The organism is Cellulosimicrobium arenosum, assembly GCF_014837295.1.
Classification (GTDB): domain Bacteria; phylum Actinomycetota; class Actinomycetes; order Actinomycetales; family Cellulomonadaceae; genus Cellulosimicrobium; species Cellulosimicrobium arenosum.
In genome coordinates this window covers 171,121-285,285 of sequence record NZ_JACYHB010000003.1, presented here as the reverse complement: position 1 = coordinate 285,285, position 114,165 = coordinate 171,121, and the positions used below count along the sequence as shown (strand labels likewise).

The following is a 114,165-nucleotide window of genomic DNA, read 5'->3' as shown; positions in this document are numbered from 1 at the left end:
GGCGTCCTCGTACGCGACCTCCTTCCACGCCTCGTAGCGGCCGGAGACCCCGCCGTGCCCCGCGTTCATCTCGATCTTCAGCAGCGCCGGGGCACCGGCCGCACGCAGGCGCGCGACCCATTTCGCCGGTTCCACGTACAGCACCCGCGTGTCGTTGAACGACGTCACGGCGAGGATGCGCGGGTAGTGCGACGCGTCGTCGGGCACGTTCTCGTACGGCGTGTACGAGGCCATGTACCGGTAGACGTCCGCGTCGTGCAGCGGGTCGCCCCACTCGTCCCACTCGACGACGGTCAGCGGGAGCGACGGGTCGAGGATCGACGTGAGCGCGTCGACGAACGGGACCTCGGCCAGCACGCCCGCGAACAGCTCCGGCGCGAGGTTGGCGACGGCACCCATGAGCAGACCGCCCGCGGAGCCACCCTGGGCGACCATGCGCCGCGGGCTCGTCCAGCCGGTCTCGACGAGGTGGTGGGCGACCGCGACGAAGTCGGTGAACGAGTTGCGCTTGGTGAGGGTCTTGCCGTCGTCGTACCAGCCGCGACCGAGCTCGCCGCCGCCGCGGACGTGCGCGACCGCGTACACGACCCCCCGGTCCAGCAGCGACAGACGGGAGACCGAGAACGCCGGGTCGATGCTGATCTCGTACGACCCGTACCCGTACAGCACGAGCGGCGCCGGGTCCGCGCCGGTCCCGGTCGCGTCGAGCCCGAGCGCGTCTCGCCGCCACACGAGCGAGATCGGGACCCGCGTCCCGTCCTCGGCGGTCGCCCACTCGCGGCGCTGCACGTAGTGCGCCGGGTCGTAGTCGCCGAGGACCGGCTGGCGCTTGAGGAGGGTCAGCTCGTCGGCGGCGACGCGGTAGTCGTAGACGGTCGCGGGCGTGACGAAGCTCGTGCAGCCCAACCGGACCGTCGGCTGGTCCCACTCCGGGTTCGCGCCGAGGCCCGCGGTGAACAGCGGCTCGTCGAACTCGATCTCGTGCACGTGCCACGGCTCGCCCGGCGCGACCGTGTCGCCGGTGCGGATCGGGGTCGGCAGCCCCGCGGGACGCGCCGCGGCGGCCTGCGCCGTCGTCGCGAGGTCGATCACCGCGACGCGCGCGAGCGCGTCCCGCCGGTAGGACAGCACGAGATGGTCGGCGAACGCGTCGACCCCCTCGAGCCGCACCGCCGGGTCGTGCGGCACGACGACGAGGGCCCCCTCCGCCCCGACTGCGGAGTCGCCCACGTCGACCACGACGAGCTCGAAGTTCTCCGCGCCCTCGTTGTGCAGCACGAGCAGCACATCTCGACCATGCGCCTGCTCCCCCTCGACCATGCTCTCGTCGCCCGTCAGGCCGTGCTGACGGGACGCAGCCGCATGCTCGCCGGGGAGCCAGGTATCGGGGACCACCGCGTGCTCGGTCGTGTACTCCACTCCCTCGCGGCGGGGCCAGACGACGCGGGGGGAGGCCGTCGGGTCGGACGCGTCGATCAGCCAGGTCTCGGACGTGATCTTCGAGCCGAGCTCGATCTGCACGTAGCGCTGCGACCGGCTCACCCCGACACCGACCCAGTAGCGCTCGTCCGGCTCCTCGAAGACCACGACGTCCTGCTCCGCGGGCGTGCCGACCTCGTGGCGCCACACGCGCCAAGGGCGCCACGCGTCGTCGACCGTCGGGTAGAACACGTACCGGCCGTCCGGGGAGAAGACCGCTCCCGGGAACGTCCCCGGCACGACGTCCGCCAGGTCCGACCCGGTCGTCAGGTCACGGACCCGCAGCGTGTACCGCTCGTCGCCCACGGTGTCGGCCGCCCACGCGAGGTACCGGCCGTCCGCGGACACGTCGAACGACCCGAGCGAGAAGAAGTCGTGGCCCGCGGCCTCGACCTCGCCGTCCAGCAGGACCTGCTCGCGGTCGACGGGCACGCCGGGCTCCAGCACGGGCGGGATCCAGGCAGAGCGCGCGTCGCTCCCCAGGGACGTGTCGACCGGGGCGCGTGCGTGCAACGAGTACTGCCGGCCCTCGACCGTGCGCGAGTAGTACCAGAAGCCGCCCATCCGGGCGGGGACCGACAGGTCGGTCTCCTGCGTGCGGCCCTTGATCTCGGCGAAGATGCGCTCGCGCAGGGGCGCGAGGTGCGCGAGCCGGTCCTCGGTGTGCGCGTTCTCCGCCTCGAGGTGCGCGACCACCTCGGGCGACTCCTTGTCGCGCAGCCACTCGTAGTCGTCCGTGACGGTCTCGCCGTGGTGCGTGCGCGACGTCGGTCGGCGGGGTGCGACGGGACCGTGCTGCAGGGAGGCGGGCGGGGAGGATGCGGTGACGTCGTCGAGCATCTGGTCAGCGTAGTCGCGCACGCCCGCACCGGGTTGTTCCTCGGCAGAGCCTCGACCGCCCCTGGCCACAGGGCTCGTGCTCAGCCGAGCCTGTCGATCGAGTGCTCGGTGAGCTGGAGGAGCCGCCCCTCGGCCGCGACGAGACTCGAGTAGCCGTCCGCCCCGTCCGACTCCCACGCGACCCGGCCGCCCGCCAGGTCGATCCCGACGAGCCGGTCCCCCGTCCCGTCGTTCGTCCGCAGGACGGCGGTGCGCCCGTCGGTGAACGCCTGCTGCACATCGTGGAGCGCGATCTCCAGGGTCCAGCGCTCCGTCCCGGTCACCGCGTCGAGACCCGCGAGACCGCTGCTCGTCGGGACGACGACGACCTCTCGTGTCGCGACCAGCACCCTGCCGGACCGTCCGGCCGTCTCACCGACCCACCGTCGCTCGCCGGCGTGGTCGAACGCGACGAGCTCGCCCTCGTCGCTCGCGAACCACGACGTGGAGGTGCCGTCCGTCGCCGACGGGGGGAACACGAATCCGGGTGCCTCCCAGACCTCCGACCCGTCGTCGGCGAGGACCACGGACCGCATCGGCTCGCCCGACTCGTCGTAGAGCTGACCTGCGGCGCCGTCCATGACCACCCCACCGGTCGGATCACGGAGCAACCGGTCACCGAAGGGCACGACCTCGTCGTCGGCGCGGGCGGGGTCGTCCAGCCTCGCACCGGTGCTCGCGCTCAGCGAGGCGTTGACGGCGCACCCCTGGAGGACGACGACCCCGCCGTTCGTGAAGGCCCAGAGCGGGTCGAGGTCGGCCGTGCCCTCCTGCCGCTCCCCGTCCTGCGTGCTGTCCCACCGCACGCACGAGAACGCGGTGTCCGAGGAGCTCTCCGCCGAGACGGTGGCGATCCATCGCACCGCACCCGTGGCGGCGTCCTGCATCACCGCGACGGCGTCGCGTGCGTTCCCCAGAACGTCCGGGCTCCCGGTCTCCGGGTCGATCTCCACCACCTCGCCCTGGCCCTCCGGCACCGGACCGGCGCGGCCCACCCACAGCAGCCCGCCGTCCGGGCCGGGGGCCACGACCTTCCACCGCACGTCGCCGAGCTCCGTGGACGACGGGTCGGGACCCTCGTCCACGTCGACCTCGTGCGACGCCAGGACCTGCCCGTCAGCGCCCAGGTGGGTCACCGTCGCCGGCTCGTGCTCGCCGCCGTCGCCACCCGGCCTGACGATGCCGCCCGGCACGCAGACGAGCGACTCCTGCACCCGCACCCGGGACGCGGGCCAACGGGCCGACGGGCCGCACAGGGTCGGGTCGTCGAACGACGCGCGCCACGCTTCTTCCCCCGAGTCCAGGCCGTACCCGACGACGTCGGAACCGTCCGAGACGACCACCGCCCCCGACACGAACGAGACGGGATCCGAGGGAAACGACGCCTCCAGCGACCAGGTCACGTGCGGCGCGGCGTCGGCCTGGAGGAGCGCGCCCTCTGCCGCCACGAGCCGCGCGCGGTCGTTGCGCGACGTGACCGCGTCGACCGCCGCCATCCCTGCCAGGACCACGGCGAGCGCACCTGCCGCCGCGAGAGCGGCGCGCATCCGGTGTCGGCGCGAGGCGGCCCGCGCCGCAGGGTCGGGCTCGTCCGTCCCGGCCCGACCGTCGACGGGGGCAGCGCGGTCACCGTGCGGCGTCCGGTGCGCCCGCGCGCCCGCCGGAGGAGCGTCGAGCGGCTCGTCGTCGAACGCGTCCGACGTGTGGTCGGTCGCGTCCACGAACTCGAACGTCCGGCGGTCAGCCGACGCCGCGCGTCGTCGCAGGGGCACGGGACGACCCTATGGCCCTCCCCCACCGCACGGTCAACCCGATCAGCGCACGAGCGCGATCGACTGCTCCCCGTACCGCACCAGCCGTCCCTGCACCGCGAGCAGCCCCCAGTAGCCGTCCCCGACGTCGTCGGCCGCCCAGACGACCCGTCCGTCCGCGAGGTCGACCGCGACGAGCCTGCTGTCTGTGCCGCCGTTCGTCTGGAGCACCGCGAGCCGACCGTCGGTGAACGCCTGCCACACCGTGCCCGGCGCCGGCGCGTCCTCGTCGTCGGCAGGCTCGAGCGTCCAGCGCGCGCGGCCCGTCCCCGCGTCCAGCCCCGCGAACCCCTTCGGAGTCGGCACCAGCACCGTGTCGCGCGTCGCGACGAGCACCTGGTCCGACAGGCCAGCCGTCGTCGAGGTGTGCCACTGCTGCGCACCCGAGCCGTCGAGCGCGACGAGCGCGCCGTCGTCGGTCCGCGTGCTGAACCACTGGGACGACCGCCCGTCGGTCGCCACGGGCAGGACCAGCAGGCCGGGGGCCACCCAGTCGACGGACCCGTCCGCGGCGAGCACGGACGAGTGCACCGGCTCGCCCGACGCGTCGACGAGGCCTGTCTGGCCGGAGCCGTACGCGCCTCCGGTCGGATCACGCACGTAGCGGTCCCCGACGCGGACGCCCACGTCGTCCGGCTCGTCCGGGTCGTCCAGCCGCACCCCGTCGGCGCCGAACGACGCCAGCACGCCGCAACCCTGCACCGTGACGAGACCCGCACCGGTGGAGGACCACACCTGGTCCAGGTCGAGCACGCCCGTCTCGGGCGTCGTGCCCTCCCACGACGCGTCGCCGAGCTGGACGCACGCGTACGGGTCGTCGCCCGGGCGCCGTGCCGGCACCGTCGCGTGCCAGCGGACCTCGCCCGACGCGACGTCCTGCACCGCGACCACGACGTCGCCCGGCTCGCCCCGGACCTGCACCCCCGCCGCGTCCGCGTCGAGCGTGACCTCGCTGCCCTGCAGCGCCGGCTCCGGGCCCGCTCGCCCGGTCCAGAGCAGGACACCACCCGGGCCGGGAACCGCCTGCAGCCAGCGGACGTCGTCCAGCGCTGCCGCCTCCCGGCCCGTCGGGTCCGGGCCCTCGACCCGGTCGACCTCGTGCTCCGCGACGACGGACCCGTCGGCGGCGAGGACCGTGACGGCCATCGGCCGGTGCTCGCCGTCGTCGTCGTAGACCACCTGGGCCGTGCCCGGGACGCACACGAGCTCGTCCTCCGGCACACCGGGTGTCGCCGCGTACCAGAGCGAGGGCGTGCCGCACGTCGTCGGGCCGTCGAACGTGCGGCGCCACGTCTCGGCCCCGGTGTCGAGGTCGTACCCGACGACGTCGTCCCCCTCGCTCACGACGAAGGTGCCGGGCCCGAACGTCAGGCTCTCCGTGCTGAGGTCGATCGCGTGCTCCCACGCGACCTGCGGTTCCTGTGCGGCCGAGGCGATCCCACCCGTCGCCTCGACCAGGCGTTCCTCGTCCTGGCGCGTCGTCACGGCGTCCACCGCCACCATGCCGCCCAGGACCACCGCGACGGCCGCGACGCTCGCGAGCAGCACGCGCCGCCGACGACGGAGCGTCGCGGCCGTCGGTCCGTCGACCGGGAAGTCGGAACCGTCCTGGCCGCGCTCGGCAGCGACGCGCGCATCGCCCTCGGGAGCGCTCCCGACCACGCCGGCCACGTCCGGGTCGAGAGCGTCGTCGAGGCCCTCGACGAGCTCGAACGTGTGGCGGTCGGAGTCTGCCGCGCGGCGTCGCAGGGGCACCCGACGATCCTACGGCTCGTGCGGAGGCAGCCTGCGTCTCAGCCCATGACCGCGAGGGAGTGCTCCCCGAGTCGCACGAGATGCCCCTGCACCGCGAGCAGCTGGTGCTCCGAGGCGTCGGAGGTCCACACCACGCGACCGTCGGCCAGCCCGACCCCGACCTGGCGACCCCCCGTGCCGGTGTCCACCTGCAGCAGCGCGACTCGACCGTCGGTGAACGCCTGTGTCACGGTGTGCGGTGCCGGCGCGTCCTCGTCGTCTGCGCGCTCGAGGGTCCAGCGCTCCGTCCCGGAACGCGCGTCCAGTCCCGCGAGCCCCGCCATCGTGGCGACCACCACCGTGTCCTTCGTCGCGACGAGGACCTCGTCCGGCATTCCGACGACGTCCGCCACCCACTCCTGTCGCCCGGACTCGTCGAGAGCCACGAGGCCGTCGTCGGTGGTGCTGAACCAGAGCCGGGAGCGCCCGTCGGTCGCAGCGGGCGGGAGCAGGATGCCGGGCGCCTCCCAGTCGACCGACCCGTCCGCGGCGAGCACTGCCGATCGCAGCGGACCGCCGGACATGCCGTGCAGTCCGGTCCACCCACCGAGGGCCGGCCCACCGGACGGGTCGCGTACGAGGCGACCACCGACGAGCGCGGCCCCGTCGATCGGGTCGTCAGGTGCGTCCAGCCGCACCCCGTCCTCGCTGAAGGTCGCCGTCACGCCGCATCCCTGGACGACGACGACGCCGACGCCGCCGTAGGCCGTCACCTGGTCCAGGTCGAGACTGCCGGTCTCGGGCGCACCGCCCTCCCAGGACTCGGTATCGAAGGAGACGCACGAGTACGGGTCCTCCGGGTCGCGGTCGGCCGCGACCGTCTCGTGCCACCGGAGATCTCCCGACGCGACGTCCTGGACCGCGACCACTGCGTCGCCCGGCTCGCCCTGCGCCCCCACGCCGGAGGCCTCGGCCTCCAACAGCACCTCGGTGCCCTGCAGCTCCGGCTCGGGCCCGACACGGCCGGTCCACAGCAGGCTGCCACGAGGCCCGGGGACGGCGCGCAGCCATCGCACGTCGGCAAGACCGCCGACGTCGCCGCCGGTCGCCCCGGGGCCCGCTGCCTCGTCGAACGCGCGCTCGTGGATCGGGGACCCGTCGGCCGCGAGGATCGTGACGGCACCCGCGGAGGACCCCTCCGTGCCCCCGTCGCCGGACGCACCGACCACGGGAGCACCGGGCAGGCACACGAGCCGACCCTCCGGGTCGGCGGGGGCCGAGGAGTACCGGAGCACCCCGGACCCGCACGTCGTCGGGCCGCCGAACGTGCGGCGCCACGACTCGGTGCCCGACTCCAGGTCGTACCCGACGACGACGTCCCCCTCGCTCAGGACGAGCGCGCCCGTGCCGAACGAGAACGAGTCCGTGCTGAGGTCGATGTCGCGCTCCCACGCGACCCGCGGCTCGTGCGCCGTGGAGAAGACCCCGCCCGCCGCGTCGGCGAGCCGGGCACGGTCCGCGCGCGAGGACACGACGTCGACCGCCACCATGCCGGCCAGGACCAGCGCCGCGGCCGCTGCGCCCGCGACCACCACGCGACGACGACGTCGTCGGGTGGCGGGGTCGAGCCGGCCCGCGGGTGGATCCGTGGTGCCCGGTGTCGCACCGACGGAACCCTCGCCGGCCGGAGCGGTCCCCACGTCGAGGTCCTCGACGAGCTCGAACGTGTGGCGGTCGGGATCGGCCGCGCGGCGTCGCAGTGGCACCCGGCGATCCTACGGGTCCGGTCAGGCGACCCCGAGGTAGGCCTCCTTGATGCTCGCGTCGGCGAGCAGCTCACGACCGCCGCCCGTGCGCACGATCTCGCCGGTCTCCAGGACGTACGCGCGGTCGGACCGCGACAGCGCCTGCTGCGCGTTCTGCTCGACGAGCAGCACCGTGGTCCCCTGGGCGTTGATCTCCGCGATGATCCGGAAGATCTGCTGGATCACCATGGGCGCAAGCCCCATCGACGGCTCGTCGAGCAGGAGCAGCCGCGGGCGAGCCATGAGTGCGCGACCGATCGCGAGCATCTGCTGCTCGCCGCCGGACATGGTCCCGCCCGTCTGCGTGCGCCGCTCCGCGAGCCGGGGGAACAGGTCGAAGACCCGGTCCACGGTCTCCCGGTGCTCCGCCTTGGAGGCGAACTTGCGCGCGTACGCCCCCATCTCGAGGTTCTCCATGACGGTCATGCCCGGGAAGATCCCGCGTCCCTCCGGAGCCTGCACGATGCCCTCGAGCACGCGCAGGTGCGCCTTCATCCGGGTGATGTCGACCCCGTCGAACAGGATCGCGCCCTTGCTGACCGGCCGGATGCCGGAGATCGCGCGCATCGTGGTCGTCTTCCCGGCACCGTTCGCGCCGATGAGGGTGACGAGCTCGCCCTCGTCGACCGTGATCGAGATGCCGTGCACGGCCTCGATGCGCCCGTAGGCGATGGTGGTGTCGACCAGCTCAAGCAGGGGCATCGGTGGTCTCCTCGGACTCGGGCGCGTCGGGGACGCCGAGGTACGCCGCGATCACCTTCGGGTCGTTCGTGACCTCGTCCGGCGTGCCCTCGGCGATCACGCGGCCGAACTCCAGCACGACGATACGGTCGGTCACGCCCCGCACGAGGCGCATGTCGTGCTCGATGAGCAGGACGGTGTACCCGTCGTCGCGGATGTGGCGGATGAGTCCCATGAGGGACTCCTTCTCCGCCGGGTTGAACCCCGCTGCCGGCTCGTCCAGGCACAGCAGCTTGGGCTCGGTCGCGAGCGCCCGCGCGATCTCCAGGCGCCGCTGGTCGCCGTAGGACAGGTTCCGCGCCTTCTCCGTGGCTCGTCCCCCCACGCCGACGAACTCGAGCAGCGCCATCGCGCGGTCGATCGCGTCCCGTTCCTCGCGCCGGTGCCGCGAGGTGCGGAACAGCGCCCCCGGGACCGAGGTCCGGTGGCGGGCGTCCGTGCCGACGACGACGTTCTCGAGCGCGGTCATCTCGTTGAAGAGCCGGATGTTCTGGAAGGTCCGCGCGATCCCGCGCTGCGTGATGCTGAACCTCTTGGCCTTGCCGAGCGACGCGCCGTCGAACATCACCGTGCCCGAGGTGGGCCGGTAGACGCCGGTCATGGCGTTGAACGCCGTCGTCTTGCCGGCGCCGTTCGGGCCGATCAGCCCGAGGATCTCGCCGCGCCGGATGTCGAACGTGACGTCGTCGAGCGCCACGAGCCCACCGAACCGCACCGTGACGCCCTGCATCTGCAGGAGCGGCTCGCCCATCCGGGCGTGCACCGCCCGGTCGGGTGCGACCAACGCGTCGACGAGCTGGGGGTCCGCGAGCTCGGGCCGGACCTCCTCGACGTCGATCAGCGCCGGTTCGTCGACGTCCGCACCCGGGAGATAGTGGTCGGCCGCTTCCGAGTCCGCGCGACCGGACGCCGCGAGGTGCTCGTCGCCGTGCTCGGAGCCCGCGCCGATGCCGCCCGGGTCGTGGGTGCTCATGAGGACTCCTTGCCGCTCGTGGTGGCCGCCGCCTCGGTGCGCCCCGGAGCCCGGCCCGCCGCGCGCGCGGCCGACCTGCGGGCCGCGACGTAGAGCTCGCGACCGTAGGTCAGGAGCTTCTGACGGGCCGGGATGATCCCCTGCGGCCGGAAGATCATGAGCACGACGAGCGCGATGCCGAAGAACAGGTACTTGTAGCTCGCGATCTCGTCACCGTCGATCGGGATGCCGAACAGCGTCTGGCGTCCCAGGAAGAAGTTCGGCACGTAGACGACGATGAACGCGCCCAGGATGACGCCGAGCTTGTTGCCCTGCCCGCCGAGGACCACGGCGCACAGGAACAGCACCGAGTTGATGATGTTGAAGTTCGTCGGGATGACGAACTGGACCTGCCCGGCATAGAGCGCGCCCGCCGCACCGCCGATCGACGCGCCGATGATGAACGCCCACAGCTTGAAGCGGAACGTGGGGACGCCCATGATCTCGGCGGCGTCCTCGTCCTCGCGGATCGCGACCCACGCGCGCCCGACACGGGACCGCTCGAGGTTCCCGACGAACAGCAGCGTGACGACGATGAACACGAGACTGACCCAGTACCACCAGACGCCCGAGTTGACCGCGCCGCTCGCGTTGCCGGCCGAGAAGACGCCGCTCGGCAGGTCCTCCGTGACGCCCGCACGCGGGTACGCCACGCCGCGCAGGCCCTGGCCGCCGCCCGTGAGCTCGTCGAGGTTGTCCGCGAGCAGGCGCACGATCTCGCCGAACCCGAGCGTGACGATCGCGAGGTAGTCCCCGCGCAGGCGCAGGGTGGGCGAGCCGAGGATCAGGCCGGAGATCGCGGTGATCGCGACCGCCACCGGCAGGGCGGCGAGCCACGCCCACTCGCGCGACAGCCACATGCCGTCGCCGGTCTGGTTCCACGGGCTGTCCGGGCTCGTGAGGATCGCGACCGTGTAGGCGCCGATCGCGTAGAAGCCGACGTAGCCCAGGTCGAGCAGCCCCGCCTGGCCGACGACGACGTTGAGACCGATCGCGATGAGCGCGATCATGCCGAACTGCGCCATCACGCCGCCGAAGTCCGTGCCCTGCGTGGTGAGCACGGGGATGTTCAGCAGCGGCACGGCCGCCATGAAGAGCAGGAAGGGGACGCCGACCAGCCACTGGGTGGGGCGTGCGAGAGCGTCCCACCACAGGCGGAACCGGTCCCCGACGCCGCCGTGCGGGCGGTCCTTGGTCGCGGTACGCCCGGCGGGCGGCAGGGACGGGGGCGTCGCGGGTGTCGTGGTGCTCATGCGCGTGCCCTCCCGAGAGACTCGCCGAGGATGCCCGTGGGGCGGAACATCAGGACGACGATCAGCAGGACGAACGCGACGACGTCGCGCCACTCCGTGCCGAACACGACCTGCCCGTAGTTCTCCATGACGCCGAGCAGCAGACCACCGAGCAGCGCGCCGCGCAGGTTGCCGATCCCGCCGAGGACGGCGGCGGAGAACGCCTTGATCCCGAGCACGAACCCGCCGGAGTAGATGATCCCGTTCGGCACGCGGAGCGTGTAGAGCAGCGCCGCCGCGCCGGCGAGGATCCCGCCGATGAGGAACGTGAGCATGATGACCCGCTCGCGCGAGACGCCCATGAGCGTCGCGGTCACCGGGTCCTGCGCGACGGCGCGGATCCCGCGCCCGAACGGGGACCGGTTGACGAACAGGTCGACGGCGACGGCGAGCACGAGCGCAGACCCGATGATCACCAGGGTCACGTTCGTGACCGGCGCGCCGAAGATGCTGAACTGCACCTCGGGCTGCACGAGCCGGATCGGCTGCTGCGCGTTGACGCCACCCAGGGTGCCGCCGGTGAGCCGCGGCAGGACGAAGTGCACGAACTCCTGCAGCACGAACGACATGCCGATCGCGGTGATGAGGAACACGAGCGACGGTGCGTTGCGCCGTCGCAGCGGGCGGTACGCCACGCGTTCGAGCCCGACGGCGGCGCCGCCCGCGACGGCCATGCCGCCGAGCATCGCGATGCCGAGGTAGAGCACGGTGAGGAGGATCCCCTTGTCGTACGCGTTCCCGCTCGGGGAGAAGCCGAGGAGCATGAGGGTCGCGTACTGCCCGAACATCCCGAGCATGAAGACCTCGGAGTGGGCGAAGTTGATGAGCCGCAGCACGCCGTAGACGAGCGTGTAGCCGACGGCGACGAGCGCGTAGATCGCGCCGTACGTGAGGCCCTCGACGGTCAGGCCCCAGAAGTTGCGGCCGAGGCCGGCGATGTTGAAGTCGATGAGCGACTGGTGGACGAGAGGTCCGGCGGTCGCGCTGGTCAGCAGCGCGTCGGCAAGAGCGGGCATGACGCTCCTCGCGGTGGGTACAGGATCGTGTCGGGTCGTGGCCACGACGAGCGCCCCGCCGCAGGTGGTGCTCCGGGTCTGCCGGAGCGGCGCGGCGGGGCGCTCGTCGTCAGGGTGCTACTCGACCTCGTAGATCCAGATGAGCGCCGACGTGAGCTCGCCGGTGTCGTCCCACTCGTACTGCCGGGCCAGGCCCTCGCCCGAGTAGTCCTTCACGTAGTCGATCAGACCGGCGCGGTCGCTCACGCCGGAGGCGATCCCGGTGAGCATGATCGTCGCCAGGTCGTAGCCCTCGGTCGAGTACACGCCCGGGGCCTGCCCGTTCGCGTCCTCGTACGTGGCGGCGAAGTCCTCGGGCGCCGGACCGCACGGGCAGGAGAGGATCGCGCCCTGCGACGACGAGCCCGCCTGGGACACGAACTGCGGGTCGTTGACGCCGTCCGCAGAGACGAACGGCAGGTCGACACCGCCGTCGCGCAGACCCTGGACGAACGGCGCGGCCTCCGCGTAGTAGCCGGAGTAGAACACCGCGTCGGCCTCGGAGCCGCTGATGATCTGGACGGCCGCGGAGAAGTCCTTGTCGCCCGTCTTGACCTCGGGGGCGCAGTCGGCGTTCGCGGCGTCGCCCAGCCCGGACGTGATCTGCTCGGCGAGGCCGATGCCGTAGTCCGAGTTGTCGGCGACGACGCACACGCTCGTGTAGCCCAGCGTCTCGGTCATGTACTTGGCGACGGACGGACCCTGCACGGCGTCGTTCGCGAGACCGCGGAAGAAGTTCGTCCAGCCGTTGCCGGTGAGGTCGGGGTTGGTCGCCGAGGCGGTGAGCGAGAGGAGACCGGCCTGGTTGAACACGTCGCCCGTGGCGGCGGTCTCACCCGAGAACGCCGGGCCGAGGAGGCCGATGACGGCGTCGTCGCTGACGATCTGCGGTGCGACCTGGGTCGCCTTCTGCGGGTCGCCCTCGGTGTCGAACGGCTTGAGCTCGACCTGGCAGCCCGCGTTGGCCTCGTTGAAGGCGTCGACGGCGAGCTGGGCGCCGTACTGGATGTTGAGGCCGAGCGCGGCGTTCGGTCCGGTGAACGCACCGGCCACCGCGATCGCGGTGCCCTCTGCGCACTCCGCGCTGCCGTCGCCCGCCGGGTCGACGGGCTCCCCCGCCTCGGCCGCCGGGACCTCGGCCCCGTCGATGTCGATCTGGACCGAGGGGACGATCATGAGGTCGCCCGACTCGGACTCTCCCTCCGAGGTCGATTCCTCCGTGCTGTCGTCTCCACCCTGGGACTGAGGTCCGCAGGCGGCGAGGACCAGGGTCGCCGCGAGGAGCAGCGCCGCACCCCCGCTCGCCCGACGTGCTGTGCGATACATGCCTACCTCCGTGGTCCGGACCGCCGTGGGAGGAGTCGCGCTCCTGCGGACGATCGCCGATCTCAACACTGAATGGCGTGCTGAATAGTGACACAGGTCACGGATGGTGGAAACCCGGTCAAGGTGTCGGCCGCGCCGGGATCCGCACGTGCGACGCGGCCCCCGGGGCGCCGAGACCCCAGCAGGTGGGCGCCTTCCGCGATCCTCGTTGCGCCGAAGGTAGGGCTGCGACGTTTCTCAGGACCGCACGAGTTGTTACCGACCCGTAACGCCACCGGCTCGTGGGCGCCGGGCTACCGTGTGGCGATGAGCGTCGCGTCGAGAGTCCTGCACACCCGCTGGCTCGTCCGTGCCCCTATCGGCCTGTACCGCGCGGGCCTCGGCTTCCTCCTCGGGAGCAGGCTCCTGCTGCTCGAGCACCGCGGTCGCGTCAGCGGGCGGCTGCGCTCGGTGGTGCTCGAGGTCGTCCACCGGCCGGCACCGGACCGGTTCGTGGTCATGGCGGGCCTCGGCCCGCGGTCGCAGTGGTACCGCAACGTGCTCGCCGACCCGCGCACGGTCGTCTCGGCGGGCACCCGGCGCCGGGTGCAGGCCCTCGCCCACCCCCTGCCGCCCGACGACGTCGTCCGCCTCCTCACCGACTACGCCGCGGGCAACCGGCGCGCCTGGGAGGCCCTGGCGCCCGTGCTGCGCGAGTGGGCCGAACCGCTCGCGGCGCAGACCGGGGAGAGCGACTGGCGCCGCGTGGTCCCGGGCGTCGAGCTCACCCTGCTCGACGCCCTCAGCTCGACACGTCGGCCGTCGTGAAGCGAGCCCAGGCGAGCGAGCCGAACACCAGCAGCCACGCGGCCTGGACGGCGAGTCCCTGCACGAGCACACCCGGATCCGGCTCCAGCCGCAGGAACTCGGCGAAGTCCAGCCAGTGGTGGGTGAGCAGCCCGCCGTGGATCGCGGAGAGCTGCGGGAGCTGGTCGAGCACGCCGGACACGATCGCGACGACGACGGTCGCGGCCATCGCACCGACCGGCACCTCGGTGAGGGTGGAGAAGAAGAGCCCGACGGCTACCAGGCCGGTCATCGACAGTCCGACGTAGACGACGACGGCAGCGACGCGCAGCAGCCCGTCACCGACGGAGACCGTGGTGCCGGACAGCAGCGTGACGTCTCCGACGCCGAAGAGCGCTGCCCCGGCGACGAGCCCGGTGAGAGCGACCGCCAGCACCGCGCACGCGGCGAACACCAGCGCCCCGATCGCCTTCGAGACCAGCAGTCGCCCACGCCCGACGGGCACGACCAGCAGGTAGCGCAGCGTCCCGGCGGACGCCTCACCGGCGATCGCGTCGCCGGACGCGATCCCGATGCACAGCGGCAGCAGGAACGGCAGGCACAGGAACAACGACGCGATCACGAGGAAGAGACCGTTCCCGGTCACCCGGCCGATGAATCCGGGCCCCTGGCCCGCGAACGCGCCGCTCTGCGTCACGTACAGCACGACGCCGAGCAGCAGCGGCACGAGCGCGAGCCCGATCAGCAGCACGACGTTCCGTCGTCTCCCCAGGACGAGACGGAGCTCGGCGCGCACGGTGCGGGCGAAGGCGCCGCGGCGGCGCGCGGGCTCCGCGGGCGCGGGCAGCGGCGCGTGGGAGTCAGCGGGCGACATCGAATCCCTCCCCGGTGAGCTGCACGAAGACCTGCTCGAGCGTCGGGCGGCGGACCTCGAACCCGAGCAGGTCGAGGCCCGCGTGGACGAGGGCGGCGGACACCCGCCCGGGTGGCACCTCGAGGGCTGCGTCGCCGCTCGACGGGCCCACGGTGTCGGACCGGGCGCGCACGCGCCCGTCCACGACCTGCACGTCACCCAGCCCCGACCGGGCGACGACGCCCGCGGCTGCCGCGAGCTGGTCGGCGGGCACGGTCACGACGATCTCGACTCCGTCGGCCGCCGCGAGCTCGTCGCGCGGACCTTGCACGAGCAGTCGTCCGCGGCTCATGATCCCGACGTGCGTGCACACCTGCTCGATCTCGGCGAGCAGATGGGACGAGAGGAGCACGGTCGCGCCCGTGTCGGCCAGCTCGCGGACGAGGTGGCGGACCTCGCGCGTGCCCTGCGGGTCGAGACCGTTGGTCGGCTCGTCCAGCACGAGCAGGTCCCGCGGGCGCAGCAGCGCCGCGGCGAGGCCGAGGCGCTGCTTCATGCCGAGCGAGTACTGCCGGTAGGGCTTGGCGGCGGCGGCCGCGAGCCCGACCCGCTCGAGCGCGTCGTCCGCCCGACGGCGCAGGGTGCGCGGGTCGGAGGTGACGTCGTGGGCGTCGAGCCGGACGAGGTTGGCGCGTCCGGAGAGGTAGGGCTGGAACGCCGGGCCCTCGACCAGCGCGCCGACACGCGGCAGGACCTGCGGTGCGGCGTCGGGCATCGGTTCCCCGAGCAGCCACGCCGCTCCCGCCGTGGGCCGGACGAGGCCGAGCAGCATGCGGATCGTCGTGGTCTTGCCGGAGCCGTTGGGACCCAGGAACCCGTACACGGCACCCTGCGGGACCTCCAGCCCGATCCCGTCCACGGCGACCTGCCCGCTGCGGAACCGCTTGGTCAGACCGTCGTGCGCACCGCGAGCGGGACGCTCACCCGGCCCGGTCGATCAGGACGTCGGCCGGCACGGCGCCGGCGAGGACTCGTCCGTCGTCCGTCACCAGCACGGAGAGCAGCGCCGAGCTGAGCAGCCGGCCCTGCGGGACCTCGGTGGTGAGCTGCTCGTAGAGCGTCGACGCGTCGAGCTCCGGCACCGGACCGCTGCCGTCCTGCGGGACGAACTCCTCGTACAGGTCCTGCGCGCCCTGCGACTCGAGACGCTCCTGGACGCCGGGCGGCAGGTCGGCGACCGACGACGGGTCGGCGGCCAGCAGATCGACGACGTCGACGCCCGCCGTCTCCACGACGGTGTCCCACCCGGTCCCGGTGACGGTCGTCCCCGGGGGCAGCGCGCCGTCCCCGGCGCCGGCCGCCTCCGCGTCGGCGAGCTCCTCGGGTGTCGGCTCGGGGGGCAGGGGGACGACGACGTCGCGCTCGCTCGCTCCGGGGGGCGCGGAGAACTCGAGCGCCGTGTCCGACGGCGGGGCGAAGGTCACGTCGGTGAAGCCCAGTTCGAGCGCGGGCACGTCGGCGTCGTCGCGGGACCACACCTGCACGCGCAGCGGGGTCGACGTCTCGGAGTCCACGGAGACGACCACCCGGGCGACCAGGGTGGTCTCGCTCGTCGGTGTCACGACGACCGGGTAGGCGTCACGACCGGCGACCGTGGTGGGCGCCCCGACCGCGACGGTCGCGTCCTGCCGGGCGAGGTCGAGCACCTGCTGCGCGGCCTCCTGCGGCGTGGGCAGATCGCCCGCCACGTCGGGCGCGCGGCCCGCGCTCGCGTCCTGCGCGAGCTCGTCGTAGCGTGCCCGGTCGGCGGGGTCGAGCGTGTAGTGCACGACCGCGTCGTCCTCGCTCGAGTACGTCCAGGCCTCGGGCCCGTCCGCGACGACGGAGTACTCCGACGTCGCGCCGAGCAGCGCGACGCGCGAGCGGTCCTGTCCGTCGGTCCAGACCCGCATCGTGGACGACCCGCCGAGCAGGTTGATCGGGTCGGCGCCGCTGACGTCGGACAGCGGGATCTCCGGGAGCCCGAGGCGTGCGGTGTAGACGGCGGTGCCGGAGAGCGCCTGCGGCTCCGCGTCGGCGACGCGTGCGACGAGCTCCGCGGCCGTGACGTCGGGGGCGTCGGACGAGCTGGCCGTCGCGATCAGCGCTGGTGTGCCGAACGCGGCCGCGACCGCCACCGCGGCGATGCCGGGGACCGCCCACCGGGCACGGGACGAGTGGACGCGGCGGGCGGGAGCGCCGGTCGCCGCGGGTGCGTTGTCATCGCTCATGCCCCCACCGTCGCACGCGGGCGCTGAGGGGATCCTGAGAGCGCCCGAGGCACGCGGACGTCGTCAGGTGCCATGCTCACGGGGTGCGCGTACTCGTGGTGGACGACGAACGAGGCCTCGTGGCCGCGCTCCGCCGCGGCCTGACCGCCGAGGGCTTCACGGTGGACGTCGCCCTCGACGGCGAGGAGGGCCTCGCCCGCGCGCTCGACGTGGACTACGACGTGGTCGTGCTGGACGTCATGCTGCCGCGGCGCAACGGCTACGACGTGGTGACCGCGATGCGGGAGCAGGACGTGTGGACGCCGGTCCTGATGCTCAGCGCCAAGGACGGCGCGCACGACGTCGCGGACGGTCTCGACGTCGGGGCGGACGACTACCTGACCAAGCCGTTCGCGTTCGTCGTGCTCGTGGCCCGGCTGCGCGCGCTGGTCCGTCGCCCCGCCTCGACCCGGCCGGCCGTCGCGGAGGTGGGGAACGTGCGGCTCGACCCCGCGTCCCGGCGCGTCGCGCGGGCAGGTGAGGAGGTCGCGCTCACCACCCGCGAGGTGGCGCTGCTGGAGTACCTGATGCGGAACGCGGATCGCGTCGTCGGCAAGATCGAGCTGCTCGACCACGTGTGGGGCGGGGAGCGGGAGGACCTCAACGTCGTCGAGGTCTACGTCGGGTACCTGCGCCGCAAGCTCGGTCGCGACGTGGTGGAGACCGTGCGTGGCGCCGGGTACCGGATGAACGGATGACGAGCCGGTCGCCGCGGCGCCCGGCCCGCCGGACCACGTCCGTGCGGTGGCGGTTGACCGCGCTGGCGTCGGCGGTCGTCGCCGTGGCCCTCGTGCTCGGGGCCGTCGCGCTGACGTGGGTGCTGCAGGCGAGCCGCGTCGCGGCGCTCGACGCCGTGGTGCGCGAGCGTGCGACGACGGTCGCGACGCTCGCGGAGGCAGATCGGCTCCCGAGCACGCTGCCCGTCGTCGAGCCCGGTGAGATCGTCCAGCTCCTGGATGCCGACGGCGGCGTCGTCGCGTCGTCCTCGAACGCCAGCCGCACCCTGCCGCTCCTCGGCGGCGACGAGCTCACGGCGTCCTCCCCGGACACCGGGGGCGCGACCCGGATCATGACCACGACCACCAGCGGGTACGACGACGCGGCGCGCGTCGCCGTGCACCCGACCACCCTGCGGGGTGCTCCCGCCACCGTCGTCGCGAGCGTCCCGCTGACCGAGCTCGAGGGCGTGGTGCGCGCGCTGCGGGTGGGTCTGCTCGCCGTCGTCCCGCTGCTCACCCTCGCCGTGGGCGCGGTGGTCTGGTTCATCCTGGGTCGCGCGCTACGGCCCGTCGAGGCCCTGCGCCGCGGCGCCGCACAGGTGGCGCGCGCGGGCGGCCCCGGGTCGCTGCCGGTCCCCGCCGCGGACGACGAGATCGGTGCGCTGGCCCGCACGCTCAACGACATGCTCGACCGCCTCGAGACGGGCGCCGCCCGTCAGCGGTCGTTCGTCGCGGACGCGGCGCACGAGCTGCGTTCACCCGTCGCGGCGCTGCGTGCGACGGTCGAGGTGGCCCAGGCGCACCCCGGCAGCACCACGCCGGACGAGCTCGCCGGGGAGCTGCTGTCCGAGGTGCTGCGGCTGCAGGCGCTGGTCGACGACCTGCTGGTGCTCGCGCGCGTGGGGGCGGGCCCGGCCGCGAGCGACCGGGTAGAGCTGGGCCCCGTGGCAGCCGCGGTGCTGGCCGGGGTCCGGCCGGTCGCCGACCGGCGCGACGTGGCGGTGGAGCTCGGGGGTGCGGGAGCGGCGACAGGGGACCCGGCGGCGCTGGGACGCGTGCTGCGCAACCTGCTCGACAACGCCGTCCGGCACGCGTCGCGCCGGGCGGTCGTGACGGTGGGCGAGGGCCGGGTCACGGTCGACGACGACGGCGCAGGCCTCGACCCCGAGATGCGCGAGGCCGTGTTCGAGCGCTTCGTACGACTCGACGAGGCCCGCGAACGGGACGTCGGTGGCAGCGGCCTGGGCCTCGCCATCGCCCGGGAGCTGACCCGCGAGATGGGCGGGGACGTGCACCTCGGGGCGTCGCCGCTCGGCGGGGTGCGGGCGGTCGTCGAGCTGCCGCTGCTGGATGCGGGTGACCCCGCCGCCGGCACAGCTCACTCTGCCGGTCCCGCTCCTCCTGTCACCGGCTGACTGCGCGACGCTCCCGGACGGCCCGCTCGGCGTCCTCGATCGCGAGGTCCGCGTTGACCTGCGCGCCCACCCCGACGCCCTCGCCGCTCGAGACCGACACCATCGCCATGAGGTTCGACGCGTTGCCGGCCGCCCACACGCCGTCGACGGCGGTCCGGCCGCCCGGTTCGGTGGGGATCAGCGCCCCGAAGGGCTGCTCCGACATCGTGCCCCCGAGCGCGGTGTAGAGCTCGGGCCGCGAGCGGAAGCGCGGTGCGACGACGAGCGCGTCGACAGACCTGCGGGTGCCGTCGAGAACGACCGTCAGACCGTCGTCGGACCCCACGACCTCCCGCACCTCGCCCTCGACGACCTGCACGTCGAGCGCGGCGAGCTGCTCCCACGCCGCGTCGTCGAGGTCGTCCGCGGTGTGCCGGAACAGCGTCACGTCCTGCGAGAGCTGGCGAAAGAGCAGCACCTGGTGGAGCGCGGCCGGCGACGTGGCGAGGACGCCGACCCGCAGCCCCCGCACCTCGTAGCCGTGGCAGTACGGGCAGTGCAGGACCCGGTGGCCCCAGTGCTCGCGCAGGCCGGGGACGTCCGGGAGCTCGTCGACGAGGCCGGTCGCGAGCACCAGCCGACGCGACCGGAGGGTGGTCCCGTCGGCCAGGTCGACCTCGAACCGTCCGTCCGCGCGGCGCGCGTCCACCGCGGTGCCGTCGACGAGCACGACGCCGTAGCCCTCCGCCTCGCGGCGACCCGCGGCGACGATCTCGCGCGGCGGCCTGCCCTCCTGGCCCAGCACGTTGTGCGCACCGGCGGCCGGAGCGTTGCGGGGCTCTCCGGCGTCGACCACCACGACGGACCGCAGCGAGCGGGCGAGCGCGGTGGCGGCGCCGAGACCGGCGGGACCGCCCCCGACGACGACGACGTCGACGTCACGGGGCACGGGGTGCGAGGTGGACGATGGGGTCACGATGTTCCTCTCGATGTCGGGTCGGGGTCTCGGGGTGTCGAGGGTGTCGTCAGGCACGGCGAGCCGCCCACACGGTGCGGCTCGCGCGGAGCTCGAGGTCGCGGCGGTGCAGCACGGAGTCCGGCCCGTCGCCGAGCAGGAGGTCGAGCGTCGCGCGGTCGTCGGCGGCCAGGTCGTCCGCGGTCCGCGACCTGACGTGCGTCAGGAACAGGTGGGCGAGCCTGGCGAGCGTCGAGGGGTCCGCGGTCGTGACGGCGAAGCTCTCGCACCCGACGACGTCGTACCCGTGGGCCTCGAGCGTGTCCGTCCAGTCGGGGTGCGGGTCCATGCCACCGGTGTCGACCGCGTCGTGCAGCCGGTCCTCGAGGCCCGGACGACCGTGCCCGACGTCGTGCGGCAGGTACGTCGGGGGCGCGTCCATCTCGACGAGGACGAGGAGCCCGTCGGGCGCCAGCCGGTCGCGGATCTCGTCCAGCAGCCGGACCGGGTCGGCGACGTGGTGCAGCGCGAGCGCGGACCAGACGAGGTCGGGTGCCGCGAGGTCCACCGGCCAGCCCTGGTCGAGGTCGGCCTCGAGCGGGACCACCCTGTCCCCCAGCGCGACGGTCGCGGAGCGGAGCCGGTCGAGCATCGCGGGCGCGGCGTCCACGGACGTGATCCGCGCCGCGGGAAAGCGGCGCGCGAGGGCGAGGGTGCCCGTCCCGGTCCCGGCACCGAGGTCGACCACGTCGCGGACCGTAGCGGGCGCGTGCTCGGCCGCCCAGCCGGTGAGCTCGTCGAGGAGCGGTCCGGCGACGAGCGCGTCGAGGTCGAGCATGTCGGCCATGTGCTGGTCGTCGGGTTGGCCCTGCCCGTGACCGTGCTCGTGGGCGTGCTGGTGGGCGTGCTGGTGGGTGTGCTGGTGGGCGGGGTGCTGTGCCATGTCTCCACGATAGGCGAACCTTGCGCCGTGGACATACACTCTTGCGCATGACGCAAGAAGAAGATCTGGACGCGTTGGTCCGGCAACGCATCCGAGCGCTGCGCCGGTCCCACGGCTGGTCGCTCGATGCGCTCGCCGCGCGCTGCTTCCTCAGCCCGTCGAGCCTCAGCAGGATCGAGACGGGCGGACGCCGCATCGCCCTCGACCAGCTGGTGCCCATCGCGCGCGCGCTCGGCACGACCCTCGACCAGCTCGTCGAGCCGGTCGAGGACGGGGACGTCGTCATCCGGCCCGAGCCCGAGCACTCCCCCGGCGTCACGACGTGGCTGCTCTCGCGGGAACGAGCGCTCCAGGGCGTCACCGTCGCGAAGATGCGGATCACGCCCGAGCGACCGGAGCCCGACGCGCCTCAGGTGCACCCGGGCCACGAGTGGTTCTGGGTGCTCTCGGGCACCGTCCGGCTCCGGCTGGGCGAGCGCGAGGTGCTGGTCCACGAGGGCCAGGCGGCAGAGTTCTCGACGATGGTCCCCCACGTCGTCGCGGCACACGGTGGTCCCGTCGAGGTCCTGACGATCTTCGACCAGGAAGGCGAGCGCGCGCACCTTCGCGGACCGACCGACTGAACTTCTCCTGGTCTGCGGACGAGCTGTCAATTCACCGTGGTCAAGTCGGCGCCGACCCTGTACCGTTGTGCGCGAGATTGCAGTGCCTCGCTTGTCCTCGCGCTGAGGTGACACCCTCGGGTGAAGCCCCGGCGGACCTTGTTACCCAAGAGTTGACGACGAACACCGTGATGTACGCTCCCGCGACCGTGGGGGGTGAAGGTTGACACTCAAGGAGTAACAATGGCTCTCGGAACCGTGAAGTGGTTCAACAGCGAGAAGGGCTACGGCTTCATCGCCCCCGAGGACGGCTCGGCCGACGTGTTCGCGCACTACAGCGCGATCCAGTCGCAGGGCTTCCGCACCCTCGAGGAGAACCAGCGCGTCGAGTTCGACGTCACGCAGGGCCCCAAGGGCCCGCAGGCGGAGAACATCCGCGCGGTCTGATCTCGTCGCGGCCCACGGGCTGCGTCACCTGATCTGACGAGTGCCCCCCGACCTCCGGGTCGGGGGGCACTCGTGCGTCCGGAACCGGTCCGTCCCCCGACCACCGACGGAACACCCCGTGCGGCACGCTCGTTGACGGGTCGGAGGGCTTGCACGCCCCCCGTCGACGTCGAACCGGAAGGTGCACCATGGGATTCCTCGACAGGCTGCTCGGGCGCGAACCGCAGGACCGGTCCCCGGTGTACGGCACCCCACCGCCGGTGGGCGGTCCCGGACCGGGCTCGGCCGACGACGCCGCGATCGAGCGCTACCGCTACCTGCTGCGGACCGCTCCACCGGAAGCCGTCGAGCGGGCGCACGCCGAGGCGTTCGCACGGCTGACGCCCGAGCAGCGCCGGAGCGTGCTCTCGGAGCTCGCGCACGCCGTCCCCCCGGAGGAGCGAGCCCCGACCGACGGGCCGCAGGACCTCGCCCGCATGGCGACGCGCGCCGAGGTGCGCAGGCCCGGGACGCTCGAGCGGACGTTCGCGGACGCGCCCACCGGCGCCGGTCCCGCCGGCCCGGGCACGGCGCCCGGTCTCGGCGCCATGTTCGGCACGAGCATGCTCGGGACGGTCGCCGGCGTCGTGGTCGGCAGCACCGTGGCCTCGATGCTGTTCGGTCCGACGTTCGGCGACATGTCGCAGCCGCTCGCCGAGGGCGGCCCGGACGACGGGGGCGCCGCCGCGGGCGGTGCTGACGGCGGCAGCGCCCCGGACGGCGGGTTCGGCGGGTTCGACGACGGCGGTCTCGGCGGGTTCGACGGCTTCTGAATCCCGGCCTGCGGCGGCGGTCGAGGCTACGTGGAGCCGACCTGCGCGGCACCCGCGAGCCGGGACCGGTCGCGCTGCGGTCCGCCGAGGGCGAGGAAGGCCCCGAGGTCCTCGAGCGCCTGGGGCGAGCCCGGCAGGTGATCGGTCAGGTGCGCCGACCGCACGACGACGGCGGACCACTGCGCGCGCGAGATCGCCACGTTGATGCGCCGGCGCGACAGGAGGAACCCCAGCCCGCGTGACGCCTCGCGGGCCGAGGACGCGGCGAGCGTGACGATGACAACGACCGCCTCGCGGCCCTGGAACCGGTCGACCGTCCCGACCTCGACGTCCGGGTAGCCGGCGGCGGCGAGCGCGCTGCGGACCGCCCAGACCTGGGCGTTGTAGGCCGCGACGACGAGCAGGTCGCCCTGGTCGAGCGGTCGCGTGGCGGGCGCGCCGTCGGGCACCGTCCACGGGCGCCCGAGGAAGCGGGACACCTGGCGCACCACCTCGTCGGCCTCCTCGGTCGAGCGGACCGCGTTCCCGGTGTGCTCGACGAGCACCTGCTCGACGCCCGCACGCACCCCGCCGAGCTCGCGGGCTCCCGCGACCGGGTGCGCGTCGAGCCGGTCCTCGTAGGACAGCCCGGAGATGGCGGCGGCGAGACGCGGGTGCAGCCGGCGTGTCTGCGGCAGGAAGTAGCCGAGCCTGCCGGGCAGGACGCCGTGCTCGTCGGCGAGCCACGCGAGCGCGGAGCGGTCGACGGGCTCGGGGTGGATGCCGCGGCTCACCTGCGGAAGCTGCTGCGGGTCACCGAGCAGCAGCAGCCGCCGCGCGGACCGCGCGACGGCGACGGTGCTCGCGAGGGAGAACTGCCCGGCCTCGTCGACCACGAGGAGGTCGAGCGCGGCGTCGGGCATCCGCTCGGACGCGAAGTCCCACGCGGTCCCCCCGACGACGCGCGCGCCCGGTCCGGCGGCGAACGCCGCGAGCCGGACACCGTCGAGCTCCTCGCACACCGACGTGCGCGACGGCCCGTCGGCGGCGCGCTTCTTCGCGACGAGGTGGGCCGGTACGCCGGCCTTCTCCACCACGGCGCGCAGCATGTTCTCCACGACCGCGTGCGACTGCGCGACGACACCGACGCGCCAGCCCTGGTCCACGAGCCGTGCGACGACGTGCGACCCGACGTACGTCTTGCCCGTCCCGGGCGGTCCCTGCACGGCGAGGTACGAGTCGTCCAGCCGTTCGACCGCCCGGGTGATCGTGCCGACGAGGTCGTCGACGTCGACGGGCGGCAGCGCGTCCCCGTCGAGGAGTCGCGGCGGCGTACGACGCAGGAGGTCGGTGGACGCGTCGCGGGGCAGCCTCCCCGTGCCGCACCACGACTCGAGCGCGCCTCGCGCGACCGCCTCGGCGGCGGCCCCGAGGGTCGCGGTGCTCGGCCCGGGAGACGGGGTGAGCGCCATCGGCAGCATCGGGTACGGGTCCGCGCCGGTCGGCAGCTGCTCGCGCACGAGCAGGACGTCGCGATCGCCGCCGGGGGTGCTCCGGCGGCCTGCCTCGAGGATCAGCGCCCCCGTGCACCACCCCCGCACCCCGTCCTCGGACGTCCGTGCGCACGCCGGCAGCGGCCGGTCGTACAGCAGGAACGGCGCGACCCCGGCGCGCAGGTCCGTCCCCTCGGGCAGCCGCCCGACGAGCTCGACGCGCCGCGACCATGTCCGCCGCCCGTCCTCGACCTCCCACTCCCGCACGACCGCGGCCTCCTCGACGCGGAACGCGTTGCGCCGCCCCGTCCACTCCTCGACGGGCAGCGAGAGCCGCGCGAAGTGCTCGTGCCAGAACGGCTTCGCCTCGCGCCCGAAGTACCCGGCAGCCGCCCCGTACAGAGCGAGCGCCTGCGCCCGGTCGTCCCGCGCCCCCCGCTCTTCCCCCACGACGTCCCGGATCTCGGCCTCCAGCACCGCAGCGCCCGAGGGCACCCGCTCAGCCGCACTTCCGTCCCGAGCGGGAGCGGCACGCTCGGACGGAGCGGGGTCTAAGGAGGATGCGACCGCACGGAGATCCGACCCACCAGACACCGCCCACCGCAACCACTCGAGCAACCGCCACGTCGACACGCAGTCGTACCGGTTGTAGTCCCCGATCCCGCGCAGCAGCTCGTCCGCCTCGTCGTCGCGCCCGGCGTCACGCAGCGCGGTGTACTGCGCGTACGCGACGATCGAGGCCGCCCCGTCCTTGACGTCCCCGGTGCGCAGCTCGTCGCCCATGTAGAGCGGCTCGAGCTTCTTGATGGACCGCGACCTGTCGGAGATCCGCAGCGCCCGCCGCACGACGGCGTACAGGTCGACGAGGACGCCGTCGCGCAGCAGGTCGTCGACCTCGTCCTCGTAGACCCCGTGCCGGGCCGCGATGGACAGCAGGTGCGTCTTCTCGTAGGGCGCGTAGTGGTAGACGTGCAGGTCGGGGTGCTCCCGGCGCCGCGCGTTCACGTGGTCGACGAATGCGACGAGCGCGTCCCGCTCGGCGGCGAGGTCGTGCGCCCAGAGCGCGTGGAACGGCGGCTCGCCGTCGGACGCGTCCTGCTCCGGCGGTCGTTCGACCCACCCGAACAGGTAGTCGATGCCCCACGCGGTCCCGTCGGCGTCTGCCCACAACGGGTCGCCCTCGAAGTCGAAGAACAGGTCACCGGGACTCGGAGCGGGCAGCGCGTGGACGGGCGTCGCGTCGTCGATGCGCCACGAGAGCCGGTGCGTCCCGCTGGGGCCGGACCACGTGACGGTCCCGTCGACGGGACCGGTGCCGAGCTGGAGCGCGGCCTGGTCGCGCACGCGGCGGAACGCCGATCCGGACATGCCGCGAGGGGGGTCGGTCGCGGTGGCGAGCTCGTCGATCGTCGTGATCCCACCGGCGCGCAGCGCGGTGCGCTGGTTCTCGTAGACGCCGCCGACGAGCAGCACGTCGCGGCGCGCCTCGATCTGCTCGACGCACGCCTCGCACCGCCCGCACGAGCGGATGCCGGGGTGGTCCCACGGTGCGGGCGCGTCCCGCGCGACGTGCTGGTCGACGAGCGTGCGCAGGCGATCGCGCCGGTCCCGGTAGACGGGCAGGAGGTCGGCGAGGCGGTGCGTGGTGCGGGCACCGGTCCCGAGGACGAGGCTCACCTCGTCGGCCACCGGCACGCCCGCGCCGACGAGCTGGTCCGCGTACGCGGCGGCCTGCAGCAGCGCCGGGACCTTGGCGCGGCGCGCGAGCCTGGCCTCCACGACCGCATAGGCCGCCATCCCGTCGCCGCCCGCCGCAGCGTCCGCGTCGTCGGAGCGGACGAGGAAGTCGGCCCGCCCGTAGAAGGTGCCGTCGAACAGCACGCCCTGGTGCACGACGTCGGCCCCGCCCTCGAGCGCCGCGAGGGTCTGCGCGTGCGCGGTGACCAGCTCCTCCCGGCCGAGGTGGCGCGGCGCCTCGATCCGGGCCACGCCCTGGCCCGTCGTCCGGTCGTGGTGCCCGTACCGGCGCACGTACTGCGCGAGCACGACCTGCTCGTGCCGCTCCCCGAGCGACCCTGCCCGCTCGAGCATCGGGTCGGCGACGGGCTCGCGCGACGGTGCACGACCCAGCCTCGCGTCGAGGCCGGCCAGGAGGCGGTACTCGCACCCCGCGGCGACGACGAGGTCGGTCGCGGAGTGCACGACGACGCGGGCCCGGGCACCGGGCGCTCGGCCGGGCTCCCGTCCGGGCCCACGGCCGGTCTGGTCGTCCAGGAGGAACATGCTGCCGTTCTACCAGCGGCCACCCACGTCGAGCCCGTTCGCGTCCTCCGCGAGGGCGTCGTCCGCCTCGTCGCCGCCGACGTCCGCCGCGGACCTCGCACCGTAGACGACGACCGCGACGTCGTCCGACGCGGTGCGCCCCACCAGCTGGGTGACGAGCGCGTCGGCCACGTCCGGGACGGCGCGCGCGGCGACCACCTCGCGTGCGGTCGCGGCGAGGCGCCGCAGCCCGATCTGCAGCGACTCGCCGCGCCGTTCGACGAGCCCGTCCGTGTACAGCACGACGACGTCGGTCCCGGACAGCGCGGCCGTCGCCTCCGTGCGTCCTGCGGCCGTGCGCAGCGTCAACGGCGCGCCGCGACCCCCGTCGAGCCAGTACGGCTCGCCGTCGCGCACCACCAGCCCGGGCGGGTGCCCGGCCGAGGAGTAGGTCAGGGTGCCCGCGGCCTCGTCGACGACGGCGCAGAACACGGTCGCGTACTCGGCCCCGGGCAGCTCTGCCGCGAACCGGTCGAGCCCGGTCAGGACCGCCGCCGGCCCGTTGTGGTCGAGGAGCAGGACGCGCCCGGCGCTGCTCAGCTGGCCCATGAGGGACGCCGAGTGCAGGCCGTGGCCGACGCAGTCGCCCACGAGCAGGCCCCAGCGCGCGTCGCCCAGCGGCACGACGTCGTACCAGTCGCCGCCGACCGTGAAGCGGTCGTCCGCGGGGCGGTAGCGCGTGGTCCACCGGTGCGACGTCATCTCGGGCGGCAGCATCGCACGCTGCAGGGCGTCGCTCGCCGCCCGCATGTCGCGGGTCTCCCGTTCGCGGGAGACGGCGTCCGACACGGACGTCCCGATCGTGCCGGCGACGAGGCGCAGGAAGGCGAACAGGCCGGCGTCGACCGGGCGGTACGGGCCGCCCGCGAGGACGACCGCCCCGACAGGGCGCGACGCCCCCGGCCCCGGGAGCGCGGCGACGAGCGTCGAGCCGACCGTGCGCACCCCGCCACCCGCCAGGACGAGCCCGATGGCGGCGCGCACCTCGGAGTCCGCCTCGCGCTGCGGTACGGGGACCGTGCCGCGTGGCGAGTCGGTCGACGCGGCCAGGAACCCCGCGTCGTCGTGCACGAGCCACACCTGCGCCTGGACCACGTCGACGCTGCCGCGCAACGCGTCGACCGCCGTGGACGCGATCTCGCCGGGGGCCTCGGCGTGCTCCTGCAGCGCGCGGGAGAGCGCGCTGAGCAGCACGAGCCGACGACGGTCGACGACCTGGTCGGTCGTCTCGGTCGCGATGTCGAGCACTCCCCGCACCACGCCGTCCTCGTCGTGCAGCGGGCTGTAGGAGAACGTGAAGTAGGTCTCCTCGCGGAAGCCGGAGCGCTCCATGTAGAGGGGCTGGTCGACCGTCCAGGTCGGCGTGCCGGTCTCCTCGACCGCGGCGAAGAGCGGTCCGACGTCGTCCCAGATCTCCTGCCAGAGCTCGCGCGCGGGGCTGCCCATCGCGGCCGGGTGCTTCTCGGTCCCGAGCATCGTGCGGTAGCCGTCGTTGTAGATCATGACGAGCTCCGGTCCCCAGGCGATCATGACGGGGAACCGGGTGCTGAAGCAGAGCTCGACCGCCGTCCGCAGCGCCTGCGGCCATGCCTCGGGCGGGCCGAGCGGTGTCGCGGCCCAGTCGACCTGTGCGGCGACGGCACCGGTGCTCGTCGTCGCCGTCACGCGGGCGAACCAGTCGGAACTCACGGGGAAAGCGTAGGGCTCGCGCGGCCGTACCCGCACACGGGCTGTTGTTCCGGGCGGCGGGTCTGCACCATAGTGTTCCCGTCGACGCGCCCGCGGGCGCCCCGGAGGAGGTCTCATGACGTTGCGGTTCGTCCCCCCGCCGGGGTGGCGCACACCCGCAGGGTTCACCCCGACGGACGACTGGCACCCCGACCCCTCGTGGCCGGCCGCGCCGGCCGGCTGGGTCTTCTGGGTGGACGACGCCGTGCCACCCGCACCGATGCCGACACGCAGGTCGCTGCGGCAGGAGCACCCCGTCACCGCGACCACCGTGCCCGACGCCGCGGGCCGGGACCCGCACCCCGTCGTCGGCTCGACGATGGTGCTGCCCGCCCTCGTGGGTGCGCAGCGCACGTCCGGGACGGTCGCGGCGACCGCCCCCGCGCAGCAGGTCGGTCCGTTGTCCCTGCCGGGCGCGGACGACGACGCGCACGAGCCGGGACGGGCACGCCGCTGGATCGTCCCGGCGGCGTCCGGCCTCGCGGGCGTCGCGACCGGGCTCCTCGTCGGTATCGGGCTCACCCTGACCGCTCAGGGCGACGCCCAGGAGGCGACGGCCGACGCCGAACGTGTCCAGGAGGAGGTCGCCGCGGAGCGGGAGCAGCTCGAGTCGGAACGCGCCGACCTCGAGGCGCAGCAGGACGACCTGGACGCGGCGAACGGCGAGCTCGAGGCCCGCGAGCAGTCGGTGGAGCAGGCCGAGAACGAGGCGCAGACCCGGTCCGACGACCTCGACGAGCGCGCGGCGCAGCAGCAGCGGGACCAGGACCTCTGGAACCAGCAGCGGGACGAGCGGGAGAGGAACGCCGAGGACGGCGGGCAGGACGGCCAGGGCGGCGGGCAGGAGGGCCAGGGCGGCGGGCAGGACGACGGCGCGTGGTGGGACTGGAACGGCTGAGCGTGGCCGGGCCCGGTGCCCGCTCGGCTACTTCTCCGGCCCGGGGTGCTCGGCGAGCAGCGCGAACCCGCTGAGGAACTGCGGCCAGGCTGCGAAGCGTGCGCGCACCCGCTCGGAGCCGGGTGCCCAGCCGCCGTGCTCGAGCCGCAGCGCGCTCCCGCCGCCGTGCTCCCACAGCTCCAGTCGTACCAACGACGCACGGCCGAGCGGCTGCCCGAGCGTGAACGTGTGCGCGAGCCGCACCGCGGGCTCCCACACCGTGACCCGGCCCCACTCGTGCTCGACCGCGCCGTGCGACGCGACGATCCGACCGCCCGGGCCGGGCTCGACGGTGAGCCCGCCGAACGACTCCGGGTCGATCGTGACCTGCCGCGGCCACCATTCCCCGATGCGCTGCGCGTAGGTCTGGAAGGCGACCGAGATCGGGCACGCGAGGCGCAGCTCGTGGACGATCGGGGCGAGGGACATCGGTCCTCCCGAGCAGGTCCCGGACGCACGGTGACGCTCCATTGAACGCCGCGGCACGGCGTCGTGCCACCGCTGGGAACGTTCGCCGCGCGGACACGTCCGGGCCATCCGCGCGACACCACCGGCTGGTCGACTGCCGGTGCGGCACGTGCCGCACCGACACGACTCGAGGAGAACACCGCGATGCGACGACCTGCACGGCGTCTCATGACCTCCACCGCCCTCGTCGGGACGCTCGTCCTGGGCGCCGGGATGAGCTACGCCGCGACGACGGCCGACCTGACCGAGCACGGCGCCGCCCAGCGCGAGCCCGGCGGCGACCGGACCAAGGAGCTCAGGGCCGAGCTGACGCGCGGCACGGCGAAGAACGTCATCCTGCTGATCGGCGACGGCATGGGCGACTCCGAGATCACCGTCGCGCGCAACTACGCGTACGGCGCCGCGGGCGAGCTGCCGGGCATCGACGCCCTGCCCGTCACCGGGCAGTACACCACCTACGCGCTCGACCCGAGCAACGGCGAGCCCGACTACGTGACGGACTCCGCGGCGTCGGGCACGGGCTGGGCCACCGGCACCAAGACCTACAACGGGGCGATCTCCGTGGACCTCGACGGCGGGACCGAGCGCTCGCTGCTCGAGATCGCCAAGGCGAACGGCCTGCGCACCGGCAACGTCTCGACGTCGGAGCTCCAGGACGCGACCCCGGCGGTGCAGGTCGCGCACGTGACCGGCCGCAAGTGCTACGGGCCGGCCGCCACCCTGACGTCGTGCCCGACCGACGCGCTCGAGAACGGCGGGCTGGGCTCCATCACCGAGCAGCTGCTCGACGCGCGCCCCGACGTGACGCTCGGTGGCGGCGCGACGACCTTCGCCGAGACCCCGGCGGTCGGCCCGTGGGCCGGCAAGACGCTGCTCGAGCAGGCGGAGCAGCGCGGCTACCAGGTCGTGCGCACCGCCGACGAGCTCGCCGCCGCGACGGACGCGAACCAGGAGCAGCCGCTCCTCGGCCTCTTCGCCGACGGCAACATGCCGGTGCGCTGGGTCGGCCCGCTCGCGACGCAGGACGGCGGCGCCGAGCCTGCCGTGGAGTGCACCGAGAACCCGGACCGTCCCACCTCGCAGCCGTCGCTGCGCGACATGACGAGCACGGCAATCGACCTGCTCGACGACCCGCGCTCGAAGGAGGGCTTCTTCCTCCAGGTCGAGGGTGCCAGCATCGACAAGCAGGACCACGCCGCCAACCCCTGCGGCCAGATCGGCGAGACCGTCGACCTGGACGAGGCCACGCAGGTCGCCCTCGACTACGCGAAGGAGCACGGCGACACGCTCGTCATCGTGACGGCGGACCACGCGCACTCGAGCCAGATCGTCTCGGCGGGCTCGACCACGCCGGGCCTCACGCGCACGCTCCTGACGGCCGACGACCAGCCGATGACCGTCGCGTACGGCACGGCCGAGGAGGGCGCGTCGCAGCAGCACACCGGATCGCAGCTGCGCATCGCGGCCTACGGCCCGGGTGCGGCGAACGTCGCCGGCCTCACCGACCAGACGGACACGTTCTTCACGATCCGCGACACGCTGCGCCTCGACCCCGACGCGCCGTCGCCCGCGGCCCCGCAGATCCGCAACGTCAACGTCATGGACGGCGCCGAGCTGCGCCGGAACGTGACCGTCAAGGTCACGACCGACGTCACGCCGAAGTACACGTACATCGAGCTGAACCAGGACGGTCGCTGGATCACCGACAACACCAAGGCCCCCGGCAGCACCCAGGCCGGCAAGAAGCCGACGCTGAAGCTCGACACGCGGGACTACCCGGACGGCAGGTACCAGCTCAAGATCGACACGGTCGCGATCGACGGCCAGACGACCGAGAAGCTGATCGACATCACGATCAAGAACACCCGCTGACCACCACCCACAGAACCCCACCACGCGCCGTCGAACATGATCTGAGGGTCGTTATCCGCCGGATAACGACCCTCGGGTCGTTCTCGGCCCGGATTCTTCACCAACGTCTCACCTGTTCCGGTCGCGGGGGGCGCGTGAGGGGCTCACCGTGGAGGGGTGACTTCCACGACCATCGACGGCGCCACCGAGACGCCGATCTTCGACGCCCTCCTGATCGAGCACGAGCAGTCGCTCCCGCTGATCCACCTCAGCCACGCGCTGCGCGGACCGACCCGACCCGGTGGTCGCGGCGCGAACGACCGGGCGCTGGGGCTCGAGCCGAGGATCGTGCCGTCGACCGAGGTCCCCGTCCTGCCGAGGCGCCGCGCGCACTGATCCTGCGGCTCACAGGACGTGCGCGAGGAAGCCCTTCGTGCGCTCGTGCTGCGGGTTCCCGAGCACCTGCTCGGGGGTCCCCCGCTCGACGATGACGCCCTCGTCCATGAACACGACCGTGTCGGCGACCTCGCGCGCGAACCCGATCTCGTGGGTCACGACCATCATGGTCATGCCGGACCGTGCCAGGTCGCGCATGACCGCCAGGACCTCGCCCACGAGCTCCGGGTCGAGCGCCGACGTCGGCTCGTCGAACAGCATGAGCTCCGGATCCATGGCCAGCGCCCGCGCGATCGCCACGCGCTGCTGCTGACCGCCCGAGAGCTGGGCCGGGTAGTGGCCGGCGCGGTCCGAGAGGCCGACGCGCTCGAGCAGCTCCGTCGCCCGGGCGCGCGCCGCGGACCTGCGCAGGCCGCGCACCTGGACCGGCGCCTCCATGACGTTCTCGAGCGCCGTCATGTGCGGGAACAGGTTGAACCGCTGGAACACCATGCCGATGCGGGCCCGCTGACGCGCGACCACCTTGGGGTGCAGCCGGTTCAGCCGCGTCCGCCCGTTCCTGGTGACCTCGCGGTAGCCCATGAGCTCGCCGTCGACGTGGACGCGCCCGCCGGTGATCTCCTCGAGCTCGTTCACGCAGCGCAGCAGGGTCGACTTGCCCGAGCCCGACGGGCCGAGCACCACGCACACCGAGCCGCGCGGCACCTCGAGGTCGACACCCCGCAGGACGTGCAGGTCGCCGAACATCTTGTGCAGGCCGTCGACCTGCACCATGGGGGTCGCGTCGGTCGTCGGGCCCGACGGCGCGTCGGTCGTCGCGCTCACGGGGTCACCTCCAGGAAGGGGTCGTCCTTGGTGGTCCGGGACGCGGCGATGAGGGCCTGCTTGCTCGGCTTACCCCGTCCCCCGCGCCGACCGCCGGGACCTCCGCCGCGGCGTCGGGCCGGTGTGCTGTCACCGAACCCGCGGCCGTAGTAGCGCTCGATGTAGTACTGGCCGACCATGAGGACGCTCGTGATGAGCAGGTACCAGATGGCCGCCACCATGAGCAGCGGGATCGGCAGGAACGTGCGGTTGCCGATCGCGTTCGTCGCGAACGTGAGGTCGAGGGTGAACGGCACCGCGAGCACGAGCGACGTCGTCTTGAGCATGGAGATCGTCTCGTTCCCCGTGGGCGGGACGATGACGCGCATCGCCTGCGGCAGGACGACCCGGGTGAGGATCTTGCCGTCCTTCATGCCGAGCGCGCGCGCCGCCTCGGCCTGCCCCCGGTCGACCGAGCCGAGCCCGGCACGCACGATCTCCGCGAGGTAGGCGGCCTCGTTGAGAGCCAGCCCCAGCATGGCGGCCCAGAACGCCGTGATGACGTCCTGGGTGCGGAACGTGAAGAACTCCGGGCCGAACGGGACGCCGAGGCTGAGCCGGGGGTAGAGCACGCCGAGCAGACCCCAGAACACGAGCTGCGTGTAGATGGGCGTCCCGCGGAAGAACCAGATGTAGAACCAGCTCACGGCCGTCATCACCGGGTTGTCCGAGCGGCGCATGACCGCGAGCAGCACGGCGAGGACGATCGCGATCACCATCGAGCCGAACGTCAGGACGAGCGTCCACCCGACGCCCCGGACGACGTTGACGTCACGCAGGTACAGCCAGACGACGTCCCAGCGGAACTTCTCGTTCGTCACGAGCCCGTTGACGGCCATCGCCGCGAGGACGAGCAGCACCGCCGCGGAGATCCAGCGGCCGGGGCGCGGGACGGGCCGGGCGTGGATGCGGTCGGGGACGGGGTCGCCCGACGCGTCGTCGGGCGAGCGGTCGACGGCGGTCGGTCCGGGCTGAGCCATGGGTCCACCTCGGTTCTGGGCTCGGGTCGCCGAGCGGCAGGTGCGGACGCTCCGGCGCGCCCGCTGACGACAAGTGTGCAGCCGCGGGCGCGGTCGCGCCCGCGGCTGTACGGGTCAGGAGACCGACGGGTTGACCTCGGCGGTGTCCAGCGCGGCGTCGGCGCTGCCCCAGCCCCCGAGGACCTCGGCGAGCGTGCCGTCGTCCATCATCGACTGCAGCGCGGCCTGGATGGCGTCCGCGAGCTCGGTGTCCTCCTTCGCGACGACGATCCCCTGCGGTGCGCTGTCGAACACGTCGCCGAGCTGCTCGATCTGCCCGCCGGTCTGCTCGATCGCGTAGCCCGCGACCGGCGAGTCGGCGTACATGACCTGGGCCTTGCCGCCGACGAGGTTCGTCGTGGCGTCGGCCTGCGAGTCGTACTGCAGGATGTCGACCGGGTCCTCGCCCGCCGCCTCGCACTCGTCGCTCTGCACGGCGATGTCCTCGTCCTGGATCGTCCCCGTCTGGACGGCCACGGTGACGCCGCACATGCTCTCGGGGTCGATGTCGTCCGGGTTGCCGGACGCGACCGCGTACGCCGAGCCGGCGTTGAGGAACGAGATCATGTTCGACTGCTCCATGCGCTCCTCCGTGATGGTGAAGGAGGAGATCCCGGCGTCGAACTTGGTGCCGAGCGCCGGGATGATCGCCGGGAAGTCGGCGGACTGGATCTCGACCTCGAGCCCGAGGGTCGCGCCCACGGCCTTGATGGTGTCGATGTCGAAGCCGACCGGGGTCTGGCCGTCGTCGCCGATGAACTCCGCGGGCGCGTACTCGGTGTTGGAGCCGACCGTGAGCACACCGGCGGACGCCACGTCCTCGGGCAGCAGGGCCGCCGCTGCGTCGTCGACCTCGATCGACGACGGGTCGAAGTTCGGCGCGGCCGACTCGGTGTCGGAGCCGCCGTCGCTGCTGCCGTCGGTCCCGGTCTGGGACGCGTCGGTGCAGGCCGTGAGGAGGAGGGCGCTCGCGGCGGTCAGCACGACGAGGCCGGACAGGGGGGTGTTGCGCAGGGTGGTACGCACGGGGTTCTCCGATCGGGAAGTGGGCCAGGCAGGGGCAGCGTATGCACCGATCGTCACCGTCGTGTTACGTCGCCCCCTGGACGGGAATTACGGGGGACGTACGGGGAACGGAGGACCCGGCGGTGCGCGGCACCGCCATGAGTGTGCGGGAGCGTCGCCCCGCACACCAAACCGGAGGCCGTACCGGGGTCAGGTGTCGTGCTCGAGCGGCGCGTCGTCCTCGCGGAGGTCGTCCTCGCCGCCCGGCGGGAAGTCGGTCCGCTCGGGGTGCGCGCGCACCGCGAGGACGCTGAGGATCAGCCCGCCCCACACGACGACCATCGCGAGGAGCATCAGGAAGACCGCGGACGCGCTCATCGGGCCACCTCCGGCGACTCGGTGCGGGCGGTCGTCGCGCCCGGCGGGTAGGGGGGCCACGGCGTGAAGGTGTCCGGGCTGCGGCGCCAACGCAGCACGGTCAGGACGATCGCACCGACGACCAGCACGACCACCGTGCCCCAACCGACCAGGTCGGTGTACCCGCTCGGGTACTCCCCGTAGCCGTCCGTGATCAGCGTGACGATCCGCGAGATCAGCATGTAGCCCAGGACGATCGGCGCGAGGACGGCGAGGAACACCTGCCACCACGCGCCGACGCGGAACGTCGAGACCGCGTTCAGGTGGTACTGGAGCTCACGCCCGCGGCGCAGCACCCACAGCACGAGCACGCACGTGAGGACGGCGGACGCGACGACCCCGATGTTGTTGACCCACTGGTCGGCGGTGTCGAGCGCGTTGAGCCCGTCCGCCGTGGAGAACAGCAGCACGGAGACGATCGCGGTCACGAGGCCGACGCGCAGCGCGGCCTGCCGTGGCGACCAGCCGAACTTCTCCTGGAAGCCGGCAGAGATCACCTGCGTGATCGACAGCAGCGACGTGAAGCCGGCCATCGCGAGGGACCCGAAGAACAGGGCGCCGAAGAACACGCCGCCCGGCATCTCCGAGATGATCGCCGGGAACGTGATGAACGTCAGCGTGGGCCCGGAGATGTTCTCGAGCTCGCCGATCTGCACCCCCTCCTGGTGGGCGAGGAACCCGAGGGTCGAGAACACCCCGATGCCCGCGAGGATCTCGAACGACGAGTTCGCGAACGCGACGACGAGGCCCGGGCTGGTGAGGTTCGCGCGACGCTTGCGGTACGACGCGTACGTGATCATGATCCCGAACGCGATCGACAGGGAGAAGAAGATCTGGCTGTACGCCGCGATCCAGACGTTCGCGTCGCCGAGCGCCTCCCAGTTCGGGGTGAACAGCGCGTTCAGCCCGTCCGTCGCGCCCTGCAGGAACAGCGAGCGGACCACGAGCACGAGGAACGCGATGACGAGCAGCGGCAGGAACACCATGTTCGCGCGCTGCACGCCCTTGGCGACGCCGCCCGCGAGCACGACGATCGTCAGGACCCAGACGATCGCGAGCGGGATCAGCACGCCGGGGACGAAGTCGAGCGAGATGCCGGGCTCGGAGACCTGGAGGTAGTCGCCGGTGAAGAACGCGGCCGGGTCGTCGCCCCAGCCCAGGTCGAACGAGAACACGAAGAAGCTCAGCGACCACGCGATCACCGCGGCGTAGTACACCGCGATGACGAAGCAGATCATCACCTGGAACCAGCCGAGCGTCTCCAGCCACGTGCGCAGGCGGCGGAACGCCGTCGGAGCCGACCCGCGGAAACGGTGCCCGATCGCGTAGTCGAGGAACAGGATCGGGATGCCCGCGGTCAGCAGCGCCACGAGGTACGGGATGAGGAACGCTCCCCCGCCGTTCTCGTACGCCACGCCGGGGAACCGCCAGATGTTGCCCAGGCCGACGGCCGAGCCGATGGCCGCGATGATGAACCCGACCTGACCGGTCCACTCCTCGCGGGGCTTCTCCGGGGCGGCAGCACCGCCCGTCGTGCCTGTCGTCTCTGCCACGCGTGCCTCCGGATCCAGCGGGGACCCCACCGCACGCCTGTCGGGGCGCCACGGCACCGGGGCCTTCGTCCGGATCAGACGCTACTGACGAGCGGGGCCGTGCGCGAGCCGGGGCCTCAGAGCGACAGCAGCCGCTCGACGAACCCGCCCCGGAACCGGCCCGCCGGGTCGTACCTCTCCGCGAGCGCCCGGAAGTCGTCGAACCGCGGGTAGCGCGCGGCGACCGCACGCAGCGCGGCACGGTCGGTGACCGCGTGGGACAGCTTGCCCCAGTGCGGGCGCGCGCCCAGCGGGGCGAGAGCGGACTCGAGGTGGGGCAGGAGCTGCCCGACGTCGTCGGGCAGGGGGCTCCACGTGAAGTGCAGGGCGACCGTGGGGCCGTCGAACGGGCTCAGCCACAGGGGTTCGCGGTCGGTCGCGACCGTGCGGATCTCGCTGACCTGCAGCAACGGGCCGATGCGCGGCCCGAGCGGGCGCAGCGCCTCGATCGCGTCGAGCACGTTCGCACGCGGGACGAGGTACTCGGTCTGCAGCTCCGCACCGTTGCTCGGCGTGAACTCGAGCCGGAAGTGCGCGAGACGCTCGTTCCACGGTCCCGCCTCGCCGAGCTGGGGCGTGCAGTGGGCGGGGTCGACACCGTCGAGCATGTGCAGCGGCGTGCTGGCGAGCCGCGCGCCGAAGAAGTCCGCGGGCGGTGCCTCGCCGGCCGCGCCCGGGGCGAGCCGCGACTTGCGCCAGACCTGCTGCGCGCCGTCGGGCCCCCAGTCCGTGAAAAGGCTGACCGAGTACGCGGAGCCGGTGATCTCGTCGAGGTGTGCCGTGATCGCGTCCCACGAGAGGCCGACGTGCAGGTCCTGGCGGACGTCGAACGTCGGGACGGTCTCGAGCTCGAGGCGCGTCACGACCCCGAGCGCGCCGAGCGCGACGACCGCGCCGGGGAAGTCGGGGTCGCCCCGCCGCAGCGCGCGGACCTCGCCGTCGCCGGTCACGAGCTCGAGCCCGACGACGGCGCTCGCGAGCGACCCGACGTCGTCCCCCGAGCCGTGCGTGGCGGTCGCGACGGAACCGGCGACGGAGATGTGCGGGAGCGACGCGAGGTTCGCGAGCGCCCGGCCGGCGGCCTGCACGGAGCGGGTGACGTCGCCGTACCGCCGCCCCGCGGCGATGGACACGACGCCGGTCGCGGCGTCGACCTCGACGGGCGGACGGCCGTCGTCGAAGGCGTCGAGCGACACGTGCGTGCCGGTGGTGTCCGCGACGTCGCCGAAGGAGTGCCGAGAGCCGAGCCCCTTGACCCGTCCGCCCCGGGCGGCGAGCGCCTGCAGCTCGCCGGGCGTCCGCGGGTGCACGACGTCGGACGACGAGTACGTCAGGTTGCGCGCCCAGTTCACGGTCGCAGCATCAGGTCGCATGGTCACGCCACCACCCTGCCACCACCCCACCGAGCCGGCGACGTGTCGCTCCCGGTCAGCGACCCAGCGGGGTCATGTCCTCGTAGCGGTCCCCGGTCACGGCGCTCGTGGGGATCGCGGCCGCGAGCGCCGCGAGATCCTCGGCGTCCAGCCCGACGCCGGCCGCGGCCGTGTTCTCCTCGACGCGGGCCACGCGCTTCGTCCCGGGGATCGGGACGACGTCGTCGCCCTGCGCCAGGATCCAGGCGAGCGCGAGCTGGCCCGCGGTCACGCCCTTGGACGCCGCGAGCGCGCGCACCTGGTCGACGAGCGCCAGGTTCGCCTCGAGGGCTGCCCCGACGAACCGAGGGTTGCTGCGCCGGAAGTCGTCGGGCGCGAGACCCTCCGCGGAGCGGATGGTCCCCGTGAGGAACCCGCGCCCGAGGGGCGAGTACGGGACCAGGCCGATACCCAGCTCGCGCAGGGCCGGCAGGATGTCGGCCTCGACGTCACGCGTCCACAGCGAGTACTCGGTCTGCAGCGCGGTGATCGGGTGCACGGCGTGCGCGCGCCGGACCGTGTCCGCGCTCGCCTCCGAGAGCCCGAGGTGGCGGACCTTGCCCGCCTGGACGAGCTCGGCCATCGCGCCGACGGTCTCCTCGATCGGCACGGCCGGGTCGACCCGGTGCTGGTAGAGGAGGTCGACGTGGTCGAGGCCCAGGCGCCGCAGGCTCCCGTCGAGCGCGCGTCGCACGTTCGCGGGGCTCGAGTCGAGGCCTCGTGAACCGTCGGGGGCGAACCGGAAGCCGAACTTGGTCGCGACGACCACCCGGTCGCGGTCGACCCCGGACGTGCGCAGCGCCCGGCCCACGAGCTCCTCGTTGGTGTGCGGGCCGTAGACCTCGGCGGTGTCGAGCAGGGTGACGCCGAGGTCGAGCGCGCGGTGGATCGTCGCGACGGACTCGTCGTCCGTGGGAGCGCCGTCGCCGCTCGACGTGCCGTAGTACGCGGACATGCCCATGCAGCCGAGCCCGACCGCACCGACGTCCAGCGCGGTGCCGTTCGCGGAGCTGCCGAGCGTGCGGGTGGGGAGCGTGGTGTCTGTCGCCATGGGTCCTACTCTCCGACCTCGAGCGCACTCGAGGTCAAGCGGGGATCACGGCTCGACGCAGCTCGCGGCCCGGCCCTCGTAGACGTCGATCTTGCGCTCGATCGCGACGAGGTGCGCGCGCACCGACTCCATCTCGACGAGCACGCGCTCGTGGTGCGCCCGCAGCAGCTCGAGGCGCTGCGCCTCGTTCCCGTCGCCCGCGCGCACGAGGTCCGCGTACGCGCGCACCTCGCGGACCGGCATCCCGGTCGCGCGCAGCCGGTTCACGAGCGCGATCCACCCGAGGTCACCCTCGGTGTAGCGGCGGTGGCCCGACGGCGCGCGGTCCACCGGGTCCAGCATCAGCCCGTCGCGCTCGTAGTAGCGCAGCGTGTGGACGCTCAGGCCCGACGCCGCGGCAGCCTCCGCGATGGTCAGGCCCGGGTGGGTGGCGACGGTGGTCATGGGACCCAGTGTGCGCCGTCGGGCACGCGGAGGGCGAGACCCCAGTGGGCCGCGACCTCCGCGGCCTGCGCGGCGAGCGCCCGCAGCTCGGGTGCGGACGGGTCCCGGCGCCACTGGGTCTCGACCGCCACGTCGCGGGGACCTGTGACCCAGCGCCACCGCGCGGCGGCCCGGCCGTCGACCGCGATCGCGTGGATGAACGAGCCGAGGCGATCGCTCAGGTCGACCCCGGGCTCCACCGCCACACCGCGGCTCTCGCCGTAGGACATCAGCAGCTCGTCGTAGCACTGCAGAAGATCGACGGCGGGGCGGTCGGGGTCCGCCGTGCCGGGCGTGCCGGGCGTGAGGTGGGGCTCGAGCACCCGCTCCCCCGCGTCCGCGAGCCGCCACAGCACGAGCCCGTCGAGCGCACCCGTGCCGGGGACGGCGACGACCTGCTCGCCCAGCAGGTCGAGCGCGTGCCGCACGTCCGTGAGGGTGAACCCGGACCACTGCGCCACGTCCTTCACCGTCGCGTACGCGCGGCCCGCGAGGTAGCGGCGCACGAGCTCGACGAGCGCCGCGTCCCGGTCGAACGACCCGCCGAGCGGCCCGTAGCCGGCGGGCACGCGGTCGTCGAACGCGGCGTACGTCTGCTGCTTGCCCCTGGCCGGGCCGCTGACGAGGAGGCGGTCGAGCTCCGCGCGCATGAGCAGGTACCCGAGGGCGAGCCCGGTGAGCGGCCGCCCGTGCGCGGCCAGGACGTCTGCGAGCTCGCGCCGGGCCCGCGGCCCGCCCCGGACGGCGTCGAGCACGATCTCGGTCTCGCGCACGTGCCCCTCGGTGCCCTGCTGCCGGTACATCGTGCCGTTGGTCCGGTGCACGCGGGGCGCGCTGAGCTCGAGGAGCCAGCGCGCGTCGTCCGGCCGGACGAGGTGCCACGTGGGTCGCAGGACGTGCGTGCGCAGCACGGCACCGTCGTCGCACGCGGCGCGCGCGCCCGCTGCCCCCGGGCGCGCGCCCGGGTCGAGCCGGCGGGTCAGGCCCCAGAGCGCCGGCTGGAGCTCCTGGCCCTGCACCGCGACCAGGTGCCCGACGGCGCCCGGCACGTCCCCGAGCGCCGGTGCCCGCAGGTGGTGGGCGGCCAGCCGGGCCGCGAGCACGTGGGATCCGTCGACGGCGGGGGTGCCCGGCTCAGGTCGGCGCTGCGGCGGTCTCACCACCGGCTCACGACCGGCTCACGACGCGACGAGATCGTCGACGACGAAGTCGCTGCCCGTCACACCGACCCGCACCCCGCCCTCGGCCACTGCCACGGAGTCGAGCGCGACGCCGTCGGGCAGGTCGAGCGTGACCTGCAGGTCGGTCAGAGCGTCCGCGATGCCGGCCGGGAGGTCCTCCACGGAGACGACGCCCAGGCCGGTCCGGACGGCCTCGACGTCGACCGCGAGAGCGTCTGGCCCGGCCACGCGCGGGGTGACGTCGATGGTGACCTCGGCACCGAGGATCTCGGTGCCGAGCGCGAGCACGTCACCGTCCGCCGTGACCGTCAGGTCCATGCCGGACTGCTCGCGGACCGCCTCCTGGAGCGACGACTCCGCGATGACGCCGGACGCCGTGCCCGACGCGACGGTGTGCGGCTCGGACGTGCTGACGCCGCGGGCGTCGACCTGCAGGTCGGACACGGTGTACCCGGCGAACGACGCGGTGTCGGCGGAGCCCGTCACGTGGTCGAGGTCCCCCCGGACGACCTGCGTGAGGAACGGGAAGCCGGTGATGTCGACCTGTGCGCCGGAGACGTCGTCGGCCTCCTGCTCGAACGTCGACACCGCGTTCCGCTCGACGACGCCCACCACGACACGGTCCGCGACCACGGCACCGCCCACGATCACGACGACGACCACGAGCCAACCCACCAGGCGCTTCATGCGCCCACCCTAGGGCCGCCCGCGATCGTCCGCGGCGTAGATTGCGCCGCATGACCTCTCCGCAGCGACCGTTCCGCATCGGCGTCCAGATCCAGCCGCAGCACGCCGACTACGCCCAGATCCGCGACGCCGTGCTGCGCGCGGAGGACCTCGGCGTCGACGTGATCTTCAACTGGGACCACTTCTTCCCGTTGACCGGCGATCCGGCCGGCAAGCACTTCGAGTGCTGGACCATGCTCGCGGCGTGGGCGGAGCAGACGAGCCGCGTCGAGATCGGCGCCCTCGTCACCTGCAACGGCTACCGCAACCCCGACCTGCTCGCCGACATGGCGCACACGGTCGACCACATCTCCGGCGGACGCCTGATCCTCGGGATCGGTGCGGGCTGGTTCGAGCGCGACTACACCGAGTACGGCTACGAGTTCGGCACCGCCGGCTCGCGCATCGCCGACCTGGCGGACGCCATGCCCCGCATCCGGGCCCGCTGGGCCTCGAAGAGCCCGGCTCCGTCGCGGGAGATCCCCGTCATGATCGGCGGGGGCGGCGAGAAGAAGACCCTGCGGATCGTCGCCGAGCACGCGGACGTGTGGCACTCGTTCGGCGGCGCGGAGACCCTGGCCCGCAAGAGCGCGATCCTCGACGAGCACGGTACGGCCGTCGGGCGGGACACCGGCCGGCTGGTCGAGCGGTCCGTCGCCGTGTCCCGCCCGCCGCACGAGGTCGCCGAGCAGCTCGTCGCGGCCGGGGCCACGCTGTTCACGACCGACACCGACGGACCGGACTACGACCTGAGCCTGACGGCGGAGTGGGTGGCCTGGCGCGACGCACAGGTCTGAGTCCCCTCGGGAACACACGGACCCGGTGCACGGTTGCCGCACACATGCCCTCCACGCCACCCGCGTCGGCGACGTCTGACGCACCCGCCGCGCCCCGCGCGGCGACCGCACGCGCGCTCGGGCGCGAAGGCCGCATCCCGGCCGGTCTCGTGCTCCTGCTGTCCGCGCTCACCGCCGTCGGGCCGCTGACGATCGACCTGTACCTGTCGGCCTTCCCCCAGATCGTCGACGAGCTCGGCACCACCGAGTCGCGCGTGCAGCTCACCCTCACCGCGACGCTCGCGGGCCTCGCGCTGGGCCAGCTCCTCGTCGGGTCCGTCTCGGACGCGATCGGCCGCCGCGCGCCGCTGCTGGTCTCGCTCGCGGTGTATGTCGCGGCGTCCGTCGGGATCGTCCTCGCCGGCTCCGTCGGCGTGCTCGCGACGCTGCGGTTCGTCCAGGGGCTGTCCGCCGCCGCCGGCATGGTGCTCTCGATGGCGATCGTGCGCGACCTGTTCGACGGGTTCCGCGTCGGCAAGGTCATCGCGCGGCTCATGCTCGTCGTCGGGGTGGCGCCCATCCTCGCGCCCACCATCGGCGCACAGTTCCTGCACCTGTGGACGTGGCGGTCGATGTTCGTCGCGCTCGCGGTCGTCGGGGCGGTGCTGTTCGTCGTCGTGCTGCTGCGGCTGCGCGAGTCCCTCCCGAGCGACCGCCGGCGGACCGGCGGCACGTCCGCGGCGCTGCGCTCGTACGGCTCCCTGCTCACCGATCGCTCCTTCGTCGGGCTCGCGCTCATCGCCGGGTTCTACATGGCCGCGATGTTCACCTACATCTCCGCGTCGACCTTCGTGTTCCAGGAGACGTTCGGCATGTCCGCCCAGCAGTACGCGATCGTGTTCGGCGCGGGAGCGGTGTCCGTGACGGCAGGTTCGCAGATCAACGGCGCGCTCGTCGGGCGCGTCGCGCCCGAGCGGATCCTGCAGGGAGCCGTCGCCGCGGGATTCGTCCTGTCCGGCGCGCTGCTCGTCGCGGCGGCCGCCGGTGGCGGGCTCGTCGTCCTGATCCCGCTGATCGTGCTCACGCTCGGCACCGCAGGGTTCGTCATGCCCGCGGTCCCCGCGATCGCGCTCGACCGCAACGCGCACCGCGCGGGCAGCGCCGCCGCTCTCATCGGGGCCGCGCAGTTCGGCGTCGGCGCGGTCATCGCCCCGGTCACGGGTCTGCTCGGCGGGTCCCCTGCGGTCACGATGGCGGCCGTGATGTTCGGCGTGATCACCGTCGCCGGGGTGGTCCTGCTCGGCGTGCGACGTTCGCTGGCCGACCCCTCGCCGGCGGTGGCCTCGTCCGTCCCGCCCTCGTCGGTCACCGCACCCGAGCCCGACGCCGCACGGCGCCGCGGTCCGTCGAGCGCCCCGCCGCCCGCCGCCGTCGTGGCGGAGTGCGACGCCTGACGACGACGCGCCCCGGCGTCAGGAGTCGATCTCGCCACGCGCGACCGGGTCCGCCTGCCACTGGGCCGCGAGGAACGTGACGAACGCCGTCCCGAGCACGAGCCCCCACGTGAGCGCCAGCGGGAGCCACGGGTGGAACGTCGCGGCCCAGACGCCGACCCAGATCGCCAGCAGCCAGTTCGCAGCGCCCCACAGGACGTTGACCGGGGCGGACGCCACGGGGGCCCACGGGACCGTGTGCCGTCGCCCGGTGCCGCCCTTGACGACGTGCAGCAGGCCGTTCATCGCGAGCGCGCCCGCGAGCGCGCAGAGCAGGTAGCCGACGAGTGTCATCCCTCCATCGTGGCACCGGGGCGCCGGCGTCGGGCGTGACATCTCTCATCCGGGTCGCGAAGGGCTCGAGAACGACACCTGAGCCGTGGTCGGCGAGGATGAGGAGGTGGGAAGCGACACCGAGAGCTCGGGGTATCCGGGGGCGGTGCACGACGCCGCGACGCTCGCCGCGCTCGACGCGCACCTGGTCGGGTGCCGGGCCTGTCCTCGGCTCGTCGCGTGGCGTGAGCATGTCGGGGACGTCAAGCGTGCGTCGTTCGCGGACGACGAGTACTGGGCGCGGCCCGTGCCGGGGTTCGGGGACGAGCGGGCGGGGATCGTCGTCGTCGGGCTCGCGCCTGCCGCGCACGGGGCGAACCGGACCGGCCGGATGTTCACCGGCGACCGCTCCGGCGACTTCCTGTTCGCGGCGATGCACCGCACCGGTCTGGCGAACCAGGCCGCGTCCGTGCGGGCCGACGACGGCCTGGAGCTGACCGGGATCCGCGTCACCGCACCCGTGCGCTGCGCCCCGCCGGACAACAAGCCGCTGCCGGAGGAACGGCGCCGCTGCGGACCGTACCTCGCGCGCGAGCTCGAGCTGCTGGACGAGACGGTGCGTGTCGCCGTCGTGCTCGGCGGGTTCGGGTGGCAGGCGCTGCTGACCACGCTCGGCGAGCAGGGGTGGGACGTGCCCCGCCCCCGCCCGAGGTTCGCCCACGGCGCAGAGGTCACCCTGCGGCGTCGGGCAGCCGCCACGGGCGCCGCCACGCAGGCGCTGACCGTCCTGGGCTGCTTCCACGTCAGCCAGCAGAACACGTTCACGGGTCGCCTCACGCCGGACATGCTCGACGCCGTCCTCTTCCGCGCCCGCACCCTGCAGGAACGAGCCGAGCACCCGGACTAGCGAGCCCGTTCGGTCGAGCGCTCCTCGTTCCGCGGCCGCGCCACGACCCACTCGATGACGCCTCGGCGCGAACGCTCGTGCTGCTCCACCAGCAGGTCGTTCTCCTCGACCCACACCATGGGACGTCGCCGGAAGTGCTCTCCCTGGAGCGGGACGCTCACGATCTCCGCAGCGGCCTGGGCGACCCGGATCGGCCAGGCCGTCGACTCGACGTGGTCGGCGAGCAGGAGCAGCCCGCCCGGACGCAGGACGCGGACCATCTCCGCGAGCGCCGCCTCGTGGTCCGTGATCGCACACAGCGAGAACGTGCACACGACGGTGTCGTACGACGCGTCCGGGAGGTCGAGCGCCTGGGCGTCGCCCGCGCGCAGGTCCGCGTCCACACCGAGGTCGAGGGCTCGGCGGCGCGCGACGTCGAGCATCCCCGGGCTCCACTCGATGCCCGTGAGCCGACCCGCGCGGACGCCTGCCGGGTAGTGCGGCAGGTTGAGCCCGGTACCGACGGCGACCTCGAGCGTGTCCCCGTACGCGAGCGCGCACAGCCGGGGCCGCACGTCGGGGAACATCCGCCGCTCCGCGGCAGCCATCGTGCGGTCGTAGGACCGTGCCTCGCGGTCCCAGCGCCGGCGCAGCCGCTCGACCCGCACGGGAGCGTCGGTCAGCCGGCGACGATCGAGGGCACCTGGCCCGTGGGCGTCGTGCGCACCACCGGGATCCGCCCGGCCATGCCGATTACCTCGAGCAGCTCGAGCATGTTCGCCGAGGGGTCGCGCAGGACGACATGACGCGCCTCCTCCTCGCCGAGCATGTAGAGCTGGATGATGAAGGCGATCCCCGACGAGTCGATGAAGGTCACGTCCGCGACGTCGACCACGACGCCGCCCGCGGTGTCGAGGACGTACCCCATCGCCTCGCTCGCGCGGTCGCGCAGCGAGGCGTCGATCTCGCCCCACATCGTGACGACCGGCCCGTCCGCGCTCGGCGCGTACGCGATCCCGCTCGCATCGTCGGTCTGGCTGACTGTGTCCATGCCGTCCCGCTCCACCGTCTCTCGACTCGTTGCCCCCACTGCCGACGCACCAGTTTGCCGCGCACCGCCCACGGACACCACCCCTGCGGGGCCCACGCGGGGACGTCCACACAACCTGCACGACCGGCCCGCCGGTCCGTCTCCCGCCGACCGCCGACAGGCTCAGCCGGTGCGGGGCTCGAGCGGTTCCGTGACGTCCGCGACCAGCGCTTCCAGGGTCGCGACGAGCGCGGCTGCGCCGACCGTCGCGGCGACCCCGTGCGCACCTGCGCCGATCGAGACCGATCGCTCGGGGTCGGCCGCGATGCGGGAGTCGGCGACCACGGGCCACGAGGTGGTCGCGCCGAACGGCGTGATGGTGCCCCGCTCGTACCCGGTGACGTCGCGCGCGACGTCCTTGTCCGGCATCGACAACCGGGACACCCCGAGCAGCGCGCGGAGCTTGGGCCACGAGATCTGCCGGTCGCCGGGGACGAGGACGAACAGGTAGTCGTCGTCGCCGCGCCGCACCACGAGCGTCTTGAGGACGCGCGACGGGTCGACGCCGCGTGCCGCCGCGGCCTCCTCGAGCGAGGCCACTTGCCCGTGCCGCGTGACCGTGAAGTCGATGCCTGCCGCCTCCAGCGCCGCCTCGGCGCGTTCGCTGCCCATGGCACCGACCCTAGCCGCACGGCGGTGCCCCGGTCCCCGCGGACGGGACCAGGGCACCGCCGACGGGTCAGAGGGCGTCGAGGAAGCGCACGACGTCGGCCGCGGTCTGCGCCGGCTCGAGGTGGGCGGCGTAGTGGCCGCCGCGCTCGTAGGTCGTCCACTGCCGGATGTCGGCGTGGTCGCGCTCGGCGAACCGACGGATCGACGCGAAGTCGCCCTTCGCCTGGGCGAGCGCGGTCGGCGCGGTCGTCGGACGCGCCGCCGCGGCGTCGGCGCCCCCGGCGGACCGTGACCGCTGCTGCGCGAGCGCGTTCTCCCGGTACATGCGCAGCGCGGAGCCCTGGGTGCGCGTGAACCAGTACACGGCGGCGTTCGCGACCACGAACTCCACGTCGACGTCGCCCATGAGCTGCGAGTTCCAGCCCAGCAGCCCCGCGGGCGAGTCGGCGAGCGCGTGCGCGAGCGTCTGCGGCTGCTGGGACTGCAGCACGTTGAACCCGCCCAGGGTGTCCCAGAACCACCCGAGGTGGGCCAGCGCGGCCTGCTCGTCGTCGTCGAGGTCGACCAGCTCGGCCGGGTCGCCGGACGGGAACGAGTAGAGCTGGGCGACGTGCACGCCGACGACGTGCTCCGGGTCGAGCCGCCCGACCTCGGGCGAGATCATCGATCCCGCGTCGTTCCCGACCGCGCCGTACCGGCCGTACCCGAGACGTCCCATCAGCTCGACCCACGCGCGAGCGACGCGCTGGACGTCCCACCCGGCCGCCGTCGTCGGGCCGGAGAAGCCGAACCCCGGGATCGACGGGACGACGACGTCGTAGCCCGCCGCGGTCAGCGGCTCGACCAGGTCGAGGTACTCGAGGACCGACCCCGGCCAGCCGTGCGTGAGGACCAGCCCGACCGCGTCGGGCCGGCCCGAGCGCACGTGGAACGCGTGCACGCGCTGGCCGTCGATCGTCGTCTCGACCTGCGGGTAGGTGTTGAGCCGGGCCTCCAGCGCGCGCCAGTCGAAGTCCTCGAGCCAGTACCGCACGAGCTCGCGCACGGACGCGACGGACGTGCCGTACCCGTCGTCGGGGTCGAGCGCGTCGGTGAAGCGCGTGCGCGCGAGACGCTCGCGCGCGTCGTCCAGGTCGGCCTGCGGGATCTCGATCCGGGTGGGGGTCAGGGTGTCGTTCACGGTTCGCTCCTCGATCGGTAGGACGGTGGGTCGGTGGGACGGTGGGACGGTGGGACGGTGCAAGGGACGCGCGGCTCAGCCCGCGGGCGCCCAGCGCGGGTCGCGGCCGAGGAAGCGCAGCAGCTCGTCGGCAGGGCTCGGGACCGTGTCGACGGCATCCTCGGGAGCGTCGAGCGCTGCGGCGTACACGCCGTAGGGCCGCACGGGCTCGACGAACGTCGGCGCGACCCCGAGCAGGAACGCCGCGAGGTCGTCGTCGAGCGGCGAGTCCTGCCCGGTCGCGACGGCGACGTCCCACGCGTGGACGGCGGCGTCGAGCCCGGCTGCGGCCGCCGCGGTGAGCGCGGGCGACGGGCCGATCGGGAGCGGTGTGCTCGCCTCACCGGCGGGGTCGACGAGCGCGAATGCCGCGGCGGACGCCACGAGCGCCGGCTCGACGAGCGCGACCGGGGTGGTGTCCAGCGCCCCCGTCGGAGCGAACGGGTCGTCGGTGGGACCGCCCTCGCCCGTGATCGCCGCGGCGTAGGCGAGCTGGTCGCCCGCGGCGTGCTGCAGGACGTGCGCGACGCTCCAGCCGTCGCACGGCGTGGGGAGGTGCAGGTCGCGGGCGGAGAGGGTGGCGACGACGCCCCGGAGCGCGGCGTGGGCACGGTCGATCACGGCGGTGGGCTCGGTGCAGGTGGTCATGGTTCCTCCGAGGTGGGGACGCGGCGCGGGAAGAGTTCAGTTGGAACGGAATCTATCGTTCCGTTCTGACCCCACTCTAACGGAACGAACCGTTCCGTTCAAGAGGTATGCTGAGGACGGACCTACCGCTGCTGCGGACCGCTGGACGACCGGGGAGGACGCATGCCGCACGAGAGCGCCGGACCGCCCCTCAGCGGGCGCCGTGCCCAGGCCGCGCGCAACGACACGGCCATCCTGACGGCGGCGCGCGAGGTGTTCGTCGCCGACCCCGACGCGCCCGTCGCCGCCGTCGCGCAGGCCGCCGGCGTCGGCATCAGCGCGCTGTACCGGCGGTACCCGAGCAAGGAGGAGCTGCTCGCCACCCTGTGCCTGGAGGGTCTGCGCGGGTTCGTCGAGGTCGCGCGGTCCGCGCTCGAGGTCGACGACCCCTGGACGTCCTTCGAGACGTTCCTGCGCGGCGTCGTCGCCGCCGACGTGCACTCCCTCAGCGTGCACCTGGCGGGGCGCTTCACGCCGACCCCCGAGCACGCCGCGCTCGCGGACGAGGCGGGGGTGCACGCGGAACGCATCCTGCGGCGCGCGCAGGACGCGGGGGTGGTCCGCGCCGACGTCGTCGACACGGACCTGCCGATGGTCTACGAGCAGCTCGCCGCCATCCGGCTCGGCGACCCCGAGCGCGTCGCCGCGCTCCGACGGCGCTACGTCGAGCTGCACCTCGCCGGGCTGCGTGCCGCGAGCGAGCCCCCCGGCCCGCTCCCCGAGCGGGCACCGACGCACGCCGAGCTCGGCGCCCGCTGGGTACCGCGCACGTGAGACGCGCCGGCCCGCGCGGTGGGCCGGTCGCCGTGGCCGCTACACGTCGTCGAACTCCGTGACGACGGTGCGCCAGTACTCCGCCCCGTCGCGCGTGCGGTGCACGAGGCCCCCGTCGACCATCGCCCGCCGCAGCGCCACCGGGTCCGCCGACCGTCGCGCGAGCCGCTTCGTCAGCGTGAGCTCGGTGACCGGCTCCTCGAGCGGCAGCACCTGCGCCGCGAGGTAGCGCACGACGAGCTGCCGGTCGCTCAGCCGCCGCGGGCTGCGCAGCAGCCGCCCGCCCACCAGGAACCGCTCCGGTCCCGTCTCGGGCGGCGCGGCGTCGGCGGCCAGGAGCGCGGCGAACCGCTCGGGAGCGGCGCGGAGGGAGCCTGCGGCGTCGGGCACCACGATCCCGGCCGCGAGCAGCGGCGCGAGCCGACGACGGTCGTCCGCCGAGAGGTCCGCCTCCACGACCCCGTCGAGGACGACGCGCGCGAACACCCGCTGCCGACCGGCATCGGCGAGCGCGGCCACGACCTGCTTCCACGAGTTGTCCACACCCCCACGCTACCCACCTGTCAGCACTCGCCGAGCCCTGGACCCACTCGGCGCTGACAGCTCTCAGGGCAGTCGCGTCGGTCAGGCGAGGTGGGTAGTGGCGCCCTTCCAGCGGCGGCGGAGCCAGCGGTCGTGCGACGCGACGACGACCGCACCGGGCCAGTCCGCGACCGCGTCCATGAGCTCGTCCGCGAGCGTGAGGGACACGTGGTTCGTCGGCTCGTCGAGCAGCAGCACGTCCGGTGCCTGGACGACCAGCATGGCGACCACGACGCGCCGGCGCTGCCCCACCGACAGGTCTCCCAGCGGCCGGCCGAGGTCCCGCGGCGCGACCAGGCCGTGGGCGTCCACCTGCGCGTCGCGCGCGTCCTGCGGGTCCACCCCCTGCGCGAGGGCCAGGAGCTCGCGGGGCGTGCGGGCGTCGTCGGACAGGTGCACGTCCTGCTCGAGCAGCCCGACGCGCACGCCCCGCGCACGCCCCGCCACCCCCGCGTCCGGTGCCAGATCGCCCGCGAGGACGTGCAGGAGGGTCGACTTGCCGGCGCCGTTGGCGCCCGTGACGAGCAGCCTGGTGCCGCGCGCGATCTCGATCGACGCCGCGCCCGAGGCCGCCAGGTCGAGCCGCTCCGGTCGCTCCCCCGCCTGCGCGGGCGCGCCCCGGTGCACGACGACGTCACTGGCCCACGCGACCAGCTCTCCCTCCCCGTGCGTCGAGCGTCCCGGCGGCGGCGCGAACCGCAGCGGCGCGGGCGGTCTGCCGACCTGGTCGCGCTCGAGGTCGTCGAGCCGCTGCTGGGCGTTGCGCACGCGCCGCGCCACCTGCGACTGCACGCGCTCGCCCGACATGTCGTACAGGATCTTCGCCTGGTTGCCGCGCTCGCGGTCCTTCGCCACGTCGCGCGCGGTCACCGCGACGGACCGTCGCAGCCTGGTCAGCTCGTCCTGCTCGGTCGCGAACCGCTGCTCCCAGCGCGCGCGCTCGACGCGCTTGGCCTCGAGATAGTCGCCGTAGGTCCCTCCGTACGTCGTGTACGGGGTCGCTGCCCAGCCCGCCGACGTCCCTGCGCGCGCCGGTTCGGCCGTGGGATCGAGGTCGAGGATCTCGGTGCAGACCTCGTCGAGGAACACGCGGTCGTGGCTCGCGAGGACGACGGCGCCCGGCAGCGCCCGCAGCGCGGCCGCGAGGTACTCCGCGGCGTCGTCGTCGAGATGGTTCGTGGGCTCGTCGAGCAGCAGCGCACCCGGCCGGCGGATGAGGAGCGCCGCGAGGCCCAGGCGCGTGCGCTGCCCCCCGGACAGCGTCCCGACCGTCCGCCCCGCGAGGGCCTGGGGGTCGAGCCCGAGACCGGCGAGGGTCCGCGCGGCCCGTGCGTCCGCGTCCCACACGTCGGCCGCCTCGGCGCGGGCGAGCGCGGCGCCGTACCGGTCCGCCCGAGCCTCCTCGGCGGGCTGCGGTCCCGGCCCCTCGTGCTGGGGTGCGGACCCGTCGGCGAGGGCGGCAGCGGCGGTCTCGAGCTCGCGCTCGAGAGCGCGCACGTCGGCCAGCGCGTCGGCGACCACGCGCTCGACGGTCGCCGACGTCGGATGATCGAGCTCCTGGTGGAGGAACCCGAGGCCTGGGGGCCGCGAGACCGTTCCCTCGTCGGGCCGGTGCGCGCCCGCGAGGACGCGCAGGAGCGTGGACTTGCCGACCCCGTTCTCGCCGACGAGGCCGGTGCGGTGCCCCGGATCGACGGAGAGGTCGACGCCACGGAGCACGGGTCGGCCGCCGTAGGAGACGGCGATGCCGGAGGCACGGAGTACGGGGGTCATGCGATCACCTGCCAGGTGCCCGGGCGTGGCAGGACGCGTGTCCGGGCACACGAGCACCGGGAGCAAGGTCGCCGCGACCACGGGCTCGAAGGGACGAACCGGTCGGGGCAGGTGAGGTTCACATCGCGACGAACTGTACGCGCCGGCTCACGACGGCGTCACGCGGTTTTCAGGACTCGCCGTCCTCGGCATCCGCGGTGGGTGACGGCGTGGGCTTCGTGGTGGGCGCCGCCGTCGGCTGCTCCGTCGGCTCCTCGGTCGGCTCCTCCGTCGGCTCCTCCGTCGGCGGGTCCGTCGGTTCCTCCGTCGGCGGGTCCGTGGGGTCGGTCGGCGGGTCCGTCGGATCGGTCGGCGGGTCCGTGGGGTCCGTGGGCGGGTCCGTCGGATCGGTCGGCGGGTTCGTCGGGTCGGTCGGCGGGTCCGTCGGCTTGGTACCCGGTCCGGACGAGACGACGAGCGTGACCGTGCTGCCGACCTTGACCTTGCCGGACGCGCTCACGCTCAGGACGGTGCCTGCCTTCGCGTCCGACTTCTTCTTCGAGGTCTCCACCGTGAGACCGAGCTTCGTGAGCTTCGCCTTCGCTGCCGCGACGTCGGTGCCCTTGAGCCCGCCGGGGACGCTCACCATCTCCGGCTTCGGCGTCGACGGGTCCGTCGGGGTGGGCTTCGGGTCCGTCGGGGTGGGCTTCGGGCTCGGCGTGGGAGCCGGCTTCGGCGTGACCGGGGTGCCCGGCACTCCGGGCCTCGGGTCCGGCGCCGGCGTGCCGCCCTGCACGGGCGTGTAGCGGTCGGGCATGGGCCCACCGCCGAAGAACTCGAAGTGCCACGGCTCGGGCTTCATGCCGCCCGGCCGCGCCCACGTCGGGTTGTCCCACCCGTAGTCGGGGGCGTGCTGACGCATCCACACGTACTCGCCGGACGTCCCGGACGGCACGGTCCCGCCGACGTCGATCGCCAGGCCCCACCCGTGCTGCGACGTGCCCGGGACAGCGGCGAGGTACGGCTTGATGACCTTGAGGCTCACCTGGTCCTCGAGGCTGCGGTAGGAGTCGGTGATCCGCAGCGGATAACCGAACTCCTTCTCGAACTCGGCGGCGAGCGCCTCGAGCTGCTCGGCGGCGTCGCACCGCAGCGACTGGCCGGCGGCGAACGAGAGGTCGCACAGCGCCTCGGGCGGGATCAGGCCGTTGTCGTAGTCGGCGGTCGAGTCGGCATACTTCGCGACGACCTCCGCCAGCTGGTCCGCGAGGTCCGGGTCACGGGGACCGGAGTACTCGTCGCCGGCGCCGGGCGCGGGGACGACGCCCACGGGCACCGAGACCGATGCCGGGTCGATGAGGTTCGCGAGGCGGGTCGCGGAGAGCAGGACCTCCCCGAGCGTGACACCGTCCTCGGCGTCCTCGGCGTCCGCACCTCCGGGCTCGCCCGCCGGCGCGTGCGGGTCGAGGGCGTCGTCGAGCTCGTCGGGCGCGACGCCGTCCGGCGCCGGGACGCCGTCCTCCGGCAGCGTGCGGTCCTGCGCGCCGTCTCCCGTCCCGTCCGGGCCGTCCGCGCCGGACCGCGGGCCGGTGCTGCCCGACGTCGCGGGGCCGGGCCCCGCGCCGGGCGTCGGTGCCGTGCTGGGCGGCGCCGTGGGCGCCACGGTCTCCGGAGCCGTCGGGTCGGCGGTGGGCGGGGCCGAGGGGGTCGCGGTGGGCGGGGCCGAGGGGGTCGCGGTCGGCGAGGCCGTCGGCGCGGTGCGCGCGCCCGGGTCTGCGACGAGCTCGTGCGAGGTCTGTGTGACCTTCTCGTCCGACGCGACGTCCTGCGGGTCCGCGTCGTCCTGGCCGGCGTCGTCGTCGAGGGCGGTGAAGGGGGAGCCGTCGAGAGGCGCGAACGGGGTGCCGCCGAGCGGGTCGAGAGGCGTGAGCGGCTCGGGAGCGAGCGGCAGCTGTGGGTCGGTCAGACCGTCGTCGATCGCCACCTCGGGAGCCGGGACGACCTGGACGGGGACGCGCTGCGCGGCGTCCTGCTGCGCGAGGTACGTCGCGAGGAGCGTGCCGAGCTCTGCACGAGCCTCCTCGACCGCCGCGGTGCGCAGGGCGGTGTCGAGCGAGTCGGCGGCGGCGAGGACCTGGATCGCGCCGTCGATCTGCTGGTCCTCGTCGAGGCCCGGGCCGAGGCTGCTCAGGAGCGACGCGGGCTGGGCCGTGGCGGAGACGGGCGCGGCAGTGAAGAACGAGGCTCCGCGCGGGTGGGCGCTGCCGCCCATCGCTGCCCCGACGGACAGCGTGAGCGTGGAGGCCACCGCGATGTTGAGGAGCGTCCGCCGGCGACTGCGACGCGCCGCCCGGTCGGCAGGGGCGACGACCTCGTCGAACGCGGGATCGTGAGCAGGCGTGGCCGCGTCGGCAGGCGCCTGGACACGATGTCCGGCGCTGTCGCTGCCCGTCGACGTGCTCAACTGATCGCTCCCGTACTCCGTCGGACCCTTCGCGAGACATGACTCGTCGACCGGTTCGATCGCCTGCCGGGCGCACCGTGCCACCCGGCGCCGCGCCTTCACGGTCCTGCGGTGCCTCGTCGACTACCGTACACCGCGTCCGCGAGGCCCTCACCTCGTCCTCACGAGGGGACGGCAGAATGGCGTCATGAGTTCATCTCGACGTCACCGCAGGTCAATGGCACGCGCGGGTCTGACGGGCATCGCCGTCGCCGCCGCACTGACGCTCTCGGGATGCGCGGAGGACGGCACCGTGGACGTGCCAGAGTTCACCCTCACCGGCGACGACGTCACCCGGTTCCTCGACGACGCACGCTCCCAGGTCGAGGAGATCGGCCAGGACGTGGGAGAGCTCGGAGACGAGATCTCCACGCTGTCCGGTGACGCCCGGACCCGCACGCAGGAGGCCGTCGACGGCGCGCAGGAGGCCGCGGACGAGGCGCAGGCCGCGACCGACGACGTCGCGACGGCGACCGACGACACCCGCGCCGAGGCCGAGCAGCGGCTCGCCGACGCGCAGGACCGGCTCGACGAGGCGTCCGCCGCCCTGGACGCCGCCCGGTCGTCGCTGTCCGACGCGGACGACGCCGTCCGGGACGGTCTGGACGACCTGCAGGCCCAGGTCGACGACCTGCGCTCCGACCTGGACGACTCGGTCGGCTGAGCCACACCCGGGATCGGGACCTAGGTCCCGACGACCGGCGACGTTCGCCCGGATCGCACACCTTCTCCACAGGTGTTTCCTGAAGTCAGCAGCCCGGGCACAAGGGTCCGGGTCGACGAGAGGGGACCACCATGGCACACACGACCGAGCGGCAGGCACCGACCCCGCTCCCGGACGCGGGCGACACGCGGCCGGAGACCGCAGGCCTCACGGAGCGCGCGAACCGGCCCACGCAGGTCGTGCTCGGCGTGCTGCGCATGATGCTCGGGTTCACGTTCCTGTGGGCCTTCCTCGACAAGACGTTCGGCCTCGGGTTCGCCACCCCGAGCGAGGGCGCCTGGATCCACGGTGGCAGCCCCACGACGGGCTTCCTCAGCCACGTCGACGGCCCCTTCGCCGGTCTGTTCACCGGCATCGCCGGCGCCGCCTGGGCGGACTGGCTGTTCATGGCGGGCCTGCTCGGCATCGGCCTCGCCCTGATGCTCGGGATCGCCATGCGGATCGCCGCGGTCGCCGGGCCGGCGCTGCTCGTGCTCATGTACCTCGCGGAGCTGCCGCTGGAGAACAACCCCGTCGTCGACGACCACCTCACGTCGGCGCTGACGATCATCGCCCTCACGCTCCTCGGTGCGGGCAGCGCGATCGGCCTCGGCAAGACCTGGCGGAGGCTTCCGGTCGTCCGGCGCAACACCTGGCTGGTCTGACGACCTCCGGAGAGGCGGGTGGACGGCAGGGAGACCGTCCACCCGCCCGTGCTCGTACGCGGTCAGCCGAACCGCTCGAGCAGCTCCACGGCCTGCGGGTCGCCGCCCTGCGCGGCGACCCGCCACAGCTCCATCGCCTCGGGCACCCGCCCGGCACGCAGGCGCAGGATCCCGAGGCTCGTGCCCGACGCCGCGTCGCCGGCCAGCGCCGCCTGCTCGAGCAGGTCCTCGGCGTCGAGCGTCCGACCGCTCACCACGTACAGGTCGGCGAGCGCGGGAGCGACCCGCGCCTCTCCTCCGCTCGCCCAGCTCTCGAGCAGGTCGACGGCGGCGTCGTGCCCGAGAGCGCCCGAGCGCGCGTGCACGACGGCGTCCTCCCAGCTCTCGGGCTCCGACCAGGGTTCCGCGCCGGGATCGGCCGCGGGTTCGGGTTCGGGTTCGGGTTCGGGTTCGGGTTCGGGTTCGGGTTCGGGTTCGGGCGAGTGGTGCGTCTCGAGGTCGTCCAGGACCCGCGCGAGCCGGTCGGGCGCGCCGTCGACGCCCTGAGCGTGCTCGTACCAGCGCCGTGCCGCGTGCAGGTCACCCCGCTCGTGCGCGACCTGCGCCGCCATGAACGCGCCGTACTCGTCCCCGGCGAGCCCCGCGAGCTCGAAGCAGCGGAACGCGGACTCGTGGTCCTCCAGGTCGTAGTGCGCGACCCCCAGCCGGTAGACGGCACCGGGCACGCCCGCCTCGACCGCGGCCTCGTAGAACGGCACCGCAGCCGCAGCGCTGCCGAGCGCGCACAGGTCGTCGGCCACGGCGACGAGCTCCGCCGGGTCCTCGGGGTGCAGGCGCGTGACCGCGGCCCGCAGGTCGGCGAGCGCACTGCCGGTGTCCGTCGTCGTCATGGACTGCGCGTCCTTCCGTCCCCTGCGTCGAAGGTTCGGTGTCCCCACCGGTGGCGGGATCCGAGGAGTGCGGGAACAATAGCGCACCGCCATGTCGCGCAGGTCGACCGTGCGGTGCCGCCCAGTGGCGTCCGCGGTCTGCGAGACTGCCTGAGGTGAGCGCACCGAGCGACCTCCCACCCGCCGTCGGGCAGCGCGTGCTCGACGCCGTGGTGGCCGTGACCGGCGACCTGGACCTGGACGCCGTGCTGGCACGCATCGTGCGCGGCGCGATGGACCTGACGGGCGCACGCTACGGCGCGCTCGGCGTGCTGGACCCGTCCGGGAGCGAGCGGCTCGCCCGGTTCGTGCCCGTCGGGATGGACGACGACGCGGTCGCCGCGGTCAGCCACTGGCCGCGCGGCGAAGGGCTCCTCGGTGAGCTGATCGACCACCCTGCACCCGTGCGCGTGCCGGAGATCGAGGACGACGTCCGCTCCGCGGGCTTCCCCGAGGGCCACCCCCCGATGCGTACGTTCCTCGGGGTCCCGGTGCGCGCGCGGGACGCCGTGTTCGGCAACCTCTACCTCACTGACAAGGACGACGGGTCGCCGTTCACGGCCCAGGACGAGGGTGCCGTCGTGGCGCTCGCCGCGGCCGCAGGCGTCGCGATCGAGAACGCTCGGCTGTACGGGCGCGCGAAGCAGGTGGGGGTGCTCGAGGACCGGGACCGGATAGCGCGCGACCTGCACGACGTCGTCATCCAGCGGCTCTTCGCGTCCGCGATGTCGCTCATGAGCGTGCAGCCGCTCGTCACCGACCCGACGGCGCGCACGCGCATCGAGGAGACCGTGACGGACCTCGACGAGACGATCCGCCAGATCCGCTCGACGATCTTCGCGCTGCACACCGCCGCTGACCCGCTCGCGCCGTCGATCGAGGACCGCCTCGGTGCACGGGCAGCGGCGGCCGCGAGCGTCCTGGGCTTCGAGCCGGCGGTCACGGTCGAGGTCCTGGGTGAGCGCTCGGGCGCCGGTGTGGCCGACGGCGGCCCGAGCCTCCCGGCCGAGGTCGCCGACCAGCTCGTGGTCGTGCTCGGCGAGGCCCTGACCAACGTCGCGCGCCACGCGAGGGCGGGGGCCGTCGTCGTGCACCTGGCGGTGACCGCGCGCGAGGCGCGCCTGACCGTCACCGACGACGGCGTGGGCATCCGGGCGGGCGGGCGCCGCTCGGGGCTGCGGAACCTCGCCTCGCGGGCGGCGGCGCTCGGCGGCGCGTCGCAGGTCGAGGCGCTGCCCGACGGCGGTACCCGGCTCGAGTGGTGGGCGCGGCTCGCGTAGCGGACGGGTCGCAGGCCCGACGAGCGCGGCGGGTCGCCCCTGTTCTCAGGGCGCGACGCGGCGCCCGGTGACGATGCGCGGCACGACCTTGATCACGCGGTCCCGCTCACCGGGGACGAACGTGACGAGCGGGAGCGCGAGCAGCCGCGCACGCTCGTCGGGGTCGCTCACCTCGTACGTGCGGCCCACCAGCACGACGGACCAGCCGGTCCGCGCCTCGGCGTCGAAGCTGTCCGCCTCGAACGCGACGACGGCGCGGCGGGCCGCGACCGCGAGCTTGGACCCCTCCCCCGTGCGGAAGACGACGTCCGGACCGTCGAGCACGAAGCTGACAGGCTGGATCGCGGGCAGCGCGCGGTCGGTGAAGACGATCCGGCCCACGGGGACCGTCGCGAGCAGCGCGTAGCTCTCCTCGGGCGCGAGCTCTGCCGGCCCCGCCGTCATCCGGCGTGGCCGGGGCGCGGGGGCCGCCCGTGCGCCGACTCCTCCTGGCGGATCTCGGTGGCCAGCACGGCGACCTGGGTGCGGCGCTGGAGACCGAGCGTCGCGAGGACGTGGGACACGTAGTTCTTCACCGTCTTCTCGGCGAGGAACAGCCGCCGGCCGATCTCGCGGTTCGTCAGGCCCTCGCCGATGAGCGCGACGATCTGGCGCTCCTGCGGGGAGAGCCCTTCGAGGCGGTCGGGCTCCTCGTCGGCGGCGTGGCGCAGGCGCTCGAGCACGCGCGCGGTGCTCGACGGGTCGAGCAGCGACCCGCCCGCCGCGACCGTGCGGACCGCGCCCACGAGGTCGGAGCCGTGGATCTGCTTGAGCACGTACCCCGCGGCCCCGGCGAGCACCGCCTGGAACAGCGCCTCGTCGTCGGCGTACGACGTGAGCATGAGGCACCCGACCTCGGGCAGCTCCGAACGCACCTCGCGGCACACCTCGACGCCCGAGCCGTCGGGCAGTCGCACGTCGAGGATCGCGACGTCGGGCCGCGTCGCGCGGATGCGGACGAGCGCGGACGCCGCCGTCCCGGCCTCGCCGACGACGGTCACGTCACCGGACGCCTCGAGCAGAGCCGTGACGCCGCGACGCACCACCTCGTGGTCGTCGAGCAGGAACACACGGATCGGGTGATCGGTACCCATGGCACCCAACGTAGCCGCTGCGCGGCGCACCGGAGGGTCCCGCGGGGCCGGTTCGCCGGGAACGGGACCTCGGTCCTGCGCCGTGGTGACGTCCGGCCCGCGTGGGCAGGCCGACCCACCGTGACGCCCGCCCCGGCTCCGGGCGTATCCAGGAGGAGACCGCGAACGACGACGGAGGGGCGAGGACGATGACCACCACGACCAGCACGACCAGCACGACCAGCACGACCAGCACGACCAGCACGCACGGCAAGCACGTACCGGCCCGGCCGATGGGCGACGACGGGCGACCCGTGGTGCTGGTCGGCGTCGACGGCAGCACGACGAGCGGACGGGCCCTGGACTGGTCCGTGCACGAGGCCGCACGGCGCGGCGCGATCCTGCGGATCGTCCACGTCGTCTACGTCCCGGTCGTCTCCTCGCCGTTCCTCGGCAGCGCGTACTACCCGAACGACGACGAGGTCACGCAGCACGGCGGTCCGATTCTCGACGCCGCGGCCGACCGCGCCGCACGCCTGGACCCGACCGTCACGGTCCGCACGTCGCTGCGGTCGGGTCCCCCGGCCGAGATCCTCCTCGACGCCGCGAAGTCCGCCGACCTCGTCGTCGTCGGCACGCGCGGGCTGGGGTCCGTCGGCGCGACGTTCTTCGGCTCCGTCTCGTCCCGCCTCGCGGCCTGCTCGCCCGCGCCCGTCGTCGTCGTGCCGCCCGACTTGCGGTCGTCGGCCCGCGGGGGTGCGGGCGGTGCGGGCCGCCGCGACGTCGTCGTCGGCGTCGACGGCTCGGTCCACGCCGACGTCGCGCTGCGCCTCGCGCTCGACGAGGCGGCCAGCACGGGCGAGAAGGTCGTCGCGGTGTGCGCGTGGCGGCTCGGCGCCGGCTCGATGTGGGGCGAGGACACCCCGTACTTCCTCCAGGCGGAGCGCGAGGGCCGTGCCGCCGCGGCACGCACCGTGGAGACCGCGCTCGCGCGCGTGCGCACCGGGGCCGACGACGGCGTCCCGGTCGAGACGCTCGTCCTCGATCGCGAGCCGTCCCTCGCGCTGCGCGAGGCGGGACGCGACGCGGCGCTGGTCGTCGTCGGGTCGCGCGGGCGCGGCGACGTGCGGTCGTTGCTGCTCGGTTCGGTCAGCCGGTCGGTCCTGCACCACGCGACCGGGCCGGTCGCCGTCGTGCACGCGCCCGAAGGGTGACCACCGACGCACCCGCGACACCGGCTGTTGAACTGAGCCGTCGTCCGGACTAAATTGTTCGGTGTGCCGAACTCTCGCCGGTCCCCCCGCGCGCGACGCGTCGTCGCTGCCCTTGCGGGACTGGCGGCGGTCACGCTGGCCGCCTGCTCCGCACCCACGGACACCGGTACGGGCTCGGCGACCAGTCCCGGCGACGACCGCCCCGTCGTCCTCACCACGTTCACCGTCCTCGCGGACATCGCCCGCAACGTCGGCGGCGACCACGTGCGCGTCGAGTCGATCACCAAGGTCGGCGCGGAGATCCACGGGTACGAGCCCACCCCCGGCGACCTGCGCCGTGCGGCCGAGGCCGACCTCGTGCTGGACAACGGGCTCGGTCTGGAGGCCTGGTTCGGTCGGTTCGTCGACGGGCTGGACGTCCCGCACGTCGTCGCGAGCGACGGCGTCGAGACGATCGCGCTCGGCGACGACACCTCCCCCGAGCACCAGGGCGAGGCGAACCCGCACGCGTGGATGTCCCCCGTGAACGGCCAGCTCTACGCCCACAACGTCGCCGACGCGCTCGCCGACCTCGACCCGGAGCACGCCGACGACTACCAGGCAGCGGCCCAGGACTACGCGGCCGACCTGCGCGACGTCCAGGACGAGCTCACCGCGGCCCTCGACACCCTCCCCCCGCAGCACCGCGTGCTCGTCACCTGCGAGGGCGCGTTCTCCTACCTCGCCCGCGACGCCGGGCTGACCGAGCAGTACCTGTGGGCGGTCAACGCCGAGCAGCAGGCCACGCCGCGCCAGGTCGGCGAGACCGTCGACCTCGTGCGCGACGACGACGTGCCGGCGGTGTTCTGCGAGTCCACCGTCTCGGACAAGGCCATGCGCCAGGTCGTCGCGGAGACCGGCACAACGTTCGGCGGCACGCTCTACGTCGACTCGCTGTCCGCACCGGACGGGCCCGTCCCCACCTACCTCGAGCTCCTGCGTCACGACACCGACCTGATCGTGGCCGGGTTGACCGGGCAGACCGGGACCGGTGAGGGGACGACGTGAGCCCCCGCCGCGCCCCGGCGATCGACGTGCGCGACCTCACCGTCCGCTACGGCGACGTCCTCGCGCTCGACGCCGCGACCCTCGTCCTCGGCCACGGGCGCGTGTGCGGGCTCGTCGGGATGAACGGCTCCGGCAAGTCCACCCTCTTCAAGGCGGTCATGGGCATGGTCCGCCCCGACCGCGGGACCGTCCTGCTCGACGGCGCACCCCCCGCCCGCGCCCGACGCGCCCAGGCCGTCGGGTACGTCCCGCAGAGCGAGGACGTCGACTGGGCGTTCCCGCTCAGCGTGCGCGACGTCGTCATGACGGGCCGCTACGGCTACCAGGGACCGACGCGGCGTGCACGGCCCGCCGACCGGGCCGCCGTCGACCACGCGCTCGACCGGGTCGAGCTCACCGACCTCGCCGACCGCCAGATCGGCGCGCTGTCCGGCGGGCAGCGCAAGCGCGCGTTCGTCGCGCGAGGACTCGCGCAGGGCGCGACGATCCTGCTGCTCGACGAGCCGTTCGCGGGCGTCGACAAGCGCTCCGAGGCGACCATCAGCACGCTGCTGCGCGAGCTCGCGGCCGACGGCGCCGCGATCCTCGTCTCGACCCACGACCTGCACGCCCTGCCCGCGCTCGCCGACGAGGCCGTCCTGCTCCAGCAGCGCGTCCTGCTGCACTCGACGCCCGACGAGGTGCTCCGCCCCGAGAACCTCGCGCTCGCGTTCGGGCTGGAGATCACGCCGTGAGCCCGCTCGACGTGATCGCCGAGCCGCTGTCGTTCGAGTTCATGCGCGCCGCTCTCGCCGTGACCCTCACCGCCGGGATCGTGTGCGGGGTGCTGTCGTGCTGGCTCGTGCTCGTGGGCTGGTCGCTCATGGGCGACGCCGTGTCCCACGCCGTGCTGCCAGGCGTCGTGCTCGCGTACGTCGTCGGAGCACCTTTCGCGCTCGGGGCGCTGCTGTTCGGGCTGCTCGCGGTCACGCTGATCGGCGCCGTCCGGGACACCAGCCGGGTCAAGGAGGACGCCGCGATCGGGGTCGTGTTCACCACCTTGTTCGCCCTCGGGCTCGTGCTCATCTCCGTGACCCCGAGCCAGACGGACCTCAACCACATCCTGTTCGGCAACCTGCTCGGCGTCTCGCGCACCGATCTCGTCCAGGTGCTCGCGCTCGGCGCGGTGGCACTCGGCGTCGTCCTGCTCAAGCGGCGCGACCTGACGCTGTTCGCGTTCGACCCCGTGCACGCGCACGCGATCGGCCTGTCCCCGCGCCGGCTCGGTGCCCTCCTGCTGGGCCTGCTCGCCCTGACCGTGGTGGTCGCGCTGCAGGCCGTGGGGGTCGTCCTCGTCGTCGCGCTGCTCATCACCCCCGGCGCGACGGCGTACCTGCTCACGGACCGGTTCGCGCGGATGCTGTGGATCTCGCCGCTCGTCGCCGCGGCGTGCGGCACGGTCGGGGTCTTCGCGAGCTACTGGCTCGACACGTCCACGGGGGGCACGGTCGTCCTCGCGCTGGGCGCCGCGTTCGCCCTCGCGTACCTGTTCAGCCCCCGGCACGGGCTCGTCGCCACCCGCATCGCCGGCGCCCGCCGGCGCCGTCCGGCCCGGTCACCGGCTTCCGCGCCGAGCACGACCTGAGGCTCGGCACGCCCCAGGACTGCATCCCGGCCGTCCTCGGCGGGAGGACGTTGACGATATTCACCCCGGGTTCCCTGGCTCTTCCCAGGAACGACCAGCAGACTGTGGGGCATGTCGACGAGGACGAGCAGCAGGGCGACCCTGCAGGCGGCGACGCCGCGGGCCAGGACCACACGGTTCGCCGCCGCGAGCCTCCTCGCGCTCGCCATGATGCTTCCCCTCGGCACCACCGCCGACGCCGCCCAGGTCCAGCAGCTCATCGCCGACGCCCAGGTCCGCACCGAGACGATCGGTGACGACGTCGACCGGGTCGGTACCCACCTCCGTGCGCTCGACGTCGTGCTGCGCAGCGAGGTCGAGGACGCCGTCGAGTCCGTGGAGGCCGCGACCGGCGAGGCGCGTTCCGCCCTCGACCGTGCCGCCGACCCGGACGCCGCGGCCGACGGGACCGCCGCCGAGGCGCTCGCCGACGCGCAGGTCGCGCTCGACGCCGCGTCGGCGCAGCTGCGGTACGTCACCGACCGCGCGCGCGAGGCGGGCGAGGAGGTCGCGGGGTCGCTGATGCGCCTCCAGGGCCACATCGACACGCTGCGCGGCGAGACGAGCCGCGCGGGCTCCTGACACGCCGCCCCCGACGTCAGTCGGCGGTCGCGGCGAGGTCCAGCGCCTCCTGCTCCAGCTCCTCCGGGAGGCCGACGCCCGGCCGGTCCGCGCGCTGCGGCGTCGACTCCCCTGCCGCGTCCAGCTCCTGCAGCCACACCCACGTGTCGTGGACGGTCTCGCGCACGTCGCGCGTGCGCAGCCCGAGGTCGAACGCGCGCGAGGGGTCCGAGCCGTGCAGCGCGTCGTACAGCTCGCCCGGCGGGAGCCACACCGGGAGCTGCGTCCACGGCTCGATCCCGACCCGCTCGACCACCGTCGGCTCGGCCCAGACGAGCTCGGCGGGCGGGTTGCCCGCCGCCGCCGCGGCGTCGGCGGTCACGGCGACGCACGTGCCGAGCACGTCGCGCATCGTCGCGTGGCCGGGTGCGCTCACGACGTCGACCGCGCCGGACGCGCCCGCGAGCGCGGCGTCGAGGGCGAACGCGGCGAGGTCGCGCGCGTCGACGTACTGGAGCGGGAGCTCGGCCGGACCCGGCGCGAGGACGCGGCCACCGCGGGCGGTGCGCCGCAGCCACCAGGGCAGCCGACCCACGTTCTCGTGCGGGCCGAGGATCAGGCCGGGCCGCAGGACCAGCGCACGGTCGCCGAGGGCGTCGACGACGGCGATCTCCGCCCCGCGCTTGGCGCGCGCGTAGTCCTCCGCGTCCTCCTCGTCCGGGTCCGCGTCGACCAGCGGGGCCGACTCGTCCGCGCCCCGGGGAGGCCACGGCGCGTACACCGAGCGCGACGACACGTACACGTACCGGCTGTCGCCGGGGACGCGTCCGGCCAGGAGCCGAGCGGCGTCGCGCACCGCTGCGGGCGCCCACGACCACGTGTCGACGACGACGTCCCACTGCTGCGCGACGTCGTCGGAGCGCAGCGCGTCCAGGCCGGACGCGCCGGTGCGGTCGCCGACGAGCGCGGTGACGGCGCCGGGGACCTCGCGCGTACCGCGGTTGAGGACGGTGACGTCGAAGCCGCGCCCGAGCGCGTCGTCGACGACCGCGCGCCCGACGAAGTCGGAACCGCCGAGGACCAGGAGTCTCGTCATGGCCCCACCCTCGTACGCCGCCCGGTGGAGCGCAGCCCGGTTCGCCACGGGCGGACGCCTCGTGGGGACCCGCGCGCCGGGCTCCTCGGGACGAGCCGGTCGGCTCAGTCCGGGTCGGTCGGGTCCACGGGCGCGTCGGGGTCGAGGTTCACGACGCCCCGCCGCCAGTACCCGGAGATCGCGAGCTGGTCGGGCCGGGCGCCGACGACGTGGCGCAGGCGGCGGCGGACCGCAGCCAGGTCGGTCGCCTCGCCCACTGCGACCACGTACTCGTCGGGTGCGGGCGCGCCGAGCGCGCGGACGGCCTCCACGAGCTGGCCCGGGCCGTCGGTGCGGTAGAGGATCTCGACGTCGGCGTCCTCGAGCTCGTCCTCGACGAACGCCTCGTCCACGTCGTCGCCGATCTCGACGATCGCGGTCACCGGGACGCGGCTGCCTGCCGGTCCGCCCCGCACGGCCGCGACCCAGCGCGCCGCAGCGGGCAGCCCGGTCTCGTCGACGACGAGGGTGAGACGTCCGATGCCGTCCGGCACCCCCGTGCTGCCCCGCGGGCCGGCGAGCACGAGCTCGTCGCCGACCTGCGCGCGGGCCGCCCACGCCGACGCCGGGCCCTCGTCGCCGTGCAGCACCCAGTCCACGTCGACCTCCGGGACGGCGTCGTCACCGCCGGCCGCACGCACGGCACGGACGGTGAAGTCCCGCGAGATGGACACGACGCCCGTGGGTCGCTGCAGCCCGCCGTCGGGCGAGAGCGTCGGAGCGTGCAGGACGCCGGTCGCCGGGTCGGGGAAGAAGATCGTGACGTGGTCCTCCGGGCCCGGAGCCCGCAACCCCGCGAGCCCGGCCGGTGCGCCGGGACCCGGCCCGGCGGCGTCGGGCACCACGGGCTCCGCGTCGCGGAACGTGATGCGCCGCAGCGCGACGGACGTCTCGCGGACGGCGTGGACGCGCACGCGGCGCGGGACGAGGTCGAGCGGGGTCCGAGGTCGCGTGAACACCCCTCGATCCCATCACACGAGCCGGGGCCCGGCATCGCTCGCACGTCCGGCGGGACGTGCACGCGCCGAACCCCGGGCTACCGCTTCCGGCGCAGGAACTGGCGGCGACCCGGGATTCGGCAGCGGGGCTCAGCGGGTCACGGGGTGACGATCGAGAAGTCCTGGTCGCCCGGGTCGAGGATTCCTGCGAGGCGGCTGAGGGCGGACGCGTCGCCGCTGACCTCGATACCGGCCTGGGCGAGACCGTCGGCGCCGAGCGCACCGGTGGCGAGCGCCGGGAGCCCCCGCGCCGTCGTCGTGAGCGTGGCGTCCGCGTCGCCCTTCTGCGGTGCCGCGCTGTAGGTCAGGGCACCGTTCGCGAGACGGAGCCGGTAACGCGCACCGGCATCCGTGAGCACGATGTCGATCGTCATCTTCTCGTCCCATGCGCGCGGACCGTCGACCTGGATAGCGATCGCGTCGAACAGCATCTCCGGGGTGAGCGCGGAGATGACGTCGGGTGCGGCGGAGACGGTCGGCGTGCCGAACGTGCCCTCGCGCAGCTCGGTCGCGCCGGAGAGGTAGATGTTGCGCCACACGCCGTTCTCGGCGCCGTAGCCGAGTTGCTCGAACGTGTCCGCCAGCAGCTCGCGCGCGGCCGCGTCGTCGGGCTGGGCGAACACGGCGTGGCTCAGGACCTCGGCGGCCCAGCGGAAGTCGCCCGTCTCGAAAGCCTCGCGCGCGCTCGACACGATCGCGTCGACGCCGCCCGCGAGCTTGACGTACCGCTTGCCCTGCTCGACCGGCGGGTGCTGCCACAGGTGGGCGGGGTTGCCGTCGTACCAGCCCATGTAGCGCTGGTAGATCGCCTTGAGATTGTGGCTCACGGACCCGTAGTACCCGCGTGCGTGCCACGCGTTCTCGAGTGCGGGCGGGAGCTTGAGCTCTTCGGCGATCTCGATGCCGGTCCAGCCCTTGTTGATGAGTCGCAGCGACTGGTCGTGCAGGTAGGCGTACAGGTCCCGCTGCTCGGAGATGAACTTCACCACACGTTCGTTGCCCCACGTCGGCCAGTGGTGGGAGGCGAAGACCGACTCGACCTCGTCGCCCCACAGGTCGAGAGTCTCGGTGAGGTAGTTGGACCAGGCGTGCGGGTCGCGGACCAGCGCACCGCGCAGCGTGAGCAGGTTGTGCAGCGTGTGCGTTGCGTCCTCTGCGGAGCACAGCGCCTTGTGGTCCGGGAAGTACACGAGGAACTCGGCCGGCGCCTCCGTGCCAGGTGCCATCTGGAAGACCATCCGGACCCCGTCGACCGTCTCCTCCTGACCGGTCTCGGTGATGTCCAGGGTGGGGGCGATGAGCGTGATGTTGCCCGTCGCGACCGTCTGCGCCAGACCGGTCCCGAGGGCGCCCTGCGGCCCGCGCGCCAGCGCTGCGCCGAACATGTAGGCCGAGCGCCGCGCCATCGCGGTCCCCGCGTAGACGTTCTCCGACGCGGCGTGCTCCGTGAACTCCGCGGGGGCGATGATCGGCACACGACCGGCGTCGACGTCCTCCTGGGTCGTGATCCCGCGGACGCCGCCGAAGTGGTCGACGTGCGGGTGCGTATACAGGACGCCGGTGACAGGTCGGTCCCCACGGTGCTCGCGGTAGAGGGCGAGCGCGGCCGCCGCCGTCTCCTCCGTGACCAGCGGGTCGAGGACGAGCACGCCGGTCTCGCCCTCGATGAACGACACGTTCGACAGGTCGAAGCCGCGCACCTGGTAGATGCCGGGCACGACCTCGAACAGTCCCTGCACCGCGTTGAGCTTGGACTGGCGCCACAGGCTCGGGTTCGCGGTCTCCGGCGCGTCGCCCTGCAGGAAGTCGTACGTGTCGTTGTCCCAGACGACGGTGCCCTGTGCATCGTGGATCGCGTTGGGCTCCCGACGGCCGACGAGCCCGCGCGTCGCGTCCTCGAAGTCTTGCTCGTCCGAGAAAGGGAGACTCTCCAGGAGGGCTTGCTGCTGCTGCTTGATGGTCTCTGTCACTGGCTTGGGTGCGGTAGGCATGGCGCCAGAATTGCAGCCGTGCTGCCGGACTGCATCCGCAAGGGGCCGGGCGAGCCTCCACCGCTTCCATGCTGTTCACCGCGGGACGCGGACCCAGCGACGCTCGGGGTGCCGTCGCGGCGGTAGCACCTCAGTGGAGGGCGTACTTCAGGGCGACCACCAGCAGGCCAAAGCACCCCGCCACCAGCATCTCGCCCGCCAGCGCCCAGCGCCGTGCCCCGCCCGTCCAGGCCGCGGCACCACCGACCGCCGTGAGCATGAGGACGGTGAACCACAGCGCGATCCACGCCGACGTCTCGCTGTCCGCCCCGAACAACCGCGCCAGGGCGGTCACCACGATCGGGGGTACCGCTCCGAGCAGAACCGCCCAGTTCTCGCGGAGCGCGAGCAGCACGCGAGAACCGGTCGAGTGGTCGGGGTCGGCGAAGCGGCCCCCGACGGCGGCGACGTAGACGTGCGCCAACCAGTACACGACCGCCACCACCGCCGTCACGACGACGACCCGGTCCCCGGGCGGCGCGTGCACGCTCGCGACCGCGAGAACCGAGGCGGACACGACCGCGCCGTAGAGCATCTCCGGGACGTGGGCGATCGTCAGGTGGCGACGCGCACGCCCCCCGGACCGCGGGGCCCCGCCGCCGGAGGGTGACGACGCCCCAGCCGGGCCGACGCCTTCCTGGCCGGTCATGCGCATCAGACTACGGCCGGACCGTCACGGAGGAGAGGCGACACGGCACCACGTCGTGCCCGAGGTCTTGCCGTTCTCCGCGGATCGCCGATGAGAACGCGCGGCCCACCAGGTCTGCACCGTGACGGCCGGGCTCCTGCCCGGCGACGAACGAAGGAGCCAGTCATGAGCATGGGCAGCACGTACCTCGGTCTCTGGTACGACTCGCAGGCGGAGGAAGCCGCGGAGCTGTACGTCTCGATCTTCCCGAACTCCCGGATCCTGTCCGTGGTCCGGCACGACGAGGCCCTGCCGGAGCAGGGCCCCGGAGTCCCCGCCACCCCGGGCACCGCGTTCATCGTCGACTTCGAGATCGACGGCCTGCGCGTCCAGTCGCTCAACGGCGGGCCGCAGTTCCCTCACACGGAGGCGGCGTCGATCATCGTGGACTGCGACTCCCAGGAGCAGGTCGACACCTACTGGGAGAAGCTCACGGCCGACGGCGGCGAGCCCGGCCCGTGCGGCTGGCTGAAGGACCGCTACGGGCTGAGCTGGCAGATCGTGCCGAAGCGCCTCGGCGAGCTCATGACCGACCCGGACCGCACCGCAGCGGGCCGGGTGTTCCAGGCCATGATGGGCATGGGCAAGCTCGACGTCGCCGGTCTCGAGGCCGCGTCCCGCGGGGAGTGAGCCGTCGTCGGTCGCGAGTCGTCGGCCGTCAGTCGAGGCAGAACTCGTTGCCCTCCGGGTCGGCCATGACGATGAACCCGTAGCTCGTCGGCGGCTCCGGCTCGTGACGGCGCAGCCGGGTGGCGCCGAGCGCGACGAGGCGCTCGCACTCGGCCTCGAGGGCGGCCATCCGCGCGTCGTCGCGCAGGTCCGGCGCGGTGCGCACGTCGAGATGCACCCGGTTCTTGGCGACCTTCTCCTCGGGCACCTGCTGGAAGAAGATCCGTGGCCCGACGCCGTCCGGGTCCTCGAGCGCCGACGCGCTGTTGCGCTGGTCGTGCGGCACGCCGGCGCGCTCGAGGAACTCGTCCCACGCGGCGAGCGGGTCCGCGCCGTCGGGCAGCTCCACGCCCGGCGGGCCGGGGTGCACGTAGCCCAGCACCTCCTTCCAGAACATCGACAGGGACCGCGGGTCCCGGGCGTCGAACGTGACCTGGACCGTGCTGCTCATGGCTCCTCCTCCGTCGAGCCGGCGAGCGCCCGCCGACCACCTGACCGTCTCACCTCCCACCGACACACCGCCGGGTCCGCGCGACCGGCCGCGCGCGCGACCGTGCCTCGCGCCCCGGGTGGCGAAATCGGGTTGCGACGGTTGAGACAATGGGTCGTCGTGAGTACCGAGCCCCAGCGGTCCCAGCCGCACCAGACGGACGCGCGCCCCTCCCCACGGAGCGGCGCGACCGAGGGCACCCCTCGCGCGTCGGGCCGTCGACGCCGCGGGAACCGCAAGGGCCGTGCGCAGGGCGACCGGGCGGCGTCGGGCGTCCGGCAGGTCGGCCGGGCCCAGCTCGACCGGGCCGCGAGAGCTCGCGAGGCCGTCACGGTCCCTCCCATCGCCTACCCCGAGCAACTGCCCGTCAGCGCGCGGCGCGACGACATCGCCGCCGCGATCCGCGACCACCAGGTCGTGGTCGTCGCGGGCGAGACCGGGTCGGGCAAGACGACGCAGCTCCCCAAGATCCTGCTCGACCTCGGTCGCGGGCGGGCCGGGCAGATCGGCCACACGCAGCCGCGGCGGATCGCGGCGCGCACGGTCGCGGAGCGCATCGCGGAAGAGCTGGGGACGCCGCTCGGCGGGGTCGTGGGGTACCAGGTCCGGTTCACCGACACGTCCAGCGCGGACACGCTCGTCAAGGTCATGACCGACGGCATCCTGCTCGCCCAGATCCAGCGCGACCCGCAGCTCCTGGCCTACGACACGATCGTCATCGACGAGGCGCACGAGCGGTCGCTCAACATCGACTTCCTCCTCGGGTACCTGGCGCGGCTGCTGCCGCGCCGCCCGGACCTGAAGCTCGTCATCACGTCCGCGACGATCGACTCCGACCGCTTCGCGGCGCACTTCTCCCCCGCGCACCTCGCCGAGCTGGGCGGGGCGCCGGACTACGTCGTCGAGGCCCTGCCCGACGCCGCGCCCGTCGTCGAGGTGACCGGGCGCACCTATCCGGTGGAGATCCGGTACCGCCCGCTGTCGCCGGACGCCGACCCGGTCTCGTCCACCACTCCGGGCAGGACCGCCGGGAAGGCCACGGGCAGGGCGAAGGGCGAGGAGAAGGACCTCGTGACCGGGATCGTCGACGCGTGCGACGAGCTCATGCGCGAGGGCCCCGGCGACATCCTGGTGTTCCTCTCGGGCGAGCGCGAGATCCACGACGCCGCCGACGCGCTCGAGGGCCACCTCAAGGACCGCGTGCGGGACCCGAAGCACCCGCAGCGCGTCGAGATCCTGCCGCTGTACGCGCGGCTGTCGTCGGCCGAGCAGCACCGCGTGTTCCAGCAGCACGGCTCGCGGCGCATCGTGCTCGCGACGAACGTCGCCGAGACGTCGCTGACCGTGCCGGGGATCCACTACGTCGTCGACCCGGGGACCGCCCGCATCTCGCGGTACTCCAAGGCGACGAAGGTCCAGCGCCTGCCCATCGAGCCGGTCTCGCAGGCGAGCGCGAACCAGCGCTCCGGCCGGTCCGGGCGGGTGGCCGACGGCGTCGCGATCCGCCTGTACTCCGAGGACGACTTCGACGCGCGTCCCGAGTTCACCGAGCCGGAGATCCTGCGCACGTCGCTCGCGTCGGTGCTGCTGCAGATGATCTCGGTCGGCGTCGTGGAGTCGCCGGACGCGATGTCGCGCTTCCCGTTCGTCGAGCCGCCGGACACGCGCGCGGTCCGCGACGGCGTCCAGCTCCTCACGGAGCTCGGCGCCCTGGAGACCGTCGACCTGTCAGGGGGTTCGCGCCGGGTCACGCGGTTGACCGACGTCGGGCGCGTGCTCGCGCAGCTGCCCATGGATCCGCGGCTCGCCCGCATGATCTGGGAGGGGTCGCGGCGTGACGTCGCGCGCGATGTCGCGATCATCGCCGCGGTCATGTCGATCCAGGACCCGCGCGAGCGGCCCGCCGAGCAGCGCGCACAGGCGGACCAGCTCCACGCGCGCTTCACCGACCCGCACTCCGACTTCCTGACCTACCTCAACCTCTGGGAGTACGTCCGCGAGCAGCAGCACGAGCTGTCCAGCAGCGCGTTCCGCCGGCTCTGCAAGGCCGAGTACCTCAACTTCCTGCGCATCCGTGAGTGGCAGGACGTCGTCGCGCAGCTGCGCGAGATGTCGAAGCCCCTCGGCATCGACATGTCCTACCGGCCTCGCGCCCGCGGTGAGGTCCGGACCGACGAGCGAGCCGCCCGGAAGAGCCACGCGGACGAGGAGGGCCAGGCCGGCGTGACGGACCCGGCCGCCCACCGGCGCACGTGGGACGCCGACACCATCCACACGTCGCTCCTCGCGGGCCTGCTGTCGCAGATCGGCATGCAGGACACCGGCGACGTCAAGGCGTCGTCGGTCGCCCACCTCAAGGGCGAGGCCCGCGCGAAGGCGTTGCGGCGTGCGCAGAAGCAGGCGCGCAACGAGTACACGGGTGCGCGCGGGGCACGGTTCGCGATCTTCCCCGGCTCGCCCCTGAGCAAGAAGCCGCCGGCGTGGATCATGGCGGGCGAGCTCGTGGAGACGAGCCGCCTGTGGGCGCGCGACGTCGCGCGCATCCAGCCCGAGTGGGCCGAGTCCCTCGCGGGAGACCTCGCGAAGCGCACGTACTCCGACCCGCACTGGTCCACCAAGCGCGGCGCGGCGATCGCCACGGAGAAGGTGCTCCTCTACGGGGTCCCGATCGTCGCGGACCGCAAGGTCCTGTACGCGAAGGTCGACCCGGAGGCGGCCCGCGAGATGTTCGTGCGGCACGCGCTCGTGCAGGGCGAGTGGACGACGACGCACCGGTTCTTCCAGGAGAACCGCCGTCTCCTGGAGGAGGCGGCGGAGCTCGAGGCGCGCTCGCGCCAGCGCGGGCTCGTCGTCGACGACGACGTGCTGTTCGCCTTCTACGACGAGCGCGTTCCCGACGACGTCGTGTCCGCCGCGCACTTCGACCGCTGGTGGAAGGGCGCGCGTCGCGACGACCCGGACCTGCTCACGTTCACGCTCGAGCAGCTCGTCCCCGATGCCGCCCAGGTCGACACGTCGCAGTTCCCCGAGTCGTGGCTGCAGGGCGACCTCACGCTCCCGCTCACCTACCAGTTCCGACCGGGCACGGACGCCGACGGCGTCACCGTGCACATCCCGATCTCCGTCCTCAACCGCGTCTCCGCGGCCGGGTTCGACTGGATGGTCCCCGGCCTGCTCGACGAGCTCGCGACCGCGACGATCCGCTCGCTGCCCAAGCCCGTCCGCGTCCAGCTCGTCCCCGCGCCCGACGTCGCGCGCCTCGTCGTCGCCTGGCTCCGTGAGAACACCCCCACCTGGGAGGACATGGCCCGTGCGGGCGACATGGCGGAGCCCTTCCACGTCGCGTTCACGCGCGCCGTCCGGGCGGTGCGCGACGTCGTCGTCCCCGACGACGCGTGGGGCCCCGAGCAGGAGGCCCGCCTCCCCGCGCACCTCCGCATGACGTTCCGCGTCGAGGACGTGCGCGGCTCGGACCGCCGCGAGAGCGCCGTCGTCCTCGACGAGTCGACCGACCTCCTCGCGCTGCAGCGCCGTCTGGCGGCGCAGAACCAGGCCGCGGTCCGTTCCGCCGTGAAGGGCGCGGTCGGTGCCGCGCTGCGCGAAGCGGCTGCCGCGGGGCCGGTCGCGGCGAAGGAGCTCGGCCTGGCGGCGTCGGACGGCGGTCGACGTGCCAGCGGCACGGCTGGCGAGCCCGGGGGCCTCTCCGCAGCACCCGCGCCCTCCCCGGCGGGCTCCGCCGCGGCGTCGGGCGACCTCGCGGCGGGGCCGAGCACGTCGGGAGCTGCCGCGCCGCTCGCGCTCGTCGCAGAGCAGACGGAGCTGACGACGTGGCCGGCCGGGCTGCCCGACGACGCGCTCCCCGGCACCGTCTCGACCGACCTCGGCGGCGGCGTCGTCGTCCGGGGCTACCCCGCTCTGGTCGAGGAGCAGGACGCGCGGAGCAGGCCGGCGGTCGCGCTGCGCGTGCTGGCCGACGCGAACGTCCAGGCGCGCGAGCACCCGCGCGGCGTGCGCCGCCTCCTTCTCACGGAGACCGCGCTGCAGAGCGGCCGGATCACGAGCCGGTGGTCGGGCACGCAGGCGCTCACGCTCGCCGCGGGACCGTACCGGACCACCGACGCCCTGGTCGCGGACCTGCAGCTCGCCGCCGTGATCGCGCTGACGAGGGGCGGGACGGGGAGGTTCGGCGCGCAGCCGGACGCGGCGGCGGTCCGCGACGCCGACGCGTACGGCCAGGCGCGCGCGTTCGTCCGGGCGCACCTGGAGGACGAGGTGCACGCCGTCGTCGGGCACGTGGTCGCCGTGCTGTCGGCGGCACGGACGCTGGACGCCGAGATCAGGGCGTCGAACAGCCTCGCGCTGCTCAACACCCTGACGGACGTCCGCGACCAGCTCGCCGCTCTGGTGCACGACGGGTTCGCGTCCGCGACCCCGCCCGGTCGGCTGGCGCACCTGACGCGGTACGTGCGCGGGGCGTCGTACCGGCTGGAGAAGGCGCAGTCGAACCCGAACCGCGACGCGGAGCTCGCGTGGCGGGTCCACGACGTGGAGCAGGTGTACGACCGCGCACGGGAGGCCTACGCGGCCGGGCCCGCCGACCCGGCACGAGGGGCCGAGCTCGCAGACGTGCGGTGGCTGATCGAGGAGCTGCGGGTGTCGCTGTTCGCCCAGCAGCTCGGCACCGACGGTCCGGTGAGCGAGAAGCGGATCCGCAAGATCCTCACGCCGGGCGGCTGGTAGGCCGGCTCCACGACCGTCCCGAGCTCGAGCCGCGCGGCGCGCGGAACGATTCTGCCCGCCCGCACGTTCTACCAGGACGAACGGGGACAGACAGAGTGGAATAGGACTTCACGCCGACGACGGGCGGCCCGCGGGCCAGGGGGTGGTACCCATGACACGGGCAGTGGTGACAGGGTTCGGGGCGGTGACCCCGCTCGGTGGTACGGCGGCGGAGACGTGGTCCGCGCTGGTTGCCGGGCAGAGCGGGGTCCGCGCGATCGGTGAGACCTGGGCGGACGACCTCCCGGTCCGGCTGGCCGCGCGGGTGGACGACGCGTTCGCCGGGGCGCTGGGGGTGCGCGAGGCGCGTCGCACCGGCCGCGCCGAGCAGCTCGTGCTCGTCGCCGGGCGCGAGGCGTGGGAGCACGCCGGCACGCCCGACGTCGACCCGACCCGGCTCGCCGTCGTCGTCGGTTCTGCGAACAGCGGGATCGCCACGACGCTCGAGCAGGCACGCGCCCTGGACGAGCACGGGTACCGGAGCGTGTCGCCGCACGCGGTCACGATGCTCATGGCGAACGGCCCGGCCGCGTGGCTCTCGATCGCGCTCGGCGCGAAGGGCGGGGCCCGTGCCCCGATCAGCGCGTGCGCTGCGGGCGCGGAGGCGATCGCGACGGGGCGCGAGCTGATCCTCGCCGGCTCCGCCGACGTCGTCGTGTGCGGCGGGGTCGAGGCGGGCGTGCTGCCGTTCTCGATCGCCGCGTTCGCGCGGGCACGCGCCCTGTCCACGCGCAACGACGCGCCGGACCGCGCGTCCCGGCCGTTCGACACGGACCGGGACGGGTTCGTCATGGCCGAGGGCACGACCCTGCTCGTGCTCGAGAGCGAGGAGCACGCGCGCGCCCGCGGAGCCACGGTGCACGGCGTCGTCGCCGGCGCGGCGGTCACGTCGGACGCGTACGACATCGTCGGGGGCGACCCGCAGAACCAGGCCCGCACCATCGCCCTCGCGGTCCGCTCCGCCGGGATCGTCCCGGGGGACCTCGGGCTGGTGCACGCCCACGCGACGTCGACCGCCATGGGCGACGTCAACGAGGCCGTGGCGATCCGCGCCGCGCTGCCCGACCCGCCCCCCGTCACGGCGACCAAGGGCGCGACGGGACACCTGCTGGGAGCTTCCGGTGCGCTCGGGACGCTGGCGGCGCTGCTCTCCCTGCGCGACGGCGTCGTCCCGCCCACGCTCAACCTCGACACCCTGGACCCGGAGATCGACCTCGACGTCATCCACGGGGCAGCCTGCCCGACGTCGGCCCGGCACGCCCTGGTGAACGCGTTCGGGTTCGGAGGGCACTCGGCGAGCGTCGTCGTCTCCCGGGACTGACCCTGGGAGGATGGAACTCGACGCTCTGCTCGCCGACATCACGACGCTCCGCGTGGACGCGGTCGTCAACGCGGCAAACTCCTCGCTCCTGGGGGGCGGCGGGGTGGACGGCGCCATCCACGCCGCCGCGGGACCGGGTCTGCTCGACGAGTGCCGCGAGCTGCGCCGGACCACGCTCCCCGACGGGCTGCCCGTCGGCGAGGCGGTGGCGACGGGCGGGCACGACCTCGTGGCGCGCTGGGTGATCCACACCGTCGGGCCGAACCGGCACCGCGGCGAGGCCGACCCCGCGCTGCTCGCGTCGTGCTTCACGTCGTCGCTCGACGTCGCGGCGCAGGTGGGCGCGACGTCGGTCGCGTTCCCCGCGATCAGCGGCGGTGCGTACGGGTGGGCGCTGGACGACGTCGCGCGCATCGCCGTCGAGAGCGTGCGCGGCTGGTCCGCGCCGGAGGGCCGGGACGGCATCACCACCGTGCACCTCGCGCTCGCGTCGCCGGAGGCGCTCGGGGTGTTCAAGGCCGCGCTCGGCCGCTGAGTCAGGGTTCGTGCTCGCGGGGATCAGGGCCGCTTGGGGGGATCCCCCGATACCCGCGCGCGTCGCCGGTAACTACCGTCGAGGTATGAGCACATCAACCGCAACCAACCCGTCCACGCTGTCCCGGCCGCGCCAGGGCCGGATGATCGCGGGCGTGTGCGCCGGGATCGCCCGCCGGTTCGGCTGGGACCCGACCGTCGTCCGCGTCGTCGCCGTGGCGTCGATCCTCCTGCCGGGCCCCCAGATCCTCGCCTACGCGATCCTGTGGGTCGTCATCCCGACCGACCGCGCCTGACCCGCCCCGCGAGGTAGGACGCGGCGGCGCGAGGTAGAGCTCGGGGAGCTCACCTCGCGACGCCGCGTCCTACCTCGCGCAGGGGACTAGCTTGCGGGGTGGGACGCTGCGGCGGTGTGCCTGCGGCGGCGTGCGAGCACCACCGCCGCTGTGCCGCCGCCGAGCAGCAGCGTCGCGACGACGGCGATCGTGCCGACCGTCGCGCCCGTGGTCGCCAGGGCGCCCGGGCGTGCCGTGACGGTCACCGTGCCGTCCGGGTCGGCGTCCGCCACCAGGTCGGCGTCGGCGGCCTGGACGTCGAGCTCGGTCCACAGCACCCGGCCGTCCACCTGCCCGACGATCGCGAACCGGTGCTCACCCGCCGCCAGGTCGGCCGGGATCGTCACCGTCGCGGTGAGCGTCCCGTCCGCGTCGGCCCGGAACATCCCGAGCTCGACCGGCGTCGAGAAGATCGTCGCCGACACCCACTCCCCCGGCGCGAAGCCCTCGGCCGTGGCCGTGACCGTGTCGCCCGGCTGCACGGTGCTCGGCGAGAGCGTGACACCGCCGTGGTTCGCGGCCGTGAGGTCGTCCGCCGTGACCGGGTGCAGCGGGTCCGACGGCGCGTCGTCCCCCGCGCCCGGCGTCTGGCCATCACCGGGGTCCGTCGGATCCGTGGGGTCCGTCGGGTCGGTCGGTCCGCCGGCGCCCCCGAAGACGTCCGACGCGGCACCCAGGCTCAGGAGCACCGTCTCACCCGTGGCGTCCTCGACGCCGTCGTTGTCCGTCACGGCCCAGACCCGCCCGTCGCCGGCGATCGTCAGGCCCTCGAGCTTCTCCTGCGTCCACCCGTTCGTGGCCTGCAGGTCGGGCAGGACGTCGTGGGCGAGCATCTTGGTCAGGGCGACAGACCGGTCGGACGCAGCACCCACGACGGTGTCCGGGACGTCGACGGTGTAGACCCGCTTGACCGCGGCGGCCGGACCGTTCAGCTTGTCGCGCTCGATCACGGCGAGCGTGTCGTCGTCGACGACGGTGACCTCGCTCAGTCCGATCCAGTCGCCGTCGGTCGAAGTCTGCTCGAGCGGGTAGGCGAACCAGTCCCACGTGCCGGTCGCCACGTCGTAGCGGCCCAGTCGCGCCGTGCCCGCGGTGCCGCCGGCGTCGCTCGTCAGGCCGCGCTGCAGCGCCACCCACACCTGCTCGGCGTCCCCGGTGCCCTGCGCGGCGACGCCCTCGAGGCCCCACTTGCCGAGGCCGGCCGCGACGTCGTCGGGCAGGGCGACGGACTGCTCGACCTCGCCGTCCGCGGACGCCCGCACCAGCGTGTTCTCGTCGCCCGTCGCGCCCTCGACCGCGAGCCAGAAGCCGCCCTCGGAGCGGGCCGAGACACCCTCGACGTCCATGCCGACGGGCTCGCGGTCCTCGGTGAGCGTGATCGACCGGTCGATCACGGCCGGCGTCCCGTCGTCGTAGCCGCTCACGTCCACGGAGTAGAGCTGCGTGACGTCGTAGGCCGCGTCGTTCGCCGTCCACAGGCGCTGCGCGTCGGTCGGGTCGGCGCTGAGCGCGCCGAGCGCGCTCCACCCGATCGGCGCGCCGGCCTGCGGGCCGTCGGTCTCGTCCGCGGAGACCACGCTCGGGAACTGCGGCGAGCCCGCGGCGTCGGCCCACTGCTCGCCCAGCCCGAACAGCGTCACCGCCGAGCGGACTCCCGCCTCGGCGTCGTCCTCCTCGCTCGAGACGACGAGCAGGTCGCGCGCCGGCACGGGCAGCAGTCCCTCCGGGCCGTTGGTGGTCGCGAGGACCTGGACGAACCGCGGCGAGGCCGCGTCCGACACGTCGTAGACCGCGACGAAGTTCGAGCGCTCCGACCCGACGAACGCGTACGGCACCCCGTCGAGCGTCGCCACCGCCAGACCCTCGGCCTCGACGCCCTTCTTGCCGGCCCGGTCCTCGGTGTGCAGGCCGGTGCGCACGGCGAGCCGCTCGAGCTCGGCGCCCGAGTCCCACACAACCGTTCCCTTCGTCGCGTCGAAGACCGACCAGCCGCGCGTCCCGCCCTTCCAGTCGCCCTCGTTCGCGGTCGCGACGTGCGCGTCGTCGAGCCAGCCGATCGCGTCGGGCTCGCGCGGGACGTCCGTGATCGAGCCGGTCTGGTCGATCACGCCGTCCTTCGCGGTGTCGATCCCCGCGACGGAAGCCGTGCCGGCGGAGAACACCCGGTCGATCTTCCCGGTCTCGATGTCGACGACCGCGATCCCGTTGTTCTCCTGCATCGACACGGCGACCTTGTCGCCCGACGGATCGATCGCCACGTACTCGGGCTCGAGGTCCTGCGGGGTGTCGAGGCCCGCCTTGGCGACCTTGGCCGGGAGCGTGCCGTTCTTCTTCACGAACCGGACCTCGCGGGTGGACCAGTCGGCCGGGTCGTCGGTCGGCAGGTCGAGGATCTGCAGGAAGCCGCTGGGGAGCTGGGGCAGGTCGCCCTCCTCGCCGCCCGCGGGAGCAGTCTCCTCGTCGCGCTGGTTCTCGATCGCGACGACCGCGTGCGCGCCGTCGGGCGTGACGGCGACCGAGTCGGGCTGGCCGCCGAGGTCCAGGGACCGGACGCGCTCGCGCGTGGCCAGGTCGACGACGTCGAGCCGTCCGCTGGGCTCCGTGAAGCTCGTGGACGTGTCCACGACCACCAGCACGTACCCGCCGACGACCGCGACCGACGTCGGCTCGTCGTGCTCCGACCCCAGCTCGGCGAGGTTCAGCGTCCCCAGGCCCGTCGGCGCGGACGGGTCCGAGATGTCGAGGAACCCGATGCGACGCGCGAGGGCGTCGGTGTGGATCATGGTGCGTCCGTCCTCGCTCACCGCGGAGATCTCCGCGACGGTCTCGTCCGCGGCGGGTACGCCCGCGGGACGGTTCTGGAAGACCGGGTACGTCGAGAGACGGTGGAACGTCTGGTCCGCGGTGGGCTGCGGCAACGGTGCCGACGCGCCCGACGCCGCGAGCGCCGGCAGCGCTGCGAGGCCGAGGGACAGGGCCGCGCCGGTCGCGACGAGGGCGGCGAGGCGCGTCCGGCGAGCAGGCCGGGGCGCGGGTGGGTGGGACATCGGTCTCCTTCGGCTCACGCCTGGGTGGTGGTCGTGGCCGAGGTTCCCCGTACCGCGTGACGCCGGGGGGACCGGTGGTCGGCGCGCGGGTGGCGCGCAGGTGAACAGTCCTCACGCGTGCGGTAGGTCCTCCTCCCGCGCCAGGACGATCGGCGTCTGCGGCGGGGAGGTCGGTGGGTCGGGAACGCTCGCCGTAGCGCCCATCCTGGCGCAGCACGACCGATCAGTCCCAGCGCCTGCTCGACCTCGTGGTGGACGCGCTGCGAGCCTGATGAGGCGGGCATAGCGTGCCGGTATGAGGATCGCGTCTCAGGTCGTCGTGCTCGACGCCGCGGACATCGCCACCGAGAGCGCGTTCTGGGCGAGCGTCCTGGGCGGCGAGGTGGATGCGAGCGACGACTGGCACACCGTGTCCGTGGACGGTCACGCCCGGCTCGCGGTACAGCTCGCGCCGGACCACGTCCCGCCGCGGTGGCCGGACGGCGAACCCCAGCAGATCCACCTGGACCTTTGGATCGAGAACCCGGAAGAGGCCCACAACGAGGTCGTGGCCCTCGGAGCGCGCGTGCTCGAGGCAGAGATCGATCCCGACGCCCCGGACGCCTTCCACGTCTACGCCGACCCCGCCGGCCACCCGTTCTGCCTGTGCTGGACGAAGGGCGCCTGACCCTCGACCCGAGGCCATGGTCCGAGCGGGGCGAGCGGTACGACGTGGCGGAAGAAGTGTCTCCTCGGAGGTTCCGCTGAGGGGACCAGTCCGCACCGCCCCTCGGTCCGGTCGGACCTCGCTCCTGGGCTTCCACAGGACGTGTTCCGGACTTCGTCTCCACAGGTCGGCTCACGAGCGGCGCGCGTGTCGGCGACGTCCGGCACAGTAGCGTCATGACCGACGCCCGCTCGGAGCCCACCACACCCGCCCCACCCACCACACCCCTCGCCGTGCCCGGAGATGCACCGCTCGCACCACCGCGGGGCGCACGATGCTTCGGCGACGGCGACACGCTCTACGAGGAGTACCACGACTCCGAGTGGGCGGTACCGGTCCACGGCGACCAGGCCCTGTTCGAGCGGATCGCGCTCGAGGGGTTCCAGTCCGGCCTGTCCTGGATCACGGTGCTGCGCAAGCGACCCGCGTTCCGTGCGGCGTTCGCGGGGTTCGACCCCGAGGTGGTCGCGACCTTCGGGGACGACGACGTCGCCCGCCTCCTCGCGGACGCCGGGATCATCCGCAACCGGCAGAAGATCGAGGCGACCGTCTCGAACGCGCGGGCCCTCCTCGCACTGCACGAGCAAGGACGCACGCTCGACGAGGTGTTCTGGTCCTTCGCGCCTCCGCCGCGCGCCGAACGCCCGCGCAGCTGGGCGGACGTGCCCGGACGCACGACGGAGTCGCTCGCGCTGTCGAAGGCGTTGAAGAAGGACGGGTTCCGGTTCGTCGGCCCCACGACCGCCTACGCGGCGATGCAGGCGTGCGGGGTCGTCGACGACCACCTGGCGACGTGCCCCGTCGTGCTCGCACCATGAGTCGGTCGCGCACGACCGCAGCCTGACCTCGCACGCGCCACAGCCCCGCGGTCCAGCCCTCTCTCGCACCTGCTACCGCCGCCACGGCCGGTCGCGGGCGTGATCGTGCGCCCGCTGCCCGTCGGGGCGGTCAGACACGGCGAGCCCCGCACCGGGTCGGTGCGGAGCCCGCCGTGCGTCTCAACCTCCGGCTAGCAGGCCGGCGCCTCGTAGGCCGCCTCGACGGTCGACTCCCGTCCGTCCTGCTCGTCGGTCGAGCTCACCGAGACGGTCGCGACGCCCGCCTCGGCAGTGCCGCCACGCACCGCGAACGACTGGTAGGCACTCTTGCCGGGCTCGACGGCACCGAAGGACTTCTCCCCGTGCGCCGTGGAGACGACGACGTCGAGCGCCACCTCGTCGGTGTTGGTCGCCCGGACCGCGAGGTACGGCCTGCCGGCGACGCAGCGCGGCTGCGCGACGACGTCGACCGCGAGTTCGTCGTCGGCCTCGACAGACGTGAGGCTCCAGAACCGGTCCGCCGTCTCCTCGTCGGTCGCCGTGGTCGTGCTGCCGGCGCCGGCACCCACCGTGACGGTGCCGTCACGTCCGTTTCCCGACGAGTCGGTGACGGTCCGGCCGCCCGTCTCGTCGAACGTGTAGTTCAGCACATCACCCTCGGCCGGCTCCCCGGTGGCGAGGGTCGCCACCTCCTCTGCGGACAACGCGCGACCGTAGAGTGCGAAGTCGTCGATCGCGCCGTCGAACGCAGGGTCGCTGCCGTACTGGGACTTCCCGAGATAGTTCCGGTTGGTGGTGTCTCCCAGCTCGGACGGCGACGTGGTGATCTGCCCGGTGGCGACGGCCTGTCCGTTCAGATACATCGTCCCCGACGTCCCGGCGACGGTGATCGCGACGTGGTTCCACTGTCCCAGCGAGAGGTTCTGTCCGTTGTAGCTGAGCGTCTGCTCGCCTCCGGCACCGGTACCGGTGATGGCGAACCGCGGCCCGCTCCCGGCGCTGACGGTGAAGAACATGCTCTTCGTCGAGTTCGCCCCCAGGTCGAAGACACGCGACCACGTGGCGAGCGACGCGGGCTTCACCCAGGTGGAGACCGTCCAGTCGCCGTCGAGGTCGCCGAGCGAACCGTTCGGCAGGGTCACGTAGGACGAGGTCTTGCAGAAGTCGAGCGCCGTCCCGATCTTGCCCGGTTGCCGGGTGCCGTCTGCACTGCAGTTGGACGTCGGTGCCCCGTCAGTCCACTGGACGACCGGCGCGCCCACCGCAGTGCTCATCTGGTCGATACCGAGCGTGAGACCGGTGCCGTAGTTGGCGAGCCGCATCCGACCCTCGGGATCGGGCACGAGCTGCCAGAGCTGGTCCTCGCCCTCGCCCACCTCCTGGACGATCGCCCGGGCCCCGTTCGCGGTCGATGCGTCCTGCACCCCGAGCGCAAGGCCGCTCGCCACGTTCACGATCGTGTAGAGACCGGACCCGGCCTCTTCGACACGCCACTGCTGGGTCTCGCCGTCACCGGCCTCCGCCTGTACGACCCCGGTTCCTGCCGTGGTTCCGGCGTCGGCGGTGTCGAGCACGAGCTCGCTGTTGCGGTTGGTGAGCGTGTACGTGCCAGCCAGGCTCTGCGCCTCGCCCGCCGAGGTCACGACCACGTGGTAGCCGTAGTTCGGGTTCATGACGACCGGGACTGTCACGGCACCGTCCTCCCCGACCTCGTACGTCGTCTCGGAGATGGTGATGGGCCCCGGTGTCGGAGTGGTGCGCCCGTAGGACGGTGTCGTCTCGAGCTTCACGTTCACCGCGTCACCGAGCGCGAGCTCGTCGAGCCCGTTGACGACGATCGAGGTCGGGCCGCTGTTGCCGCCTGCGATGATCTTGACCTCGTCCTTCGCGTCGTTGACCGACGCCGCGCCGTCGAGCAGGCTCTCGTTGGACGGCGGGGTCGTGGTGACCATCTGGCCTTCCATGTCCGCATACCAGGTGTAGAGCCAGTACGCGCCGTTCGGTGCCCCACCCCGGGACACGAGCAGATCGCCGAGAGTTCCGGACTGGTTCCAGAACGGGAGCTCAGCGCGAGTGATGCCGAATCGCTCGAGCTCCGCGACGTAGCCGACGAGACGACCGGGCAGCCCGACCTCCTGCGGCGACGCGTACTCCGTGATGTCGATCGGAAGGTCGCCGAGCTCGAGCTCCTCGAGCAGTCCACGGACGTTCTCGACGTCGCCCTTGATCTTCGAGGCGCGGATCAGCTCGTGCCACTCGATGACGTCCGGGACGGTGTCCGTCTCCTTGGCGAACTCGAGGAACTGCCGCATGTCGGAGATGTTGTCGGAGAAGCTGGGGCCCTGGATCGGGACGTCCGGTCCGAGCTCCTCACGCAGCACGTCGTAGCTGAACTCCCACAGCTCCTCGAACGTCCCGTTCTGCTCGAGCCAGGTCTGGTCGGACTCGTTCCACGGGGCGTACGCGACGATGTTGGTCGCACCGGATGCCTCCACGTCCGCGACGACATCGCGGATGACGTCCTCCCAGGCCTTGCGGTCCGCGGTGTTCTCCCAGCTGAACTGGTACGGCCAGCCAGGGTAGTAGTCGACGATGCGCACGACGATCCCCGCGTCGTGCCGGTCGGCGGTCCGCCAGACCTTGGCGGTGTCGCCGGTCGGCTGCTGCCGTCCGTTCGGCGGCATCTGGACGAACGTGTGCGGCTTGATGGGGGCGATGAGGTCGTCCGACGGGACGCCCTCGTCGGCGATCCCGTACAGCGAACCGGTGGCCATGTTCGTGGCTTCGCGGAACGGCTGGTCAGCCTCCACGACGAGGGTGTCCTCCGGTCCTGGCGCAGACGCGGCAGGGGCCGCGGTGAGCGCGACGCCTCCCGCGCCGAGGGCAAGCGTGGCCAACAGCGATGCGGCCGCGCTCGAGGCGGTAACGCGTCGGCGTCGCGACGCGGTCGAGCTTCTTCTGAGTGACAAGATCTTCCTCCGTGTTGTCGCGTGGAGCGCACGCGGGACCGATGCCCCTTCGCATCTCGGCACCTTCCAGCGGTGTCGCGGTCCTCCACAGGTTTGTCCTTCTACCCGCCCCTCGCAGGGGCCGAGTCGCTGTCGCTGCCTCACCTCCTCTCCAGGGCCGTGCGACCCATCACTTCGAACCGGTTCGACGGCGGCGACGTCGGACTGTCGCCGCCGTCAGGCACATCAGGGTCCGGCCGCACCAGGCGCGACCGCGCCGGTCGTGCGCCCGACCAGGTGGGGCAGCGCGCCGTCGCGCAGGAAGACCGGCACGACGTCGAGCGGCGCGTGCGCGCGGACCGTGCGGCCGCCGTCGTGCACCTGCCCCGTCGCCGCGTCCGTCCATCGGGCACCCGCGGGGAGGTAGACGTCGCGCTCGCGCGCGCCCGCCTCGACCACGGGCGCCACGAGGACGTCCGCCCCGAGCAGGAACTGGTCGGCCACGTCCCACGCCAAGGCGTCCCCGGGGAAGTCGTGGAAGAGCCCGCGCATCACCGGCTGGCCGTCGGTGTGCGCGGCGCGCATGACCTCGCGGACGTACGGGCGCAGTGTCTCCCGCAGGTGCACGTACCGCTCCAGGACGCGGTACACCTCGTCGCCGAAGCTCCACAGCTCGTTCGGTCCGCCGGAGCGCAGTCGCCGCGACCCGTCGGCCGCCGTCACGTCCTCGTACGGCAGCCGGTCGCCGTGCAGACGCATCACGGGGCTGAACGTGCCGAGCTGGAACCACCGCACGAGCAGCTCGTGGAACGCCGGGTCCGCGACGTCACCGCGGTGGAAGCCGCCGATGTCCGTCGTGAACCACGGGATCCCCGCGACGCCCATGTGGATGCCGGCCGTGACCTGGCGGGCCATGTCGTCGAACGTCGAGCTGATGTCGCCGGACCACACCAGCGCGCCGTACCGCTGACTGCCCGCCCAGGCGCACCGTACGAGGTTGACCACCTCCTCCTCGCCGTCGGCGCGTTGCCCGTCCCAGAACGCGCGGGCGAAGAGCTGCGGGTACAGGTTCCCCACGCGCAGGTTGGACCCGAGGTGGTAGCGGTAGGCGTCGAAGTCGTAGACGCCGTACTCGGGCTCCGCCTCGTCGAGCCAGAACGTGCGGATGCCGTGCGCGCTGTAGTTGCGGCGGCACGTCTCCCACAGCCAGCGCCGCGCCTCCGGGTTCGTGACGTCGAGGAACCCGCTCGGGCCCTCGAACGACATGTGGACGTCGAGACCGCGCTCGGCGCGCACCAGGAGGTTCTCGCGACGCAGGTGGGAGTAGTTCTCGGACTCGAGGGAGACCTGCGGCCAGACCGAGACCATGAGCTCGACCCCGAGATCGCGCAGCTCGTCGACCGTCGCGGCCGGGTCCGGCCAGAACTCGTCCTCGAACCGGTAGTCACCCATGCGCGGCCAGTGGAAGAAGTCGGCGACGATCACGTCCAGCGGCAGGCCCCGACGGCGGTGCTCGCGCGCCACCTCGAGGAGCTGGTCGGCGTTCCAGTAGCGCAGCTTGCACTGCCAGAAGCCGAGCCCACGCTCGGGCATCATCGGCGCGTGGCCTGTCGCGTCCGCGTACGCGCGCGTGATCGCTGCGGGCGTCTCACCCGCGGTCACCCAGTAGTCCAGCTGGCGCGTCGTCTCCGCATACCACTCGGTGCGGTTGCGCGCGAAGGTCGCGCGCCCGATCGCCGGGTCGTTCCACAGGAACCCGTACCCCGCGCTCGACAGCACGAACGGCACGCTCGCCTGGGAGTTGCGGTGCGCGAGCTCGAACGTCGAGCCCTTGAGATCCAGCACGTGCTGCTGGTACTGGCCCATCCCGTACAGCTTCTCGTCCGGGTCGGACTCGAAGGACGCCGTGAGCTCGAGGTCCCCGCCGAGCCGCGGACGAAAGCGCCGTGCCTGCAGGTCGAGCGAACCGCCGCGGTCGTGCTCGCGCAGGAGCAGATGACCTTCGCGGTCGTAGAACGCGAGCTCGCAGCGCGAGCGTTCGTACCCGGTGGGCTCGTGGAACCACGTCGTCACGCGCAGCTCGACGCGCAGTCCGCCGACGACGAGAGTCGCGCCGTCGTCTCGCGTCTCGACCCGCACGGCCGGGTCAGCCCCGCCCGCGCCTTCCGCACCGGTCCCGCTCGGGACCTCGTCGAGCGGCAGCAGCGCGTGGTCGCTGTCCACCACGTCTCCCATGAGGGTCGCACGCACGCGCACGGCATCGCGTCCCCAGGGCTCGACGACGAGCGTCTCGCCGTCGCCACGCCACACGACGCGCGTGCCGTCGACGTGGACGGGCTGGACGGGCTGGTTCGCGGTGCTCACCTGGTCTCCTTCGACGAGGACTTCGGACGGGTCAGAGGGTCGGGAGGAACACCCGCATGGTCGAGGGACCGCGCTCGGCCCAGCGGTGGTAGGGCACGAGCGGGAGCTCGAGCTCCTCGAACGGCTCGTGGACGGGCGCCACGCCGGAGTACGGCAGGCCGGACGACTGCGCCCCGCTCGCCCTGCGCGTCAGGAGGGTTCCGCGCACGACGGCGCCGTCCGCCTCCGGCCGGGGCTCGGCCGTCGGGTCGATGCGCAGGTCCTCCAGGGCCGCGCCCGCGGGCAGGTCGGTCGACTCGGCGCACAGCACGAGCGGGCCCCGCTCAACCGCGACGCAGCCGCGCACGGCGTCGACCCGCGGGTCGGGCCACGTGAGCCGCGGCGCCACGGGCAGCTCGAGCACGACGACATCGCCCCGCCGCAGCACCTCGCGGACCTCGACCCACCCCGGCGCGGCCGCATGCGCAGCGCGACCGGTACCGGGACCGGCGACCGTCGCGCCGTCCGCCCAGGCGGGGACGCGCAGCCGCAGGGTCACGTCGCGGTCGGGAGCGTCGAGCACCTCGACGCGCACCGAGCCGTCGTCCGGGTACCGCGTCTCGACGCGCAGGGCCAGCTCGCCGCCGTCGTCCAGCGCTGTACGCACCTCACCCGCTGCGTACTGCAGGAGGGTGAGCTCGTCGCCGTCGACCGACGCGACGTAGGCGTGCCACGAGGCGAGCGTGCGGGCGACGTTCGTCGGGCAGCACGACACGTCGAACCACGGGGCCCGGACGCCACCCTCGGCACGCGGGTTCTCCGTGTCGGGCTCGACGTCCTGCCTGGCCACGCGCTGGTGCAGGGGGTTGGCGTAGAAGAACGCCTGGCCGTCACTGCGAGGGGAGGTGGCGACGACGTTGTAGTACGTACGCTCCATCAGGTCCGCGTAGCGCACGTCCCCCGTCGCGAGGTAGAGGCGCCAGGACACCATGGTCGAGGCGATGCCCGCGCACGTCTCGCAGTACGCGCGGTCGGGCGGCAGCTCCCAGTCGTCACCGAAGCCCTCGTCCTGGTGCCGCGAACCCATGCCGCCGGTGAGATAGGTGCGGCGCTCGACGGTGCGCTCCCACTGGCGCGTGACGGACCCGAGGAGGTCCGCGTCGCCCGTGTCGACGGCGACGTCCACGGCGCCCGCCGCGAGGTAGAGCGCGCGCACGGCGTGCCCGCTCCAGACGTCCGCCTCGCGGACGGGTACGTCGTCCTGGAAGTACGCCGGGCTGAGCAGCCGGATCGGCTCGAGCGTCCCGTGCCCGCGACGCTCGACGAACAGGCGCGCCTGCTCCGTGTAGCGCGGCTCGCCGAGCGCGCGACCCAGCTCGGCCAGGCCCACCTCGATCTCCGGGTGCCCGCAGATCCCCGCGCGCGCCCCGGTCCCGAACTCTGCGCACGCCTGGTCCGCCGCGCGGCGCGCGACCTCCACGAGGCGACCGTCGCCGGCCGTGCGGAACCGCGCGACCGCGGCCTGCAACAGGTGGCCGGTGCAGTACAGCTCGTGCCCGCTCTCGAGGTCGGTGTACCGGCCGGCCTGGCCTGCGTGGCCGAAGCACGTGTTGAGGTACCCGTCCTCGTCCTGCGCCGCGGCGACCCGGTCGACGAGCCGGTCGTAGGTCGCCTCGAGCGCGGGGTCGCCGGTGCGCGCGAGCTCCCACGCCATCGCCTCGAGCAGCTTGTAGACCTCCGAGTCGGAGAACTGCCAGCCGGGCCGCTCGCCCCCGGTCGTGCCGGCGGCGACCACGTCGAAGTTCGCGAGCCAGCCGAGCCGCTCCATCCACGTGCGGCAGTGCTCCAGGGTCGCCCGCGCGTTGGTCTCCTGGAGCCGCGCCCAGAAGCCGTCGGCGAGCCGCACCTCACCGACGCCGAGGCCGCGACGGCCCGGCGTCGCCGGGACGACGGGCCGCGCGCGCACGGCGTCGGGCGCACCGGGTCGCCCGGGTCCGGGCGACGTGGTGAGGGTGGCGTGGTGAGTCACGAGGTGGTCCTTCGGTGTGGGTGGGACGGGCCGACGCCGGGGTGACCCGGCCGCCGGCCGTCAGTCCTTGACGGCGCCCGCGGTGACGCCAGCCGCGACGAAGCGCTGCGCCAGCACGAGCAGCACGGCCGCGGGGACGGACGCGACGACGGCGGTCGCCATGATGGCGTTCCACTGCGTCGTGTTGTTGCCGATGTAGTTGTAGATGCCGAGCGTGATAGGGATGAGGTCCCCGTTGCGGTTGAGCGTCGAGGCGAAGATGAAGTCCGACCAGGCCCACAGGAACGCGAACAGCGCGACCGTGACGGTCGAGTTCCGGCTCACCGGCACGACGACGGAGATGAACGTGCGCCACGGGCCCGCGCCGTCGACGCGTGCCGCCTGGAGCAGCTCGCGCGGGATGCCGGACATGAAGGCCGTGTACAGGAGCACGCCGAACGGCACGGCGATCGTCGAATCGGCCACGATGAGGCCGCCGACGGTGTTCAGCAGCCCGAGCCGCACGTAGATCGCGTAGAAGCCCATCGACATGACGACGGCCGGGATCATCTGCGCGACGAGCAGCAGGAAGTTGAGCGTCTTGCCGCCACGCAGGTTGAGCTGCGCGAGGGCGTAGCCAGCCGGGGCGGCCACGACGATGGTCAGCAGGACGCAGCCCAGCCCGACGATCAGGCTCGTCCCGAGCGCCGGCATCTGCTGCGCGAAAACGCGCTCGTAGCCCTCGAACGTCGGCTCCCACGGGAACCAGTGCGGCGGGGAGGCCCGCAGGTCCTTCGTCTGCGTGAGGGAGACGTTCACCATCCAGTAGACGGGGAACAGCATCAGGGCGGTGAAGAGGACGCCGAGCGCGGTCTTCCACCAGGGTCGGGTCGAGGTCATGACGACGCCTCCTGACGGCGCTGGAGCTGCAGGTGCAGGAACCCGAAGACGAGGGCCACGAGGATGAGGATGTTGCCTACGGCGGCGGCGGGCGAGAAGTCGGGCTGGCCGGTGCCGAAGGCCTCGCGGTAGGACCACACGGCGAACGTCGTCGAAGCGTCGCCGGGCCCGCCCGTCGTCATGATCCAGATGACGTCGACGACCTTGAGCGTGTAGATCAGCCCGAGCAGGATCGTGATCGCGGAGACCGGGCGCAGCAGCGGCAGCGTGATGCTGCGGAACTGACGCCACGCGCCGGCGCCGTCGAGCGACGACGCCTCGTACACCTCGCCGGGGATGTTCTGCAGCCCCGAGTAGAGGATCACGAGGTTGAACGGGATGCCGAGCCAGACGTTCGCGATCGTCACCGCGATCAGCGCGGTGTCCGGGGACGTGAGCCAGTTGATCTGCCCGATCCCGAAGGCCCCGATGACCGAGTTGATGATGCCGTTCTCGCTGCTGAGCATCCACGCCCAGGTGGAGGCCGACACGATGAGCGGCAGCAGCCACGGGACGAGGAACAGCGCGCGCAGCACGTTCGAGAGCCGGAAGCTCGACCGGAAGAACACGGCGAGCGCCAACCCGATGGCGAACTGGAACGCGATGGACACGAACGTGAACGCCACGGTGTTCCACAGCGCCGTCGGGAAGGTCGACGAGGCGAAGACCTCGGCGAAGTTCTCGAAGCCGACGTACTCGGCGTTGCCCTGGACGAACGCCCGGATGTTGTAGTCGTGCACGCTGAGGTCGATGTTGCGCCATAGCGGGTACGCGTAGAAGAGCACGAGGTAGACGAGGAGCGGGGTGGCGAAGGCCGCAGCGGTCCACTGGCTGGCGTTCGGTCCCCGTCGGCGGCGGCGCCCCCTCGGCGCGGCGGGCGTCGTGCCCGCCGCACCGAGGGTGCTCTCGCTCGTCCCGACGGAGGTCGGGAGGGTGGTCATGAGTCGTCCTTCGATCGGGTGTTGTGATCGCTCACATCACGCGCTGCGCGCGTGGTGTCAGCTCATCGCGGCCTCGGCGTCGGCCTGAGCGGTCTCGAGCGCCTCCTGCGGGGTCGCCGCGCCGGACAACGCGTTCTGGACCGCGGTCCACAGCGCCTCGGAGATCATCGGGTAGTCGGTGCCGAGGTTGTCGCTCGTGCGGCCCTTCGCGCTGCGCACGGCCTCGACCCAGGTCTCGAGGTCCGGCTGCTCCTCGAGGAGCTGCCCCTGCCCGGCCTCCGTCGGCGGGACGTAGTACGCGAACGTGTTCGCGGTCTCGACGAAGCCCTCGGGCGTCGTCATGCACTCGACGATCTGGCGGGTCACGTCGTAACGCGCCTCGTCGGACTGGACGGGCGCGACGATGAACTCGCCACCGGTCGGGGCAGGCGCGACGCCGCCGTCCATCGCGGGCAGCTGGACGACACCGGTCTCGAAGTCCGCCTCGGCGGCGCTGTTGACTTGCCACGTCCCGTTCTCGGCGAACGCGAAGTCGCCCGTGAGGAACTCCTCCCAGACGGTGTTCTGCGAGTTCTGGATGACGGAGTTGGGCGCGTAGCCCTCGTCGAGCCAGCCTGTCCACAGCTCGAGCGCCTCGACGGCCTCGGGCGAGTCGAGCTGCGTCAGGTCGGCGCCCGCGCCCCAGAACCACGGGAGGAACTGGAAGGAGCCCTCCTCCGTGCCGATGCCCGCGAAGGTGATGCCCTGGTGCCCGGCACCGGTCACCGCCTCCAGGGCGGCCGTGAGCGAGTCCCAGTCGGTGATCGACGCCGGGTCCACGCCGGCCTCGTCGAGGATCTCCGTGTTGTAGTAGAGCGCGAGCGTGTTGGCACCGATCGGGATGCCGTACTCGCCGCCGTCCACGACGCCCGCCGCGAGCAGGTTCTCGTCGACGTCCGAGGTGTCGAGTCCGAGCTCCTCGTTGGTCGACAGCATCCCCGTGTCTGCGAGAGTCGAGACGGCCGGGTTGTCGATCAGGATGACGTCGGGAGACGTGCCCTCCTGGGCGGACAGCAGCGCCTGGTTCGTGAGCGCAGTCGTGTCGTAGGCCGTGCGCTCGATCGTGACGCCGGCGTCGTCGCCGCACTGCTGGACACGCTTCTCCCAGTCCGACGAGCCGTCGTGCTGGGGGTACGGGTCCCACCAGGTGTACGTCGCGTCGCCGCCGCTCGACGCGGTGTCGTCCGACCCCCCCGACGAGCAGGCCCCCACGAGCGCCAGCGTGACGGTGGTGAGGACGGCGGTCGTCGCGAGGGCGGCGGGCTTGCGCCTCGTGTTCTGCATCAGTGGTTCCTCCTTGAACGATGGCCGGCCGACGGCGTCGGCGACCTGGCGTGCGGGTCCGCGCTCCGGTGGTGGTCCCGCTGTTCGGTGCTGGTCTGGTCAGGCGTCGCCCCGGCGAGGAGGCGCCCCCGTGCTGCCCCGGTCGACCAGCTCGGGCGAGACGAAACGCACTACGTGCGGCTCGTCGGGTCCCACCTCTCCCTCGATGCGGCGCACGAGCTGGCGCACGGCCATGCGACCGAGCCGGTCGGGTGCGGACTCCACCGAGGTGAACGGCAGGGAGAACGTGCGGGCGAACTCGTCCGAGTAGCGCCCGACGACGGAGAGGTCCTGCGGAGCGGACAGGCCGCGCTCGTGCAGGACGGTGGGGAGCGCCGCGGCGGCGGCCTCGTTGTTGACCAAGAGACCGGTGGCGTCGGGGTGGGCGTCGAGCAGGCCACGCAGGTCGCGCCCGACGTCGGGCTGGCTCGAGGACCCGTACGTGGCGTACAGCCTCATCCCCCGGGCGCGCGCCGCCTCGAGCGCGGCGTTCTGCAGGCGCCAGACGTACGCGCCGCCACGTTCGACGACGTGCTCCGGCTGCGAGACGAGCAGGACCTCGCGGTGCCCGAGACGGTGGAGGTGGTCCACCATGAGGCGGCCTGCCTCCTCGAAGTCGAGATCGAAGACGTCGACGCCGGTGCAGTCGGCGGGCAGCCCGACCAGGGCCCCGGGCTGGGAGGCGCTGCGCAGGATGGGCAGGCGCTCGTCGTGCTCCGCCACGTTGAGCAGCACGACGCCGTCGACCATCCGCGAGTCCGTCATGCGGCGCAGCGCTCGGGTGCCGTCGGCGTCCGTGGCGAGCAGGATGTCGTAGCCGTGCTCGCGTGCGGTGTCCGAGACCCCGAGCATGTACTGGAGCATCGCGGGTGCGAACTCGTCGGGCAGGAACTGCGCGAGCAGACCGATGACCATCGTGCGCGTCGTCGCGAGCGCCCTCGCTCCCGCGTTCGGCGTATACCCGAGCGAGGACACCGCGTCCTCGACGCGGCGACGCACGTCGGCCGAGATCGCCCTCTTGCCCGAGAGCGCGTACGACGCCGTGCTGCGTGAGACTCCCGCGATCCGGGCGACATCTCCGATGGTGGCCACTGTGCCTCCTCTGTGCGAACCGGTTCGACAGTAGCGCGCGAGTTCGTTGCGATGCAAGACCTCGCGGATGTCGAGAGGGCAGCGATCGGTGATATCCGCGTCGAACTGGTTCGACACTCTTGATCTCGAGCGCTCTCGAAGGTGGAGCATGCACGGCACGCGACTCGGTGCACATCTCATGCGATTCGGCTCGGTCGAGCCCTCGGCGCTTCGGCGCGAGCCCGGTGACACGGCGTCCGCCGCGGAGGAAGCGGGGCTCGGCCGGCTCTCCGTGATGGACCACTGGTTCCAGATGGAACGGGCCGGCTTCCCGGCGTCGGACCCGATGCTGGAGGCCTACACGAGCTCGCGGAGACGCTGTGCTCGCCGCTGCCGCTGAGCACGCCGGAGATCATGGTCGGAGGGTCGGGCGAGCGCAAGACGCTGCGGCTCGTCGCGCAGTACGCCGACGCGTGCAACCTCTTCGCGACGTCGCCGGACGAGCTCACGCACAAGCTCGAGGTACTGCGCGGGCACTGCGAGGACGTCGGGCGCGACCCCGCCGAGATCCGCGTGACCGTGCTGCACCGCGGGGAGTCGTTGCTGCGCGGCGGGGTCGACGAGAGCGGCCAGCGGCACCTGACGGTGGCTGCGCAAGCGCCCCGCGTTCCGCGAGGCGTTCGCGGGCTTCGACCCGGAGGTGGTCGCAGGGTTCGGGGACGACGACGTCGCGCGCCTCCTCGCGGACGCGCGGATCGTCCGCAACCGGCAGAAGATCGAGGCCACGATCGCCAACGCGCACGCCGTGCTCGCGCTGCACGCAGACGGCCGCACGCTCGACGAGCTCGTGTGGTCGTTCGCCCCGGAGGAGCGGGCACAGCGACCACGCAGCCGGCGGGACGTCCCGGCGCAGACTGCAGAGTCGGTCGCCCTCGCGAAGACGCTGAAGACGCTCGGCTTCCCGTTCATCGGTCCCACCACCGCGTACGCCGCGATGCAGGCGTGCGGGCTCGTCGACGACCACCTCGCGACCTGCCCCGTCGTGCTCGCATCGTGATGCGTGCCGCGAGGTCGTTCGTGGCCGGCCCCCGACGAACGGTGCGGCGGGACCGTCTGAGCCGCCCCGCAGCGCAGCAGACGGGGGTCAGCGCATGAAAGGGCCGAAGATCTCGGCCACCGTCGCTGCGGCACGGTCGGCGTCGCCCGCGGCGATCGCGTCGACCAGCTGGTGGTGGGAGCGGTGCACCGAGTCCTCGTCCTCGCTCTCCTCGTCGCGCATGTGGACGGCGAAGACGTCCAGCATGCTGGAGTACAGCGTGACGTACAGGGGGTTGTGCGTCGCCGCCACGACGGCGCGGTGCAGCGCGAGGTCCGCGCTCGCTCGCGCGTCGGGATCGTCGGTCGACCAGCTTGCCTCGCGACGGTCGCGGAGCTCGCGCAGCAGCTCGACGTCGGCGTCCGAGCGGTGCTGTGCGGCGAGCGAGGCTGCGGTGCTGTCGAGTGCGAGGCGCAGCTCCAGGTAGTGGCGTCGGCTGCCGCCGGCAAGCTGGCGCTCCAGGGTGCCGGTGAGCTCGGAGCTGGAGATGACGAAGGTTCCCCGCCCCTGCTCGCGACGCAGCAGACCTGAGTGCACCAGCGACTGCAGCGCCTCGCGGGCCGTGTTCCGACCGATTCCGAACTCTGCCACCAGTGCGCCCTCCGTCGGGATCTTCTCACCGACGGGCCAGCGGCCGGAGACCACCTCGTCCCGAAAGCGCGCCGCCGCCTGATCGATGAGGCCTACTCGACGCATCGGCGGCCGTGTGCCAGACTCCTCGAGATTCATCCCATGATCCGATCATCCGTTGACATCTCGGTGGAGTTTAACGTGACGACATTCTCTTCCACGCGCACGCCGGCGCGTCGCGGGCACCTGATCCTGTGGGCGGGCCTGGCCATCGCACTGACCGCCGTGAACCTGCGGACAGCGGTGACGGGATTTACTCCGCTCCTGGAGATCATCGGGGCGGACCTCGGATTCGGGGTGGCGGTGGCGGGCCTGCTCGGTACCGTGCCCGCAGCATCGTTCGGCATCTTCGGCTTCCTCGCCCCGGTGGTGACGAGACGGTTCGGGCTCGAGCGCACGGCCACCGTGGCGCTCAGCCTCACCGCCCTGTCCCTCGTGATCCGCGCGCTCTCCCCGACGACGCTCGTGCTGGTGCTGTCGACCGTGCTGGCACTGGCAGGGATCGGGGCCGCGAACGTCGTGATCGTCCCCCTGGTGAAGGCGTGGTTCGCCGACCGGCTCGCCCTGTGGACCTCGCTCTACCTCATCCTGATGCAGACGGGTCAGTTCGTCGCCCCGCTCCTGGCGGTCCCGGTCGCAGAGGCGACGACCTGGCGGGTCTCGATCGGCATCTGGGCGGGACCGGCTGCCGTGGCCGCCGTGGTCTGGCTCGTCCTCGCGCTCAGGCTGCCCGCCGACCACCACGCGCCCGCCACCGCGACGGTTCTCGACGCGCGCCCGAGGATCAGCCGGTCGTCGACCGTCTGGGGCCTGGTGATCCTGTTCGCGATGCTGTCGATGTCCAACTACGGGATCATCACCTGGGTACCGACCGTGCTCACCGACGCAGGAGGCAGCGCAGCCCTGGGCGGTTCCATGGTCGCCCTGTACTCGGCCTGGGGAATGGTCGCGGCGCTCGTCGTACCGCACCTGGCCACGCGACTGGCGAACCCGTTCGTCGTGGTCGTCGTGTGCGCGGTCGCCCTGGTGGCCGGGTACCTCGGCCTCCTCCTGTCTCCGCTCGACGGCACGTTGCTCTGGGTGTGCCTGCTGGGCATCGGCGTCAGCACCTTTCCGCTCTGCATGACCCTCATCAACCGTCGGACCCGGACGCCGCAGTCCGCCTCGGCGGTGTCCGGCTTCGTCCAGGGGATCGGTTACGGGCTGGCGTGCTTCGGGCCGATCGGGCTGGGTCTCCTGCGTGAGGCGACGGGATCCTGGACGCTCCCGCTCGTGGTGCTCGCCGCGACGACCGTCCCTGGGGTGATCGCCGGCTGGTTCGCGTGCCGGCCTCGCTTCGTGGAGGACTCCGTGCCACGACCACCGGAACGCGCGGACTCCCCGAGCCTCCGGCCTTGACTTCGAGCGCGCTCGAAGGTGGAGCATGCACGGCATGCGACTCGGTGCACATCTCATGCGATTCGACTCGGTCGAGCCTGCCGCCCTTCGGCGCGAGCTCGGTGACACGGCGTCCGCCGCGGAGGAGGCGGGGCTCGGCTGGCTCTCGGTGATGGACCACTGGTTCCAGATGGAACGGGCCGGCTTCCCGGCGTCGGACCCGATGCTGGAGGCCTACACGACGCTCGGCTATCTCGCCGGGCGCACGGAGACGGTGCAGCTCGGCGTCCTCGTCACGGGCGTGACATACAGGTATCCCGGGCTGCTGGCGAAGACCGTCGCGACGCTCGACGTGCTGTCGGGCGGCCGCGCGACGTTCGGGATCGGCGCTGCCTGGTACGACCGCGAGCACGCGGCTTTCGGCGTCCCGTTCCCGCCGCTCAAGGAGCGGTTCGAGCGGCTCGAGGAGACGCTGCAGATCGCGCGTCAGATGTACGACCCGGCCGAGAACGGCCCGTACGAGGGCACCCACTACCAGCTCGCCGAGACGCTGTGCTCGCCGCTGCCGCTGAGCAGGCCGGAGATCATGGTCGGAGGGTCGGGCGAGCGCAAGACGCTGCGGCTCGTCGCGCAGTACGCCGACGCGTGCAACCTCTTCGCGACGTCGCCGGACGAGCTCACGCACAAGCTCGAGGTGCTGCGCGGGCACTGCGAGGACGTCGGGCGCGACCCCGCCGAGATCCGTGTGACCGTGCTGCACGCCGGTGACGACCTGCTGACCGGGGACGTCGACGCGTTCGTCGAGAAGGTCCGCCCGCTCGCCGGCCTCGGCGTGGACACCGTGATCCTGCGGCCGCCGGCGACCCCGCTCGCCGCGTGGGTGCGCGACGCCGTCGCCCCCGCGGTGGAGCGCGTGGCCGAGCTCTGACGCCCGCGGTCCGCATCGGCGGTTGTCGGTGCGGACCGGGAGACTGGTGCCGTGCCGGTCGTCCCTGAACCTCGCGCGCCCGCCATGCGCGAGCGGGCGACGATGGCGCACCTCGACGCCGACGCGTTCTTCGCGAGCGTCGAGCAGCACCAGCGCCCGTCGCTGCGCGGGCGCCCGGTGCTGGTCGGCGGGGTCGGTCCGCGCGGCGTCGTCGCGACCGCGTCGTACGAGGCGCGGCGCGACGGCGCGCGGTCCGCGATGTCGATGGAGCTGGCCCGTCGGCTGTGCCCGACGGCGATCGTGCTCGTCCCGCGGTTCGACGCGTACGCGGCGTACTCGCGACAGATCATGGCGGCGCTGCGCGAGGTCACGGACCTCGTCGAGCCGATCAGCATCGACGAGGCGTTCGCCGACCTCGACCACCTCGACGGGGACAGCGACGCGCTGGAGACCGTCGCGCGGCGGGTCCGGGAGCGGGCGCGCGAGCTGAGCGGGCTGTCGGTCTCGCTCGGGCTCGGGCGCTCGAAGCTCGTGGCCAAGCTCGCGTCGGAGGCGGCGAAGCCGGGCGGTGTGCGCGTCGTCGACCCGACGGACGAGGACGCCTTCCTGCTGGCGCACCCCGTGCGCGCGCTGTGGGGCGTCGGACCGGTGTCCGCGTCGCGGCTGGAGCAGCTCGGTGTCCGGACCGTCGAGGACCTGCGGCGGCAGCCGATCGACACGCTGGTCGACGTCGCGGGCGAGGCCGCCGGGACGAACCTCTACCGCATCGCGCGCGGGTGGGACGACCGTCCCGTGAACCTGGTCCGCGAGCGCAAGTCCGCCGGGGCGGAGCACACGTTCGACCACGACCTGCACGGGCGCACGGCGATCGCGGCGGCGCTGGAGACCGTGGCGGACGGGGCGCTGCGCCGGCTCGACCGGCACGGCGTCGCCGCGCGCACGGTCGTCGTGAAGGTGCGGACGTCGTCGTTCACGACCGTCACGCGCTCCGTCACCCTGCCCCGGCCGACCACCGACTCGGCCGCGCTGCGTGCGGCCGCGCGCCGCGCACTGGATCTCGCGGACGTCACCGAGCCGGTCCGGCTCCTCGGCGTCTCGTTCCACGCGCTCTCCGAGCACGCCCAGCTCATGCTGTCCTTCGAGGACGACGCCGCCGTCGTCGGGCCCGACGGACCGGGCGTCGCCGTCGATGCTGTCGAGGCCGCCCCCGACGGTGCGGCTCCCGAGACGCCCGTGATCCCGACCGTGCCAGGTCCCGTGCGTGCGACGGTCGAGAACGTCGCGCCCGGCCTGGACGTGGAGACCGCGAAGGACGGCCGCGGCTGGGTCGTGCGCGTGCGCGACGACGGCCGCATCGCGGTGCGGTTCGAGACGGCGCAGACCGGGCCGGGCTACCAGCGCTGGGTCGACCCGGAGTCGGAGGAGCTCCTCCTGGTCCCCGCCCTCGGACCTCCGCCGACGGCGTGACGACCGAACCGGCGAACCTCGGCTCCTACCGTGCGAGCCGCGCCTCCTCGTCGACGTGGGCAAGCTTCGCGGGGTTGGCGATGCCGAAGAGCTGCGTGATCCGCCCGTCCACGACGACGACGCACACGGCCGTCGCGAGCACCCCGTCCACCTCGACCCGGATGCCGGGGGCACCGTTGAGCGGTGCCGAGGTCGCCGAGATCACGCCGCGCGCCTTGCCGATGCCGCCCACCAGGTACCGCGCGATCCGGTCCGCGCCGACGATGGGGTGCCGTGCCGCCTGCACGACGCCGCCGCCGTCGGACACGAGGACGACGTCCGGCGCGAGGACGTCCATCAGCCCTTGGACGTCACCCGTGGAGAGGGCGGCGAGGAACCGGTCGACGACCCGCCGCTGCTCGGCCCGGTCCACGTCGACCCGCGGGCGCCGGGCCGCGACGTGCTCGCGCGCGCGGTGCGCGATCTGCCGCACCGCGGCCGGCGATCGGTCCACCGCCTGCGCGATCTCCTCGTACGGCACGTCGAAGACCTCGCGCAGCACGAACACGGCGCGCTCGGCGGGGCGCAAGGTCTCGAGCACGGTGAGCATCGCGAGCGACACGGACTCGGCGAGCTCGACGTCGTCGGCCACGTCGGGGCTGGTCAGCAGAGGCTCGGGCAGCCACTCCCCCACGTAGTCCTCGCGTCGCCGCGACTGCGTCCGCATCCGGTTGAGCGCCTGGCGGGTGACGACCCGCACGAGGTAGGAGCGCGGGTCGCGCACGTCGTCCTGGTCGACGCCGGCCCACCGCAGCCAGGACTCCTGCACCACGTCCTCGGCGTCGGCGGCGGAGCCGAGCATCTCGTAGGCGACGGTGAAGAGCAGGCGGCGGTGGGTGACGAAGGGGTCGTCGCTCATGCGCCCACCCTGTCACCGACCTCGGCCCCGCGTCCGCCTGCCCGTGAGGCGGGTGCGGCGAGCGGTGCGAGCCCGCACGACGCCGCGAGCTCCTGCGAGCGGATGCCGAGCGCCACGTTGGCACGCGCCGTGGCGTTCATGAACCCGACCTTGGCCGCCAGCTCCACGAGGGCAGCCGGCCCCAGGTCGGCGAGCAGCGCGTCGGACAGCTCGTCCGAGACCGTGGGCGGGGTCTGGCACATCGCCTCGGCGTACTCCATGACGCGCCGTTCGGTCGGCGTGAACGCGTCCGACTCGCGCCACCGTGGCACCTCGCGCGCCTTCGCCTCGTCGAGGCCCTTGTCGTGCGCGAGGAAGTACTGCAGGTCCAGGCAGAACCCGCACCCGACCGTGGCGGCGGTCGCCATGTGCGCGAACGTCGCGAGGCTCGGGTCGAGCGCGTCCCACTTCTCGGCCTTGCGGCCCATCGTCATCAGGTCCTTGAACACGGGGCGGTTGTTCCACATCACCCCGAGCGAGTCCGGGACCTGTCCCAGCATCCGTCGGCTCATCGTCCTCACCAGGCTCCCGTAGATGCCGGTGACCTCGATCGCGGGGACTCGTGCGCTGCCGGTCATGTCTCCTCCAGTGGTCGATCGTGTCCGTCGACATGGAGACACCGCCCGCGCGGCACGTGTGACAGCCCTCCGAACGGACGGAGTCCGCGTCATGTGATGGCGACTTCGCCGATACCTGGAGGGATGGCGCCGCCGCGGACCGCTTGCTGGATCCGCTGTCCTGGGTGAGTGTGAGTCGCATGACGGGCCACCACCTGACACGACCCGGACAACGCCTCGACAGGGCGGGGACGACAGGGACGGGCGCAGCACTGCGCCGCGCCTGGGCAGAGTTCGTCGGCCCGGAGGCCACACCGGTGAACGGCGTGCTGACGGCGGCGACCACGGCGGTGGGTGCAGTGGCGGCGGCGCTCGTGGCGCGGGCACGCGACGCGAGTCCCGCACGCGTGGGCGTCGCATGCCTGCTGGCCGTCGACCTCGCCGGCGGCGTCTACGTCAACAACACGCGGGCGTGCGCGCGCTGGTACGAGCGCCCGGGGCAGGGATTCGGTGCGCACGTCTCGTTCGCTGCGCTCCACGTGCACCCGGCCGCGGTCGCGTGGCTGGACGCGAAGTCGCCGGGGAGCCGCGTCCACCCCGCAGGATGGGCGGCGGCACAGTACGCGTACCTGATGACCTCGACCGTCGTGATCCGCCGCTACCCCGCCCGGCGACGCGCCCTGGGGGTGGCCCTCACCGCCGGGGGACTCGCACTGGACTGCGCGCTGGGCCCGTCGCGTCGTGCGCCGTGGTTCGCCTGGGCCTACTACCCCAAGCTGCTGCTGGGACACGCCTCAGCGGCCCTGTGGTCGGACGACGATCTGGCCCCTGCACAGCCGCGGTGAGGTCCGAGCAGTCTGCGCTGCACGTCGAGGGGACGGCCGCGGCGTGCGGGTCCTCGAGGCGGGCGCCTGAGTCGGGGCCCGTCAGCGACCATCGACGCGCGCGCCCCCCACGTGCGTGAGCTGCTCGACGACGTCGACGACGCCGTCCGTCCCGGGCGACGCGGCGATGCGCTCGCCGATCCGCGCGCTCGCCGCCGCGTACGCCGCGTCGTCGAGCACGCGCCGGACCGCGCGCCGCACCTGGGCCGGTCGGGGCTGGTTCGTCCTCAGCCGCACGCCCGCCCCCGACCACGCGACGCGCGCGGCGACCTCGGCCTTGTCCTCGGTCTTGCCCGCGACGACGATCGGCACGCCGTGGCGCAGCGCGTGGTGCACGCCGCCGTACCCGCCGTTCGTGGCGTACGCGGAGGTGAGCGGGAGGAGCGCGTCGTACGGCAGGTACTCGGCGGCGCGCGCGTTGGCAGGCAGGGTACCGAGCGCCTCGACCGGCCGTCCGCCCGTCGCCGCGACGACGAGGACGTCCTCGTCCGCCAGGGCCCGGATCGTCGGCAGGATGAGCTGGCCCAGGTCCTCGTTGGCGACCGTCCCCTGGGTGACGTGGACGACGGGGCGCGACCCGTCGAGGTCGCCCCACCACGCGGGCAGCGCCGGGCCGCCCGCGCCGCCGGACGCCGAGGGCGGGCCGACGAAGCGCACGGGCGTGGTCACGTCGGGGCGGGGGTACTCGAACTCCTCGACGGTGAGCTGGGCGATCGCGTCCGCGTGGGCGGGCCAGCTGAGGAAGAACCCGTCGAGCGGCCGCTCGCCCGCGGCCCGTACGAGGCCGTCGGCGGCCTCCTGGGCCGGGGCGAGCGTGCGCGCGACCATGCGCTGCAGCACCCGGTTGCGCACGACCCCGAGCCGGCCCGACGCCGGGAGCACGCCCAGCCCGAACGGTGCGGTGTGCGCGCTCGTCAGGCCGAGAGGGAAGATGCCCAGCGCGACGAGGGACGGTCGACGCTCGGCGGGCGTGGCCGCGAGTGCCGTCGCGCCGAGGAACAGGGGCTCGACGAGCACGACGTCGGTCGGCCTCTCGGCGAGGGCGGCGAGCACGGCGCGGTGCTGGGCGAGCCCGGGCCCGACGAAGATCTGGAGCATGTCGTACCGGATGGCGTCGAGGCCGGTCCGGCCCTCTCGCCCGGGAAAGTGCCCGGCGAGGTCGCGGTCGTCGAAGTCCGCCTCGGCGGGCAGCGGCAGGTGCTGCGCCCCGGCGGCCGTGACGGCGTCGGCGAACCGCGCTCCGGTGAGGAAGCGGACGTCGTGGCCACGCTCGACGAGGCTGCGCGTGACGGCGAGCAGCGGGGTGACGTGGGCGTGGACGGGGGTCGAGCACAGGAGGACGGAAGCCATCGGACGTGCCTTTCGTGGGAAACGCTACGGGTGGAGAGAGGCCTGTGGGGCTCGGACCGGGCCGTCCGGGCCGTCCGGTCGTATGAGAAGATCGAGCAACCGTGAGAAGTATTCATCACACTGAAGGGGTAGTCAATAGTGGTTCCTCGTGCATACTCGTCCGACCTGCGCGCCGAGCAGGCCGCGCTCACGCGGGAGCGCGTGGTGCGGGCCGCCGCGGCGGAGCTCTCCGAGCACGGCTACGACCGCACGACTCTCGCGCGCGTCGCCGAGCGGGCGGGTGTCTCGCTCGAGACCGTCAAGACCCACGGACCCAAGCGCGCGCTGCTGCTCGCCGCGTTCGAGCTGACGTTCGGCGGCGCAGAGGGCCCGCAGTCGCTCGCCGAGGGACCCGAGGGTCGCGACGTCGTCGCCCGGACCGACCCGGACGCCTTTCTCGACGGGATGGTCGCGCTCGTCGCGTCCGCCAACGCGCGGGTCGGCGGTCTGTGGCCAGCCTTCACCGCGGCGGCCCAGGGCGATGACCAGGTCGCCACCGAGCTCGACGCGCTGCTCGAGCGACGTCGCGACACCGTCCGCGCGAGCGTCGACCTGCTCGTCGCGCACGGGTTCGCGCTCCGCACCTCGCGCGACGACGCGGCCGAGACACTGTCGTACGTGTTCGCCCCGGAGGGCCGCACCCACTTCGTCACCGGCGCGGGATGGTCCGACGACGCCTACCGCGCCTGGCTGCGTGACGCCGTCGTGCGCCTTGTCGCAACCCCTGCTACCGGCGGACGATGACGTGCCGGGCAGCGGGGGCGTCAGGCGCTCGAGCGCGCTGGCTTCAGCCGGCGATCTCCTCAGCTCGCGCGTCCATCGCTCGCGCAGCTCGGAGCATGTCCTGTGCGGACGCCGGGACAGCCGAGTAGCCAGCCGTGGTCTTCATCTGCAGCAGGGTGCTAAGGTGCTTGGCCACATCGCGGTCAGCCGTGGCGAGAAGGGCCGTCGCCGCGCTGTGGCTCTCGCCCCGGGCATGTTCACCGAGACGCACACAGCAGATGACGTCGCTTGCGGCGATGCCGGCGTGGACCGCAAGGGTCACGAATGCGTCGGCCACCTCGCCCGGCACACCGTCGGCAAGGATCTGGGTCTGATGCGCGACCTCGGCGAACTGACGCGCCTTGTCGAGACGCCCACGCCGAGTCGCACGATCGCACGGGGTCGTTCGACCTGTCATCGCCCTGCGCCCTTCCTGACGATCTGACGGAGCCATCCGCTGTCTCCGTAGAGATCACGACCCTCCGTCGCGACCGAGACCAGGACCGGATCCCGGGGCGCGTCGTGGATCACGCTCTCAGTGAGGACCAGAGCGCGCGCGTCGTTCCCGGTCCAGCGTGTCGTGGCATGCTCCAGCGCTGCGACATCGCCGTCCCAGGTGTCGATCTCGGCGCGCTCGGGTCGGGCGAGGAAGACGTCGATGTCGGAGTCGATGGTCGCCTGACCCCGAGCCCACGAACCGAACACGCACGCGTACGTGGGCGGCACCGTCCACTGCTCGATCAGTCCGCGCATCCGGGCGTAGAGCGTGTCGCGCGCGTTCGCCAGGGAGATGATGGCTTCCGCCGCCACGTGGTCGCGGTTGAGGGAGTAGGTGATCGCGACCTTGCTGACGGGTCGCGCGTCGACGATGCCCTGGTCGGCCAGGCGGTTGAGGACCTTGCGCACGCCGGACACGGAAGCGTGCCCGATCATCGCCTGCAGCTGCCCCGGGGTGAACGCACGCTCCACGACGGCGAGACGCGCAAGGACGTCCCCGTCCAGAGTGGGGGTCACGACCGAGAGAGGGCGAGAAGCATCCATCAAAGACCACCTCCTTTGGAGATTATGGTAGGCGCTCGCGTACTAAAGTCGCCACTCCGCCCCTCGGTGTCGGGGAAACCCTGAAACGGGTGACGCGACGTCGCGCACGGGCCTACGGTGAGCCATGAGCACGCTCACCCCCGGCTTCCAGGGCCGACCACGGCCGCAGGGCGTCGCCCTGCCGCCCGGGCAGTACGTCGAGGCCGGCTTCCCGGTCCTCTCCGCCGGCCCCACCCCGCGGGTCGACACGAACACGTGGCGGCTCGACGTCGTCACCGAGTCCGGCGACACGCGGTCGTGGACGTGGCCCGACCTCATGGCGCTCCCGCAGGACGAGCCGACCGTCGACATCCACTGCGTGACCCGCTGGTCCAAGTTCGGCACGACGTGGCGCGGTGTCTCGCTCGACACCCTGCTCGCCGACGTGGAGTCGACCGCCGACTTCGCCATGATCGGCTCCTACGGCGGGTACACGACGAACGTCCCGGTCGCCGAGCTGCTGGGTGGCAAGGCGTGGGTCGTGCACACGTTCGACGGCGCGCCGCTCCACCCGGTGCACGGCGGCCCGGCGCGGCTGCTCGTCCCCGGGCTGTACTTCTGGAAGTCCGCGAAGTGGGTCAACCGCATCACGCTCCTGCCGATGGACGAGCAGGGATTCTGGGAGCGGCTCGGCTACCACGACCTCGGGGACCCGTGGCGGGAGCAGAGGTACCAGGGTGACTGAGGCCACGGTTCCCGGCACAGGGACGGACGCCGGGCCCCGCCTCGGTGCCCGGTACGCGATGCCGTCGGGCTGGCGGGTCGCGACGCTCGTCGACGCGCGGGCCGAGAGCCGGACCGCGCGCACGCTCGTCCTCGACGTGCCCGACTGGCCCGGCCACCTCGCCGGCCAGCACCTCGACCTGCGCCTCACCGCGCCCGACGGCTACACCGCCGAGCGCAGCTACTCGATCGCGAGCGCGGCGAGCGGCACCGCACCCTCCGTCCGGGTCGAGATCACCGTGCAGCGCGTGCCCGGGGGCGAGGTGTCGGGCTATCTCACGGACGCGTTCGCCGTCGGGGACGCGATCGAGGTGCGCGGGCCGGTCGGCGGCTGGTTCGTCTGGTCACCCGTGCACGACGCCGGACGGCCCGTCCTCCTCGCGGCCGGCGGCTCCGGCGTCGTGCCCCTGGTCTCGATGCTCCGGACGCGCCGCGACGCGGGCGACCGTACGCCGTTCCGGCTCGTGTACTCCGTCCGCCGGCCGGAGGACCGGCTCTACGTCGACGAGCTCGCGCGCCGCGCGGAGGACGGGCTGGAGGCGAACGTCGCGTTCACGCGCGCCGCTCCGCTCGACGCGCGCCGAGCGCCAGGACGCCTCACGCTCGCCGAGCTGGGCGCCTGGGGCTGGCCGGCCGACATCGAGCCCGCGTGCTTCGTCTGCGGGCCGACGGGGTTCGTCGAGGCGGTGTCGCGGACGCTCGTCGCCCTGGGCCACGACCCGGCGTGCGTCAAGACGGAGCGCTTCGGCCCCGCAGTCGACTGAGGTCGACTGAGGTCCAGAGTCCGCTACTGCGGCGGCTCGCCCGTCGGCTGCGCCTGTACGCCACCCCCGAAGTAGTACCTCGCACGCGAGCCCAGTGCGGGTCTCAGACATCTCTTGACGCCCCAGCGCGCCGCCAGTAGCGTTCTTGCATGTTGACGCAAGAAGTCAACTTCCCTCTGCGCGGTGCGGCACAGCGGGTCCGCAATTCTCGAAGGTACTGACCCCAGCCATCCGGCCACGGCCGGACGTGCGCCAGCGGGCCGGCCGACGAACCGGGCATCCGGCCCGGTGCGGGGTCGCCCTGGCGTGGCCCTACCCCCGTCGACGACGACGGGAGATCGAGGACACCCATGAGAAGTCGACCCAGCACGCCGAGCCCCCTGAGCAGGTCAGGGACGCGCCGACTACGCCTCCTCGCGGCGACGGCCACGGCCACCGCCCTGCTCGTCCCGCTCGGCCTGACGACCACCGCGTCGGCCGCCCCCACCGTCCTCTCGACGGGCAAGGCGACCGCAGCGAGCAGCAACAACTCCCCCTACCTCTCCGGCAACCTCACCGACGGCAACCAGGGCACCTACTGGGAGTCGACCAACAACAGCTTCCCGCAGTGGGCCCAGGTCGACCTCGGCACCGCCGCGACGGTCGAGGACGTCGTCCTCAGGCTGCCGACCGGCTGGGAGACGCGCAGCCAGACGCTCAGCGTCCAGGGCAGCACGGACGGGTCGAGCTTCACGACGCTCAAGGCGTCGCAGGCGTACACGTTCGAGCCGTCCGGGCAGAACACCGTCACCGTCGACGTCACGGACACGAGCGCGCGCTACGTCCGCGTCGCGATCACCGCGAACTCCGGCTGGCCCGCGGGGCAGCTCTCCGAGCTCGAGGTCCGCGGCACCGCCGGGACCACCGACCCGGGTGACCCCGGCGACCCGGGCGATCCTGGCGACCCGCCCACGGGCGCGAACCTCGCGCTGGGCAAGGCGATCGAGGCGTCGTCGACCGAGTGGCAGTTCGTCGCGAAGAACGCGAACGACGACAGCACCTCGACCTATTGGGAGGGCGCGGGCGGGCAGTACCCGAGCACCCTCGCCGTCTCGCTCGACGCGGCGACGCAGCTGACGAACGTCGTGGTCAAGCTGCCGCCGGCGAGCGTGTGGGGCAACCGCACCCAGACGTTCGAGGTGCAGGGGCGCGCGAGCACGACCGCCGCCTGGCAGACGCTCAAGGCGTCCGCCGGCTACCAGTTCTCCCCCTCCACCGGGAACACGGTGACCGTCCCCGTCTCCGGTACCGCGAAGGACGTGCGCCTGCGCTTCACGGGCAACACCGGGTCGGGCAACGGCCAGGTCGCCGAGCTGCAGGTCTTCGGCACGGCCGCCCCGAACCCGGACCTCGTCGTCACGAGCGTCACCGCGACCCCGGCGTCGCCGCTGGAGTCGCAGGCGATCACGCTGTCCGCGGTGGTGAAGAACATCGGCACGCAGGCTTCCGCCGCGGCCGACGTCGCGTTCACGCTGAACGGCCAGACCGTCGCCACGAAGGCGGTCGGCACGCTCGCCGCGGGCGCCCAGGCGACCGTCACGGCCGACGTCGGCGCCCGTCCTGCGGGCTCCTACGCGGTCGGCGCGAAGGCCGACGCCGGCGGCAGCGTCGCCGAGCAGAACGAGGGCAACAACTCCTACGCGAACCCGACGCCCGTCGTCGTCACGGCGGTCCCGAGCTCGGACCTCGTGCCGACCGTCGCCTGGTCGCCGAGCACGCCGGCCGCGGGGAACACCGTCACCGTCTCCGCGACGATCGCCAACCAGGGCAACGTCGCGACGTCGTCGGGCACCCACGGACTCACGGCCACCCTGACGAACAAGGGCACCGGCGCCGTCGTGAAGACGTTCACCGGTTCCGTGTCCGGGGCGATCGCCGCGGGCGGGACGAGCGCGAGCGTGAACCTCGGGACCTGGACGGCCGCGAACGGCAGCTACGACGTGAAGATCGTCGCCGCGCCGGACTCGACCGAGGTCGCGGCCAAGCAGGCGAACAACACCGCCACCCGGCCGCTGTTCGTGGGTCGCGGCGCCAACATGCCGTTCGACACGTACGAGGCCGAGGACGGCGTCACGGGCGGTGGCGCGAGCGTGCTCGCGCCGAACCGCGTCGTCGGCGACCTCGCGGGCGAGGCGTCCGGCCGCAGGGCCGTCACGCTGAACACCACGGGCGCGTACGTCGAGTGGACGACCAAGGCCGCCTCGAACTCGCTGGTCACGCGCTTCTCCATCCCCGACTCGCAGGGCGGCGGGGGCACGGACGCGACCCTCGCCATCTACGTCGACGGGCAGTTCCTCAAGAACATCGACCTCAGCTCGCGCTACGCGTGGCTCTACGGCAACGAGACCAACCCCGGCAACCAGCCAGGCGCGGGCGGCCCGCGACACATCTACGACGAGGCGAGCGTGCTCCTCGGCACCACGGTCCCGGCGGGGTCGACGATCCGGCTCCAGAAGACCGCGAGCAGCACCAGCCAGTACGCGATCGACTTCGTCGACCTCGAGCTCGCGACGCAGAAGGCCAACCCGAACCCCGCGCAGTACACCCAGCCCGCCGGGTTCACGCACCAGGACGTCCAGGCCGCGCTCGACAAGGTCCGCATGGACTCGACCGGGACGCTCAAGGGTGTCTACCTGCCCGCCGGCGACTACCAGACGTCGAGCAAGTTCCAGGTGTACGGCAAGGCGGTCGACGTCGTCGGCGCGGGCCCGTGGTTCACGCGGTTCTTCGCGCCGCAGAGCCAGGAGAACACCGACGTCGGCTTCCGGGCCGAGGGCACGGCCAACGGCTCGTCGTTCCGTGACTTCGCCTACTTCGGCAACTACACGTCGCGCATCGACGGACCGGGCAAGGTCTTCGACTTCGCCAACGTGAAGAACATGACGATCGACAACATCTGGGTCGAGCACATGATCTGCATGTTCTGGGCGTCGAACATGGACGACTCGGAGGTCAAGAACTCGCGCATCCGCAACACGTTCGCCGACGCGATCAACATGACCAACGGCAGCGCGGACAACCACGTGCACAACAACCAGGCACGCGGCACCGGCGACGACTCGTTCGCCCTCTTCGCGGCCACCGACAGCGGCGGCAGCGGGCAGCAGGGGAACGTGTTCGAGAACCTGACGTCGACCAACACCTGGCGCGCGGCCGGGCTCGCGGTCTACGGCGGCCAGAACAACACCTTCCGGAACATCTACATCGCCGACACCCTCGTCTACTCGGGCGTCACCATCAGCTCGCTCGACTTCGGGTACCCGATGGAGGGCTTCGGGCCGGGGGTCACGACGTTCGACGGGCTCACCGTCGTGCGGTCCGGCGGCCACTTCTGGGGCGCGCAGGTGTTCCCGGCGGTGTGGATGTTCTCCGCGTCGAAGTCGTTCTCGGGGATCCGCGTGAACAATCTCGACATCATCGACCCGACGTACTCCGGGATCATGTTCCAGACGAACTACGTCGGGTCCCAGCCGCAGAACTCCTTCCAGGACACCGTCTTCACCAACGTCTCCATCACGGGCGCCAAGAAGAGCGGTGACCAGTACGACTCGCGGTCCGGCTACGGCATCTGGGCGAACCCGATGCCAGAGGCGGGCCAGGGCCCGGCCGTCGGCTCGGCGACGTTCCACAACCTCACGTTCTCGGGCAACTTCCGGGACATCGAGAACCCGACGTCGACGTTCACCATCACGCGCGACTGACCGTTCCCGACGCCGGACCGGGGGCCTCCCGGTCCGGCGTCGGTCGCGAAGGTGCCCGGTGACCGACACTGGTCCCGTGGACATCGGAGGAACGAACGTCTCGCGAGCCGGACCGCACGACGACGTCCCGGTCGCGGACCTGGAGGCGCTCGCCCGGCGCGTGCGGGGGCTGCAGGAACGGTCGCGAGGTCGGCGGGTCGTCGTCGGGATCACGGGCAGCCCGGGGGCGGGCAAGACGACGCTCGCGCTCCGGCTCGTGGAGAGGCTCGGCGACGAGGCCGTGCACCTGCCCATGGACGGTTTCCACCTTGCGAACGCGACGCTCGACGCGCTCGGCCGCCGCGACCGCAAGGGTGCGCTCGACACGTTCGACGGCTGGGGGTTCGTGGCCCTGCTCGCCCGCGTGCGCGCCGAGGACGACCACGCGGTGTACGCGCCGTCGTTCCATCGCGAGGTGGACGAACCCGTCGCCGGCGAGATCGCGGTCAGGCCCGAGCACCGCGTCGTCGTCGTAGAGGGCAACTACCTCCTCGTGCCCGACGAACCGTGGGGTCGCGTGAGCGACCTGCTCGACGAGGCGTGGTTCTGCGCCGCCACCGACGACGAACGCGAGCGCCGCCTCGTCGACCGGCACACCCGGCACGGCCGCACCGTCGAGGCCGCGACCGCCTGGGCCACCGACGTGGACGGCCGCAACGCGCTGGTCGTGCAGGCCACCCGGCCCCGCGCCGACCTCATGGTCTCCGGGACGCTCTCGGGCTAGGAGATCGGCTATTGACGAACTACTTCGCTACAGCGAAACTATTTGTCATGTTGGTGGTCGGTGTCCACGATGCGGCGCGAGAGCTTGGTGTGTCCGTCCGCCAGGTCGAGAATCTCGTCGCGCACGGCAAGCTCACGAGCCCTGCGCGCGGTCTGATCGACCCGAGCTCGGTCGATCGGTTCGTGGTGCTGCACGGACGGTCGCGCAGCCGCCCGTGGTCGATGCCGACCGCGTGGGGTGCCGTCGCGCTTCTTTCCGGGGCGGCGGCGGCGTGGATGGGGCAGTCCCAACGGTCACGGCTCAAGGGCCGGCTCCGAGAGGCCAGCGCGGACGCGGTCGTCGCGCAGACGCGCGCCCGCGCCGCGACCGCGAGGTACGCCGGACACCCATCGGCCGTCACGCGACTTCGTGCCGAGATCGTCGATACGGGAGCCACGTCGACGCGGCTCGGGCTCACGCCATCCGCTGACGTCGACGGCTACGTCAACGACGAGGCGCTTCCTGAACTGACCCGGCGATTCGCACTCGTGCGCGACGACTCCGGGCAGTTCACGCTGCGCGCGACGACCTTCCCGATCGAGGTCGTCAGCGAGCTCGCCGCAGGAGCAGACGTGCTTGCCGCGCTCGACCTGGCCGAGTCTCTCGACGTCCGCGAACGCCAGACGGGACTGGGCGCTCTCGCTGCCGCGCTGGAGGCCCTGCATGGCTGACCGGCCGTCGATCCAGGTGCCGACGCCATCTGGCGGCTGGGGCACGCCGTGGCCCACCGTCGCAGAGATCGAGCTCGCGCTCCCCCACTCCTCGTGGACGCTCGTCGGTGGGCTCATGACCCAGCTTCACACGATCACCCACGGTCTCGACGTCATACGCCCGACCAACGACGTCGACATCGTCCTGCACGTGGAGACGACGCGCGGGATAGCCGGGAAGACAGCCAGGGCGCTCGAGCACCTCGGCTACACGATGCTCACCTCGATCGATCCGCGCGAGAGCACTGCCCACCGGTTCGTACGCGGCACGGCAACCGTCGACCTGGTGACCGGCGACCCAGACGTCGTCGACGTCCTCATCTCCGACCACGCGGCGCCCCGCGTCGTCGAGAAGCTGCACGGGCGAGAGATGGTCGCGATCGAGGGAGGCACGCAAGCGCTTCGGCGGACGGTGAACGCCGAGCTCGCCATCCGGCCGGACCGCACGACGACGGTCAGCATCCCGGGCGTGCGGCGCGATCATCCTGAAGGCCGCAGCCTGTCAGACCGACTCGCGGAGGGCCGACGACGAGCTCCCGAGAGGCTTCGGACACGACGGCGCTGGCTACCCGGTCGGGTCGAGACGCCACCGCATCGCCGCGTGCTCGGCGGTCCGCTCGTACGCGAAGACGACTTCCGGCCACACGGCGAAGACGAGCGCCTCCCCGCCGTCGCCGTGCCGGAACGTCCCGTCCTGCACCGTGAACGTCCACTCGTCGCCGTACTTGCACCGCCACCGCTCGGCGAGCCGGTGCAGCGTCGCGTCGTCCGTGACCCGCACCGCGGCACCCTCCACGACGACGTCGAGCGCGTCGACGTACACGTTCGTGCCCGTGGTCAGCACGACGCGCGGGTTCTCGGCGAGGTTGCGCGCCTTGCGCTCCTCGGGGCCGGTCGTGACGTGCACGCACCCGTCCGCGACGACCGTCATGAGCGGGGTGACGTGCGGACGTCCGTCCGGGCGCACGGTCGAGATCCACGAGATCTCCGCGCGCTCGAGCACGCGACGGACGGTCTCCCAGGGCACCGGTCGCGCCCCGGGCGAGCTGTAGCCGGGGAGAAGCGTCCCCTCGGGTCCGTCGGGCGCCGGTCGGTCGGTCGGGGTGCGGTCGTCAGCAGCGGTGGTCACGCGCGGTCCTCTCGTCGGTCCTCCCCCTGGGACCGGAGTACGAGCGCGGACTCATCGGTCCGCCGCCCCGCCGACGAGCCCGGCCGCGCCGTCGTGCACCGGCGACGGGCGCACCCTCGCACCTGCGGTCGCCCGCTCGTCAGTCGGTCCGGACCGGCGTCGCCTCGTGGCCCGGTCTGCCGTGCGTGCGACGGTCCTGCTTCATGCGGGCCTCGAACAGGTGCCGGACGCCGCCCGCGAGCTCTTCGCGAGCGCGTCGCTCATGCTCGCGAAAGGTCGACCAGTAGCCGTCGTCGTACTCCTCGACGAGCTGGAACGTCCAGTGCCCGGGGACGACGTTGCGCCCGACCAGGTCCTCGGCGATCCGGTCGGCGACGTCGTCGTGCCCCGCCGTGCGCAGCTTCGCCACCGCGTCCCCGAGCGCGAGGTCGGCCTCGCCGGTGAGCTGGTGGAACGTGTACAGGTGCCCGCGCGCCCGCTCGGTCGTCTCGAGCGCCTCGCTCAGCGCACCGAGCGCGTCCACCGTCGCGTCGCTCACACCGGCGGGCGTCGCACGGCCGGGCAGGTCCGCGGTGCCGTCGTCGTCTCCCACCCCGCCACGCTAGGACGCGGCCACACCTCCCGCACCCCGCGAGCGTCGGACGCCTGTGACAGGGTGAGTTCCCCGACCACGACGACCGGAGACGCCGCACCGACCATGCCGCCGACCACGAGCACACCCACCCGGCGCCCCCACCGGGCGGCCCGGATCGAGGACCGCTGGCGCGACGTCCTCTCCCGGTTCCAGAAGAGCCGCGGCTGGCGCCCGCGCGTCGAGCCGTTCACCGGGTACGGCAGCGAGCGCCGCGTGCGCGTGCTCGGGCGGGTCCTGCTCGCGAACCCCGCGTACGACCCGGCGACTACCGCCGACCGCCGGGGCTGGCGCTACTTCTTCACCGCGCCCGCCTCGCGCGAGGAGGTGCGGGTCCACATCGGTGACCTCGCCCTCGACGTCGTGTCCGACCGCGGCGGCTACCTCGACATGATGGTCGACGTCTCGCTCCCGCCCGGGTGGCACGACGTGACCTTCCGCTCGGCGGCAGGTTCCGTCGCGACCGGCCGCGTGCGGGTCGTGGCGGACGGGCGACGGCTCGGCGTCGTCTCCGACATCGACGACACGGCGATGGTGACCGCTGTCCCGCGCCCGCTGCTCGCGGCGTGGAACACGTTCGTCCGGCACTCGAGCGCCCGCGTGGCCGTGCCGGGCATGGCGCGGCTCTACCAGGGGATCGCCGCGGCGAATCCCGGGACGCCGTTCGTGTACCTGTCCACGGGCGCGTGGAACACGGCCGCGAACCTGCGGCGCTTCCTCCAGCGCGAGGGGTTCCCGCCCGGGCCGCTGCTGCTCACCGACTGGGGTCCGACGAACACGGGCTGGTTCCGCAGCGGCCCCGCGCACAAGAACGACTCCCTCGACCGACTGGTCCACGAGCTCCCCGACGTGGACTGGCTTCTCGTCGGGGACGACGGCCAGCACGACCCGGAGATCTATGCGCGAGCGGCCCGCCTGCACCGCCGGCACGTCGCGGCGGTCGCGATCCGCACCCTGACACCGGCGCAGCAGGTCCTGTCCCACGGCTCGCCGCTGCCCGCACCGGGCGACGACGCGCGCACCGTCGCGCGGGTCGTGGCCGACGTCCCCACCGCGCGGGGTGGTGACGGTGCCGCGCTCGCCCGGTCCCTCGCGACCGCGCTGCGCCCCTACCGGTACTGACACCAGCGACGGATCCTGACATCTGCTGCGCGGGCCGGGTCGCGATGCGACCCTGGACCCATGAGCACCGACGGTCACCACGCCGACGCGCTCGGCGACGACGCGGTCGCCGTCGCGACCGGTCAACCGCGCGAGAGCTGGTTCACCCTGCTCGACGCGCACGGCGCGTCGACGTGGTCCCAGGAACGGGTCGCGGCGTGGCTGATCGAGAAGCAGGGCGTGGACGGCTGGTGGGCACAGTCCCTGACTGTCGCGTACGGGCAGGCACGCGGCGTGCACGCACCGGGGAACCCGACGGCCGGGTCATAGCAGGGCATTGCCTCCGTCCGGGATGACAAGGACCGCGTGTCAATGATTGCCTGAGGGAATGACCACGCCCACCGCATCCCCACCCGACCCCACCCCCGACGGCCGGGGCGAGACCTCGCGCCGCACCTGGCCGTGGGTCGTGCTGACGATCGCCGCGGTCCTCGTGGTGGCGCTCGTGGTGTGGCTGGTCAACCGGCCGGGCGACGCGGAACCCGCATCGCCGACGTCGGGCACGGCGACGTCGGGCACGGCGACCGAGGAGCCGAC

At 73.2% G+C, this 114,165-nt stretch carries 103 protein-coding genes and 1 pseudogene (3 of these 104 running past the window's edge); 45 read left to right on the top strand and 59 right to left on the bottom strand.

Translation table 11 applies throughout. The features are described 5' to 3' along the window. On the top strand, window positions 1-37 hold the end of the coding sequence (locus IF651_RS05805) for a diacylglycerol kinase catalytic domain-containing protein (RefSeq protein WP_241744139.1). The gene continues 995 nt to the left of window position 1, outside the view; the window shows 37 of its 1,032 coding nt (coding positions 996-1,032); its start codon lies off the left edge, out of view; its stop codon occupies window positions 35-37. On the opposite strand, the gene IF651_RS05800 is transcribed toward IF651_RS05805, so the two are convergent. The 9 genes from IF651_RS05800 to IF651_RS05760 form a co-directional block, all read right to left on the bottom strand. Continuing rightward, window positions 1-2,319: the 5' portion of a S9 family peptidase gene (locus tag IF651_RS05800; protein ID WP_191828140.1), read on the bottom strand. It extends 48 nt beyond the left edge of the window; 2,319 of the gene's 2,367 nt are visible here — the first part of the coding sequence; its start codon is at window positions 2,317-2,319; the stop codon falls past the left edge of the window. The two genes, IF651_RS05805 and IF651_RS05800, sit on opposite strands and share 85 nt — an antisense overlap. 80 nt (window positions 2,320-2,399) lie before the next feature. Then, on the bottom strand, window positions 2,400-4,130 hold the full coding sequence (locus IF651_RS05795) for an outer membrane protein assembly factor BamB family protein (protein ID WP_191828139.1): 1,731 nt from the start codon (window positions 4,128-4,130) through the stop codon (window positions 2,400-2,402). Between the two features lie 42 nt (window positions 4,131-4,172). Continuing rightward, a complete protein-coding gene (locus tag IF651_RS05790) occupies window positions 4,173-5,924 on the bottom strand; it encodes an outer membrane protein assembly factor BamB family protein (protein WP_191828138.1) in 1,752 nt (583 codons plus the stop codon). Between the two features lie 38 nt (window positions 5,925-5,962). Then, a complete protein-coding gene (locus tag IF651_RS05785; RefSeq protein ID WP_191828137.1) occupies window positions 5,963-7,669 on the bottom strand; it encodes an outer membrane protein assembly factor BamB family protein in 1,707 nt (568 codons plus the stop codon). 21 nt (window positions 7,670-7,690) lie between these two features. Further along, entirely contained in the window at window positions 7,691-8,410 is a 720-nt protein-coding gene (locus IF651_RS05780) for an ABC transporter ATP-binding protein (protein ID WP_191828136.1), read from the bottom strand. Continuing rightward, window positions 8,397-9,422: an ABC transporter ATP-binding protein gene (locus IF651_RS05775; protein ID WP_191828135.1), complete on the bottom strand. Its 1,026-nt coding sequence runs from the start codon at window positions 9,420-9,422 to the stop codon at window positions 8,397-8,399. The genes IF651_RS05780 and IF651_RS05775 overlap by 14 nt, the downstream gene beginning before the upstream one ends. Further along, window positions 9,419-10,714 carry a branched-chain amino acid ABC transporter permease gene (locus IF651_RS05770; RefSeq protein WP_191828134.1) on the bottom strand — a complete coding sequence of 432 codons (1,296 nt, stop codon included), beginning with the start codon at window positions 10,712-10,714 and terminating at the stop codon, window positions 9,419-9,421. The genes IF651_RS05775 and IF651_RS05770 overlap by 4 nt, the downstream gene beginning before the upstream one ends. Next, window positions 10,711-11,769 carry a branched-chain amino acid ABC transporter permease gene (locus IF651_RS05765; RefSeq protein WP_191828133.1) on the bottom strand — a complete coding sequence of 353 codons (1,059 nt, stop codon included), beginning with the start codon at window positions 11,767-11,769 and terminating at the stop codon, window positions 10,711-10,713. Before IF651_RS05765 ends, IF651_RS05770 begins: the two co-directional genes overlap by 4 nt. A gap of 117 nt (window positions 11,770-11,886) precedes the next feature. Further along, window positions 11,887-13,134, bottom strand: coding sequence for a branched-chain amino acid ABC transporter substrate-binding protein (locus tag IF651_RS05760; RefSeq protein WP_191828132.1), 1,248 nt, complete (start codon window positions 13,132-13,134; stop codon window positions 11,887-11,889). Window positions 13,135-13,440: 306 nt separating this feature from the next. Between IF651_RS05760 and IF651_RS05755 the strand changes: the two genes are divergently transcribed. Then, window positions 13,441-13,941 carry a nitroreductase family deazaflavin-dependent oxidoreductase gene (locus IF651_RS05755; RefSeq protein ID WP_191828131.1) on the top strand — a complete coding sequence of 167 codons (501 nt, stop codon included), beginning with the start codon at window positions 13,441-13,443 and terminating at the stop codon, window positions 13,939-13,941. On the opposite strand, the gene IF651_RS05750 is transcribed toward IF651_RS05755, so the two are convergent. The 3 genes from IF651_RS05750 to IF651_RS05740 are packed head-to-tail and all read right to left on the bottom strand — an operon-like array spanning window position 13,916 to window position 17,043. Next, the gene (locus IF651_RS05750; RefSeq protein ID WP_191828130.1) at window positions 13,916-14,794 is read right to left on the bottom strand and encodes an ABC transporter permease; all 879 of its coding nucleotides are present in this window, start codon (window positions 14,792-14,794) and stop codon (window positions 13,916-13,918) included. The genes IF651_RS05755 and IF651_RS05750 overlap by 26 nt on opposite strands. Further along, on the bottom strand, window positions 14,781-15,725 hold the full coding sequence (locus IF651_RS05745; protein ID WP_191828243.1) for an ABC transporter ATP-binding protein: 945 nt from the start codon (window positions 15,723-15,725) through the stop codon (window positions 14,781-14,783). The genes IF651_RS05750 and IF651_RS05745 overlap by 14 nt, the downstream gene beginning before the upstream one ends. Window positions 15,726-15,753: 28 nt before the next feature. Continuing rightward, window positions 15,754-17,043 (bottom strand): LolA family protein, encoded by a 1,290-nt coding sequence (locus tag IF651_RS05740; RefSeq protein ID WP_191828129.1) that lies wholly within the window; start codon window positions 17,041-17,043, stop codon window positions 15,754-15,756. 83 nt (window positions 17,044-17,126) lie between these two features. On the opposite strand from IF651_RS05740, the gene IF651_RS05735 reads away from it, so the two are divergent. Together IF651_RS05735 and IF651_RS05730 are read left to right on the top strand one after the other, a co-directional pair. Further along, window positions 17,127-17,780, top strand: coding sequence for a response regulator (locus IF651_RS05735; protein WP_191828128.1), 654 nt, complete (start codon window positions 17,127-17,129; stop codon window positions 17,778-17,780). Then, entirely contained in the window at window positions 17,777-19,216 is a 1,440-nt protein-coding gene (locus tag IF651_RS05730; protein ID WP_191828127.1) for a sensor histidine kinase, read from the top strand. The genes IF651_RS05735 and IF651_RS05730 overlap by 4 nt, the downstream gene beginning before the upstream one ends. Here the strand turns inward: IF651_RS05730 and IF651_RS05725 are convergent. Then, window positions 19,206-20,171 carry an NAD(P)/FAD-dependent oxidoreductase gene (locus tag IF651_RS05725; protein ID WP_338403796.1) on the bottom strand — a complete coding sequence of 322 codons (966 nt, stop codon included), beginning with the start codon at window positions 20,169-20,171 and terminating at the stop codon, window positions 19,206-19,208. The two genes, IF651_RS05730 and IF651_RS05725, sit on opposite strands and share 11 nt — an antisense overlap. A gap of 49 nt (window positions 20,172-20,220) precedes the next feature. Beyond that, window positions 20,221-21,093, bottom strand: a complete 873-nt coding sequence (locus IF651_RS05720; RefSeq protein ID WP_191828126.1) for a class I SAM-dependent methyltransferase — start codon at window positions 21,091-21,093, stop codon at window positions 20,221-20,223. Between the two features lie 47 nt (window positions 21,094-21,140). Between IF651_RS05720 and IF651_RS05715 the strand changes: the two genes are divergently transcribed. The 3 genes from IF651_RS05715 (at window position 21,141) to IF651_RS05705 (ending at window position 22,954) form a co-directional block, all read left to right on the top strand. Beyond that, window positions 21,141-21,716: a helix-turn-helix domain-containing protein gene (locus IF651_RS05715; RefSeq protein ID WP_191828125.1), complete on the top strand. Its 576-nt coding sequence runs from the start codon at window positions 21,141-21,143 to the stop codon at window positions 21,714-21,716. Between the two features lie 222 nt (window positions 21,717-21,938). Continuing rightward, window positions 21,939-22,142, top strand: coding sequence for a transcription antiterminator/RNA stability regulator CspE (gene cspE / locus IF651_RS05710; RefSeq protein WP_191610887.1), 204 nt, complete (start codon window positions 21,939-21,941; stop codon window positions 22,140-22,142). Window positions 22,143-22,330: 188 nt separating this feature from the next. Beyond that, entirely contained in the window at window positions 22,331-22,954 is a 624-nt protein-coding gene (locus IF651_RS05705; protein WP_191828124.1) for a hypothetical protein, read from the top strand. A 26-nt stretch (window positions 22,955-22,980) separates the two neighbouring features. Here IF651_RS05705 and IF651_RS05700 read toward each other — a convergent pair whose 3' ends face one another. Beyond that, window positions 22,981-26,709 (bottom strand): TM0106 family RecB-like putative nuclease, encoded by a 3,729-nt coding sequence (locus IF651_RS05700; RefSeq protein WP_191828123.1) that lies wholly within the window; start codon window positions 26,707-26,709, stop codon window positions 22,981-22,983. A 9-nt stretch (window positions 26,710-26,718) separates the two neighbouring features. Further along, entirely contained in the window at window positions 26,719-28,437 is a 1,719-nt protein-coding gene (locus IF651_RS05695) for a SpoIIE family protein phosphatase (RefSeq protein ID WP_191828122.1), read from the bottom strand. 115 nt (window positions 28,438-28,552) lie between these two features. On the opposite strand from IF651_RS05695, the gene IF651_RS05690 reads away from it, so the two are divergent. After that, complete coding sequence (locus IF651_RS05690) at window positions 28,553-29,374, top strand: hypothetical protein (RefSeq protein WP_191828121.1); 822 nt, start codon at window positions 28,553-28,555, stop codon at window positions 29,372-29,374. 27 nt (window positions 29,375-29,401) lie between these two features. Here the strand turns inward: IF651_RS05690 and IF651_RS05685 are convergent, their stop codons facing one another. Beyond that, a complete protein-coding gene (locus tag IF651_RS05685; RefSeq protein WP_191828120.1) occupies window positions 29,402-29,842 on the bottom strand; it encodes an SRPBCC domain-containing protein in 441 nt (146 codons plus the stop codon). 207 nt (window positions 29,843-30,049) lie between these two features. Between IF651_RS05685 and phoA the strand changes: the two genes are divergently transcribed. Together phoA and IF651_RS05675 are read left to right on the top strand one after the other, a co-directional pair. After that, the gene (phoA, locus tag IF651_RS05680) at window positions 30,050-31,753 is read left to right on the top strand and encodes an alkaline phosphatase (RefSeq protein WP_191828119.1); all 1,704 of its coding nucleotides are present in this window, start codon (window positions 30,050-30,052) and stop codon (window positions 31,751-31,753) included. A gap of 156 nt (window positions 31,754-31,909) precedes the next feature. Next, on the top strand, window positions 31,910-32,128 hold the full coding sequence (locus tag IF651_RS05675) for a hypothetical protein (RefSeq protein WP_191828118.1): 219 nt from the start codon (window positions 31,910-31,912) through the stop codon (window positions 32,126-32,128). A 9-nt stretch (window positions 32,129-32,137) separates the two neighbouring features. Here IF651_RS05675 and IF651_RS05670 read toward each other — a convergent pair whose 3' ends face one another. The 10 genes from IF651_RS05670 to IF651_RS05625 form a co-directional block, all read right to left on the bottom strand. Continuing rightward, a complete protein-coding gene (locus IF651_RS05670; protein WP_191828241.1) occupies window positions 32,138-32,902 on the bottom strand; it encodes an amino acid ABC transporter ATP-binding protein in 765 nt (254 codons plus the stop codon). Window positions 32,903-32,949: 47 nt separating this feature from the next. Further along, window positions 32,950-33,972: an amino acid ABC transporter permease gene (locus tag IF651_RS05665; protein ID WP_191828117.1), complete on the bottom strand. Its 1,023-nt coding sequence runs from the start codon at window positions 33,970-33,972 to the stop codon at window positions 32,950-32,952. Window positions 33,973-34,086: 114 nt separating this feature from the next. Next, window positions 34,087-35,037, bottom strand: coding sequence for an ABC transporter substrate-binding protein (locus IF651_RS05660; RefSeq protein ID WP_338403795.1), 951 nt, complete (start codon window positions 35,035-35,037; stop codon window positions 34,087-34,089). A 189-nt stretch (window positions 35,038-35,226) separates the two neighbouring features. Beyond that, complete coding sequence (locus tag IF651_RS05655; RefSeq protein ID WP_191828116.1) at window positions 35,227-35,394, bottom strand: methionine/alanine import family NSS transporter small subunit; 168 nt, start codon at window positions 35,392-35,394, stop codon at window positions 35,227-35,229. Next, window positions 35,391-36,986 (bottom strand): sodium-dependent transporter, encoded by a 1,596-nt coding sequence (locus IF651_RS05650; RefSeq protein WP_191828115.1) that lies wholly within the window; start codon window positions 36,984-36,986, stop codon window positions 35,391-35,393. The genes IF651_RS05655 and IF651_RS05650 overlap by 4 nt, the downstream gene beginning before the upstream one ends. A 116-nt stretch (window positions 36,987-37,102) precedes the next feature. Then, the gene (locus tag IF651_RS05645; RefSeq protein ID WP_191828239.1) at window positions 37,103-38,398 is read right to left on the bottom strand and encodes an FAD-binding protein; all 1,296 of its coding nucleotides are present in this window, start codon (window positions 38,396-38,398) and stop codon (window positions 37,103-37,105) included. Between the two features lie 55 nt (window positions 38,399-38,453). After that, entirely contained in the window at window positions 38,454-39,488 is a 1,035-nt protein-coding gene (locus IF651_RS05640) for an aldo/keto reductase (protein WP_191828114.1), read from the bottom strand. A 45-nt stretch (window positions 39,489-39,533) separates the two neighbouring features. After that, the gene (locus IF651_RS05635; protein WP_191828113.1) at window positions 39,534-39,932 is read right to left on the bottom strand and encodes a MerR family transcriptional regulator; all 399 of its coding nucleotides are present in this window, start codon (window positions 39,930-39,932) and stop codon (window positions 39,534-39,536) included. After that, window positions 39,929-41,074, bottom strand: a complete 1,146-nt coding sequence (locus IF651_RS05630; protein WP_191828112.1) for a DNA glycosylase AlkZ-like family protein — start codon at window positions 41,072-41,074, stop codon at window positions 39,929-39,931. Before IF651_RS05630 ends, IF651_RS05635 begins: the two co-directional genes overlap by 4 nt. Window positions 41,075-41,149: 75 nt before the next feature. Continuing rightward, the gene (locus tag IF651_RS05625) at window positions 41,150-41,839 is read right to left on the bottom strand and encodes an LmeA family phospholipid-binding protein (RefSeq protein WP_191828111.1); all 690 of its coding nucleotides are present in this window, start codon (window positions 41,837-41,839) and stop codon (window positions 41,150-41,152) included. 50 nt (window positions 41,840-41,889) lie between these two features. On the opposite strand from IF651_RS05625, the gene IF651_RS05620 reads away from it, so the two are divergent. Beyond that, window positions 41,890-42,675: an LLM class F420-dependent oxidoreductase gene (locus IF651_RS05620; RefSeq protein ID WP_191828110.1), complete on the top strand. Its 786-nt coding sequence runs from the start codon at window positions 41,890-41,892 to the stop codon at window positions 42,673-42,675. 44 nt (window positions 42,676-42,719) lie between these two features. Next, entirely contained in the window at window positions 42,720-44,108 is a 1,389-nt protein-coding gene (locus IF651_RS05615; protein WP_191828109.1) for a multidrug effflux MFS transporter, read from the top strand. A gap of 18 nt (window positions 44,109-44,126) precedes the next feature. On the opposite strand, the gene IF651_RS05610 is transcribed toward IF651_RS05615, so the two are convergent. After that, a complete protein-coding gene (locus tag IF651_RS05610) occupies window positions 44,127-44,441 on the bottom strand; it encodes a hypothetical protein (protein WP_191828108.1) in 315 nt (104 codons plus the stop codon). Window positions 44,442-44,547: 106 nt separating this feature from the next. Between IF651_RS05610 and IF651_RS05605 the strand changes: the two genes are divergently transcribed. Next, window positions 44,548-45,327, top strand: coding sequence for a uracil-DNA glycosylase (locus IF651_RS05605; protein WP_191828107.1), 780 nt, complete (start codon window positions 44,548-44,550; stop codon window positions 45,325-45,327). On the opposite strand, the gene IF651_RS05600 is transcribed toward IF651_RS05605, so the two are convergent. From IF651_RS05600 to IF651_RS05580, 5 genes are all read right to left on the bottom strand, one after another. Continuing rightward, complete coding sequence (locus tag IF651_RS05600; RefSeq protein WP_338403794.1) at window positions 45,324-45,974, bottom strand: class I SAM-dependent methyltransferase; 651 nt, start codon at window positions 45,972-45,974, stop codon at window positions 45,324-45,326. The two genes, IF651_RS05605 and IF651_RS05600, sit on opposite strands and share 4 nt — an antisense overlap. A gap of 11 nt (window positions 45,975-45,985) precedes the next feature. After that, window positions 45,986-46,357, bottom strand: a complete 372-nt coding sequence (locus IF651_RS05595; protein ID WP_191828106.1) for an STAS domain-containing protein — start codon at window positions 46,355-46,357, stop codon at window positions 45,986-45,988. Window positions 46,358-46,519: 162 nt separating this feature from the next. Then, the gene (locus IF651_RS05590; protein WP_191828105.1) at window positions 46,520-47,008 is read right to left on the bottom strand and encodes an aminoacyl-tRNA deacylase; all 489 of its coding nucleotides are present in this window, start codon (window positions 47,006-47,008) and stop codon (window positions 46,520-46,522) included. Window positions 47,009-47,075: 67 nt separating this feature from the next. Beyond that, window positions 47,076-48,188 carry an alpha/beta fold hydrolase gene (locus tag IF651_RS05585; RefSeq protein ID WP_191828104.1) on the bottom strand — a complete coding sequence of 371 codons (1,113 nt, stop codon included), beginning with the start codon at window positions 48,186-48,188 and terminating at the stop codon, window positions 47,076-47,078. 75 nt (window positions 48,189-48,263) lie between these two features. After that, a complete protein-coding gene (locus IF651_RS05580) occupies window positions 48,264-48,875 on the bottom strand; it encodes a TIGR03086 family metal-binding protein (RefSeq protein WP_191828103.1) in 612 nt (203 codons plus the stop codon). Window positions 48,876-49,037: 162 nt separating this feature from the next. Between IF651_RS05580 and IF651_RS05575 the strand changes: the two genes are divergently transcribed. After that, on the top strand, window positions 49,038-49,688 hold the full coding sequence (locus IF651_RS05575; protein WP_191828102.1) for a TetR/AcrR family transcriptional regulator: 651 nt from the start codon (window positions 49,038-49,040) through the stop codon (window positions 49,686-49,688). 39 nt (window positions 49,689-49,727) lie between these two features. Here IF651_RS05575 and IF651_RS18175 read toward each other — a convergent pair whose 3' ends face one another. From IF651_RS18175 to IF651_RS17970, 3 genes are all read right to left on the bottom strand, one after another. Next, the gene (locus IF651_RS18175) at window positions 49,728-50,231 is read right to left on the bottom strand and encodes a DUF2087 domain-containing protein (RefSeq protein WP_338403793.1); all 504 of its coding nucleotides are present in this window, start codon (window positions 50,229-50,231) and stop codon (window positions 49,728-49,730) included. A gap of 81 nt (window positions 50,232-50,312) precedes the next feature. Then, window positions 50,313-52,043 carry an ABC-F family ATP-binding cassette domain-containing protein gene (locus tag IF651_RS05565; RefSeq protein ID WP_191828101.1) on the bottom strand — a complete coding sequence of 577 codons (1,731 nt, stop codon included), beginning with the start codon at window positions 52,041-52,043 and terminating at the stop codon, window positions 50,313-50,315. Between the two features lie 169 nt (window positions 52,044-52,212). After that, the gene (locus IF651_RS17970) at window positions 52,213-54,486 is read right to left on the bottom strand and encodes a D-alanyl-D-alanine carboxypeptidase family protein (RefSeq protein WP_191828100.1); all 2,274 of its coding nucleotides are present in this window, start codon (window positions 54,484-54,486) and stop codon (window positions 52,213-52,215) included. 217 nt (window positions 54,487-54,703) lie between these two features. Here IF651_RS17970 and IF651_RS05555 point away from each other — a divergent pair, with 217 nt between their 5' ends. Both IF651_RS05555 and IF651_RS05550 read left to right on the top strand, forming a co-directional pair. Next, window positions 54,704-55,189, top strand: a complete 486-nt coding sequence (locus tag IF651_RS05555; RefSeq protein WP_191828099.1) for a hypothetical protein — start codon at window positions 54,704-54,706, stop codon at window positions 55,187-55,189. A gap of 131 nt (window positions 55,190-55,320) precedes the next feature. Beyond that, window positions 55,321-55,893, top strand: coding sequence for a hypothetical protein (locus IF651_RS05550; protein WP_191828098.1), 573 nt, complete (start codon window positions 55,321-55,323; stop codon window positions 55,891-55,893). 62 nt (window positions 55,894-55,955) lie between these two features. Here IF651_RS05550 and IF651_RS05545 read toward each other — a convergent pair whose 3' ends face one another. Then, window positions 55,956-56,783 (bottom strand): hypothetical protein, encoded by an 828-nt coding sequence (locus IF651_RS05545; protein WP_191828097.1) that lies wholly within the window; start codon window positions 56,781-56,783, stop codon window positions 55,956-55,958. Window positions 56,784-56,938: 155 nt separating this feature from the next. Between IF651_RS05545 and IF651_RS05540 the strand changes: the two genes are divergently transcribed. Beyond that, window positions 56,939-58,102, top strand: a complete 1,164-nt coding sequence (locus tag IF651_RS05540) for a GAF domain-containing protein (RefSeq protein WP_191828096.1) — start codon at window positions 56,939-56,941, stop codon at window positions 58,100-58,102. Window positions 58,103-58,147: 45 nt separating this feature from the next. Here IF651_RS05540 and IF651_RS05535 read toward each other — a convergent pair whose 3' ends face one another. Together IF651_RS05535 and IF651_RS05530 are read right to left on the bottom strand one after the other, a co-directional pair. Next, window positions 58,148-58,546, bottom strand: coding sequence for a pyridoxamine 5'-phosphate oxidase family protein (locus IF651_RS05535; protein ID WP_191828095.1), 399 nt, complete (start codon window positions 58,544-58,546; stop codon window positions 58,148-58,150). Next, complete coding sequence (locus tag IF651_RS05530; protein ID WP_191828094.1) at window positions 58,543-59,235, bottom strand: response regulator; 693 nt, start codon at window positions 59,233-59,235, stop codon at window positions 58,543-58,545. Before IF651_RS05530 ends, IF651_RS05535 begins: the two co-directional genes overlap by 4 nt. Window positions 59,236-59,423: 188 nt before the next feature. Here IF651_RS05530 and IF651_RS05525 point away from each other — a divergent pair, with 188 nt between their 5' ends. The 5 genes from IF651_RS05525 to IF651_RS05505 all read left to right on the top strand — a co-directional run bounded on the left by IF651_RS05525 (window position 59,424) and on the right by IF651_RS05505 (window position 63,720). Then, window positions 59,424-60,428 (top strand): universal stress protein, encoded by a 1,005-nt coding sequence (locus IF651_RS05525; protein WP_206715163.1) that lies wholly within the window; start codon window positions 59,424-59,426, stop codon window positions 60,426-60,428. Between the two features lie 63 nt (window positions 60,429-60,491). Then, a complete protein-coding gene (locus IF651_RS05520; protein WP_191828093.1) occupies window positions 60,492-61,475 on the top strand; it encodes a metal ABC transporter substrate-binding protein in 984 nt (327 codons plus the stop codon). Next, the gene (locus tag IF651_RS05515) at window positions 61,472-62,209 is read left to right on the top strand and encodes an ATP-binding cassette domain-containing protein (RefSeq protein WP_191828092.1); all 738 of its coding nucleotides are present in this window, start codon (window positions 61,472-61,474) and stop codon (window positions 62,207-62,209) included. The genes IF651_RS05520 and IF651_RS05515 overlap by 4 nt, the downstream gene beginning before the upstream one ends. A gap of 41 nt (window positions 62,210-62,250) precedes the next feature. Then, window positions 62,251-63,099, top strand: coding sequence for a metal ABC transporter permease (locus IF651_RS05510; RefSeq protein ID WP_191828235.1), 849 nt, complete (start codon window positions 62,251-62,253; stop codon window positions 63,097-63,099). A gap of 111 nt (window positions 63,100-63,210) precedes the next feature. Further along, complete coding sequence (locus IF651_RS05505) at window positions 63,211-63,720, top strand: hypothetical protein (RefSeq protein ID WP_191828091.1); 510 nt, start codon at window positions 63,211-63,213, stop codon at window positions 63,718-63,720. Window positions 63,721-63,736: 16 nt separating this feature from the next. Here the strand turns inward: IF651_RS05505 and IF651_RS05500 are convergent, their stop codons facing one another. The 4 genes from IF651_RS05500 to IF651_RS05485 all read right to left on the bottom strand — a co-directional run bounded on the left by IF651_RS05500 (window position 63,737) and on the right by IF651_RS05485 (window position 68,511). Then, entirely contained in the window at window positions 63,737-64,795 is a 1,059-nt protein-coding gene (locus tag IF651_RS05500; RefSeq protein ID WP_191828090.1) for an NAD-dependent epimerase/dehydratase family protein, read from the bottom strand. A gap of 104 nt (window positions 64,796-64,899) precedes the next feature. After that, the gene (locus tag IF651_RS05495) at window positions 64,900-65,793 is read right to left on the bottom strand and encodes a siderophore-interacting protein (RefSeq protein ID WP_191828089.1); all 894 of its coding nucleotides are present in this window, start codon (window positions 65,791-65,793) and stop codon (window positions 64,900-64,902) included. Between the two features lie 137 nt (window positions 65,794-65,930). Further along, window positions 65,931-67,823 carry an alkyl/aryl-sulfatase gene (locus tag IF651_RS05490; protein WP_191828088.1) on the bottom strand — a complete coding sequence of 631 codons (1,893 nt, stop codon included), beginning with the start codon at window positions 67,821-67,823 and terminating at the stop codon, window positions 65,931-65,933. Between the two features lie 130 nt (window positions 67,824-67,953). Then, window positions 67,954-68,511: a hypothetical protein gene (locus IF651_RS05485; protein WP_191828087.1), complete on the bottom strand. Its 558-nt coding sequence runs from the start codon at window positions 68,509-68,511 to the stop codon at window positions 67,954-67,956. Window positions 68,512-68,676: 165 nt separating this feature from the next. Here IF651_RS05485 and IF651_RS05480 point away from each other — a divergent pair, with 165 nt between their 5' ends. Next, window positions 68,677-69,180, top strand: coding sequence for a VOC family protein (locus IF651_RS05480; protein ID WP_191828086.1), 504 nt, complete (start codon window positions 68,677-68,679; stop codon window positions 69,178-69,180). 28 nt (window positions 69,181-69,208) lie between these two features. On the opposite strand, the gene IF651_RS05475 is transcribed toward IF651_RS05480, so the two are convergent. Continuing rightward, window positions 69,209-69,670: a VOC family protein gene (locus tag IF651_RS05475; RefSeq protein WP_191828085.1), complete on the bottom strand. Its 462-nt coding sequence runs from the start codon at window positions 69,668-69,670 to the stop codon at window positions 69,209-69,211. 159 nt (window positions 69,671-69,829) lie between these two features. Here IF651_RS05475 and hrpA point away from each other — a divergent pair, with 159 nt between their 5' ends. The 4 genes from hrpA (at window position 69,830) to IF651_RS05455 (ending at window position 76,639) form a co-directional block, all read left to right on the top strand. Then, on the top strand, window positions 69,830-74,449 hold the full coding sequence (hrpA, locus tag IF651_RS05470; RefSeq protein ID WP_338403791.1) for an ATP-dependent RNA helicase HrpA: 4,620 nt from the start codon (window positions 69,830-69,832) through the stop codon (window positions 74,447-74,449). Between the two features lie 151 nt (window positions 74,450-74,600). Further along, complete coding sequence (locus IF651_RS05465; RefSeq protein WP_191828083.1) at window positions 74,601-75,809, top strand: beta-ketoacyl-[acyl-carrier-protein] synthase family protein; 1,209 nt, start codon at window positions 74,601-74,603, stop codon at window positions 75,807-75,809. A 10-nt stretch (window positions 75,810-75,819) separates the two neighbouring features. Then, on the top strand, window positions 75,820-76,344 hold the full coding sequence (locus tag IF651_RS05460; protein WP_191828082.1) for an O-acetyl-ADP-ribose deacetylase: 525 nt from the start codon (window positions 75,820-75,822) through the stop codon (window positions 76,342-76,344). Between the two features lie 85 nt (window positions 76,345-76,429). Continuing rightward, entirely contained in the window at window positions 76,430-76,639 is a 210-nt protein-coding gene (locus IF651_RS05455; protein ID WP_191828081.1) for a PspC domain-containing protein, read from the top strand. A gap of 86 nt (window positions 76,640-76,725) precedes the next feature. On the opposite strand, the gene IF651_RS05450 is transcribed toward IF651_RS05455, so the two are convergent. After that, a complete protein-coding gene (locus tag IF651_RS05450; RefSeq protein ID WP_191828080.1) occupies window positions 76,726-79,725 on the bottom strand; it encodes an esterase-like activity of phytase family protein in 3,000 nt (999 codons plus the stop codon). A gap of 295 nt (window positions 79,726-80,020) precedes the next feature. On the opposite strand from IF651_RS05450, the gene IF651_RS05445 reads away from it, so the two are divergent. After that, on the top strand, window positions 80,021-80,392 hold the full coding sequence (locus IF651_RS05445) for a VOC family protein (RefSeq protein ID WP_191828079.1): 372 nt from the start codon (window positions 80,021-80,023) through the stop codon (window positions 80,390-80,392). 215 nt (window positions 80,393-80,607) lie between these two features. Beyond that, entirely contained in the window at window positions 80,608-81,249 is a 642-nt protein-coding gene (locus IF651_RS05440) for a DNA-3-methyladenine glycosylase I (RefSeq protein ID WP_191828078.1), read from the top strand. A gap of 191 nt (window positions 81,250-81,440) precedes the next feature. Here the strand turns inward: IF651_RS05440 and IF651_RS05435 are convergent, their stop codons facing one another. From IF651_RS05435 to IF651_RS05405, 7 genes are all read right to left on the bottom strand, one after another. Next, window positions 81,441-84,146, bottom strand: a complete 2,706-nt coding sequence (locus tag IF651_RS05435) for an RICIN domain-containing protein (protein WP_206715161.1) — start codon at window positions 84,144-84,146, stop codon at window positions 81,441-81,443. A 297-nt stretch (window positions 84,147-84,443) separates the two neighbouring features. Beyond that, window positions 84,444-86,561, bottom strand: a complete 2,118-nt coding sequence (locus tag IF651_RS05430) for a TIM-barrel domain-containing protein (protein ID WP_191828076.1) — start codon at window positions 86,559-86,561, stop codon at window positions 84,444-84,446. 31 nt (window positions 86,562-86,592) lie between these two features. Continuing rightward, complete coding sequence (locus IF651_RS05425; protein WP_338403790.1) at window positions 86,593-88,569, bottom strand: glycoside hydrolase family 127 protein; 1,977 nt, start codon at window positions 88,567-88,569, stop codon at window positions 86,593-86,595. Window positions 88,570-88,629: 60 nt separating this feature from the next. Continuing rightward, a complete protein-coding gene (locus tag IF651_RS05420; protein ID WP_191828075.1) occupies window positions 88,630-89,448 on the bottom strand; it encodes a carbohydrate ABC transporter permease in 819 nt (272 codons plus the stop codon). Further along, the gene (locus IF651_RS05415) at window positions 89,445-90,428 is read right to left on the bottom strand and encodes a carbohydrate ABC transporter permease (RefSeq protein ID WP_191828074.1); all 984 of its coding nucleotides are present in this window, start codon (window positions 90,426-90,428) and stop codon (window positions 89,445-89,447) included. The genes IF651_RS05420 and IF651_RS05415 overlap by 4 nt, the downstream gene beginning before the upstream one ends. A 57-nt stretch (window positions 90,429-90,485) precedes the next feature. Then, window positions 90,486-91,751, bottom strand: coding sequence for a sugar ABC transporter substrate-binding protein (locus IF651_RS05410; RefSeq protein WP_191828073.1), 1,266 nt, complete (start codon window positions 91,749-91,751; stop codon window positions 90,486-90,488). A 99-nt stretch (window positions 91,752-91,850) separates the two neighbouring features. Next, window positions 91,851-92,882: a substrate-binding domain-containing protein gene (locus tag IF651_RS05405; protein ID WP_191828072.1), complete on the bottom strand. Its 1,032-nt coding sequence runs from the start codon at window positions 92,880-92,882 to the stop codon at window positions 91,851-91,853. Between the two features lie 148 nt (window positions 92,883-93,030). Here IF651_RS05405 and IF651_RS17605 point away from each other — a divergent pair, with 148 nt between their 5' ends. Further along, the gene (locus tag IF651_RS17605) at window positions 93,031-93,261 is read left to right on the top strand and encodes a hypothetical protein (protein ID WP_241744138.1); all 231 of its coding nucleotides are present in this window, start codon (window positions 93,031-93,033) and stop codon (window positions 93,259-93,261) included. A 249-nt stretch (window positions 93,262-93,510) separates the two neighbouring features. Beyond that, window positions 93,511-93,918 (top strand): annotated as a pseudogene (locus IF651_RS05395) (DNA-3-methyladenine glycosylase I); the annotation flags it as partial. Between the two features lie 87 nt (window positions 93,919-94,005). Here the strand turns inward: IF651_RS05395 and IF651_RS05390 are convergent. Then, window positions 94,006-94,653, bottom strand: coding sequence for a FadR/GntR family transcriptional regulator (locus IF651_RS05390; protein ID WP_191828071.1), 648 nt, complete (start codon window positions 94,651-94,653; stop codon window positions 94,006-94,008). A 75-nt stretch (window positions 94,654-94,728) separates the two neighbouring features. Here IF651_RS05390 and IF651_RS05385 point away from each other — a divergent pair, with 75 nt between their 5' ends. From IF651_RS05385 to IF651_RS05375, 3 genes are read left to right on the top strand one after another with little or no spacing between them, the layout of a single operon-like run. Further along, window positions 94,729-95,985 (top strand): MFS transporter, encoded by a 1,257-nt coding sequence (locus tag IF651_RS05385; RefSeq protein ID WP_206715159.1) that lies wholly within the window; start codon window positions 94,729-94,731, stop codon window positions 95,983-95,985. A 34-nt stretch (window positions 95,986-96,019) separates the two neighbouring features. Then, entirely contained in the window at window positions 96,020-96,892 is an 873-nt protein-coding gene (locus IF651_RS05380) for an LLM class F420-dependent oxidoreductase (protein WP_191828069.1), read from the top strand. Window positions 96,893-96,943: 51 nt separating this feature from the next. Continuing rightward, entirely contained in the window at window positions 96,944-98,359 is a 1,416-nt protein-coding gene (locus IF651_RS05375; protein ID WP_191828068.1) for a DNA polymerase IV, read from the top strand. 25 nt (window positions 98,360-98,384) lie between these two features. Here the strand turns inward: IF651_RS05375 and IF651_RS05370 are convergent, their stop codons facing one another. Next, on the bottom strand, window positions 98,385-99,257 hold the full coding sequence (locus tag IF651_RS05370) for an RNA polymerase sigma-70 factor (RefSeq protein WP_191828067.1): 873 nt from the start codon (window positions 99,255-99,257) through the stop codon (window positions 98,385-98,387). Next, window positions 99,254-99,874, bottom strand: a complete 621-nt coding sequence (locus IF651_RS05365; RefSeq protein WP_191828066.1) for a carboxymuconolactone decarboxylase family protein — start codon at window positions 99,872-99,874, stop codon at window positions 99,254-99,256. Before IF651_RS05365 ends, IF651_RS05370 begins: the two co-directional genes overlap by 4 nt. Window positions 99,875-100,053: 179 nt before the next feature. On the opposite strand from IF651_RS05365, the gene IF651_RS05360 reads away from it, so the two are divergent. Next, window positions 100,054-100,698, top strand: coding sequence for a hypothetical protein (locus tag IF651_RS05360; protein WP_206715157.1), 645 nt, complete (start codon window positions 100,054-100,056; stop codon window positions 100,696-100,698). A gap of 81 nt (window positions 100,699-100,779) precedes the next feature. On the opposite strand, the gene IF651_RS05355 is transcribed toward IF651_RS05360, so the two are convergent. Further along, complete coding sequence (locus IF651_RS05355; protein ID WP_191828065.1) at window positions 100,780-102,087, bottom strand: glycosyltransferase; 1,308 nt, start codon at window positions 102,085-102,087, stop codon at window positions 100,780-100,782. Between the two features lie 138 nt (window positions 102,088-102,225). Between IF651_RS05355 and IF651_RS05350 the strand changes: the two genes are divergently transcribed. Together IF651_RS05350 and IF651_RS17390 are read left to right on the top strand one after the other, a co-directional pair. Then, window positions 102,226-102,870 (top strand): TetR family transcriptional regulator, encoded by a 645-nt coding sequence (locus IF651_RS05350; protein WP_191828064.1) that lies wholly within the window; start codon window positions 102,226-102,228, stop codon window positions 102,868-102,870. Window positions 102,871-103,033: 163 nt separating this feature from the next. Next, window positions 103,034-103,333 (top strand): hypothetical protein, encoded by a 300-nt coding sequence (locus tag IF651_RS17390; protein WP_206715155.1) that lies wholly within the window; start codon window positions 103,034-103,036, stop codon window positions 103,331-103,333. Here the strand turns inward: IF651_RS17390 and IF651_RS18170 are convergent. Then, a complete protein-coding gene (locus IF651_RS18170; RefSeq protein WP_206715152.1) occupies window positions 103,303-103,902 on the bottom strand; it encodes a nucleotidyltransferase domain-containing protein in 600 nt (199 codons plus the stop codon). The genes IF651_RS17390 and IF651_RS18170 overlap by 31 nt on opposite strands. Window positions 103,903-104,053: 151 nt before the next feature. Here IF651_RS18170 and IF651_RS05335 point away from each other — a divergent pair, with 151 nt between their 5' ends. From IF651_RS05335 to IF651_RS05315, 5 genes are all read left to right on the top strand, one after another. Further along, complete coding sequence (locus IF651_RS05335) at window positions 104,054-104,653, top strand: molybdopterin-dependent oxidoreductase (RefSeq protein ID WP_191828061.1); 600 nt, start codon at window positions 104,054-104,056, stop codon at window positions 104,651-104,653. Beyond that, entirely contained in the window at window positions 104,646-105,455 is an 810-nt protein-coding gene (locus IF651_RS05330; protein ID WP_338403788.1) for a ferredoxin reductase, read from the top strand. Before IF651_RS05335 ends, IF651_RS05330 begins: the two co-directional genes overlap by 8 nt. A gap of 350 nt (window positions 105,456-105,805) precedes the next feature. Then, on the top strand, window positions 105,806-109,195 hold the full coding sequence (locus IF651_RS05325) for a discoidin domain-containing protein (protein ID WP_191828060.1): 3,390 nt from the start codon (window positions 105,806-105,808) through the stop codon (window positions 109,193-109,195). Window positions 109,196-109,271: 76 nt separating this feature from the next. Continuing rightward, window positions 109,272-109,958, top strand: a complete 687-nt coding sequence (locus IF651_RS05320; protein WP_338403787.1) for a nucleoside/nucleotide kinase family protein — start codon at window positions 109,272-109,274, stop codon at window positions 109,956-109,958. Between the two features lie 89 nt (window positions 109,959-110,047). Beyond that, entirely contained in the window at window positions 110,048-110,668 is a 621-nt protein-coding gene (locus IF651_RS05315; protein WP_191828059.1) for a hypothetical protein, read from the top strand. Window positions 110,669-111,272: 604 nt separating this feature from the next. Here IF651_RS05315 and IF651_RS05310 read toward each other — a convergent pair. Then, window positions 111,273-111,836 carry a pyridoxamine 5'-phosphate oxidase family protein gene (locus tag IF651_RS05310; protein ID WP_191828058.1) on the bottom strand — a complete coding sequence of 188 codons (564 nt, stop codon included), beginning with the start codon at window positions 111,834-111,836 and terminating at the stop codon, window positions 111,273-111,275. A 139-nt stretch (window positions 111,837-111,975) separates the two neighbouring features. After that, window positions 111,976-112,428: a hypothetical protein gene (locus IF651_RS05305; protein ID WP_338403786.1), complete on the bottom strand. Its 453-nt coding sequence runs from the start codon at window positions 112,426-112,428 to the stop codon at window positions 111,976-111,978. A 63-nt stretch (window positions 112,429-112,491) separates the two neighbouring features. Between IF651_RS05305 and IF651_RS05300 the strand changes: the two genes are divergently transcribed. The 3 genes in view from IF651_RS05300 to IF651_RS05290 are tightly spaced (at most 60 nt apart) and all read left to right on the top strand, a layout consistent with a single transcriptional unit that may run on beyond the window. After that, window positions 112,492-113,589, top strand: a complete 1,098-nt coding sequence (locus IF651_RS05300; RefSeq protein WP_338403785.1) for an App1 family protein — start codon at window positions 112,492-112,494, stop codon at window positions 113,587-113,589. Window positions 113,590-113,649: 60 nt separating this feature from the next. Next, window positions 113,650-113,898, top strand: coding sequence for a hypothetical protein (locus tag IF651_RS05295; RefSeq protein ID WP_191828057.1), 249 nt, complete (start codon window positions 113,650-113,652; stop codon window positions 113,896-113,898). Between the two features lie 58 nt (window positions 113,899-113,956). After that, a protein-coding gene (locus IF651_RS05290; protein ID WP_191828056.1) for a hypothetical protein crosses the window boundary here: on the top strand, window positions 113,957-114,165 show its beginning. Its footprint extends 679 nt past the window's final position; 209 of the gene's 888 nt are visible here — the first part of the coding sequence; it begins with the start codon at window positions 113,957-113,959; its stop codon lies off the right edge, out of view.

Excerpts from the sequence above, each read along its gene's own strand:
- IF651_RS05780 (WP_191828136.1), bottom strand. The coding sequence starts at position 8,410 with ATGCCCCTGCTTGAGCTGGTCGACACCACCATCGCCTACGGGCGCATC.
- IF651_RS05775 (WP_191828135.1), bottom strand. The coding sequence starts at position 9,422 with ATGAGCACCCACGACCCGGGCGGCATCGGCGCGGGCTCCGAGCACGGC.
- IF651_RS05770 (WP_191828134.1), bottom strand. The coding sequence starts at position 10,714 with ATGAGCACCACGACACCCGCGACGCCCCCGTCCCTGCCGCCCGCCGGG.
- IF651_RS05765 (WP_191828133.1), bottom strand. The coding sequence starts at position 11,769 with ATGCCCGCTCTTGCCGACGCGCTGCTGACCAGCGCGACCGCCGGACCT.
- IF651_RS05760 (WP_191828132.1), bottom strand. The coding sequence starts at position 13,134 with ATGTATCGCACAGCACGTCGGGCGAGCGGGGGTGCGGCGCTGCTCCTC.
- IF651_RS05755 (WP_191828131.1), top strand. The coding sequence starts at position 13,441 with ATGAGCGTCGCGTCGAGAGTCCTGCACACCCGCTGGCTCGTCCGTGCC.
- IF651_RS05750 (WP_191828130.1), bottom strand. The coding sequence starts at position 14,794 with ATGTCGCCCGCTGACTCCCACGCGCCGCTGCCCGCGCCCGCGGAGCCC.
- IF651_RS05740 (WP_191828129.1), bottom strand. The coding sequence starts at position 17,043 with ATGAGCGATGACAACGCACCCGCGGCGACCGGCGCTCCCGCCCGCCGC.
- IF651_RS05730 (WP_191828127.1), top strand. The coding sequence starts at position 17,777 with ATGACGAGCCGGTCGCCGCGGCGCCCGGCCCGCCGGACCACGTCCGTG.
- IF651_RS05720 (WP_191828126.1), bottom strand. The coding sequence starts at position 21,093 with ATGGCACAGCACCCCGCCCACCAGCACACCCACCAGCACGCCCACCAG.
- IF651_RS05715 (WP_191828125.1), top strand. The coding sequence starts at position 21,141 with ATGACGCAAGAAGAAGATCTGGACGCGTTGGTCCGGCAACGCATCCGA.
- cspE (WP_191610887.1), top strand. The coding sequence starts at position 21,939 with ATGGCTCTCGGAACCGTGAAGTGGTTCAACAGCGAGAAGGGCTACGGC.
- IF651_RS05705 (WP_191828124.1), top strand. The coding sequence starts at position 22,331 with ATGGGATTCCTCGACAGGCTGCTCGGGCGCGAACCGCAGGACCGGTCC.
- IF651_RS05700 (WP_191828123.1), bottom strand. The coding sequence starts at position 26,709 with ATGTTCCTCCTGGACGACCAGACCGGCCGTGGGCCCGGACGGGAGCCC.
- IF651_RS05690 (WP_191828121.1), top strand. The coding sequence starts at position 28,553 with ATGACGTTGCGGTTCGTCCCCCCGCCGGGGTGGCGCACACCCGCAGGG.
- IF651_RS05685 (WP_191828120.1), bottom strand. The coding sequence starts at position 29,842 with ATGTCCCTCGCCCCGATCGTCCACGAGCTGCGCCTCGCGTGCCCGATC.
- phoA (WP_191828119.1), top strand. The coding sequence starts at position 30,050 with ATGACCTCCACCGCCCTCGTCGGGACGCTCGTCCTGGGCGCCGGGATG.
- IF651_RS05670 (WP_191828241.1), bottom strand. The coding sequence starts at position 32,902 with ATGGTGCAGGTCGACGGCCTGCACAAGATGTTCGGCGACCTGCACGTC.
- IF651_RS05665 (WP_191828117.1), bottom strand. The coding sequence starts at position 33,972 with ATGGCTCAGCCCGGACCGACCGCCGTCGACCGCTCGCCCGACGACGCG.
- IF651_RS05655 (WP_191828116.1), bottom strand. The coding sequence starts at position 35,394 with ATGAGCGCGTCCGCGGTCTTCCTGATGCTCCTCGCGATGGTCGTCGTG.
- IF651_RS05645 (WP_191828239.1), bottom strand. The coding sequence starts at position 38,398 with ATGCGACCTGATGCTGCGACCGTGAACTGGGCGCGCAACCTGACGTAC.
- IF651_RS05640 (WP_191828114.1), bottom strand. The coding sequence starts at position 39,488 with ATGGCGACAGACACCACGCTCCCCACCCGCACGCTCGGCAGCTCCGCG.
- IF651_RS05635 (WP_191828113.1), bottom strand. The coding sequence starts at position 39,932 with ATGACCACCGTCGCCACCCACCCGGGCCTGACCATCGCGGAGGCTGCC.
- IF651_RS05625 (WP_191828111.1), bottom strand. The coding sequence starts at position 41,839 with ATGAAGCGCCTGGTGGGTTGGCTCGTGGTCGTCGTCGTGATCGTGGGC.
- IF651_RS05620 (WP_191828110.1), top strand. The coding sequence starts at position 41,890 with ATGACCTCTCCGCAGCGACCGTTCCGCATCGGCGTCCAGATCCAGCCG.
- IF651_RS05615 (WP_191828109.1), top strand. The coding sequence starts at position 42,720 with ATGCCCTCCACGCCACCCGCGTCGGCGACGTCTGACGCACCCGCCGCG.
- IF651_RS05610 (WP_191828108.1), bottom strand. The coding sequence starts at position 44,441 with ATGACACTCGTCGGCTACCTGCTCTGCGCGCTCGCGGGCGCGCTCGCG.
- IF651_RS05595 (WP_191828106.1), bottom strand. The coding sequence starts at position 46,357 with ATGGACACAGTCAGCCAGACCGACGATGCGAGCGGGATCGCGTACGCG.
- IF651_RS05590 (WP_191828105.1), bottom strand. The coding sequence starts at position 47,008 with ATGGGCAGCGAACGCGCCGAGGCGGCGCTGGAGGCGGCAGGCATCGAC.
- IF651_RS05580 (WP_191828103.1), bottom strand. The coding sequence starts at position 48,875 with ATGACCACCTGCACCGAGCCCACCGCCGTGATCGACCGTGCCCACGCC.
- IF651_RS05575 (WP_191828102.1), top strand. The coding sequence starts at position 49,038 with ATGCCGCACGAGAGCGCCGGACCGCCCCTCAGCGGGCGCCGTGCCCAG.
- IF651_RS05565 (WP_191828101.1), bottom strand. The coding sequence starts at position 52,043 with ATGACCCCCGTACTCCGTGCCTCCGGCATCGCCGTCTCCTACGGCGGC.
- IF651_RS05555 (WP_191828099.1), top strand. The coding sequence starts at position 54,704 with ATGGCACGCGCGGGTCTGACGGGCATCGCCGTCGCCGCCGCACTGACG.
- IF651_RS05550 (WP_191828098.1), top strand. The coding sequence starts at position 55,321 with ATGGCACACACGACCGAGCGGCAGGCACCGACCCCGCTCCCGGACGCG.
- IF651_RS05545 (WP_191828097.1), bottom strand. The coding sequence starts at position 56,783 with ATGACGACGACGGACACCGGCAGTGCGCTCGCCGACCTGCGGGCCGCG.
- IF651_RS05535 (WP_191828095.1), bottom strand. The coding sequence starts at position 58,546 with ATGACGGCGGGGCCGGCAGAGCTCGCGCCCGAGGAGAGCTACGCGCTG.
- IF651_RS05530 (WP_191828094.1), bottom strand. The coding sequence starts at position 59,235 with ATGGGTACCGATCACCCGATCCGTGTGTTCCTGCTCGACGACCACGAG.
- IF651_RS05525 (WP_206715163.1), top strand. The coding sequence starts at position 59,424 with ATGACCACCACGACCAGCACGACCAGCACGACCAGCACGACCAGCACG.
- IF651_RS05510 (WP_191828235.1), top strand. The coding sequence starts at position 62,251 with ATGCGCGCCGCTCTCGCCGTGACCCTCACCGCCGGGATCGTGTGCGGG.
- IF651_RS05505 (WP_191828091.1), top strand. The coding sequence starts at position 63,211 with ATGTCGACGAGGACGAGCAGCAGGGCGACCCTGCAGGCGGCGACGCCG.
- IF651_RS05500 (WP_191828090.1), bottom strand. The coding sequence starts at position 64,795 with ATGACGAGACTCCTGGTCCTCGGCGGTTCCGACTTCGTCGGGCGCGCG.
- IF651_RS05490 (WP_191828088.1), bottom strand. The coding sequence starts at position 67,823 with ATGCCTACCGCACCCAAGCCAGTGACAGAGACCATCAAGCAGCAGCAG.
- IF651_RS05485 (WP_191828087.1), bottom strand. The coding sequence starts at position 68,511 with ATGACCGGCCAGGAAGGCGTCGGCCCGGCTGGGGCGTCGTCACCCTCC.
- IF651_RS05480 (WP_191828086.1), top strand. The coding sequence starts at position 68,677 with ATGAGCATGGGCAGCACGTACCTCGGTCTCTGGTACGACTCGCAGGCG.
- IF651_RS05475 (WP_191828085.1), bottom strand. The coding sequence starts at position 69,670 with ATGAGCAGCACGGTCCAGGTCACGTTCGACGCCCGGGACCCGCGGTCC.
- IF651_RS05465 (WP_191828083.1), top strand. The coding sequence starts at position 74,601 with ATGACACGGGCAGTGGTGACAGGGTTCGGGGCGGTGACCCCGCTCGGT.
- IF651_RS05460 (WP_191828082.1), top strand. The coding sequence starts at position 75,820 with ATGGAACTCGACGCTCTGCTCGCCGACATCACGACGCTCCGCGTGGAC.
- IF651_RS05455 (WP_191828081.1), top strand. The coding sequence starts at position 76,430 with ATGAGCACATCAACCGCAACCAACCCGTCCACGCTGTCCCGGCCGCGC.
- IF651_RS05450 (WP_191828080.1), bottom strand. The coding sequence starts at position 79,725 with ATGTCCCACCCACCCGCGCCCCGGCCTGCTCGCCGGACGCGCCTCGCC.
- IF651_RS05445 (WP_191828079.1), top strand. The coding sequence starts at position 80,021 with ATGAGGATCGCGTCTCAGGTCGTCGTGCTCGACGCCGCGGACATCGCC.
- IF651_RS05440 (WP_191828078.1), top strand. The coding sequence starts at position 80,608 with ATGACCGACGCCCGCTCGGAGCCCACCACACCCGCCCCACCCACCACA.
- IF651_RS05420 (WP_191828075.1), bottom strand. The coding sequence starts at position 89,448 with ATGACCTCGACCCGACCCTGGTGGAAGACCGCGCTCGGCGTCCTCTTC.
- IF651_RS05415 (WP_191828074.1), bottom strand. The coding sequence starts at position 90,428 with ATGACCACCCTCCCGACCTCCGTCGGGACGAGCGAGAGCACCCTCGGT.
- IF651_RS05410 (WP_191828073.1), bottom strand. The coding sequence starts at position 91,751 with ATGCAGAACACGAGGCGCAAGCCCGCCGCCCTCGCGACGACCGCCGTC.
- IF651_RS17605 (WP_241744138.1), top strand. The coding sequence starts at position 93,031 with ATGCACGGCACGCGACTCGGTGCACATCTCATGCGATTCGGCTCGGTC.
- IF651_RS05390 (WP_191828071.1), bottom strand. The coding sequence starts at position 94,653 with ATGCGTCGAGTAGGCCTCATCGATCAGGCGGCGGCGCGCTTTCGGGAC.
- IF651_RS05380 (WP_191828069.1), top strand. The coding sequence starts at position 96,020 with ATGCGACTCGGTGCACATCTCATGCGATTCGACTCGGTCGAGCCTGCC.
- IF651_RS05370 (WP_191828067.1), bottom strand. The coding sequence starts at position 99,257 with ATGAGCGACGACCCCTTCGTCACCCACCGCCGCCTGCTCTTCACCGTC.
- IF651_RS05365 (WP_191828066.1), bottom strand. The coding sequence starts at position 99,874 with ATGACCGGCAGCGCACGAGTCCCCGCGATCGAGGTCACCGGCATCTAC.
- IF651_RS05360 (WP_206715157.1), top strand. The coding sequence starts at position 100,054 with ATGACGGGCCACCACCTGACACGACCCGGACAACGCCTCGACAGGGCG.
- IF651_RS05355 (WP_191828065.1), bottom strand. The coding sequence starts at position 102,087 with ATGGCTTCCGTCCTCCTGTGCTCGACCCCCGTCCACGCCCACGTCACC.
- IF651_RS05335 (WP_191828061.1), top strand. The coding sequence starts at position 104,054 with ATGAGCACGCTCACCCCCGGCTTCCAGGGCCGACCACGGCCGCAGGGC.
- IF651_RS05325 (WP_191828060.1), top strand. The coding sequence starts at position 105,806 with ATGAGAAGTCGACCCAGCACGCCGAGCCCCCTGAGCAGGTCAGGGACG.
- IF651_RS05295 (WP_191828057.1), top strand. The coding sequence starts at position 113,650 with ATGAGCACCGACGGTCACCACGCCGACGCGCTCGGCGACGACGCGGTC.